The organism is Bacillus sp. N6 (assembly GCF_052805735.1).
In genome coordinates, this window is the sequence record NZ_CM127843.1 from 4533018 (window position 1) to 4648360 (window position 115343).

122 protein-coding genes, 3 pseudogenes, 1 riboswitch and 2 other annotated features (1 of these 128 only partly in view) are annotated in these 115343 nt (G+C 37.1%); of the genes and pseudogenes, 44 read left to right on the top strand and 81 right to left on the bottom strand.

All coding sequences use genetic code 11. The features are described from left to right. Together ezrA and ACUXVC_RS23365 are read right to left on the bottom strand one after the other, a co-directional pair. Positions 1-1542, bottom strand: partial view of a septation ring formation regulator EzrA gene (gene ezrA, locus ACUXVC_RS23360; RefSeq protein WP_098976333.1) — the 5' portion only. Its footprint begins 171 nt before the window's first position; only the first 1542 of its 1713 coding nucleotides appear in the window; its start codon is at positions 1540-1542; the stop codon falls past the left edge of the window. A 210-nt stretch (positions 1543-1752) separates the two neighbouring features. After that, positions 1753-2592, bottom strand: coding sequence for a LysR family transcriptional regulator (locus ACUXVC_RS23365; protein ID WP_144465117.1), 840 nt, complete (start codon positions 2590-2592; stop codon positions 1753-1755). 124 nt (positions 2593-2716) lie between these two features. On the opposite strand from ACUXVC_RS23365, the gene ACUXVC_RS23370 reads away from it, so the two are divergent. Then, on the top strand, positions 2717-3661 hold the full coding sequence (locus tag ACUXVC_RS23370) for a DMT family transporter (protein ID WP_098976331.1): 945 nt from the start codon (positions 2717-2719) through the stop codon (positions 3659-3661). An 11-nt stretch (positions 3662-3672) separates the two neighbouring features. Here the strand turns inward: ACUXVC_RS23370 and refZ are convergent, their stop codons facing one another. Beyond that, positions 3673-4311, bottom strand: a complete 639-nt coding sequence (gene refZ / locus ACUXVC_RS23375) for a forespore capture DNA-binding protein RefZ (protein ID WP_000814914.1) — start codon at positions 4309-4311, stop codon at positions 3673-3675. A gap of 147 nt (positions 4312-4458) precedes the next feature. Between refZ and ACUXVC_RS23380 the strand changes: the two genes are divergently transcribed. Next, positions 4459-4938, top strand: a complete 480-nt coding sequence (locus ACUXVC_RS23380; RefSeq protein ID WP_000494338.1) for a GAF domain-containing protein — start codon at positions 4459-4461, stop codon at positions 4936-4938. Between the two features lie 62 nt (positions 4939-5000). Here the strand turns inward: ACUXVC_RS23380 and megL are convergent, their stop codons facing one another. Then, positions 5001-6176: a methionine gamma-lyase gene (gene megL / locus ACUXVC_RS23385; protein WP_000726576.1), complete on the bottom strand. Its 1176-nt coding sequence runs from the start codon at positions 6174-6176 to the stop codon at positions 5001-5003. Between the two features lie 400 nt (positions 6177-6576). Between megL and rpsD the strand changes: the two genes are divergently transcribed. Beyond that, entirely contained in the window at positions 6577-7179 is a 603-nt protein-coding gene (gene rpsD / locus ACUXVC_RS23390; RefSeq protein WP_000135315.1) for a 30S ribosomal protein S4, read from the top strand. A 300-nt stretch (positions 7180-7479) separates the two neighbouring features. Here rpsD and ACUXVC_RS23395 read toward each other — a convergent pair whose 3' ends face one another. Further along, entirely contained in the window at positions 7480-7953 is a 474-nt protein-coding gene (locus tag ACUXVC_RS23395; protein ID WP_446025840.1) for a hypothetical protein, read from the bottom strand. A 442-nt stretch (positions 7954-8395) separates the two neighbouring features. Here ACUXVC_RS23395 and ACUXVC_RS23400 point away from each other — a divergent pair, with 442 nt between their 5' ends. Next, positions 8396-9175, top strand: coding sequence for a hypothetical protein (locus tag ACUXVC_RS23400; protein ID WP_446025841.1), 780 nt, complete (start codon positions 8396-8398; stop codon positions 9173-9175). A 128-nt stretch (positions 9176-9303) separates the two neighbouring features. Here the strand turns inward: ACUXVC_RS23400 and ACUXVC_RS23405 are convergent, their stop codons facing one another. The 8 genes from ACUXVC_RS23405 to acsA form a co-directional block, all read right to left on the bottom strand. Next, positions 9304-9633, bottom strand: coding sequence for an SLATT domain-containing protein (locus ACUXVC_RS23405; protein ID WP_446025842.1), 330 nt, complete (start codon positions 9631-9633; stop codon positions 9304-9306). Positions 9634-9905: 272 nt separating this feature from the next. Further along, positions 9906-10034, bottom strand: coding sequence for a hypothetical protein (locus tag ACUXVC_RS23410; RefSeq protein ID WP_000050940.1), 129 nt, complete (start codon positions 10032-10034; stop codon positions 9906-9908). Positions 10035-10161: 127 nt separating this feature from the next. After that, positions 10162-11418: a tyrosine--tRNA ligase gene (gene tyrS / locus ACUXVC_RS23415; RefSeq protein ID WP_000512083.1), complete on the bottom strand. Its 1257-nt coding sequence runs from the start codon at positions 11416-11418 to the stop codon at positions 10162-10164. 70 nt (positions 11419-11488) lie between these two features. Beyond that, positions 11489-11716: a binding site (T-box leader), on the bottom strand. A gap of 77 nt (positions 11717-11793) precedes the next feature. Beyond that, on the bottom strand, positions 11794-12039 hold the full coding sequence (locus ACUXVC_RS23420; protein WP_001293782.1) for a hypothetical protein: 246 nt from the start codon (positions 12037-12039) through the stop codon (positions 11794-11796). Then, entirely contained in the window at positions 12020-12565 is a 546-nt protein-coding gene (locus ACUXVC_RS23425; protein WP_000057198.1) for an RNA polymerase sigma factor, read from the bottom strand. The genes ACUXVC_RS23420 and ACUXVC_RS23425 overlap by 20 nt, the downstream gene beginning before the upstream one ends. Continuing rightward, a complete protein-coding gene (locus tag ACUXVC_RS23430) occupies positions 12546-13001 on the bottom strand; it encodes a hypothetical protein (protein WP_000066427.1) in 456 nt (151 codons plus the stop codon). Before ACUXVC_RS23430 ends, ACUXVC_RS23425 begins: the two co-directional genes overlap by 20 nt. 66 nt (positions 13002-13067) lie before the next feature. After that, a complete protein-coding gene (locus tag ACUXVC_RS23435) occupies positions 13068-13628 on the bottom strand; it encodes a maltose acetyltransferase domain-containing protein (RefSeq protein WP_043924715.1) in 561 nt (186 codons plus the stop codon). A gap of 82 nt (positions 13629-13710) precedes the next feature. Next, complete coding sequence (gene acsA / locus ACUXVC_RS23440; protein ID WP_000862047.1) at positions 13711-15429, bottom strand: acetate--CoA ligase; 1719 nt, start codon at positions 15427-15429, stop codon at positions 13711-13713. Positions 15430-15605: 176 nt separating this feature from the next. Here acsA and acuA point away from each other — a divergent pair, with 176 nt between their 5' ends. The 4 genes from acuA to ACUXVC_RS23460 all read left to right on the top strand — a co-directional run bounded on the left by acuA (position 15606) and on the right by ACUXVC_RS23460 (position 19093). Then, a complete protein-coding gene (gene acuA, locus ACUXVC_RS23445) occupies positions 15606-16238 on the top strand; it encodes an acetoin utilization protein acetyltransferase AcuA (protein ID WP_000581393.1) in 633 nt (210 codons plus the stop codon). Positions 16239-16255: 17 nt separating this feature from the next. Then, positions 16256-16900, top strand: coding sequence for an acetoin utilization AcuB family protein (locus ACUXVC_RS23450; protein ID WP_000634583.1), 645 nt, complete (start codon positions 16256-16258; stop codon positions 16898-16900). Next, positions 16897-18063: an acetoin utilization protein AcuC gene (acuC, locus tag ACUXVC_RS23455; protein WP_000092829.1), complete on the top strand. Its 1167-nt coding sequence runs from the start codon at positions 16897-16899 to the stop codon at positions 18061-18063. Before ACUXVC_RS23450 ends, acuC begins: the two co-directional genes overlap by 4 nt. A gap of 142 nt (positions 18064-18205) precedes the next feature. After that, positions 18206-19093, top strand: a complete 888-nt coding sequence (locus ACUXVC_RS23460) for an alpha/beta fold hydrolase (RefSeq protein WP_446025843.1) — start codon at positions 18206-18208, stop codon at positions 19091-19093. 38 nt (positions 19094-19131) lie between these two features. Here ACUXVC_RS23460 and ACUXVC_RS23465 read toward each other — a convergent pair whose 3' ends face one another. The 3 genes from ACUXVC_RS23465 to ACUXVC_RS23475 all read right to left on the bottom strand — a co-directional run bounded on the left by ACUXVC_RS23465 (position 19132) and on the right by ACUXVC_RS23475 (position 21689). Next, complete coding sequence (locus ACUXVC_RS23465) at positions 19132-19422, bottom strand: hypothetical protein (protein WP_000900160.1); 291 nt, start codon at positions 19420-19422, stop codon at positions 19132-19134. Between the two features lie 121 nt (positions 19423-19543). After that, positions 19544-20233 carry a response regulator transcription factor gene (locus tag ACUXVC_RS23470; RefSeq protein WP_003271808.1) on the bottom strand — a complete coding sequence of 230 codons (690 nt, stop codon included), beginning with the start codon at positions 20231-20233 and terminating at the stop codon, positions 19544-19546. Position 20234: 1 nt separating this feature from the next. Further along, complete coding sequence (locus ACUXVC_RS23475) at positions 20235-21689, bottom strand: HAMP domain-containing sensor histidine kinase (RefSeq protein ID WP_000023857.1); 1455 nt, start codon at positions 21687-21689, stop codon at positions 20235-20237. Between the two features lie 149 nt (positions 21690-21838). Here ACUXVC_RS23475 and ACUXVC_RS23480 point away from each other — a divergent pair, with 149 nt between their 5' ends. The 3 genes from ACUXVC_RS23480 (at position 21839) to mscL (ending at position 24052) form a co-directional block, all read left to right on the top strand. Beyond that, a complete protein-coding gene (locus ACUXVC_RS23480; RefSeq protein WP_446025844.1) occupies positions 21839-22519 on the top strand; it encodes an ankyrin repeat domain-containing protein in 681 nt (226 codons plus the stop codon). Positions 22520-22598: 79 nt separating this feature from the next. Then, positions 22599-23525, top strand: a complete 927-nt coding sequence (locus ACUXVC_RS23485; RefSeq protein ID WP_090976882.1) for a Gfo/Idh/MocA family protein — start codon at positions 22599-22601, stop codon at positions 23523-23525. A 128-nt stretch (positions 23526-23653) separates the two neighbouring features. Then, the gene (mscL, locus tag ACUXVC_RS23490) at positions 23654-24052 is read left to right on the top strand and encodes a large-conductance mechanosensitive channel protein MscL (protein ID WP_000267003.1); all 399 of its coding nucleotides are present in this window, start codon (positions 23654-23656) and stop codon (positions 24050-24052) included. A 48-nt stretch (positions 24053-24100) separates the two neighbouring features. On the opposite strand, the gene ACUXVC_RS23495 is transcribed toward mscL, so the two are convergent. Beyond that, positions 24101-24373, bottom strand: a complete 273-nt coding sequence (locus tag ACUXVC_RS23495; protein ID WP_000636589.1) for a DUF3917 domain-containing protein — start codon at positions 24371-24373, stop codon at positions 24101-24103. A 453-nt stretch (positions 24374-24826) separates the two neighbouring features. Here ACUXVC_RS23495 and ACUXVC_RS23500 point away from each other — a divergent pair, with 453 nt between their 5' ends. Then, complete coding sequence (locus ACUXVC_RS23500; protein ID WP_000637899.1) at positions 24827-25063, top strand: DUF3949 domain-containing protein; 237 nt, start codon at positions 24827-24829, stop codon at positions 25061-25063. Between the two features lies 1 nt (position 25064). Next, positions 25065-25427 carry a DUF4288 domain-containing protein gene (locus ACUXVC_RS23505; protein ID WP_446026156.1) on the top strand — a complete coding sequence of 121 codons (363 nt, stop codon included), beginning with the start codon at positions 25065-25067 and terminating at the stop codon, positions 25425-25427. A 34-nt stretch (positions 25428-25461) separates the two neighbouring features. Here the strand turns inward: ACUXVC_RS23505 and ccpA are convergent, their stop codons facing one another. The 5 genes and pseudogenes from ccpA to ACUXVC_RS23530 all read right to left on the bottom strand — a co-directional run bounded on the left by ccpA (position 25462) and on the right by ACUXVC_RS23530 (position 30044). Then, on the bottom strand, positions 25462-26460 hold the full coding sequence (gene ccpA, locus ACUXVC_RS23510; RefSeq protein WP_001103303.1) for a catabolite control protein A: 999 nt from the start codon (positions 26458-26460) through the stop codon (positions 25462-25464). Between the two features lie 485 nt (positions 26461-26945). Further along, a pseudogene (locus tag ACUXVC_RS23515) lies at positions 26946-27899 on the bottom strand (bifunctional 3-deoxy-7-phosphoheptulonate synthase/chorismate mutase). A 166-nt stretch (positions 27900-28065) separates the two neighbouring features. Beyond that, positions 28066-29088 (bottom strand): CamS family sex pheromone protein, encoded by a 1023-nt coding sequence (locus ACUXVC_RS23520; protein WP_000738029.1) that lies wholly within the window; start codon positions 29086-29088, stop codon positions 28066-28068. A gap of 117 nt (positions 29089-29205) precedes the next feature. Continuing rightward, the gene (gene ytxJ / locus ACUXVC_RS23525) at positions 29206-29532 is read right to left on the bottom strand and encodes a bacillithiol system redox-active protein YtxJ (RefSeq protein ID WP_001057469.1); all 327 of its coding nucleotides are present in this window, start codon (positions 29530-29532) and stop codon (positions 29206-29208) included. Next, positions 29532-30044, bottom strand: coding sequence for a DUF948 domain-containing protein (locus ACUXVC_RS23530; protein WP_001197721.1), 513 nt, complete (start codon positions 30042-30044; stop codon positions 29532-29534). The genes ytxJ and ACUXVC_RS23530 overlap by 1 nt, the downstream gene beginning before the upstream one ends. A 187-nt stretch (positions 30045-30231) precedes the next feature. Between ACUXVC_RS23530 and ACUXVC_RS23535 the strand changes: the two genes are divergently transcribed. Beyond that, entirely contained in the window at positions 30232-31347 is a 1116-nt protein-coding gene (locus ACUXVC_RS23535; RefSeq protein ID WP_000654729.1) for an aminopeptidase, read from the top strand. Positions 31348-31569: 222 nt separating this feature from the next. Here ACUXVC_RS23535 and ACUXVC_RS23540 read toward each other — a convergent pair whose 3' ends face one another. From ACUXVC_RS23540 to ACUXVC_RS23600, 13 genes are all read right to left on the bottom strand, one after another. After that, positions 31570-31974 (bottom strand): PH domain-containing protein, encoded by a 405-nt coding sequence (locus tag ACUXVC_RS23540; protein WP_001010643.1) that lies wholly within the window; start codon positions 31972-31974, stop codon positions 31570-31572. 76 nt (positions 31975-32050) lie between these two features. After that, entirely contained in the window at positions 32051-32542 is a 492-nt protein-coding gene (locus ACUXVC_RS23545) for a GNAT family N-acetyltransferase (RefSeq protein ID WP_078400680.1), read from the bottom strand. Continuing rightward, positions 32539-33087 (bottom strand): GNAT family N-acetyltransferase, encoded by a 549-nt coding sequence (locus ACUXVC_RS23550; RefSeq protein ID WP_446025845.1) that lies wholly within the window; start codon positions 33085-33087, stop codon positions 32539-32541. Before ACUXVC_RS23550 ends, ACUXVC_RS23545 begins: the two co-directional genes overlap by 4 nt. 182 nt (positions 33088-33269) lie before the next feature. Continuing rightward, the gene (murC, locus tag ACUXVC_RS23555) at positions 33270-34580 is read right to left on the bottom strand and encodes a UDP-N-acetylmuramate--L-alanine ligase (RefSeq protein ID WP_000219469.1); all 1311 of its coding nucleotides are present in this window, start codon (positions 34578-34580) and stop codon (positions 33270-33272) included. A gap of 252 nt (positions 34581-34832) precedes the next feature. Beyond that, on the bottom strand, positions 34833-35951 hold the full coding sequence (locus tag ACUXVC_RS23560) for a nicotinate phosphoribosyltransferase (protein ID WP_000658372.1): 1119 nt from the start codon (positions 35949-35951) through the stop codon (positions 34833-34835). Between the two features lie 61 nt (positions 35952-36012). After that, positions 36013-39987 (bottom strand): DNA translocase FtsK, encoded by a 3975-nt coding sequence (locus ACUXVC_RS23565; RefSeq protein WP_446025846.1) that lies wholly within the window; start codon positions 39985-39987, stop codon positions 36013-36015. A gap of 155 nt (positions 39988-40142) precedes the next feature. Further along, on the bottom strand, positions 40143-41075 hold the full coding sequence (locus ACUXVC_RS23570; protein ID WP_141541651.1) for an N-acetylmuramoyl-L-alanine amidase: 933 nt from the start codon (positions 41073-41075) through the stop codon (positions 40143-40145). Positions 41076-41115: 40 nt separating this feature from the next. After that, positions 41116-41460 (bottom strand): hypothetical protein, encoded by a 345-nt coding sequence (locus tag ACUXVC_RS23575; protein WP_053563535.1) that lies wholly within the window; start codon positions 41458-41460, stop codon positions 41116-41118. 224 nt (positions 41461-41684) lie between these two features. Further along, entirely contained in the window at positions 41685-42299 is a 615-nt protein-coding gene (gene ytpR / locus ACUXVC_RS23580; protein ID WP_001006777.1) for a YtpR family tRNA-binding protein, read from the bottom strand. Next, a complete protein-coding gene (locus ACUXVC_RS23585) occupies positions 42296-43108 on the bottom strand; it encodes a DUF1444 domain-containing protein (protein WP_000784605.1) in 813 nt (270 codons plus the stop codon). The genes ytpR and ACUXVC_RS23585 overlap by 4 nt, the downstream gene beginning before the upstream one ends. A 78-nt stretch (positions 43109-43186) precedes the next feature. Then, a complete protein-coding gene (locus tag ACUXVC_RS23590) occupies positions 43187-43501 on the bottom strand; it encodes a thioredoxin family protein (protein ID WP_000838193.1) in 315 nt (104 codons plus the stop codon). Between the two features lie 83 nt (positions 43502-43584). Further along, positions 43585-44094 carry a DUF84 family protein gene (locus tag ACUXVC_RS23595; RefSeq protein ID WP_000869932.1) on the bottom strand — a complete coding sequence of 170 codons (510 nt, stop codon included), beginning with the start codon at positions 44092-44094 and terminating at the stop codon, positions 43585-43587. A gap of 282 nt (positions 44095-44376) precedes the next feature. Then, complete coding sequence (locus tag ACUXVC_RS23600; protein ID WP_446025847.1) at positions 44377-45450, bottom strand: M42 family metallopeptidase; 1074 nt, start codon at positions 45448-45450, stop codon at positions 44377-44379. A 148-nt stretch (positions 45451-45598) separates the two neighbouring features. On the opposite strand from ACUXVC_RS23600, the gene ACUXVC_RS23605 reads away from it, so the two are divergent. Both ACUXVC_RS23605 and ACUXVC_RS23610 read left to right on the top strand, forming a co-directional pair. Continuing rightward, positions 45599-45910 (top strand): PepSY domain-containing protein, encoded by a 312-nt coding sequence (locus ACUXVC_RS23605; RefSeq protein WP_000118541.1) that lies wholly within the window; start codon positions 45599-45601, stop codon positions 45908-45910. A gap of 72 nt (positions 45911-45982) precedes the next feature. Beyond that, a complete protein-coding gene (locus ACUXVC_RS23610) occupies positions 45983-46492 on the top strand; it encodes a GNAT family N-acetyltransferase (RefSeq protein WP_098125934.1) in 510 nt (169 codons plus the stop codon). Positions 46493-46532: 40 nt separating this feature from the next. On the opposite strand, the gene ACUXVC_RS23615 is transcribed toward ACUXVC_RS23610, so the two are convergent. Both ACUXVC_RS23615 and trmB read right to left on the bottom strand, forming a co-directional pair. Then, positions 46533-47387, bottom strand: coding sequence for a YtnP family quorum-quenching lactonase (locus tag ACUXVC_RS23615; RefSeq protein ID WP_048656117.1), 855 nt, complete (start codon positions 47385-47387; stop codon positions 46533-46535). 69 nt (positions 47388-47456) lie between these two features. Then, positions 47457-48110: a tRNA (guanosine(46)-N7)-methyltransferase TrmB gene (gene trmB, locus ACUXVC_RS23620; RefSeq protein ID WP_001239383.1), complete on the bottom strand. Its 654-nt coding sequence runs from the start codon at positions 48108-48110 to the stop codon at positions 47457-47459. 230 nt (positions 48111-48340) lie between these two features. Here trmB and ACUXVC_RS23625 point away from each other — a divergent pair, with 230 nt between their 5' ends. Beyond that, the gene (locus ACUXVC_RS23625; RefSeq protein WP_001122235.1) at positions 48341-48619 is read left to right on the top strand and encodes a YtzH-like family protein; all 279 of its coding nucleotides are present in this window, start codon (positions 48341-48343) and stop codon (positions 48617-48619) included. Between the two features lie 3 nt (positions 48620-48622). On the opposite strand, the gene ACUXVC_RS23630 is transcribed toward ACUXVC_RS23625, so the two are convergent. From ACUXVC_RS23630 to pepV, 4 genes are all read right to left on the bottom strand, one after another. Continuing rightward, complete coding sequence (locus ACUXVC_RS23630; protein WP_002094168.1) at positions 48623-49420, bottom strand: phosphotransferase family protein; 798 nt, start codon at positions 49418-49420, stop codon at positions 48623-48625. A 227-nt stretch (positions 49421-49647) separates the two neighbouring features. Beyond that, complete coding sequence (gene pulA / locus ACUXVC_RS23635) at positions 49648-51789, bottom strand: type I pullulanase (protein WP_144465128.1); 2142 nt, start codon at positions 51787-51789, stop codon at positions 49648-49650. A gap of 163 nt (positions 51790-51952) precedes the next feature. Further along, complete coding sequence (gene thpR / locus ACUXVC_RS23640) at positions 51953-52498, bottom strand: RNA 2',3'-cyclic phosphodiesterase (protein WP_000373843.1); 546 nt, start codon at positions 52496-52498, stop codon at positions 51953-51955. A 119-nt stretch (positions 52499-52617) separates the two neighbouring features. Continuing rightward, positions 52618-54024 (bottom strand): dipeptidase PepV, encoded by a 1407-nt coding sequence (pepV, locus tag ACUXVC_RS23645; protein ID WP_144465129.1) that lies wholly within the window; start codon positions 54022-54024, stop codon positions 52618-52620. A gap of 356 nt (positions 54025-54380) precedes the next feature. On the opposite strand from pepV, the gene ACUXVC_RS23650 reads away from it, so the two are divergent. Further along, positions 54381-54602, top strand: coding sequence for a DeoR family transcriptional regulator (locus tag ACUXVC_RS23650; protein WP_000805512.1), 222 nt, complete (start codon positions 54381-54383; stop codon positions 54600-54602). A 79-nt stretch (positions 54603-54681) separates the two neighbouring features. Here the strand turns inward: ACUXVC_RS23650 and ACUXVC_RS23655 are convergent, their stop codons facing one another. Then, positions 54682-55410 carry a pseudouridine synthase gene (locus ACUXVC_RS23655; protein WP_001234948.1) on the bottom strand — a complete coding sequence of 243 codons (729 nt, stop codon included), beginning with the start codon at positions 55408-55410 and terminating at the stop codon, positions 54682-54684. Between the two features lie 41 nt (positions 55411-55451). Next, positions 55452-57104, bottom strand: coding sequence for a putative polysaccharide biosynthesis protein (locus ACUXVC_RS23660; protein WP_001284026.1), 1653 nt, complete (start codon positions 57102-57104; stop codon positions 55452-55454). A 294-nt stretch (positions 57105-57398) separates the two neighbouring features. On the opposite strand from ACUXVC_RS23660, the gene ACUXVC_RS23665 reads away from it, so the two are divergent. Both ACUXVC_RS23665 and ACUXVC_RS23670 read left to right on the top strand, forming a co-directional pair. Next, positions 57399-58670 (top strand): NAD(P)/FAD-dependent oxidoreductase, encoded by a 1272-nt coding sequence (locus ACUXVC_RS23665; RefSeq protein ID WP_000558859.1) that lies wholly within the window; start codon positions 57399-57401, stop codon positions 58668-58670. A 242-nt stretch (positions 58671-58912) separates the two neighbouring features. Next, a complete protein-coding gene (locus ACUXVC_RS23670) occupies positions 58913-60352 on the top strand; it encodes an MDR family MFS transporter (protein ID WP_144465130.1) in 1440 nt (479 codons plus the stop codon). Positions 60353-60381: 29 nt separating this feature from the next. Here ACUXVC_RS23670 and ACUXVC_RS23675 read toward each other — a convergent pair whose 3' ends face one another. Together ACUXVC_RS23675 and ACUXVC_RS23680 are read right to left on the bottom strand one after the other, a co-directional pair. Further along, complete coding sequence (locus ACUXVC_RS23675) at positions 60382-60705, bottom strand: ArsR/SmtB family transcription factor (protein ID WP_071726019.1); 324 nt, start codon at positions 60703-60705, stop codon at positions 60382-60384. Next, entirely contained in the window at positions 60706-61137 is a 432-nt protein-coding gene (locus ACUXVC_RS23680; RefSeq protein ID WP_000437769.1) for an SRPBCC family protein, read from the bottom strand. Positions 61138-61558: 421 nt separating this feature from the next. Between ACUXVC_RS23680 and ACUXVC_RS23685 the strand changes: the two genes are divergently transcribed. Continuing rightward, positions 61559-61786, top strand: a complete 228-nt coding sequence (locus ACUXVC_RS23685; protein WP_000498988.1) for a DUF3973 domain-containing protein — start codon at positions 61559-61561, stop codon at positions 61784-61786. A 34-nt stretch (positions 61787-61820) separates the two neighbouring features. On the opposite strand, the gene ACUXVC_RS23690 is transcribed toward ACUXVC_RS23685, so the two are convergent. Both ACUXVC_RS23690 and ACUXVC_RS23695 read right to left on the bottom strand, forming a co-directional pair. Further along, positions 61821-62003: a sporulation protein Cse60 gene (locus tag ACUXVC_RS23690; protein WP_000621751.1), complete on the bottom strand. Its 183-nt coding sequence runs from the start codon at positions 62001-62003 to the stop codon at positions 61821-61823. Position 62004: 1 nt separating this feature from the next. Beyond that, a complete protein-coding gene (locus ACUXVC_RS23695; protein WP_144465131.1) occupies positions 62005-62241 on the bottom strand; it encodes a DUF2553 family protein in 237 nt (78 codons plus the stop codon). Between the two features lie 254 nt (positions 62242-62495). On the opposite strand from ACUXVC_RS23695, the gene ACUXVC_RS23700 reads away from it, so the two are divergent. Next, positions 62496-62990, top strand: a complete 495-nt coding sequence (locus tag ACUXVC_RS23700) for a CarD family transcriptional regulator (protein ID WP_000451442.1) — start codon at positions 62496-62498, stop codon at positions 62988-62990. Positions 62991-63061: 71 nt separating this feature from the next. Here ACUXVC_RS23700 and ACUXVC_RS23705 read toward each other — a convergent pair whose 3' ends face one another. The 7 genes from ACUXVC_RS23705 to ACUXVC_RS23735 all read right to left on the bottom strand — a co-directional run bounded on the left by ACUXVC_RS23705 (position 63062) and on the right by ACUXVC_RS23735 (position 67775). Further along, a complete protein-coding gene (locus tag ACUXVC_RS23705; RefSeq protein ID WP_053563527.1) occupies positions 63062-63847 on the bottom strand; it encodes a glucose 1-dehydrogenase in 786 nt (261 codons plus the stop codon). A gap of 13 nt (positions 63848-63860) precedes the next feature. After that, positions 63861-64718 carry a glucose uptake protein GlcU gene (glcU, locus tag ACUXVC_RS23710; protein ID WP_000350865.1) on the bottom strand — a complete coding sequence of 286 codons (858 nt, stop codon included), beginning with the start codon at positions 64716-64718 and terminating at the stop codon, positions 63861-63863. Between the two features lie 78 nt (positions 64719-64796). Continuing rightward, positions 64797-65210: a DUF3888 domain-containing protein gene (locus ACUXVC_RS23715; RefSeq protein WP_144465132.1), complete on the bottom strand. Its 414-nt coding sequence runs from the start codon at positions 65208-65210 to the stop codon at positions 64797-64799. A gap of 93 nt (positions 65211-65303) precedes the next feature. After that, a complete protein-coding gene (gene moaD, locus ACUXVC_RS23720; RefSeq protein ID WP_000621772.1) occupies positions 65304-65537 on the bottom strand; it encodes a molybdopterin converting factor subunit 1 in 234 nt (77 codons plus the stop codon). Positions 65538-65539: 2 nt separating this feature from the next. Next, positions 65540-66004 (bottom strand): molybdopterin synthase catalytic subunit MoaE, encoded by a 465-nt coding sequence (gene moaE, locus ACUXVC_RS23725; RefSeq protein WP_000185943.1) that lies wholly within the window; start codon positions 66002-66004, stop codon positions 65540-65542. Continuing rightward, complete coding sequence (mobB, locus tag ACUXVC_RS23730; protein WP_071713777.1) at positions 66001-66516, bottom strand: molybdopterin-guanine dinucleotide biosynthesis protein B; 516 nt, start codon at positions 66514-66516, stop codon at positions 66001-66003. Before mobB ends, moaE begins: the two co-directional genes overlap by 4 nt. Beyond that, positions 66486-67775: a molybdopterin molybdotransferase MoeA gene (locus ACUXVC_RS23735; protein ID WP_098125929.1), complete on the bottom strand. Its 1290-nt coding sequence runs from the start codon at positions 67773-67775 to the stop codon at positions 66486-66488. Before ACUXVC_RS23735 ends, mobB begins: the two co-directional genes overlap by 31 nt. 83 nt (positions 67776-67858) lie before the next feature. Here ACUXVC_RS23735 and moaC point away from each other — a divergent pair, with 83 nt between their 5' ends. Continuing rightward, entirely contained in the window at positions 67859-68344 is a 486-nt protein-coding gene (moaC, locus tag ACUXVC_RS23740; protein WP_000094153.1) for a cyclic pyranopterin monophosphate synthase MoaC, read from the top strand. A gap of 37 nt (positions 68345-68381) precedes the next feature. On the opposite strand, the gene ACUXVC_RS23745 is transcribed toward moaC, so the two are convergent. The 6 genes from ACUXVC_RS23745 to ACUXVC_RS23770 all read right to left on the bottom strand — a co-directional run bounded on the left by ACUXVC_RS23745 (position 68382) and on the right by ACUXVC_RS23770 (position 75661). Next, positions 68382-69395 carry a molybdopterin-synthase adenylyltransferase MoeB gene (locus ACUXVC_RS23745; RefSeq protein WP_446025848.1) on the bottom strand — a complete coding sequence of 338 codons (1014 nt, stop codon included), beginning with the start codon at positions 69393-69395 and terminating at the stop codon, positions 68382-68384. A 16-nt stretch (positions 69396-69411) separates the two neighbouring features. Next, the gene (gene moaA, locus ACUXVC_RS23750) at positions 69412-70425 is read right to left on the bottom strand and encodes a GTP 3',8-cyclase MoaA (protein ID WP_446025849.1); all 1014 of its coding nucleotides are present in this window, start codon (positions 70423-70425) and stop codon (positions 69412-69414) included. A 200-nt stretch (positions 70426-70625) separates the two neighbouring features. Then, positions 70626-74591 carry a BclA-related collagen-like exosporium protein gene (locus tag ACUXVC_RS23755; RefSeq protein WP_446025850.1) on the bottom strand — a complete coding sequence of 1322 codons (3966 nt, stop codon included), beginning with the start codon at positions 74589-74591 and terminating at the stop codon, positions 70626-70628. A gap of 117 nt (positions 74592-74708) precedes the next feature. After that, a complete protein-coding gene (locus tag ACUXVC_RS23760) occupies positions 74709-75032 on the bottom strand; it encodes a hypothetical protein (RefSeq protein ID WP_001110852.1) in 324 nt (107 codons plus the stop codon). A 20-nt stretch (positions 75033-75052) separates the two neighbouring features. Then, positions 75053-75277, bottom strand: a complete 225-nt coding sequence (locus ACUXVC_RS23765; protein ID WP_000512463.1) for a spore germination protein — start codon at positions 75275-75277, stop codon at positions 75053-75055. Positions 75278-75355: 78 nt separating this feature from the next. Next, positions 75356-75661, bottom strand: coding sequence for a rhodanese-like domain-containing protein (locus ACUXVC_RS23770; RefSeq protein WP_000141254.1), 306 nt, complete (start codon positions 75659-75661; stop codon positions 75356-75358). 197 nt (positions 75662-75858) lie between these two features. Between ACUXVC_RS23770 and ACUXVC_RS23775 the strand changes: the two genes are divergently transcribed. Next, entirely contained in the window at positions 75859-76041 is a 183-nt protein-coding gene (locus ACUXVC_RS23775; RefSeq protein ID WP_000171889.1) for a hypothetical protein, read from the top strand. A 49-nt stretch (positions 76042-76090) separates the two neighbouring features. Here ACUXVC_RS23775 and ACUXVC_RS23780 read toward each other — a convergent pair whose 3' ends face one another. Beyond that, complete coding sequence (locus ACUXVC_RS23780; RefSeq protein ID WP_098125927.1) at positions 76091-77215, bottom strand: alpha/beta fold hydrolase; 1125 nt, start codon at positions 77213-77215, stop codon at positions 76091-76093. 152 nt (positions 77216-77367) lie between these two features. Here ACUXVC_RS23780 and ACUXVC_RS23785 point away from each other — a divergent pair, with 152 nt between their 5' ends. The 5 genes from ACUXVC_RS23785 to ACUXVC_RS23805 all read left to right on the top strand — a co-directional run bounded on the left by ACUXVC_RS23785 (position 77368) and on the right by ACUXVC_RS23805 (position 82480). Continuing rightward, complete coding sequence (locus ACUXVC_RS23785) at positions 77368-79515, top strand: spore germination protein (protein WP_144465135.1); 2148 nt, start codon at positions 77368-77370, stop codon at positions 79513-79515. Between the two features lie 17 nt (positions 79516-79532). Continuing rightward, the gene (locus tag ACUXVC_RS23790; RefSeq protein ID WP_098127457.1) at positions 79533-80627 is read left to right on the top strand and encodes a spore germination protein; all 1095 of its coding nucleotides are present in this window, start codon (positions 79533-79535) and stop codon (positions 80625-80627) included. Continuing rightward, a complete protein-coding gene (gene gerHC, locus ACUXVC_RS23795) occupies positions 80603-81682 on the top strand; it encodes a spore germination protein GerHC (protein WP_016080007.1) in 1080 nt (359 codons plus the stop codon). The genes ACUXVC_RS23790 and gerHC overlap by 25 nt, the downstream gene beginning before the upstream one ends. Positions 81683-81774: 92 nt before the next feature. Next, entirely contained in the window at positions 81775-81960 is a 186-nt protein-coding gene (locus ACUXVC_RS23800) for a hypothetical protein (RefSeq protein ID WP_000038781.1), read from the top strand. 97 nt (positions 81961-82057) lie between these two features. Then, positions 82058-82480, top strand: a complete 423-nt coding sequence (locus ACUXVC_RS23805) for an HAD family hydrolase (protein ID WP_098127456.1) — start codon at positions 82058-82060, stop codon at positions 82478-82480. 44 nt (positions 82481-82524) lie between these two features. On the opposite strand, the gene ACUXVC_RS23810 is transcribed toward ACUXVC_RS23805, so the two are convergent. Further along, positions 82525-83571 carry a hypothetical protein gene (locus ACUXVC_RS23810; protein ID WP_446025851.1) on the bottom strand — a complete coding sequence of 349 codons (1047 nt, stop codon included), beginning with the start codon at positions 83569-83571 and terminating at the stop codon, positions 82525-82527. 95 nt (positions 83572-83666) lie between these two features. Here ACUXVC_RS23810 and ACUXVC_RS23815 point away from each other — a divergent pair. Next, a pseudogene (locus tag ACUXVC_RS23815) lies at positions 83667-83747 on the top strand (GNAT family N-acetyltransferase); the annotation flags it as partial. Positions 83748-83771: 24 nt separating this feature from the next. Here the strand turns inward: ACUXVC_RS23815 and leuS are convergent. The 10 genes from leuS to ACUXVC_RS23865 form a co-directional block, all read right to left on the bottom strand. Then, positions 83772-86180: a leucine--tRNA ligase gene (leuS, locus tag ACUXVC_RS23820; protein WP_098975979.1), complete on the bottom strand. Its 2409-nt coding sequence runs from the start codon at positions 86178-86180 to the stop codon at positions 83772-83774. Between the two features lie 65 nt (positions 86181-86245). Continuing rightward, positions 86246-86465: a binding site (T-box leader), on the bottom strand. A gap of 188 nt (positions 86466-86653) precedes the next feature. Continuing rightward, complete coding sequence (locus ACUXVC_RS23825; RefSeq protein WP_001137538.1) at positions 86654-87847, bottom strand: MDR family MFS transporter; 1194 nt, start codon at positions 87845-87847, stop codon at positions 86654-86656. A 260-nt stretch (positions 87848-88107) separates the two neighbouring features. Next, the gene (locus ACUXVC_RS23830) at positions 88108-89331 is read right to left on the bottom strand and encodes a cation:proton antiporter (protein WP_000380176.1); all 1224 of its coding nucleotides are present in this window, start codon (positions 89329-89331) and stop codon (positions 88108-88110) included. A gap of 3 nt (positions 89332-89334) precedes the next feature. After that, positions 89335-89832, bottom strand: coding sequence for a cation:proton antiporter regulatory subunit (locus ACUXVC_RS23835; protein WP_001026053.1), 498 nt, complete (start codon positions 89830-89832; stop codon positions 89335-89337). 34 nt (positions 89833-89866) lie between these two features. Then, positions 89867-90433 (bottom strand): tyrosine-type recombinase/integrase, encoded by a 567-nt coding sequence (locus ACUXVC_RS23840; RefSeq protein ID WP_000454210.1) that lies wholly within the window; start codon positions 90431-90433, stop codon positions 89867-89869. Between the two features lie 348 nt (positions 90434-90781). Continuing rightward, positions 90782-92632 (bottom strand): FtsX-like permease family protein, encoded by a 1851-nt coding sequence (locus tag ACUXVC_RS23845; protein ID WP_144465137.1) that lies wholly within the window; start codon positions 92630-92632, stop codon positions 90782-90784. An 18-nt stretch (positions 92633-92650) separates the two neighbouring features. After that, on the bottom strand, positions 92651-93412 hold the full coding sequence (locus tag ACUXVC_RS23850; protein WP_000165835.1) for an ABC transporter ATP-binding protein: 762 nt from the start codon (positions 93410-93412) through the stop codon (positions 92651-92653). A 251-nt stretch (positions 93413-93663) separates the two neighbouring features. Then, positions 93664-94686 carry a DUF418 domain-containing protein gene (locus ACUXVC_RS23855; RefSeq protein WP_098127451.1) on the bottom strand — a complete coding sequence of 341 codons (1023 nt, stop codon included), beginning with the start codon at positions 94684-94686 and terminating at the stop codon, positions 93664-93666. A 136-nt stretch (positions 94687-94822) separates the two neighbouring features. Further along, positions 94823-94972, bottom strand: coding sequence for a hypothetical protein (locus ACUXVC_RS23860; protein ID WP_001129340.1), 150 nt, complete (start codon positions 94970-94972; stop codon positions 94823-94825). A gap of 15 nt (positions 94973-94987) precedes the next feature. Further along, positions 94988-95251, bottom strand: a complete 264-nt coding sequence (locus ACUXVC_RS23865; RefSeq protein ID WP_000840869.1) for a YtzC family protein — start codon at positions 95249-95251, stop codon at positions 94988-94990. Positions 95252-95362: 111 nt separating this feature from the next. Between ACUXVC_RS23865 and ACUXVC_RS23870 the strand changes: the two genes are divergently transcribed. The 6 genes from ACUXVC_RS23870 to ACUXVC_RS23895 all read left to right on the top strand — a co-directional run bounded on the left by ACUXVC_RS23870 (position 95363) and on the right by ACUXVC_RS23895 (position 100904). Then, a complete protein-coding gene (locus ACUXVC_RS23870; RefSeq protein WP_000868033.1) occupies positions 95363-96322 on the top strand; it encodes a TIGR01212 family radical SAM protein in 960 nt (319 codons plus the stop codon). Further along, complete coding sequence (locus ACUXVC_RS23875; RefSeq protein ID WP_446025852.1) at positions 96319-96891, top strand: class I SAM-dependent methyltransferase; 573 nt, start codon at positions 96319-96321, stop codon at positions 96889-96891. Before ACUXVC_RS23870 ends, ACUXVC_RS23875 begins: the two co-directional genes overlap by 4 nt. Positions 96892-97251: 360 nt before the next feature. After that, a complete protein-coding gene (locus ACUXVC_RS23880) occupies positions 97252-98085 on the top strand; it encodes an ABC transporter ATP-binding protein (protein WP_406653643.1) in 834 nt (277 codons plus the stop codon). Between the two features lie 18 nt (positions 98086-98103). After that, positions 98104-98784 carry an ABC transporter permease gene (locus ACUXVC_RS23885; protein WP_000457765.1) on the top strand — a complete coding sequence of 227 codons (681 nt, stop codon included), beginning with the start codon at positions 98104-98106 and terminating at the stop codon, positions 98782-98784. 24 nt (positions 98785-98808) lie between these two features. Beyond that, complete coding sequence (locus ACUXVC_RS23890) at positions 98809-99471, top strand: aspartate/glutamate racemase family protein (protein WP_446025853.1); 663 nt, start codon at positions 98809-98811, stop codon at positions 99469-99471. Between the two features lie 131 nt (positions 99472-99602). Next, positions 99603-100904 carry a PepSY-associated TM helix domain-containing protein gene (locus ACUXVC_RS23895; protein WP_144465141.1) on the top strand — a complete coding sequence of 434 codons (1302 nt, stop codon included), beginning with the start codon at positions 99603-99605 and terminating at the stop codon, positions 100902-100904. 36 nt (positions 100905-100940) lie between these two features. Here ACUXVC_RS23895 and ACUXVC_RS23900 read toward each other — a convergent pair. The 3 genes and pseudogenes from ACUXVC_RS23900 to ACUXVC_RS23910 form a co-directional block, all read right to left on the bottom strand. Further along, positions 100941-101154 (bottom strand): annotated as a pseudogene (locus ACUXVC_RS23900) (hypothetical protein). Between the two features lie 60 nt (positions 101155-101214). Beyond that, complete coding sequence (locus ACUXVC_RS23905) at positions 101215-102279, bottom strand: tetraprenyl-beta-curcumene synthase family protein (protein WP_142947172.1); 1065 nt, start codon at positions 102277-102279, stop codon at positions 101215-101217. 40 nt (positions 102280-102319) lie between these two features. Further along, positions 102320-103123: an alpha/beta hydrolase gene (locus ACUXVC_RS23910; protein ID WP_000267421.1), complete on the bottom strand. Its 804-nt coding sequence runs from the start codon at positions 103121-103123 to the stop codon at positions 102320-102322. Positions 103124-103197: 74 nt separating this feature from the next. Between ACUXVC_RS23910 and ACUXVC_RS23915 the strand changes: the two genes are divergently transcribed. From ACUXVC_RS23915 to ACUXVC_RS23925, 3 genes are all read left to right on the top strand, one after another. Continuing rightward, on the top strand, positions 103198-103710 hold the full coding sequence (locus ACUXVC_RS23915; protein WP_000640208.1) for a gamma carbonic anhydrase: 513 nt from the start codon (positions 103198-103200) through the stop codon (positions 103708-103710). 144 nt (positions 103711-103854) lie between these two features. Further along, positions 103855-104388, top strand: a complete 534-nt coding sequence (locus ACUXVC_RS23920; RefSeq protein WP_000868578.1) for a phosphatase PAP2 family protein — start codon at positions 103855-103857, stop codon at positions 104386-104388. 12 nt (positions 104389-104400) lie between these two features. Continuing rightward, complete coding sequence (locus tag ACUXVC_RS23925; RefSeq protein ID WP_098975971.1) at positions 104401-105543, top strand: glycosyltransferase family 4 protein; 1143 nt, start codon at positions 104401-104403, stop codon at positions 105541-105543. Between the two features lie 278 nt (positions 105544-105821). Here the strand turns inward: ACUXVC_RS23925 and ACUXVC_RS23930 are convergent, their stop codons facing one another. Together ACUXVC_RS23930 and ACUXVC_RS23935 are read right to left on the bottom strand one after the other, a co-directional pair. Beyond that, positions 105822-106424 (bottom strand): molybdenum cofactor guanylyltransferase, encoded by a 603-nt coding sequence (locus ACUXVC_RS23930; RefSeq protein ID WP_144465142.1) that lies wholly within the window; start codon positions 106422-106424, stop codon positions 105822-105824. Next, positions 106421-106930 (bottom strand): MogA/MoaB family molybdenum cofactor biosynthesis protein, encoded by a 510-nt coding sequence (locus tag ACUXVC_RS23935; RefSeq protein WP_000117130.1) that lies wholly within the window; start codon positions 106928-106930, stop codon positions 106421-106423. Before ACUXVC_RS23935 ends, ACUXVC_RS23930 begins: the two co-directional genes overlap by 4 nt. 236 nt (positions 106931-107166) lie before the next feature. On the opposite strand from ACUXVC_RS23935, the gene ACUXVC_RS23940 reads away from it, so the two are divergent. Next, positions 107167-107346 (top strand): hypothetical protein, encoded by a 180-nt coding sequence (locus tag ACUXVC_RS23940; RefSeq protein ID WP_000424799.1) that lies wholly within the window; start codon positions 107167-107169, stop codon positions 107344-107346. Between the two features lie 6 nt (positions 107347-107352). Further along, positions 107353-107532, top strand: coding sequence for a hypothetical protein (locus ACUXVC_RS23945; protein WP_095690112.1), 180 nt, complete (start codon positions 107353-107355; stop codon positions 107530-107532). A gap of 41 nt (positions 107533-107573) precedes the next feature. Here ACUXVC_RS23945 and metK read toward each other — a convergent pair whose 3' ends face one another. After that, complete coding sequence (gene metK / locus ACUXVC_RS23950) at positions 107574-108773, bottom strand: methionine adenosyltransferase (RefSeq protein ID WP_000163117.1); 1200 nt, start codon at positions 108771-108773, stop codon at positions 107574-107576. 169 nt (positions 108774-108942) lie between these two features. After that, positions 108943-109064, bottom strand: a riboswitch (SAM riboswitch). A gap of 228 nt (positions 109065-109292) precedes the next feature. Between metK and pckA the strand changes: the two genes are divergently transcribed. Beyond that, positions 109293-110879, top strand: coding sequence for a phosphoenolpyruvate carboxykinase (ATP) (gene pckA / locus ACUXVC_RS23955; RefSeq protein WP_446025854.1), 1587 nt, complete (start codon positions 109293-109295; stop codon positions 110877-110879). A 410-nt stretch (positions 110880-111289) separates the two neighbouring features. On the opposite strand, the gene ACUXVC_RS23960 is transcribed toward pckA, so the two are convergent. Next, positions 111290-111673: an ATP synthase subunit I gene (locus ACUXVC_RS23960; protein ID WP_000624926.1), complete on the bottom strand. Its 384-nt coding sequence runs from the start codon at positions 111671-111673 to the stop codon at positions 111290-111292. Between the two features lie 279 nt (positions 111674-111952). Between ACUXVC_RS23960 and ACUXVC_RS23965 the strand changes: the two genes are divergently transcribed. Beyond that, positions 111953-112174, top strand: coding sequence for a hypothetical protein (locus ACUXVC_RS23965; RefSeq protein ID WP_000639042.1), 222 nt, complete (start codon positions 111953-111955; stop codon positions 112172-112174). A 28-nt stretch (positions 112175-112202) separates the two neighbouring features. Here the strand turns inward: ACUXVC_RS23965 and ACUXVC_RS23970 are convergent, their stop codons facing one another. Further along, the gene (locus ACUXVC_RS23970; RefSeq protein ID WP_001255404.1) at positions 112203-113108 is read right to left on the bottom strand and encodes a DMT family transporter; all 906 of its coding nucleotides are present in this window, start codon (positions 113106-113108) and stop codon (positions 112203-112205) included. 240 nt (positions 113109-113348) lie between these two features. Beyond that, complete coding sequence (locus ACUXVC_RS23975; protein ID WP_000289570.1) at positions 113349-113672, bottom strand: iron-sulfur cluster biosynthesis family protein; 324 nt, start codon at positions 113670-113672, stop codon at positions 113349-113351. A 374-nt stretch (positions 113673-114046) separates the two neighbouring features. Here ACUXVC_RS23975 and ACUXVC_RS23980 point away from each other — a divergent pair, with 374 nt between their 5' ends. Beyond that, complete coding sequence (locus ACUXVC_RS23980; RefSeq protein WP_095690110.1) at positions 114047-114967, top strand: Nif3-like dinuclear metal center hexameric protein; 921 nt, start codon at positions 114047-114049, stop codon at positions 114965-114967. The last annotated feature ends 376 nt before the right edge of the window (positions 114968-115343 follow it).

Genomic DNA, 115343 nt, shown 5'->3' on the forward strand with positions numbered 1-115343 from the left:
GTAACGGTTACCGTATTGAATTAATTTTTCAACTAAATACGCTTGTCCAATTAACTCTTCTGTCATTTCAGCTACACCGTTCACAGTTGTGTATGCTTCTTCTAAACTACTATTTACAGCGTTCATATTTAACGGCTTCACTTCTAATTGTTCATATACAGCTTGCATTGCCATTTGCCCTCTTTTTAAATCTTCCACAATACTCTCTGGAAGACCTGGCAAATTAGACTTTTGCATAAAGCGTTTCGTTTCGAAAATAGTATTTCGCATTTCTTGTAACTTCTCACGTGCTTCAAATTCTTCTTTACGCATCGTTTGCAGCATTTCTTTATATTCTGCATGAAGTACTTTTAACGTTTCACATTGCTCATAAACCTCTTCAAGTTCCTCACGAATAATAGAGAAGGCAATATCTTGTTCAGCAACGCGTAATTGTAGCATTTCAAAACGTTTCGTTAAAATGTGCATTTGCTTTTCAATTACTTTTTGAGATTCAATATCCTTATCTTGCAATTGATAGCTTTGTTTCACAAGTTGTGTTTCTGTTTTCGTTTCAATCGTTTCGATACGTATTTCTTCTAAGTCTTCATAAACAGAAAGTGTTTTTTGCTCCACATAATGTCTCGCATGCACCTCTTGCTCAAGTTGATCATAGAAACCATCTAAACGAGTTTTTAAGTCTTCCACTTTTTCAGCCGCTTCTGTTATATGAAGCTCCTGTATATCTATTAAACATGTGTTTAGTTGTGTCGTCATATCACGAACTTCTTTAGGGATTTCCAAATACTCTAATACATAACCTTGTCTTACCATATCATTATGACCCTGTAATAAATCTTCCAGTTGAACTGGTAGCGTCGCTTGACACTCTACTAATAAATCTGGAATTTGGTGAATAATGATTTCTAAACTTGCTAAACCTTCTTCTAAACTAATAACAATTTCTCTCGCTTTTAAGTAGTCACCATTATCTGTTGCTTCTTCAAAGCTTTTAAATTTATTAGATTCAGCGTCTAGCATCTCTTCGATTTTCTGCTCTGCTGCTCCATACATATGTCTATGAGCAAGAACACTCTTTTTCATACTACGATATGTATCACGTAACCCTTCAATTTCCGAGCTATTTTTCTCATGGCTTTCTAACAATTGCTGTAATTCATTTAAAACACCTGTAATACGATTATCAGCGTCATCTAAACCACTTATGGATTCGTTCATCGCATGCTTTGCTTTTCGGAAGGAGAATTGCGAGGCGAATTTTCGCGCTTGCGCTAAATCTTTGTCAGCTTTCGGAAGGGTTGTTGATACAATTTCATCCCATTCTTCACGCCATTTACCAAACAGTTCTTCTGTTTGACCCGTCATGTTTAAATCTTTTACCCGTTTTAGTTCATCTGCCACAGGTTTATCTTTTATCTCTTGTTTCCACTGCTCCAGTGCTTCAATATCTTTATATGAACGATTTCTTATCACAAGCTCTATCATGAGCAGCACTAGAATAGAGCTTACTACAATGATAACGATCGTCAGGATAGAATCCATGCAAAAAAGCCTCCTAGTTATATCTCTTTTTTTGTCCGTTCCGTTTATGAAATGGAAGGCATTATGTATAAAAAGGGAATTCCCCTATATTTAACAACTAACAATGTACTAATCATACCATGTAATGGCTTGTTTTTGACCTAGTTTTTTTTAAAATTTCATGTTTCTTTCAATGCAATTGTAATCTTTCTCAATATTCCGCCTACCTCACTACCTATCCTCAAATGATTGTAATACCAAACAATCTTTCGTATGAGATACGAAATAAATTTTCCGCATGAGTGGTGGTTCAACAGAAATTCCATGTACATTTCCCTGCCTTACAGACTGCTCTACTGCCCTTTCTGGAAGTAAAGTGATGCCAAGGCCAGCTTTTACCATTGCAAGCATCGGTTCTGCGTAAGATGTTTCCACAGCTATAGTTGGTTTTACATCTATCTCATGAAACATGTTCATAATCATTTTCCTTACATCGCATATTTCTGGATATACAATTAATTTTTCATTTTGCAGCTCTTCTATTTGAATGACTTTCTTCTCTTTATACGGATGATTATTTGAAACGGCACAAACAATTTTCTCTTGTTGCACTTCTTTTATATACGTAGCACCTTCTACTACTGAATCGATGAACATCGCTTCAATCTCCCGCGCTTTAAATAAATCTCTTAATACTTCCGTATGTCCGATTTGCCACTCTACTTCGAACTCATCACCTAATACATCTTTACATTCTAATATGTAATGCTCTGCTAAACTCGGTAGTATACCAATTGAAAACTTTCGGTTCTCTTGATACCCCCTCATTTCTGTTTTCACTTCATTTATTTGTTCCAAAATCGGTAGCATTCTTTTTATAAATAACTCTCCTGCCTCCGTTAACTCCACTCCTTGCGCAGAACGCTTAAGTAAAGTAACCCCTAAATCCGCTTCTAACTTTTGAATTTGCTTACTAAGCGCTGGTTGAGATATATGTAAAATCTTACTTGCCTTTGATAAACTTCGCGTATGCTTCACTTCGATAAACGATCGTACTGCCTCCAAATCCATCGTACACACCTCTAACAAAAAGTTATAACCGTTATAAGAAATCGATATTTCCTCCTATAAACAATTACTCTTTATACTTATTTCATCAACTTACTATAACGAAATGTAAAGGGGAAAGATACTCTTGAACAAAAAACAAATGCTACTCGGATCCTTTCTATGCTTACTCGCCGTAACTGCCTGGGGATTTATGTTTCCTGTAATGGCAAATGCCCTGCAATTTATCGATCCGTTCTTCTTCACAACGATTCGCTATGGATCAGCAGCTATTATTTTTCTTATTTTGCTATTAATTACTGAAGGGAAGACTTCACTCCGCTTAGAAAAAAAAACACTTTCTCTGTTCTTTTACGGGACATTCGGTTTCGCAGGATATGGTTTTCTCGTTTTCTACGGACAACAACTTGCCGGGCCTTCTGGAGCAATTCATGCAGCTATGATTCAGTCCCTTATGCCTCTAATCGCCTTATCACTGCAATGGATAACGAAAAATCGTCGCCCTCAAAACTACACATTTCTTTGTATGTTCGTTGCATTACTCGGTGTTATGCTTGTCATTTCAAAAGGAAATATTCACTTATTATTTGGAGCTGCAAGTCACTTATCGACAAATATATTAATGCTATGCGGTGTTACTTGCTGGGTCATTTATACAAACGGGGGTGCTCGTTTTCAATCTTGGTCACCACTTCGATATACGACATTAACTTGTTTATTTGGCTCCATTTCACTCATCGTTATTGTTACTTTCTTAACGTACACAAATATAGTTACTATGCCGTCACTGCGTACAGTTGTGAGCGTTCGTTTTGAGCTCCTTTATATGTCGATTATCGCAGGAGTTATCGCTGTATTTTGCTGGAATATGGGAAATCGCTATATTTCATCTATTAACGGCATATTATTTATGAATTTAGTCCCTATCCTTGCACTGATTGGTTCTATCTTTCGAGGTTATACAGTCGATAAAATCGAAATTGCTGGAGCTGCATTAACAATTATCGCGCTATTATGTAACAATTTATGGCAAAGAAAAGTAAACATAAAAATCCCCACCTCAGTTCGTTAGGTGGGGATTCTTCACATATGAACAGCTCTTGGCCATTCATGGTACATATTTGCTTTACATAATGCTTGTTCCATCCATTGCTCAATCTCTTTCGTATACATTTCTATGAAAAATGTCTCAGACGGGAAAGAATGCAGTACTTCTGATATATATTGTGGATATAAAAACGGCATATTTATCATACCTTTTAATTGCGTCATAAACATTGTAAATGATACTTTCTGAAATTCTTGTTTCATTTGTCCTTGTCTAATAATTTGCTCTATATAATATCTTTCTTTAGAAAAATAAACGGTCATTACTTCACGAATTAATGTCGTATCAAGCGAAAGCTCTCGGTAGAAGAAACGTGTTAGTTCTCTATTTTCAAATTGATATCGTAACATCCCACGCACCATTTGCACCATCACATCTTTAGCCGACAAATACTCTCTCTGTTCAAACGAAATTTCAATCACATGAATATACCCTTCTAAAAAATCAGTAATAAGCTGTTCTAATAAACCTTGCTTCCCAGCAAAATAATATGAAATATTCGCTACATTCACATCCGCTCGCTTTGCAATGTCTCGCACCGACGTTCCATCATAACCTTTCGTATTAAACAACGATATTGCCGCATCAATTACTTTTTGTTTCGTCTGCTTCATGCGCTCACTTCCTCTCAATGAACAGCTATAGTTTAAATTTCTTGACTTTTAAGACAAATTCCTTTAATTTTCTATCGACAAAGTCATGTGAAATACATCGTATTTTGCTAATATTTTACACATCTCGATAAAAAAGGAGCTGTTTCCATGTTTACTAAAGAAAGTTATGCAGGATCTCGTGTGCAGCAATATGAGACAGTAATTAAACAACTGGATGCGTTATTAACTGGCGAATCAAACGTAGTCGCAAACTTATCAAATGCGTCCGCATTATTAAACCAATTTTTAGATCGCGTTAATTGGGTTGGCTTTTACGTAACAGAAGGAAATCAGCTTGTCCTTGGACCGTTCCAAGGAATGCCTGCTTGCGTACGCATTCCATTTGGACGAGGCGTTTGCGGCGTAGCAGCTGAAACGAAAACAACGCAGCTTGTAGCGGACGTTCACCAATTCCCAGGTCACATCGCTTGCGATAGTGCTTCTAATTCAGAAATCGTTGTACCGATTGTGAAAGAAGGAGCTGTCATTGGTGTACTTGACATTGATAGTCCTGAAAAGAATCGTTTTGATGAAGTAGATCAGTGCTATTTAGAAAAGTTTGTGGAAACACTCCTAAAACATATGTAAAAAGAAAAGAGCGAGTTATCGATTTAGTACGTCCTGTACAAAACCGATAGCTCACTCTTTTTTTATTGATTAACAGTAGATATTTTCTTTAATGCTTGCTCTAAATCAGAAACGATATCCTCCCAAGATTCTAAACCAACCGATAAGCGTATTAAATTATCGAAAATGCCCATTTCTTTTCTTAGTTCAGCTGGAATCGCAGCGTGCGTCATCGTTGCTGGATGCTGAATTAACGTTTCTGTATCTCCTAAACTCACCGCAATTGTAATAAAGTGGAGGTCATTAATAAATGCTTGCGTCTCTTCTTTTCCGCCTTTTACTGAAAAAGAAATAACACCGCCCCCGCGCTTCATTTGACGAGATGCTAATTCCCCTTCTGGATACCAAACACCTTCTACCGCATCATGTTTTCTTAAGAACGATACAATTTTTTCTGCATTATCACAATGACGATCCATTCTTACCGCTAACGTCTTTAACCCGCGTAATAATAACCACGCATCAAACGGCGCCATAATGCCGCCGATATCTTTTCGCATCGGGCGAATCTTTTCAGCTAACGCTTTCGTTTTACAAATTGTTACACCCGCTACAACGTCACCATGGCCACCAATATATTTTGTCGCACTATGCACAACAGCGTCACAGCCAAGCTCAAGCGGTCTTTGTAAATAAGGTGAACAAAACGTATTATCAACAATGACAAGTAAACCATTTTGCTTCGCAACCTGAATAACTTGTTTTAAATCGATTAATTTCATTGTCGGATTAATCGGTGTTTCAACGAAAATAAGCTTTGTATTTGGACGAATTTTATTTTCAATATCAACCTCTGTCTCCATCTCACAAAACGAATGCGTAATCATAAATTTTTCTTCTAACACTTCTAAAAAACCGTACGTACACCCATATAATCCATTTGAACAAATAATATGATCTCCAGCCTTTAAAAAACCGATTAAAGTTGCTGAAATAGCTGCCATACCAGATCCGAAGGCAAGTGCTTCTTCTCCTCCTTCTAACACCGCCATACGTTCTTCAAATAATTTCACAGTCGGATTTCCAAGCCTTGAGTAAATATAAGATGGATCCACTCCCGCAAAACTCGCCTCTCCTTGCTGCGCAGTCTCAAATGTAAACGTAGAGGTTTGAAATAAAGGTGGTGTTAAACTTCCTTTATGTTCCTCAGGTGTATAACCGTGATGAATTAACGCTGTCTCCATATGCTTCTTTTTCATAAAAACATCCCCTTTATGTTTTTATTACCGCATATTCACCAGTAAAAAACTGATGAACGTTTTTACTACATTTTATGTAAGCGTTTTATTTGTGTTTCTATCTCTTCTTTTATATTGTTTTAAATTCCTTCTTATATTAATTTCCAAAATTTATATGCATAAAACAAAAACGTACTCGCTTGACGAAACTCTGGGTAAAAGATATAATAGCGTTTGTGTAAAATAAAAAGGCAGCCTTGTAATGTGAGTTTATCGTTTGTATTTTGTTCCTCTACGGAGGTGTATCTCGTAACTCCCTGCTGCTGGAGCGAAGGTACATGAAAACAAAATGCCCGTAAATATCGATTACGTCTGTTTTTATTTTACGTAAATAAAAACATTTTTAAAGGAGGAGTCAACTATGGCTCGTTATACAGGTCCAGCTTGGAAACTGTCTCGTCGTCTTGGAATCTCTCTAAGCGGCACAGGAAAAGAATTAGAAAAACGCCCTTACGCACCAGGTCCTCACGGTCCTAACCAACGTAAGAAACTTTCAGAATACGGTTTACAATTACAAGAGAAACAAAAACTTCGTCACATGTACGGCATGACTGAGCGTCAATTCCGTCGCACATTTGACCAAGCAGGTAAAATGCCTGGTAAGCACGGCGAAAACTTCATGATCCTTCTTGAAGCTCGTCTTGACAACTTAGTTTACCGTATGGGCTTAGCTCGCACTCGTCGTGCAGCTCGCCAATTAGTAAACCACGGTCACATCATGGTTGATGGCGCTCGCGTAGATATCCCATCTTACCGTGTAAAACCTGGTCAAACTATCAGCGTTCGCGAAAAATCTAACAGCCTTGTTGTTGTTAAAGAAGCGATCGAAGTTAACAACTTCGTACCAGAATACTTAACTTTCGATGCTGACAAATTAGAAGCTACTTACACTCGTCACGCTGAGCGTGCTGAGTTACCAGCTGAAATCAACGAAGCATTAATCGTAGAGTTCTACTCTCGTTAATCTCGGTACTCTGAAAAGAGTCGTATTAAAAGCCTTAGGAACCTTGTTTATCAAGGGGCCTGGGCTTTTTTTATTTTATACAACGCATATAATTAAAGCTAAAATAAAAAAGCTGGTACGTGTATAGAAATGGTTCGGTGTAAACAGAATAAGAAAATGAATAAATTAATTACTATACTTTAATTACCTATATTATTCATGCCCTTCCCTTCTCAATATAAAGTTTTGTTTATGTAGGAATTTTATTAAAGCTTTCCTCACATCAAAAATACAATAAAAGCCACACTCCTTTGAATGTGACTACATTAATCCTTCTATTAATATATTTTCTTCCTCAATGTATTTATCAATTAGCACCCATATATATTTTTTATTTTGCTCAGAAGCTCTCTGATAATGCATTTTTTTCTCTTCATCCGATGTACTTAAAAAATCAGCACACCAAGTAATATATCCATTACAGTTTTCTTTTAAATCTTTTGTAAATTTATTTTGTCTATCTAAGTTAATCCAAATAAATATTTTGTGATCTAACAATTCAAATTTCATTTTTTGCTTTTCTTTTTCATCAGTTTCCACGCTACATCTTCTACCCAAATCAAGAACTTTTGTAATGTGTTCGAATAAATCATTTTGCATTCTTCTTTTCTCAGATAATTCTACACCTATCCTACGATCTTTTTCCTTGTTTTCATTTAAGGTTCTAGCGTTATAAATCGATACAATTAGTGTAACTAACGAAATAATTGATGTAATAATTAATGCTATATTCACTTTGTTTCCCCCTTATGTTGTAAATAAATCTTACCATATAAGATTATTACTATATAAGAACTATTTCTTATTTTTCCCCTTTTGCATCATGCCCATCTAATTCACTTACTTCCGCTCTTCACTAGGTGAATTATCTCGCAACGCTCTTTCTTTAGACTCTTTACTCACCATCCTCAAAAACAACCTTTCTATCATGTTCCTCTAGGATTTTCTCACGACTGATCTTTTCTACTGGATCTCCAGCATCTAAAATAAATTAAAAATTTCAAAAATAAGAAATTGGTAATTCATAACTATCTAAGGATATTTTAGTGCCTTCAATACCTTTATAAAATAATACGTTACATAAATAGCTTATTGGAGAAATATATTATTAAATTTTGATATAATGGTTAAGTTGGAATATTAAACCTAAATTCTTAAAGGAGGATATATAAGTTATATGTCATTTACTGAAATTGCTGATATAGCTAAAATTACAGGTGCAGCTGTAGGGGTGTGGGGACTTATCAAGGGATTCGGTTCATTCTATATGGAATCTTCCACTACCAATGAATTCGATCAATTATTTATGAACAAAACTAAACGTAAACAGATGGATATTTTTATGTTTTGGCAAGATATAGTCATTGCTGCAATATGTGTATTTATTCTTCCTGCACTTTATTTTAAATTTTTTATACCTAGTGTACCAATTGACTATTCTTTCATTTTAAAAACATTATATCAAGTGAGTACGCTCTTATTTTCTTTGTTATTTTTAATACTTTTAATAATAACAACCACCCTCCCCTTCATTAAACCTAATAAAAATAGTTTATTCTGTAGAATCACTAGATATGTTGGCCTACTTAACATGATTAATTTTATGTTCATTTATTGGGCCCTCTTTAATATCAAAATTGATGGTAATCTCTTTCAAACTTCAAAAAATACTTTTGTATTAATCGCTATCTTTATCCCTTTATTTATGAGCTTCTTTTATAAATATTTAAATCAGCAACTGAGAGATAGACATAAAACACAATATCTTGTAGAAAACTTAAACGAAGAAAAAATAAAAGAGTTACAATTAATACACAATTTTATTATCGATGATAAAAGAAGTGTATTCTATGAAAAATATAAAGAGGAAGACGGAACCTTTTACGTATGCGACTTTTCATCAAAGGTATATTTAAAATACTCAAAAATGAAAACAAGAAACAACCCTTCAAAATAAAATTAACATATCTGAAAGAGCATCCATTGTGGGTGCTTTTCCTTTATTCGAAGTGACGATGATTTAATTCATACTACCTATGTAATTTCCGCATAATAAAAAGCACTCCATAAGGAATGCTTTAAGTTTCACTTATTCATAAATATGATCAATAATATTAAAGGTAAACAAAACACAATAAATCTTTGAAACCTTTCTCGCCACACATATCTTCTTATTTCATCTTTATATTTCTTTTCATGATCTGGTTTGCATGTCATGTAATCAATACTAATATGATTTTCTTTTTCCAAAATTAACTTTTCATAATCTCGGTGAAGTTCCTTTAATTTCAGTTGATTAATTGAACTCGGATCATCCTCTAACCGTTGTAGTTTATTTAATAACACATTTAATTGTTGATAGTTATTTTCAAAATTACTAGCACGTTCTTTGTAACTCTTAACCCCTAAAAACATAGTAAAGAATGTTAATGATCATTGATTATTAGAAATACTACAAGTATCTTCACGAACTTTTAAAACATAGCTTAAAAATAATTTTTCTATGTCTCCAATTAACCAATTGTTTTATATTTATGATAGTAAGACTAAGCATTACTTTTATTGATAATTGCCTAAATAAGAAACTGATTATCTGATTCATGACCTTCATTGTATTTCAATAAAAAAACTGTTTGAATTAACTAAACAGTTTTTCAAACAGCCTTTTATTTATATATAAAATAAAGTTATTTATTTTCCTCTTTTTGAACATATACATAAGCATCTTTCTGCTCTTTATGTATATCAACCTTCGAATTCTCTGCAAGTTGACCCGCATTTAGCAAAGAAAAAATAATCAACGCTTCTAGTGACATTTCGTTTTACCACTCCTTTCTAATTGTTATACGTTTATCATACCGCTTACATGTGATTTCCGTATGAACTCGAAAAGGAGATTAAAACAAAAAAGCTTTGAGGAAATTCCTCAAAGCTTTTTATTTATTAGTAACGAATTAAGAAATATTTCTTCTTACCGCGGCGAATGATTGTGAATTTACCTTCGATGCGGTCGTTTTCTGTTACAACGTAGTCTAATGCTTGTGTACGCTCACCGTTTACGTAGATTGCGCCGTTCGTTACATCTTCACGTGCTTGACGTTTTGATGGAGAGATTTTGCTTTCTACAAGTAGGTCGATTAATACTGTATCTTCTGCAGTACGTTCTACAGATGGTACGTCTTTGAATCCTTGCTCGATTTCGCTTGCAGTTAGTTCTGCTACAGAACCGCTGAATAATGCAGCTGAGATTTTAATCGCTTGCTCTAATGCTTCTTCGCCGTGAACAAGTTTTGTCATTTCAGAACCTAATGCTTTTTGTGCTGCACGTTTTTCTGGCGCTTCAGCTACTTGCTTTTCAAGCTCAAGAATTTCTTCATGAGATAAGAATGTGAAGTATTTTAAGTATTTAACAACATCGCGGTCATCTGTGTTAATCCAGAATTGGTAGAACTCGTAAGGAGTTGTTTTCTCTGGGTCTAACCAAATTGCTCCGCCTTCTGTTTTACCAAACTTCGTACCGTCAGATTTAGTAACAAGTGGAATTGTTAAACCGAATGCTTTCGCATCTTCCTCTGATTTACGGATTAATTCAAGACCAGCTGTAATGTTACCCCATTGGTCACTACCACCGATTTGTAGGCGACAATTATGTTGTTGGTATAAGTTTAAGAAGTCATATGATTGTAAAATCATGTAACTGAACTCAGTGAATGAAATACCAGTTTCTAAACGAGATGCTACTGTATCTTTTGCTAACATATAGTTTAAACCGAAGTTTTTACCGATATCGCGTAAGAATGAAATTACATCTAAGTTACCAAGCCAGTCATAGTTGTTAGCCATCGTTGCTGGGTTGTCCACGTTTTCGAACTCTAAGAAGTTTGAAAGTTGGTTTTTAATGCTTTCTGTGTAGTAAGCAACTGTATCTTTCGTATTTAATGTACGCTCTGCTTTTTTACCACTTGGGTCACCGATCATACCAGTACCACCGCCAACAAGTGCGATTGGTTGGTGACCAGCTAATTGGAAACGACGTAACATTAATACTGGTAACATATGACCGATGTGTAAGCTATCTGCTGTCGGATCGAAACCACAGTATAATTTAACGCTTTCTTTTTCTAATAATTGCTCAAGGCCCTCAGCATCTGTTTGCTGATTAATTAGACCGCGAAATTCAAGATCTTGTAAAATACCCATATCCTACATACTCTCCTTTAAGTTCATTACTGGCGTGAAGGTTGAAAACATAAAAAAATCGCCCCTTCAAATAAGGGACGATTTTGATTATCGCGTTACCACCCTAGTTGCAGGCAAAAAAGCCTACCACCTTATTTACATAACGGCTTAGCACCGTCTTTTCCCTTTTGAATACAATTCAATCGAAAAAAGATGCTCTAGGGGCGTAATTCGCGATCATCTATGTGCTGATTTTCACCGACCATCAGCTCTCTAAAACAGGGAAATGATCACTACTTCTCCCTTTCCACGCTCAATTATTCATATACTTTTCTTTATACCATCATTTATATAGGCGTGTCAAATAGAGGTGGAATTTCTCTTCTTTCCAATCCTTTACAACGCCATAAAGAGTATCGTAATAAGAGAAAGAATTGGAACCCCAACTAACAACGATACATGAAATACAACCGATAAATCATTTCCAATGGTCGCCTCCACAGGATCTTTCGCCGGGGAACCAAGAAACCCGATTAATCGATCGAATCGACTTACCGTTTTTGGAAAGTCTGGTATTTCTACATGATCACTATCTAAATGTTGCTTTAACTTATATTCACTCTTAAAGGGATTTTCGCTCAATTTCATCCACCTCCAGCAATTGTTTCAATTTCTTTATTCCATTATGAAGTCTCGATTTCACTGTTCCAATCGGAATGTTTAATATTTCTGCAATTTCTTTTTGCTGCATATCATGATAATAAGAAAGGATTAGGACCGCTCTTTGCTCTTCTGGAACTTTCAAAATTGCTTCTCTTACTGTGAGCCGATCTTCGTGAGAAAATTCTTTTTCCGGAATCGGCACTAAAAATGGCAAAAGCGTACGCCACTTTTTTCTCCTATTCAATTTATTAATCATAAGACGATAACCAATTTGAAATAAATACGTTTTTATTTTACCTTTTTCAATTTCATACATATGTTTCTTACGCTCTAGCGTCAAAAACGTATCTTGCACAAGATCGATACTTAATTGTTCATCTCGGTTAAATCGATATAAAAATGTGTATAGCGCTGGTTTGATTAAAATATATAGTCTTTCTCCCGCTTGTTTATCTCCACTTTGATAAGCAAGCATGAGCTCCTCCTCAATCCCAATCTGCGCCATGATTTTTGATCTCCTTTATTCCTTTTAACGTTAATGAAATACGGGAAATTAAATATGCAATCGCAATAAAAATCCACAATTGTGATTGATTTGTAAAAAATTGCACATATGGGTTTTGAATCGTAAATCCCATTGCAACTAAAATATTTAACGCTTGCACACATATGCATGCATACAACGCAAGGCAGACAGAAATAGTATCAAATACATTCCAGCGAAAATACACTTTTGTTTTTGTAAAATCAATTTTATATCCATTTTTCCGTACTATATGTTTTCTATCAAATGGAATAATTATTGAAAACAGAACACCCATTATAGCTCCAGCTGTAAGCATTGATACTCTATATCCAATTGGTATCGGTAAGAAAAGACCACAAGAAAATACAACTATAATTCCAATTAAAGCAAAAGCAAGAAGTAATTTATTAGACATAAAAAAGCCTCCCTCATCTATTCTTTCACAAATGTATACAGACGAGGAAGACACTTCGTTCAAATATTATTTTAATTTTTTTATAATCTTTGCGGGATTCCCGCCAACTACTACATTATTAGGTACATCTCTCGTTACGACAGCACCAGATGCGATCACCGCATTGTCTCCAATTGTTACACCTGGATTAATAATTGCTCTTCCGCCAATCCATACGTTATCGCCAATTGTAACTGGTTTTCCGTATTCTGATCCGCTTATGCGCTCTACTGGATCAAGCGGGTGTGTTGCTGTATAAATGTGAACACCTGGAGCTAACATACAGTTCACTCCGATTGTTACCGGGCATACGTCTAAAATCGTACAGTCAAAGTTCGCGTAAAAATTTTCGCCAACGTGAATGTTATAACCGTAATCACATCTAAAAGAAGATTCAAGATGAATATTATCTCCTGTCGTTCCAAATAATTCTTTTACGATTTCGCTACGCTCTTTCAATTGCTCTTCTGGCGTATCATTTAATTTTCTCGTTAATATACGTGCTTGCTCTCTTTCTTGTACTAAAACTGGATCAGCCGGTATGTACATTTCTCCTAGTATCATCTTTTCTTTTTCTGTTTTCATCATACTCCCCCCCTTTAACTTATATATATAAGTTAATAATAACATAAAAAAAGGCCTGAACATTTTTCGTTCAGACCTTCCTCTCTTAATCTTCCATCGTTGATAAGTCACCTGTTGGTAAATTTAACTCCCACGCTTTTAATACGCGGCGCATAATTTTACCACTTCTCGTTTTCGGTAATTTATCTCTAAATTCAATTTGCCTTGGCGCTGCATGAGCTGCTAGGCCTTTCTTTACAAATTGACGAATTTCTTCTTTTAATTCATCAGATGGTTCGTATCCTGCTCGAAGTGCGATAAATGCTTTAATAATTTCGCCGCGCACTGGATCAGGAATACCAATTACACCTGCTTCTGCAACAGCAGCATGCTCGATTAATTTACTTTCTACTTCAAACGGACCAACGCGCTCACCTGAAGTCATAATTACATCGTCAATACGTCCTTGGAACCAGAAGTATCCATCTTCATCCATATAGGCAGAGTCACCTGATACGTACCAATCTCCCGGCATGAAATAAGATTCATACTTTTGCTGGTTATTCCAGATTGCACGCATCATAGATGGCCAACCTTTCGCAATTGCTAAGTTACCCATTGTGTATGGAGGAACTTCATTTCCTTCATTATCAACAATCGCTGCTTTCACACCTGGAATTGGTTTACCCATTGAGCCTGGGCGAATTTCCATACAAGGGTAGTTACAAATAACTTGTCCACCTGTTTCTGTCATCCACCACGTATCATGAATACGAAGTCCAAATGCATTCATACCCCAGCGAATTACTTCTGGATTTAACGGCTCACCAACGCTTAATACGTGACGAACTTGTGATAAGTCGTATTTTTTAATTGCGTCTTGTCCAGCTCCCATTAACATACGGAACGCTGTTGGTGCGCTGTACCAAACCGTCACACCGTAATCTTGCAGTGCTTCATACCAAGCTTCTGGACTAAAGCGTCCACCTAAAATAACATTTGACGCTCCAACTAACCACGGTGCGAAAATACCGTAAGCAGTTCCCGTTACCCAGCCCGGGTCAGCTGTGCACCAATATACGTCATCTTCTTTTAAATCTAATACCCATTTCGCCGTTTGATAGTGCTGAACCATTGCATTTTGCGCATGAAGCACACCCTTTGGCTTACCAGTAGAACCAGACGTATAGTGAAGAATTAAACCATCTTCACGGCCTAACCATTCAATATGTAATTCTTTTGAAGCTTGTTCAAATAAAGGATTGAACGCTACCGTTTTACCGCCTTCTTCTACATTATCTCCAACAAGGAAAACTGTTTTTAAAGCAGGTAAATCATTTAATGGTACACGCTCTAATAACTCAGGCGTTGTAATTAACACCTTCGCTTCACTATCTTCTAAACGATCGCGAACCGCACCTTCCATAAATGCTTCAAATAACGGTCCAACAATTGCTCCTAATTTCACTGCACCTAAAAGTGCGAAATATAACTCTGGAGAACGTGGCATAAAAATAAAAACGCGATCGCCTTTTTCTACATCGCCATAATTTTTCAGGACATTCCCTGCTTTATTAGAAAAATCCTTCATTTCCTTAAATGTATATTTCTCTTTTCGCGATCCATCTTGATAATAAAGAGCTACTTTATTCTTTCGATCGGATTTCGCATGCTTATCAATTGCCTCATACGCCATATTTACTCGGCCTGTTTCATTCCAAGTAAAGTTTTTATTAACCTCTTCCCAGTTAAAATTCGCGTATGCCTCATCATAATTCGGCAAATTATTTTCTCCTTTAATGACAGGAAGCGTTTCTACTTTCATACTTTACATCCCCCTCCTATGTATTCTATTATCTATTATAATGATATTATTTAAAATTTTCAGTATATTTGTTGATTTTTAGACAAATTTTTAATGACAAAATTCGATTCACATCGCATATATTATAAAGTACGATATTAATAGATTCACAAACCCTCAAGGTGGTGAGCAATACATTGATTCATAAAAAAATATACAATGCTAGAAACTTAAAAACAGCGAAAGGCACTTTAATTATTGAAGGTCCTGTCTCTACACATAATCTTGAAATGTATGAATTTCATCCAGATTTAGTTGCATTTCGTCCTGCTGAACAGCAATATAAAGCAATTGTCGAAATTTCTAAATTACCAGAAGCTCGACTCATTATTGCTAGACATGACCAAATGATTGTTGGATATGTTACATATTTATATCCTGATCCACTTGAACGATGGTCAGAAGGAAAAATGGAAAACTTAATTGAGCTTGGGGCAATAGAAGTAGTCCCAGCCTTCCGCGGGAGTTCTGTCGGAAAGAACTTACTAGAGGTTTCTATGATGGACGATTATATGGAAGATTACATTATATTGACGACTGAATATTATTGGCACTGGGATTTGAAACAAACAGGATTGAATGTGTGGGAATACCGAAAAGTAATGGAAAAGATGATGAATGCCGGCGGGTTACAATGGATGGCTACAGACGATCCTGAAATTTGTTCACATCCCGCCAACTGTTTAATGGTCCGCATCGGTAAACGCGTTGATACGGATTCTATTCAAGCTTTTGATCGTCTACGTTTTCACAATCGTTTTATGTATTAATAAAGGGGGCAACTGGAATGATTGTAGAAGAAATTATGAATCAAAATGTAGTTACACTACATCCAAACGATACAATCGAAACAGCAATCCGAACGATTCGCACGAAAGGCATTCGGCACATTCCAATTGTCGATCAAAATAATCACGTCGTAGGCATTATTTCTGATCGGGATGTAAGAGATGCAAGTCCGTCTATTCTAGATGAACAAGTTTCACTCGATATGCTACAGCAACCGCTTGAACTTATTATGAAACATCCTGTAATGACTTGCCACCCTCTCGATTTCGTTGAGGAAATTGCTACTTTATTTTTTGAAAATAAAATTGGCTGCCTTCCTGTTACAAAGGCCGGGAAGTTAGTTGGAATCATTTCTGAATCTACAGTATTACACACGTTAGTAAAATTAACAGGAGCACATCAACCGAGTTCGCAAATTGAAATTCAAGTAAAAAACGAACCTGGTATTCTTGGAAAAGTCGTTGCTATTTTTAGTGATTTACAAATAAATATCGTGAGCGTTCTCGTCTATCCAGCAAAAGACGAGAATGATAAAGTACTCGTTTTCCGCATTCAAACGATGAATCCTCTAAAAGTGATTGATGCACTTGAAGCAGAAGGCTACCGCGTATTATGGCCAAACATCATGGGGATGCAAGCATGAGTAGCGCGTTTATTTATTCGGATGACTTTCGGGGCTATTCATTTAGCCCTGATCATCCTTTTAACCAACTGCGCGTCACACTTACGTATGATTTATTACAAAAGGGCGGTTTCATCTCTCCCTCTCAAATCATCTCACCACGGATGGCTACAGATGAAGAGATTGCCTACGTTCATACAGAGGAGTACATAAATGCGGTAAAACGTGCTGGAGAAGGAAATTTAGAAAAATCAATTGCGATGACATATGGACTTGGAACAGAAGATACACCGATGTTTCCAAATATGCACGAAGCAAGCGCATTGCTCGTTGGTGGCACATTAACAGCTGTCGATGCTGTTCTTTCCGGAAAAGTAAAACACGCGCTTAACTTAGGAGGCGGCTTACATCATGGCTTCCGTGGTAAAGCATCTGGCTTTTGTATTTATAACGACAGTTCTATCGCAATGAAGTATATTCAGAAGAAATACGGTTTACGCGTCCTATATATTGATACAGACGCTCATCACGGTGATGGTGTACAGTGGTCATTTTATGATGACCCTAACGTATGCACCATTTCATTACATGAAACTGGTCGCTATTTATTCCCTGGAACTGGTGCTGTAAACGAACGTGGACAAGGTAATGGTTATAGTTATTCTTTTAACGTTCCACTCGATGCTTTTACAGAAGATGAATCGTTCTTAGAATCATATCGAACTGTTGTAAAAGAAGTTGCAGCGTACTTTAAACCGGATATTATTTTAACGCAAAATGGTGCTGATGCACATTACTACGACCCACTTACACACCTTTGTGCGACCATGAATATTTACCGCGAAATACCGAAACTCGCTCGTGAAATTGCTAATGAATATTGCGACGGTCGCTGGATCGCTGTCGGCGGTGGTGGCTATGACCATTGGCGCGTCGTTCCAAGAGCTTGGGCACTCATTTGGCTCGAAATGAACAACATCCAAAACATCTCAGGTTATCTCCCTCCAGAATGGATTGAAGCTTGGAAAGGACAAGCAGAAACAGAACTTCCCCTCACATGGGAAGATCCAGACAACATGTATAAACCTATCCCCCGTAAACCAGAAATTGAAGAAAAAAACGCATTAACTGTAGCGAAATCCCTTGAAATTATTCGGAATAATATGACAAAATCTTTGTACTAAACGAAAAGGAGGCTCGTTTTTGAATAGCCTCCTTTTATTTATTGTCGGTTTCTGTCGGTAAGTCGATATATTTTAATAATCGCTGATATATTTCGAAATGCGCCGATATATTTTCATTTCATAACAGCCTGGCCCAACTTTTATGAGAAAAGGTAGTGATATTATGTGGAAACGACAAATGATCCACACGAAACGTGGTACATTTGAACTCTTTACAAAAGGAGATGGCGAATCGCTTTGTATTACACATCACTATTCACAATTTAATGAAACTGGTGATTACTTTGCGGATGTTTTTACTGCTACGCATCGTGTATTTCTCATTAATTTACGAGATACTGGTAGCTCTGTAACCGCCCAGTCAGAAAACGAATTAAGCATGATTGAAACAATCCACGACTTGGAAGCCATACGAGAAGCATTACAACTTCCAACATGGCATTTCGCTGGCCATTCAACAGGTGGTATGCTTGGACTTTTATATACGATTACATATCCAAATTCCTTACAATCATTAGCCGTAGTAGGAGCTGCAGCAAGTAACTATACCGAAACACCATTTTGCATTTATCATCCCGAACATTCACAATTTCATTATATGCAAGAGCTCATCGAAAACTTAAAAAGCCCTCACCTTACAAGTGAAGAACGGAAAGAACTATCTACTAAGAGAACAAAATTATCATTGTATAAACCAGAAAACTACAACTCTTATTTTTGTAAACCAATCAAAAAAACAATGTCCGTTAGCCGGATGAATGCTTTCGTCAATGAATATCCTTCATTTGATTTAAGAGAGTATTTACCTTCCATCCAAACAAAGACACTTATTATATGCGGAAGATATGATGTACAGTGCCCAATTCAGTATTCTATCAAGATGCATGATGGGATACGTAATTCTATCTTCATTCCATTTGAAAACAGCAACCATTATCCTTTTTTAGAAGAAGCTACTCAGTTTACTTCTACTACTCAAACATTTTATAAATCGTTAGTACCGTTATTATTAAGAAAACCTAAACACTGACAAAAAGCTCACAGCCTCTATAAGACTATGAGCTTTTTTCAAAAGAAATATTTCACACTAAAAACAACTAAAAAAATACAAGAAATAACAACTAAACCCACATCAAGTAATACCGACTTTTTATCTCTATCTTTTAAACTTACCTTAGAGCTAGAAATGCTTTTAATTACCCAAAAGATCGCAAAAAAGAACCAACCAAAATGATCATTCGTAGAATCTTCGTCATAAAACATTTGTATTGCACCAATAATCAATAAGATAAGTACGATATTAGTTCCAATCTTTAAAGCCTTGTTTGATTTATTATCTTTTAATATATCCCCCAACATATAGCACGCTCCCCATGCTCTCCTCTGTTTTGTTTCTCTTTATATTTTAACATAAATTACCTATTCCTTCCTTTTCATTCGAATAACATACAAAAAACCTGCCAATTACTCGGCAGGTTCCCTACACATTAAAACGATAACCAGCTCCCCATACTGTTTCAATATATTGCGGGTGGGCAGGATCTCTTTCAATTTTTTCACGTAGCTTTCTAATGTGGACGACAACAGTGGCTAAATCACCAGCGGAATCTAATCCCCAAATGCGTTCAAATAACTGTTCTTTATTTAATACTTGGTTTGGATGTGTTACAAAGAATGTTAATAAATCAAATTCCTTCGTTGTAAATGCCACTTCTTCATTGTTTATAAAAACTTTCCTCGCTCGTTGATCGATAGAAATTCCGTGAATATATAACGTATCACGTTGCTTACTTACATTTCCTGATAATCTTTCATAACGGGCAATATGTGCTTTTACTCTTGCAACTAATTCGCTTGGACTAAACGGTTTCGTTATATAGTCATCCGCTCCTAATCCGAGTCCGCGAATTTTATCTATATCTTCTTTTTTTGCTGAAACAAGTAGAATCGGAATATCTTTTACAGCACGTATTTGTTTACAAATTTCGAATCCGTTCATTTTCGGGAGCATAATATCTAAAATAATTAAATCATATTCTTCTTGCAGGGCTATTTGTAAACCTGTTTCTCCTGAATGCTCTACATCAACTTGGAAATCATTAATTTCTAAATAATCTCGCTGTAATTCTGCAATACTTACTTCATCTTCTATTAGTAAAATTCTTTTCAATTTACTCACCACATTCCTCTACTTTTTCCAATGAGAAGAAAATGCTTGTGCCTTTACCAAGCTCGCTTTCCGCCCAAATTTCCCCGCCATGTTCTTCAACAATTTGCTTCGCTATTGCTAAACCAAGTCCACTTCCACCTGTGCTAGAATTTCGCGATTGTTCTGCACGATAAAAACGTTCAAAGATATACGGTAGCGTATCAGATTCTATACCTGATCCATTGTCCATCACTTTCACAATAACTTTATTGTTATCACTCGATACTGTTACAGTAATTTTCTTCTCTTCTTTATCCATGTACTTCACACTATTATGAATTAAATTTGATATAACTCTATTTATCTTTTCGCAATCAGCCGTTACATATAATGGCGATGAATGTAATTGTAAGTTAACTTCTATACCTTCTTCACTTAAATCCATCTGCATCTCTTCTATTAATTCTTGCATAAACGTATTTAATTCAACTGTCTCAAATTGGAATGGAACTCGATTCAAATCGAGCTTTGAAAACAAAAAGAGTTCATCAATGAGTGTGTCCATATGTTTTGCCTTCGTGTGAATTGTCGTTAAATACTTATCCATTTTTTCTGGCGTATTTGCTACCCCGTCCTTTATTCCCTCTACATATCCGATAATAGATGTAATCGGTGTTTTTAAATCATGCGATATGTTTGAAATAAGTTCTTTTCGATTTTCTTCATACTGCGTTTGTACTTCAATCGATTCTTTTAACTTCTTCCTCATTTCCTCAAATCCTTGATTTAATTGACCTATTTCATCGTGCGATGTAACTGGCATTTGAAAATCTAAATTTCCTTCTTTAATTTTCTCTGTTGCGCCTTTCAATACAAAAATTGGTTTTATTACACTTCTTGAAACGAGATAACTTAATAACCCAATAAGTAAAATAGCTAATAGTAAAAGCGATACGAATAAGATTGGAAATAATTTTTGTGTAAGATCTACAAATGAACTTTGCTTTTTTAGTACAAATATACTCCCTTCTTCTTTCTCTGCAAAATAAAAATCAAATTTTACATATCGATAAAATGTATCACCTAGTTCCGTTGTACCACGACTATTAATATTTGCTGCTTCAAATTTCGGAAGGGCTTCTGTTAAAGTCGAACTTTCAAAACCCTTTGTAGCATAAGAAATGTTTTCTCCCTTTCTTACAATTATTTTCACGCCTTCTTTTTCAATTGATGAAACGAACGATTCATCTAATAATTGAGATTGATGTTGCTTTGCCGCTAATTTTAATTCAAGATAGGCATTCTCTTCTTCTGGTGTAAGCGGCTTTTGAATGTAAGAACTTTTATAGAAATTTTTCACTGCTTCCAAGTCACCTGTTATCGAAAAAACAATTAAAAATCCCGCGACTAATATGAGCGTAATAGAAACGAGAATTACAGCAATATAAGAAAATAAAAACCTTGTTTTAATAGACATCATTTACATCCTCACTTTACCCATCCTTCATATTCATAAGCATAAAAATATATGTTCAAATACTCAAGCGATTTTATAGTAATTTTAGCGTCAGTTTATAAAAATTTAATGTTCCTATTTTACAGTTGAAATTAGGAGGTTGAAATTCCATGTTCAAAAAAACATTCAGTATGATATGTTGCGTAATTTTTTTACAAGGATGCTCGCAAGAACAAGAAGTAAAAAAGGAGATGACAAACATGGAGACTGCACTACTAGCAGCTACTGAAAAAAATGAAACGAATACTGTTATATCTTTACTAAAACAAGGCGCAAATATAAATGCGACGGATAATCAAGGACGCACTCCGCTTATGATTGCTACATACAAAAATGATGTAAAAACCGCAAAAGCGCTTATCGAATCTGGTGCTGATGTAAATATCCAAGATGACATGAAAAACAATCCCTTTCTATACGCCAGTGCGGAAGGTTACTTAGACATTTTAAAGCTAACAATTGATGCTGGTGCAGATCCTATGATTACAAATCGTTACGGTGGAACAGCTCTTATCCCAGCCTCAGAACATGGCTATATTGAAGTTATAAAAGAACTCCTCACTCGAACAAATATTGATGTAAATCATGTAAATAACCTCGGATGGACAGCTTTAATGGAAGCCATCGTACTAAATAACGGAAACGAAACACAGCAACAAGTCATTCGCCTTCTTATTGAGCACGGTGCAGATGTAAATATTCCAGACCATGATGGTGTTACCCCGTTAGAGCATGCTCGCGCTCATAACTTTGAAGAGATAGAGAAGATTTTGTTAGAAGGACGTAAGTAAAAAGCTAATTTTTGCCTTCCTCCCCTACCCTATGCTACATTTAAGCCGTTACATTAATATTAATAGGGTGGGAATAAAAATGAACAAACCTAAAATTGGGATGATTGGACTTGGAAGTATTGCGCAAAAGGCCTATCTTCCAACACTTACAAAAGAAACAGATTGGAATTTTGTAGGGGCGTTTACACCTAACGAGGAGAAAAGAAAACAAGTTTGCCAGCAATACCGGATTCAAGACTTTCATTCTATTGAAATGTTAGCTTCGGAATGCGATGCAATCTTCGTGCATAGTTCAACTGCATCACATTATGAAATCGTTTCTGAACTTCTGAAAAAAGGGATCGACGTTTATGTTGATAAGCCGCTAGCAGCTACAGTGGAACAAGCTGAGCAACTAGTCGAGTTGAGCGAGAAATATAACCGAAAATTAATGGTCGGATTTAATCGCAGATTCGTTCCTATGTATGTCGCTGCCAAAGAACAGGCTAATGATATTTCATGGATTCGAATTGAAAAGCATCGCACAAATAAAGTCGGGCCATATACGTACGATTTCACTATGTTAGATGATTATTTACACATTGTAGATACAGCTCGCTGGTTAGCTAATAATGACCTTAACGTCGTTCACAATATGATGCAAATCAATGAAAAGAATGAACTTCTTTACGGACATCATACATATACAACTCCAAGTGGACTGTTACTTTCTACTGCAATGCATCGCCATGCCGGTACAAATTTAGAACAAATTGAACTTGTAACGCCAGGGAAAATCATTCGCGTAAAAAATATGAACACATTTGAAATTGAACAGGAAAACTCAGTTTCACAAAGCGGTTCCCCATCATGGGATACAACGTTAAAACAACGTGGTTTTGAAGATGCTGTTCATCATTTTATTGAATGTGTACACGGAGATACAAAGCCTGTTGTAGATGGATTAGAAGGATTAAAAACGCAGCAAATGCTACAATCTTTACTAGATGATGTAAACAAAAATTAAAACGGATACATTTTTCAGAATTTACTTTCATTCCCATTTCCTCTTTATTTCTCTCGTAAATTTCTATAGAATATGTTGATAGGAATTATAAATTTCATAATGAATCGTGGAAAGGATGGGATTAACACATGTGGAACGAGTTTAAAAAATTCGCATTCAAAGGTAATGTAATCGATTTAGCTGTCGGGGTTGTAATCGGTGCTGCATTCGGTAAAATCGTTAGTTCTTTAGTAAAAGATATCATCACACCATTACTTGGTATGGTATTAGGTGGCGTTGACTTTACAGATTTAAAAATTACATTCGGTAAATCATCTATTATGTATGGTAACTTCATCCAAACTATTTTTGATTTCTTAATTATTGCAGCTGCTATCTTTATGTTTGTTAAAGTTTTCAACAAACTAACATCTAAAAGAGAAGAAGAAAAAGAGGAAGAACTTCCAGAACCAACAAAAGAAGAAGAACTCCTTGGCGAAATTCGCGACTTACTAAAACAGCAAAACTCTTCTAAAGATAGAGCATAATTGAACGGATAAAAAGGCATGTCCCTCGGGACATGCCTTTTCTATATGCTATAACGTTTCCGAATTCATATGAATAAATAAAATAATACCAGCAACCATAAGTACCATAATGCTACCTGCAAATAGTGTAATACCAATAAACATTAAACTTGTGCTCATATCTACTGATACACTTTCAATAAAAATAGAAATTACATACGTGATAAGGGCAATTCCTGCAAGAATACTTCCTGGAACAAATCGCTTTAAGCCATTTTGTTTTAACGTCATATATGCAAAAATAGCAGTCATACAAAGCGTAATTATCCAAAGAACGATCATCTCTTCTCCCCCCTCACAAGCCTTTTCTTTCTATTATACATGACATTGCCCTATAATAGGTAAATTTGCACTTATGTGACATATAACAAGGAATCATACAATTTATAGAGAAATCTTCTAAATAAGCTATAAACTAGGGAGAATTTCAATTGGAAGATGATATTGTAGGATATTTTGAACAAGTAGAGCGATTCGATTAAATTACAATTGACTTAGACAAAGATGAAACCATTATTACTGGCCATGTGAAACAATATGATCCTTCTAGATTTGAACAGTTAATACAAAGTTTTAAAACGCACTGCCCAAACATGCCTTGAACATAATTTACGAAGCGCTGAAGAACTTTTTGCATTTTGGAAAAGAAATTGACCACTAGGAAAATATGGATATTTTTCATATAAATTGATATAATTACCATATACAAATATTCTTTGTAAGGGAGTGTTCATAATGATTTGGATTTCACTAATCGTATTAGCTTATTTCATCATTCTCGTCCCAATACAGTACAACTACATTAAAATGCTCAAAGAAAAACAGAAAAAAATGAATGTCTCACAAAACGAACTATATGACAACATGTCTTATGAAGAATCCCAAGTACATTACCATTATCAAAGTAACGTATTTACAATACCTGCTTCGCTTGTCGCAAGTATTATTTATAAAGTGAAACATGCAGCATAATGTGTACGCTGTAAGATTATTGTTTGAGTCTGTTCATACTGGTGAGCCTGATCCTACGAAAATTGATGAGCATTATGAAGAGAATCACGATACACTTTTTGAAGAAAGTATTATTCTTGTTAAGGCAAACAGTTTAGAAGAAGCTCATGAACTAGGTGAAAAGATAGCTATACAATCGGAGCACACATACGATAATATGTATGATGAGCAAATCACATGGACGTTCCGAAAAGTGTTACATGTGTTTGAATTAGACGATACGCCATTTGAAACTGGAAAAGAATTGTACGCAAGATTTTTACACGTTAAGAAAAATGAAACTGTAGATACAGTAATTGAAAAATATTATCCTGAATATGAATAAAAGCTCACAGCAATCGCTGTGAGCTTTTTTATACTTACTTCGTTGAATCTCTAAATTGGATACGGTGAGGTAAGATAACAGTGTGATCTTCCACTTTTTCTTTGTTCATATACTTTGTTAATAGACGCATTGCTACTGCACCGATATCATACATCGGTTGTACAACTGTTGAAAGTTGCGGACGAACCATTAATGCAAGGCGTGTATTATCGAAACCAAGTACTTCTACGTCAGTTGGTACGTTTAATCCAGCGTCTTGTGCTGCGTGGATTACACCTAGTGCCATTTCATCAGACGATACGAAGATTGCTGTTGGCTTTTCATCATTGCTCCAAAGCTTTTCGAATGCTTCGATACCTGAGTCATATGTGTAATCTCCATCGATTACAAGATTTTCATCATATGAAATACCTTCTTCTTCTAAAGCTTTTTTATAACCTTGTAACTTCTTCGCGCTTCCCGCTTTATCAATGAATGGACCAGAGACGAAACCGATACGCTTATGTCCTTGCTCAATAAAGTGCTTCATTGCATCGTAAGCTGCTTGTGTATAATCAATATTTACTGATGGCGTTTCATTTTGCTCATCGAATGACGCTGCTAATACAATTGGTACTGGAGATTTTTTAAATTCTTCAATGTGAATGTCTGTAATATCTTCACCCATGAAAACAATTCCGTCCACTTGCTTTCCAAGCATCGTATTTAATAAATGGAACTCTTTCTCTTTGTTTTGGTCAGAGTTACTTAAAATGATGTTATATTTGTACATTGTTGCGATATCTTCAATTCCACGTGCAAGTTCTGCATAAAACGTATTTGAGATATCAGGAATAATAACACCTACTGTAGTTGTCTTCTTACTTGCTAGTCCACGTGCTACCGCATTTGGGCGGTACCCTAAACGATCAATTGCTTCTAATACTTTCTTTCTTGTTGTAGGCTTTACATTTGGGTTACCGTTCACAACGCGTGATACGGTAGCCATTGAAACGTTCGCTTCGCGCGCTACATCATAGATTGTTACGTTCATCTCATCGCACACTCCTTCTATTTTTGTTATCTATTTTTATGTATCGGTTACTTGAATGAAAAAAAGACATCAACTCTATTTGCAGATGCCACCAATCGTCCCGAGTTCTTCCTTTTACTAATGATACGATAAAAACGCAGGCTCATACAATATTTTCCCGCAAAAGTTTCGAAAAAATTCGCTTCTTTTCTCGTATTTTCGTATTTTTTATGAAAAAAGAGCATTTTTTGTAAAAAAATAGATGTTTCCTAAGTAGAAATCTTATTTTAAGCAGTACGATAGTAAATGAAATTTATATCGACGATTTTTCGAATATATGAACCGTAACTCGAAATATATCAGCGATTTTCCAAATATATCTACCACAACTCTAATTATATCAGCGATTTTTTAAATATATCAACTTACCAACAAAAATCGACAATGACAGTCTCTATACAGATGCCCCAAAACGCCTTATTGGAACAGCTCATTAAAATTTTTTATCATTTACTTCCAAATGATTTTAATTCATTCATAAAATCATTGAACTGCGGAATATTCATTTGCTGCGCCTCATCTGATAAAGCTACAGCGGGATTTGGATGTACTTCAGCCATAATTGCGTCTGCACCAATTGCCATCGCTGCTTTTGCAGTTGATAAGAGAAGGTCACGTCGCCCTGTAGAATGCGTTACATCGACAACAACAGGTAAATGTGTTTCTTTCTTTAAAATCGGTACAGCGGAAATATCAAGCGTCTTACGCGTCACTCTTTCATACGTGCGAATACCTCGTTCACATAAAATAATGTTCCCATTTCCCTTTGCCATCATATATTCTGCCGCATTAATGAATTCTTCAATCGTTGCTGATAGACCACGTTTTAATAATACTGGTTTATTTACAGCACCAGCTGCCCTTAGCAAATCAAAGTTTTGCATATTGTGAGTGCCAATTTGAATAACATCAACGTAATCTAATGACACCTCAATATCATTTGGATTTAAAATTTCACTAATAACAGCCAAATCATATTTATCTGCTACTTGGCGTAAAATTTGTAATCCTGCTAATCCAAGACCTTGAAAATCATACGGTGAAGTATGTGGCTTGAAAGCACCACCACGCATTAATTTCAACAATCGTATCTTCTATTTTTTCTTACAAGACACAAGTAGTGCTTTACGATGATCCTCTTCTTGTAACTCTAAACCAACTTGAAAAATTTGTTTGAAAATATGTTGTAAAGTCGAAGTTTCAAATGGACCATTATTATTCTCTACAATTAAATCCAGCATATTTCTTTCACGTACAGGATCAAAACGTTTCACACCTTATACTTCTTTTAAAGTACCAACTTCTTGTACGAGACGACCTCTTTCGTTTAATAACTCTAATATTTGTAAATTAAGTTGATCAATTTCAGAACGTAAACGACCTAATTGTTGTGATGCCATAAAAAAGCCACATCTTTCAAATTCCTATATATTACTTTTTTAAGATAACTTATTATAGTTGATACATATACGATTGTCACACGATATACAGCAATGAATTATCATCAAAAAACATTGTATATTTTCATTTAAAATAAAAAAAAAGACAGTTTACATACTGTCTTTTTTACAAGAAGGAAACAAACGGTTTATCACTGTTTTTCTCTTTTATAATAACGGCCTCAATTTTACTCTCGGACTTGATCTGTAATTGTACTTTCGCATCTTTAGGCAATTTGTCCAACATACCTTGCGCAGCCAATTGGGTAAGAGCCATTAATTCTGTTTTACCGTTATATTTAATAACAATATTCATATTTAATGTATCCATTTGATCTTTCTTATAAGAAACTTTTGCGTTGACTGGAATAAAATCTCCAGTAGAAAAACCTTTTATTTCCTTAGCAAAGTTAGTTATTTTTGTATTATCTTCTCCATGTGCTTGTGTAAATTCATCAGAAGGATATGAATACGACTTTTCATCAATTGTACTCCAATTTCCAAGGTTCGTATCATTCTTTTGAACAGTAGCACTAGCAATATACGTACCATTTTTTAAAGAACTTGTACTTTCTTGCTTAAAGATAGCAAACGTAATTGGAGATTTGTTATATTTATCATTTTTGTTAATAGCTTCAATAAGTTGTTTAGCAACTTCAGACCCTTTAGACATAGCTTCTTCATTCGATACACTTGAAGACATAGCTAAGCCAATCATAACACCAGATAAACTTAATTCATTTGAATTCTGTTTTCCGAAATAGTCTTGTTCTATAATATTCGTCAAAACTGGCGCTTCTACTTTCGCAACTAGTTCATCAACTAGTTTCTCTGGAATATACTGATTTAATTGCAGTACGTGGCTCTCTGTATCAAATTGCTGCGTTGCAATATTTATTAAACCATTTTCATACTCTGCTAAATCTAATTTAGAATTTGTTTTTATATTAGCTGTATTAATAACCTTTTGTTCTTTTAAAGGAATAACAGTTCTATAATAATCTTTAGAAACAGCAGTTCTCGGAATCATACTTTTTTCTTTTGTATCTTTTTGTATAACTTCATCCTTCTTACTAATCGTATTACTATTGTTACTACAAGCTCCCAGTAATAAACTTACGACCGCGAAGGATAATGCCATTTTCTTCATTACTTAAAACCTACTTTCAACAATCTAGTTATTTAGTTTGAACTATTAATAGTGTACCATTAAATATATTTCAACAAAAACAAAAAAAAGAAGCAAGCACCTTTAGCTTGCTTCTTTTTACTTTATATTCTCTTCTAAAGCATCTTTTTTAATATTCCAATGAGATGTATTCCATACTACCATCCCATCTTTTATGTATAGCACTTGCGGTGATTCATGTCTAATACTGTATTGTTCTGCAACACGATTTGACACATCTCTTGCATCTTGTACGTATAAGTAATACGCTGGCACTTCTCTTTCTTCACTGCAATACGCTTGAAATTCTGTGTATGCACCGTGACTAATCGGGCATGTCGTACTATGTTTAAAAAGAACATACGGCTCATTCTTTTCTACTAAGACTTCAAGCTCTTCAATTGTTTCAAGCTTTGTCATATTCATCACGATTCACCTCTCATACGAAATCTAGAGCGCTTCTCTTTCTTTTCAGCGTTTTTCTCAATTCTTTCTAATTTACGCTCTTCTTTTTCAACCTTCTTCTCTTGTCTCGACGCACGGTAATGATTGTATACTTCAATCGCCGCACTGCTCCACTGTACAACTTGCGCTACTTTATCAGCGTTATTTTCAATTTCGTCCGTTACAGAGTCTGATACATTACGAAGCTTCGTATTTAAAGATTGGATTGTCGTTCCAATCCCATCTACACCCGCTACCACTTTATTTAATGACTGTGACTTCTGTTGAATATCATCAGCTAACGCATTCGTTTTATGTAATAATTGCTCTGTCTCTACGCTAATTCCTTGCATTTGTTTTTCTAAACCTTCTAACGTGCTTGCAACGTTTTCTAACGTCTTCTGAACCGATAACAACGTTCTGCATACATACACTACTAATACTGCGAAAGCAACCGCGATAATAGCCGCACTTACATATAAAAGAACTTGCATTTCATCACTTCCTTTATCTTTTTCATACTTTCCCCTATTATACAATCATTTTCCGTTTCATTCTAATCCCTATCTCATCATTAGAATTTTCATACTTATTCGTTAACTGTAACATAAATCATTCAACAAATTCCACTAAGTAGGTTACAATAGGAGAGGATACATAATTAGTAGGGAGGCTTTACATATGAAAGATCCACGTATTGAAAAGTTAGCATACAATTTAATTAACTACTCTATCCGCTTACAAAAAGGTGAAAAAGTATTAATTGAAAACTTTGGCTTACAAAAAGAACTTGTAACTGCACTTGTAAAAGAAGCATATGCAGCTGGTGGTTTCCCATTCGTCTCTTTAAAAGATCATCAAGTAGATCGCTCTTTATTAATGGGTGCTACTGAAGAACATTTCGAACAAATCGCTGCATATGAAGCAAGCGTAATGAAAGACATGGACGCTTATATCGGTCTTCGCTCTGGCGATAATATTAATGAACAAGCTGACGTTCCAAGTGAGCGTATGAAAGTTCATGGCCAAACAGTTGGCAAAAAAGTTCATAGAGACATTCGCGTTCCAAAAACACGCTGGGTTGTTCTTCGCTACCCAAATGCTTCTATGGCACAGCTTGCTAAAATGAGTACAGAAGCTTTCGAAGACTTCTACTTTGAAGTATGTAACTTAGACTACGGTAAAATGGATAAGGCGATGGATAGCCTTGTTACATTAATGAATAAAACAGATAAAGTTCGTTTAACTGGTCCTGGAACTGACTTAACATTCTCTATTAAAGACATTCCAGCAATTAAATGCTCAGGTCATTTAAACATTCCAGATGGTGAAGTATACTCTGCACCAGTTCGTGACTCTGTTAACGGTACAGTTTCTTACAACACACCATCTCCTTACAACGGTTATACATTTGAAAATGTACAACTTAAGTTCGAGAACGGCCAAATCGTTGAAGCAACTGCAAACGATTCAGAACGCATTAATAAAATCTTCGATACAGACGAAGGCGCACGCTACGTTGGTGAATTCGCAATCGGCGTAAATCCATACATCTTACATCCAATGGGAGACATCCTATTCGATGAAAAAATCGATGGCAGCTTCCACTTCACTCCTGGACAAGCTTACGACGATGCATGGAATGGTAACAACTCAAACATCCATTGGGACTTAGTATGCATCCAACGCCCTGAATACGGCGGCGGTGAAATTTACTTCGACGACGTACTAATCCGTAAAGACGGACGCTTCGTTGTACCTGAATTAGAAGCTTTAAACCCCGAGAACTTAAAATAATAAAAAATGCTCGGAATTATATCCGAGCGTTTTTTTATTATCCTCACTCTATATCGAGCTACTGTTCTTACTTTTTGTTTGCTGAAAATGAAAATAATATAAAAGTGCCACTGCGATAGTACCGATTGATATCGGAACATATAAAGGAAGATCCCATTTCATATATACTCTAGTGCAACCAACAAGCACAAATAATATTTCTAAACAAAGGTTTTACATATTTCATTTCTTTCCTACCATTTCTATTTTCACATGTGGATTTTCTTTCTCTATAAGCGCCAAGAATTCATCCATATTTTGCGGCATCGCAACCATATGTACTTTATATGCATTCGTCGTAATTTCAAGAGACTTTCCGACCTGACGTATAATTCTCACATCTTTTAATACAATATCATCATTTAAAATACCGTACTTTAATACGCCATTTTCTACTTTATGTTTTTTAATAAATACTTCCCAAACGAGTGGTACATTTACAATGAAGCATAAACCCATCCCAATCAACGCTGACATCCAATGCGCTTTATTAGTGAAAAGCATGACAATTGGATATATAAACATAAAAACTAACGTAAGGCAAACGAAAATGACTACTGACTTACTTCTTTGAATTGGAAAGTTCATACCTACACCCCCTAATCCAAATTATACCACTATTTCCATTTTGGTTCATAGAAAAAGGCCATTTCTAAATGACCTTTTACACAATGTACCTATAAAATTTCTTATCTACCTGTAGCACCGGAAAGTTTTTCGGCAACTCGTCTATACTCACACTTTGAAAACCATTCTTTTCATAAAAACGATGTGCCGCTAAAAATTTTACTGTTGTTCCTAAGTAAATATCTTTCAATTTTTTATCCTCAGCCCATGAAATTGCTGTTTGAAGCAACATATGTGATGCGCCCCATTCTTTTCCGCGAAACTCTTTTTGTACGAACATTTTTCTTAGCGCTACTTGATGATTCTCAATATCTAATAAAGCTACTGTTCCAACTACTTTACCATCATAAATTGCTACCCAAAAGTTTCCGTGATCCTTTTGATAGAATGTTTCTATTTCAAGTAAATCAGGTTGCTCTTCTTTCGTAATGGGAACATTATACTCTTTTTGCTGAATATGAACGATAAGATCTACTACTTCCTCTTGAAACGTACTTTCATACGGAACAATACGAATTTTCTCGTTCATCGAATTTCTTTCCATTCTGAAGCTAGTAAACTATATACAGCGATATCATGAAAATGATCATATAGCCATTCTTCATCTCGTAAAATACCATCTAACTTAAACCCTAAACGCTCTGGAATAGCGCGACTTTTCACATTTTCAACACCGCACCGAATTTCAATTTTATTCAGCTTTAAATTTTCAAATGCATAGTGAAGTACAGCCTTTACGCTACGCGTCATAATACCTTTCCCGCCAGCATCTTCTGCAAGATAATACCCAAGACTCGTCGCTTTCTTCCCCCAGCTCACTGGATGAATGCCTACCATCCCAACGAGCTTTCCTTTGTAACGTATACCACTTTCAAAACCGTCTCCCTCTGCAAACTTCTTTAACCACATCGGAAAAATTTCATCATAAGCATCAGCAGATTTTGTCCCATCTACCCAAGGGAGCCATTTCCGTAAATGATTACGGTTTTGATCTAATAATTGATATAATTCCTCTTTATGATGTTTTTCTAGTAATTGTAGTTCGATTTCGTCATCTACTCGGAGTGTGAACATGTTTTTTAGTCCCCTTTTTAGTTTTCTTATTATTCTAACATTTATATTTCAAAACGCGTAACAATATATCAACGATTTTTGAAATATATCGAACACAACTCCATATATATCGACGTTTCAACATTAAAGCACAACCACGACAACATAAAAAAGACGCACAGCCAAGCTATGCGTCTTTTCTATTATTTCTCTGCAACTTGAACTTCTTTTACGTAAGCTGCTTCGAATTTTTGGATGTCACCTGCGCCCATGAAAATTAAAACGCCGTTTTTATGTTTCTTTAATACATCCGTTGTTGTATCTGTAATTAATTCTGCACCGTCAATACGCTTTTGCAGATCTTCGATTGTTAATTCACCTTTGTTTTCACGTGCTGATCCGAAAATATCACATAAGTATACTTGGTCAGCTTTGCTTAAGCTTTCTGCGAACTCATCTAAGAACTTTTCTGTACGTGAGAATGTATGTGGCTGGAATACAGCGACAACTTCACGCTCTGGATGTTTTTGACGAGCAGCTTCAATCGTTGCATTAATTTCTGTCGGATGGTGTGCGTAGTCATCGATGATTACTTGCTCTCCCATCGGCTTTTCATTAAAGCGACGTTTTACGCCTTCAAAAGTTGTTAATTGATGTTTTACTGCTTCTACATCAACGTTTTCATAATGACAAAGCGCGATTACTGCTAACGCATTTAATACGCTATGGTTGCCGTATCCTGTAATTTTGAACGTGTCATAGTACGTATTACGAACGAATACATCGAATATCGTGCCATCTGTTCTCTTTTGAATGTTACGTGCTTGGAAATCATTATCTTCTCCAAATCCATAGAAAATAACAGGTACTTTCGCTTGAATTTTTTGAAGTTCTTCATCATCTCCACATGCAATAATGCCTTTTTTCACTTGCAATGCCATCTCTTGGAATGCACTGAATACATCATTGATGTCTGCAAAATAATCTGGATGATCAAAATCAATATTCGTCATAATTGCATAGTCTGGATTGTAAGACAAGAAATGACGACGATACTCACAAGCTTCAAATACAAAATACTTACTATTTTCTACCCCATGCCCTGTTCCATCTCCAATAAGGTAAGATGTCGGGTGTGCACCTTGCATTACATGGGCTAACAAACCTGTTGTTGATGTTTTTCCGTGTGCACCAGTTACAGCAACACTTGTGTATTGGCTCATCAGGTCACCTAAGAAGTGATGGTAACGATGGACTGGGATGTTTAATTCTTTTGCTGCTACGATTTCTTCATGCGTATCAGGAAATGCATTTCCTGCAATAATCACTTGTCCTTCTTCTACATTATTCTTATCAAAAGGAAGGATCGAGATACTACGCTTTTCCAACGCTGTTTGTGTAAAGAAACGCTTTTCATAATCAGACCCTTGAACAGTATGCTTCATATCATGAAGAATTTGCGCTAATGAACTCATTCCTGTTCCTTTAATTCCTACAAAATGGTAAACTGTCATCTTAAAGAACCTCCAACATTTCGAACTAATACAACGGCCTATCTATAAGACAGTATATGAATCTTTTCTTATTTTGGTAATCATCATACATTTTTGATGTAGTGAAGTTATTCTTTCCCTTCACTTATCAGGATAAACTCGTACGTACTTCTTTATATGTCCATAACAAGTCCATTATAGCAAAAAAGAAGCCGCTATACTATGATAACAGAAAAACTGATAGGGTCAATCACCTATCAGTTTTTCTCTCTTTTACATATCTTCTCTTTTTTCTAATTGAACACGCTCTAAACGTGGGTTTGGACGATATTTACGACCAGCTTTTGCTTCTGGTTTCCCATTTAATTCTACATTATCACCAGTAAAGCCAATATTCATTTTTAACAAGCTACTTCCTACCCCGTATATGTCAACAGGTACCTTTTGAGCTTCAAATTCACGAATACGTTTTTCATCAAATCCACCAGTTACAACGATGTCTACATGCTGGAATCCTTCTTCATCAAGCGCCTTGCGAAGTGCAAATACGAGCGATGGGTTTACACCACGTGGATCGAATGTTCCAAGTACTTCTGGATGGCGAATAAAGTATTGATCAATCATTGTGCGAGACGTATCTACACGCACACCTTTTAATGTTGATCCAAACTCACGCGCTACACGAAGTGCATCTGTAATAACATCATTATTGTAATCAATTAGTACAACTAATTCATCTTCTGGGAATTTCTTATGATATGCTTTTGCCGCTTCTACAACATCACCATTAAACATTTGAATTAATGCGTGAGGCATTGTTCCCATACCACTTCTGCCCCACCATTCATTCATTGCATGCGTCGCTTGTGCGCTCATACCTCCGATGTATGCTGCATAACCGTCACCAGCTTGTTGTGTATAATGATCGTCACGATCTCCCATGAAAATAACTGGTTTTTCTTTATCTACACTACGTGCAGCTTGGACAACATTATATACGTTTGTTGCAACCGATGTACGACGAGCTAAAATCCCATCAATAACACCTTCTAAAAATCCGAAATTCTCATAAGGACCATGAATTGTTAACACTGTTTCAAATGGACTAATTTTATCGCCATCTTTTAAAGAGTTAATTTCAAGTTCCTCAGGATTTTTAGCGAATGTTTGCAGCAATGCAATTACTTCATCTGTTCCGCAAAGAACTGCATTTTCTTTTTGGAAAAATTGCATCGTTACAACACTTTTTGGGCGAAATTCTTCAATAATTTCTCTAGTTTTTAAAAAGTAAACGGCGGAGAACCAACCTTCCCCAACGCGTTCGTCAAATTTAAATGTTTTATTTGTTAGTCGATTTATTTCACCTTTTAATTTTAATTCAATTTCTTTCATGTCGCTTTACTCCCTACTTTACTATCCAACATTTTCTATTAGTATACAGCAAAACCGTGGACTATACATTCGTTTCCTGCATAGCAGCAAATTCATCCTCAGAAATAAGGACATCTCTCGGCTTAGTTCCTCTCGCTTCAGAAATAATCCCTTGCGATTCCATCTCTTCAATGAGACGTGCTGCGCGATTATAACCAATACGGAATTTTCGCTGTACAGAAGATGTGGACGCTCCCCCTTGTTCTACAACAAATTGACATGCATCAAAGAACAGCTCATCTTCCGACTCAGCCTGTTCTGTTTTCGCTAATAAATCCTCTTGCTTAAATAAGTAATTCGGCTTCATTTGCTTTCTCACATGATCAACTGTTTTTTCAATCTCATCATCCGATACATATACACCTTGTACACGAACTGGCTTAGATGTACCGTTCCCTAAAAATAACATATCACCACGGCCAAGTAATTTTTCCGCGCCCCCAATATCGATAATCGTACGTGAATCAACTTGAGATGATACAGTAAACGCAATACGCGTTGGAATATTTGATTTAATTAACCCTGTAATAACATCTACAGATGGACGCTGCGTCGCAACTAATAAATGAATACCACAAGCACGTGCTTTTTGCGCAATACGACAAATTGCTTCCTCAACATCACCTGGTGCTACCATCATTAAATCGGCTAACTCATCAATAACGATAACGATATAAGGTAATGTCTCACCTGGAATATCTCGCTCACTTACAATTGTATTATAGCGAGTTAAATCACGAGCACCAGCATGCGCAAACAATTCATAACGACGCTCCATCTCATCAACTGCCCACTTTAACGCAGCTGTCGCTGCTTTTACATCCGTAATAACAGGTGCTACAAGATGCGGAACAGAATTGTATGGTGCAAGCTCAACCATCTTCGGATCAATTAACATTAACTTCACTTCATGTGGTTTCGCTTTATATAAAATACTCGTTAAAATCGCGTTAATACACACACTTTTACCTGAACCCGTTGCACCCGCAATGAGTCCGTGCGGCATTTTTCGAATATCCGTTACAATTGGATCCCCTGAAATATCAAGTCCAAGCGCAACAGTAAGCGGTGATTCACTCTTTGTGAATACAGGACTTCTTAAAATCTCGCGAAGAAATACTGGCTTACTTTCTTTATTTGGAACTTCAATTCCAATTGCACTCTTTCCTGGAATCGGCGCTTCAATACGAATATCTTTCGCAGCTAAACTTAACTTAATATCATCACTTAAATTTGTAATTTTATTTACTTTCACGCCTGGGTCTGGTTGCACTTCAAAACGAGTTACTGCTGGCCCTTGCGAGACATTAATAACATGTGCTCCAACATGAAAATTATTAAACGTTGTATCTAATAATTCTTTTTGCTCATCTAACCATTCTGTATTATCTAGCGCTGATTGCTGTGGAATTGACAACAACGCTAATGGCGGAACAGTATATGTCGGTGGTGTGTGCAATACATTTCGCATATCGTTCTCTCTTTGATTTACAACATATGCTTTCTCTTTTGGTTCTGTACTTGAAATTGACTTTTGTACTTGCTCTACCACTACTTGTTGCATTGGTTGTTCTTCCACTTGTGGTTCTGCTACTACTTGCTGCACTGGGCTTTCTTCCACTTGTGATTCTACTACCACCTGCTGCATTGGTTGTTCTTCCACTTGTGGTTCTGCTACTACTTGCTGCACTGGGCTTTCTTCCACTTGTGATTCTACTACCACCTGCTGCATTGGTTGCTCTTCCACTTGTGGTTCTGCTACTACTTGCTGCATTGGTTGTTCTTCCACTTGTGGTTCTACTACTACCTGTTGCTCTAGGCGTTCTTCCACTTGTGGTTCTGCCACTACTTGCTGCACTGGGCTTTCTTCCACTTGTGGTTCTGCTACCTCTTGTTGTACTGGCTTATTCTCTACTCGTACATTAGCAGAAGGCTGCATTGCATTTGCTCTAACTGCATGTCTTTCCATTAATCGTGTTCTATCTTGTTTCAACATAACAACATTAAATGGTACATGACGCTTTTTCTCACGTTTTGGTTCTTCTTTTTTTACAACGGGTTGTTCTTCTACGACCGGCACTTCTTCTTCAACTGATTGCTCTTCTACGACCGGTGCTTCTTCTTCAACTCGTTTATTTTCTTCTGTTTCTGCAATTAAAACATTCGCAAAGCTTTGAACATCGTTCTTTGTCTGTTCATCAGCCTCAGCTACATGTATGAATTCACTGTTTTGTTCAATTTCTTCATCTTCTTGCTGAATTTCCTCAAGTGCTACAAATGTCTCTACTACAGGCGCTTTTGTTTCTGCGATCACTTCTACTTCTTCTAGCTCTTCTGTTTCCGCAATTACTTCCACTTCTTCTAGCTCTTCTGTTTCCGCAATTACTTCTACTTCTTCTAGCTCTTCCGTTTCCGCAATTACTTCTACTTCTTCTAGCTCTTCTGTTTCCGCAATTACTTCCACTTCTTCTAGCTCTTCTGTTTCCGCAATCACTTCTACTTCTTCTAGCTCTTCTGTTTCCGCAATTACTTCCACTTCTTCTGACTCTTCTGCTTCTGCGATTACTTCTACTTCTTCTGACTCTTCCGTTTCTGCAATTACTTCCACTTCTTCTGATTCTTCTGTTTCTGCAATTACTTCCACTTCTTCTGATTCTTCTGTTTCTGCGATTACTTCCACTTCTTCTGATTCTTCTGTTTCTGCAATCACTTCTACTTCTTCTAGCTCTTCTGTTTCTGCAATCACTTCTACTTCTTCTAGCTCTTCTGTTTCTGCAATCACTTCTACTTCTTCTAGCTCTTCTGTTTCTGCAATCACTTCTACTTCTTCTAGCTCTTCTGTTTCCGCAATTACTTCCACTTCTTCTGACTCTTCTGCTTCTGCGATTACTTCTACTTCTTCTAGCTCTTCTGTTTCTGCAATTACTTCCACTTCTTCTAGCTCTTCTGGTATTTCCACAATGATTGTTTCTTCAAGTTTTTCTTCTGCTTTGACAATCACTGATTCTTCTGGAGCTTGCTTTTCTACTTCAATAGTAGGTTGTTTTATTTCTGTATTACGTTTAATTTCTTCTGATAATATTGTATCCTCATGCTCTACTTTAGAAGCCACTAATTCTCCTTGTAGATTTTTTTCGTTTAACACCACTACATCTTTTTCTAGCTTAGCACTTTCCATCTGCTCAGCTACTGTTTTATGAAGTAATTCATCCGCTGAAACTTCCTGCGGTGTACTCATTTCTTTAATCACTTCTTTTTCTTCTACTAAAGGCACTTGGCGTTCAATTTCATAACCGTTTTTCTCTAGCCATTGATCAACAACTGATTTTTCTTCTTTTTTGCCCTGTTGGCCTTTCTGTTCAACTACTTCACCTGGAGCAGAAGACGTTGCTTGTCCTTCTGAGAAATCAGATAATTTATATCCTTTTTTCTCTAACCATGCATCAACAACTGCTTTTCCCTCTACAGATATTTCAAGATCTTCTCTTTCTTTTACTTCCTCCTGCTTTTCAACCTTTTTCTCTACTGAAGGACGATTATATCCATAAATTGGCGAAATCATTTCTGTTGGACGAAATGGTCTACGGTTACTCTCTTGCGAAGGTGCAGATGCCTTTTTAACGACAGACTCCCGCACCGGTTCATATTGCACTTCCGGCTCTTCATATGTAGAAACTACCTTTTCCACATACGGTCGTCTGCTTCTTTCCACCTTTATTCCTCTTTGGGCAGTCGGTTCTTCATATGCTACTCCTTGAACAGGTTGTTCTTCAAAGTGATTTACTTCGCTTTCATCCTCTTCATCGAACCCATTATCCGGTACTAAAGGAAAACGGCATTTACCTGCATTCCTACTTGCCATTTGTGCTTCTCTTGCTTCAGTGTAGTGGTTTACACGAGGAATTTTCGGCTGACTTTCAATTTGCTTTGGTACTTCTTTATTCATCGCTGTTTGTTCTTCCTCTTTGTTAAACAGCTTTTTCATCCAATCTAACATGCTTACCACTCTTTCTACTAAATAGTAACATCCTTTATTGTATCAGCATTCGGCAAAAAGTGCAGGTAAAATTAAGCATGTCATATTTATCCACAATATTCTAATTTACGAGTGTTTTCATATGGAAAAACGCAGCCTTTCATGTAAGACTGCGCTTAAGCTTTACTCTTCCGATATGCATCTACACTATCCGTTACACTTTGCAATAAAGAATTTACATACTGCGGGTCAGATAATTTTTTATCTTCTTCATAGTTTGACATAAACCCAAGTTCTAATAGTACGCCAGGTACTTTGGACCAATTGAATCCAGAAAGGTCATCCCTAAATTTAATTCCATTTACTTTCACTTGCTGATTTTCTCTCATTTTATTTACTATCGTTTGAGAGATTTGAAGACTTTCCGCATAAATCTCTTTCGTATACGGACTTCCTTCTGCCGGCGTCAATACAGCAAATCCACTTTGGTTTGGATTTTCAGAACCATCTGCATGAAGACGTAAAAATAAATTAGCCTTATGATTATTTGCGAATGTCGCCCGTTCTTTATTACTTATATCAACGTCTTGTGATATTCTCGTCATTAACACTTGTATCCCTTTTGCTTCAAGCTTTTCTTTTAATAAAAAAGCCATTTCTAATACAAGTACAGCCTCTCTCTTTTTCGTCACAACACCTGTTGTACCGTCTGTCACTTTATATTTTTGCGTTGTTGCCCCTGGTCCAATCGGCTCTAAATTTAAATTCGCTTTTTGTTGATGCCCTGGATCAATAACGACGAGAAACTTTCCTTGCTTTTCATTACTCTCTACTTTTTGTTCATTATTTTGCACTGGTTGCTCAATTGGCTGCACCGTTGTAGTTTCTTCTTTCTTTACCTCGGCTGATACTTCCTCTTGCCTATGTTCTACTTGCGATTCTTCGTTCTTTTCTTGTTCTTGCTGCTTTTCTACCGGTGCGTCTTCTTTGGTATCTTTGTTTTTCTCTTGTATAGAAGATGTAGTTTCTTTTTTCGGCTGCTCTTGTGAACAACCGGCCATATATATTCCAATGAATGCAATCATGCTCATTATTTTTATATACTTCATACTTCTCTCCCATCACTTTGCACCGGATTCAAAGTTTTTCTTATAATTGCCCTATAATCTCATCCATATTTCCAATATAAACTGGCTGCCATGTTTCTGTACCACGTTCTGCAGTATAAACTGGATAAGCGTCATCATCTATATTTACGAAAACTGGATCGCCCATATCCGTTTCATATCCAATTACAATCCATCCTTCTTGCCACTTTCCGTTTTCTTCACTTATTAATGACTTTTTATGTTTATCATATCGGTAACCGATTTGTCCTTTTTCTAATTCACTTTCACTAAACACATATATTTCATAAGTACCTAGCTCAACATCTTGCTGTTTTGAAGTTTCAATTCGTTTTAGAAGTTCTGCGATTTTTGGTTGTTGTTTCATACGTCTATCCCCTTCTATTTTTCTAAATTTTAACTAGTTTGTTTATAAAATACAATATAGATTTTAAGACAAAAGGTGACACCTTTATCATATTTACGATTTTTTGAGTATATCTATCACAACTCTCAATATATTAACGATTCAACACGAAATTTCGACTTACCAACAAAAATGACAAAAAAGAGAGGCTGCCCAAAAGGACAACCTCTCTTTTCTTATATCAATTAAAATTTAAATTCTTGTCCAACTTCAAAACTATCTTCTAATACAAGAATACCTTTTTCTTGTGGAGCGTCTGGAAGCTCTAATTCACGTGCAGAGCAGATCATTCCAGAAGAAGGAACACCGCGAAGCTCAGCTGGTTTGATTAACATACCGCTTGGCATTACAGCACCGATTTTTGCAACGACAACTTTTTGTCCTGCATCAACGTTTGGTGCGCCACATACGATTTGTAATGTTTCTGTACCGATTTCTACTTTACAGATGTTTAACTTATCAGCATTTGGATGCTTTTCTTTTTCAGCTACATAACCTACAACAAATTTCGGAGAAAGATCTGCTTCTACTGTTTCTTCAAAGCCGTTCTTCGCTAAAATTTCGTTGATTTTCTCAACAAGCTCTTTCGTTAATGTAAGGTTACCTGTTTCTGTTACTTCTAAATAAGAAGATGCATTAAAGATGTTGAATCCTCCCGTTACGTTGCTTTCACGATCATAAACGCGAGCAACATCTCCTTTGCGATCAAAAGTACGGTTCTCTAAAGTAATATCTTGTAAGGCAACAATTAAAGTGTCACCAATTCCTTCAAGGTTGTAAAAAACGTTCACTTCGTTCATCCTTTCTCTTTTCCATCTGTCTTCTTCCGATTCTTCGCTAAAATAAAGATTGGTTCAAAGTCTCCATCTTCATATACGAATGAAAGTGATGTAATCGGAACATGCCCTTCGGCAAAAAATTTCATTGTCATTTGTGCAATAATATCATAACCGATTTCGTTAACGATATCAGCAATAATTAATACATCTTGGTGAGGAACAGCAACAACCATGTCACCAGAAATCTTTTCACGCATCGATTGTAGTAACGATTCGTTTAAAATACGCGTCGCGTCATATCCATCATTTGTGTTTAAAAAGTAGAATGTATTACCCGCTACTGTGTCTTGTTTAAATTCATAACCTAATGAACGAGCATTGAATAATGCCATTTCACGTACTTGCTGTTCTGTAAGTTCTAATTTTTGTAACAGACGCTCATCGATTAGTCGATACGTTTTATTCGAATCTAACGCATAGTAAATACGTGTTTCCGCCGTATGATCCGTCATAATAAACGGATTTCCTTCTTCTGCTTGTTTCGGGAAAGAAGTAGAGCGAATAACAGGTAAAATTTTCGCTCCGCTATTTTCTTCTTTATGCATCGCAATTAGCGCTTCTTGTACATAATAAGCAACCTCTTCAATTGCTTTTTCTTTATTCACTTCCCATTTTGCCACAACTCCTGGAAGCGATACGTTAATACCTTTTTTAGAGTCTTTCTGTTCAATACGTAGAACTTCTTTCTCGCTATCATACTGAAAGTCCCATTCTGGGCGAGATAATTTCTTCATTAACTCGTCTTTCATCTTTTTACTTGTCATCTTCATCTCTTTTTCCTCCCTTCCAAAAAAATAACCTCCCCCGCGAAGGTAGAGGTTGTTTTACAATTCAATTGGCAAATTGCCTTATTTTAAACCTTCAATAAACTCTTCGATTTGTTCTTGTGTTTTACGATCTTTGTTTACATAGCGACCAGTTTCTTCACCCTTATTGTACGCTACAAAGCTCGGAATGCCAAATACGTCTAATTTTACACATAGATCAATAAACTCATCACGATCTACATAGTAAAATGAGAAATCACTATATTTCTCTTCTACTTCTGGCATAAATGGGTCTACAAAACGGCAGTCTGGGCACCATTCTGCTGAGAACATAAAGACTACATTCTCTTCATTTTTTAATTGTTGGAATTGCTCCATGCTTTCTAATGACTTCATCTATATTTCCTCCTCTAACGAGTGCATGTTTTCATGTTATAATCTTTCTTTTATACTACCATACATCACGCATGGTGCAAGGTTTATGCTTGCTTTTCGTCATACTTATATTGCCCAACAAGTAACTTAACAACGTGTACAAATAATTCCGTGCGATCAACATAATCATCTGTAAAAATACCGATTGCACCTTCGTGACTACGAATATCTTTTCTATGTACAAACTCTTCCATCACTTCACTTAACTCCTTGCCCTCTTCAAGAGGTGCTAAAAAATCATCCGGTAATGTAATACGTGCCCCGCCGGCAACAAATATTTTACCATCACTTGTTGCTAGCGCGCCCCAATTACACATAAATAAACCGTACTCCGTTTTCATTACGCCGCCTTCTAGCCCAATACCAATTTGAGCTCCTCCTTCCTCTAGCGCTCGCTTCGCTCTATTAATCGCTCCTTGCATCGTCTCTTCATCTGAAAACGGCTGATTTGCTACTCCTGAAGGAACAGAAAGAGATGTAATTTCAGCATCTTTCCAAACCTTCTCCACAGCGCCAACCTTCGTTTTATTCTTCGATCCAACTACTACCTTCATTTCGTTCACCTCTATAAAAATTCATCATTCTATTCTAATATCCGCATCAGATACGAATTAAGTATCAACCACTACCACATATCACCAAGTCATCTATTCAGCCTAAAAAAGAAGGTTTTTTCTAGCAACATTACCGTCTTCAAAAACAAAAACAGCCTTCCTCTCTTTTCCTATCCAGGGTCTTAATACAACATTCGAGCACCAATTAGGCACTGACCGCTCCCACTCATGGATGGGCCATCTCTTCAATCTAAAAAAAGAAGGGTTTTTCGCCCTTCTTCTCTACGCGTTATTCTTAATTGTCTCTAACGTCGTTTTATCTGTTGTTCTTACAAGCTTCGTAATTAATTCTTTCGCCGCTGCATAATCATCAACATGTAAAATTGAAGCATGTGTATGAATGTAGCGTGCGCAAACACCAATTACTGCTGATGGGATACCAGAGTTACTTGTATGTACACGGCCAGCATCTGTACCACCTTGTGAAATAAAGTATTGGTACGGAATGTTGTTTGTTTCTGCTGTATCTAAAATGAATTCGCGCATTCCTCTATGTGTTACCATCGTGCAATCGTAAATACGAAGAAGGGCACCTTTTCCTAATTGACCGAACTGCGTTTTGTCACCAGATGCATCGTTTGCTGGACTTGCATCAAGCGCATAGAAAATGTCTGGTTGAATCATATTTGCAGCGGTTTGCGCTCCGCGAAGGCCTACTTCTTCTTGTACAGTAGCACCAGAATATAATGTGTTTGGTAATGTTTCATCTTTTAATTCTTTTAACAATTCGATTGCAAGACCACATCCGTAACGGTTGTCCCAAGCTTTCGCCATAATTTTCTTCTCATTTGCCATCGGTGTGAATGGGCAAATCGGCACGATTTGTTGTCCCGGTTTTACACCAATTTCAATCGCATCTTCATAACTATCTGCACCTATATCAATTAACATATTTTTTATATCCATCGGTTTTGCACGTTGCGCGTCACTTAATAAATGAGGAGGAATAGAACCAACAACCCCAATAACAGGACCATTCTTCGTCATAACTTGTACACGCTGTGCTAATAAAACTTGGCTCCACCAGCCGCCTAACGTTTGAAAACGAAGCATTCCGTTTTTCGTAATTTGCGTAACCATGAAACCTACTTCATCCATATGACCTGCTACAAGAACACGCGGGCCAGTTTCGTCCCCTTTTTTCAGACCAAATACGCTACCTAAACCGTCTTGTACAATTTCATCCGCATATTTGCTTAATTCTTGTTTCATAAAACGGCGTACATCATGTTCAAAACCTGATGCACCTTGTAATTCTGTTAACGTACGAAATAATTGTAATGTCTCTTTATTCACGAAGTCCCCTTCTTTCAAACCTTAGTAGAATACCTCTTTTATTGTAACGAAATTTTCGAAATGTTTCTAGTTTCTTCTTTTTTAGCTGTATTTGCTTTATAATTATTATTGGTACACTATTTTTATTTTATAGAATTGAGGTGAATATATGAGCTGGAAAGGTTTAGTAGCAGGTCTTGGCGTTGGGTTCGCAGCTGGTTATCTCGTTGCAAACAAAGTACAAGAACAATCCCATATTTCTTCAGAAAAAGCATTGAAAATGGTGAAACAAGCATTAAGTCATAAAGGTGAAATTACTGGCTCTTGGGTACATATGGTTCCAGAGACATTTGAAAAATATGATGTCGCATATGAAGTTTATCGCGGCGGTCTTACAACAATGTTAGATGATATACAAGAACGATTTGAATTTTTAGTTGATGCTAAAACAGGTACTGTTTTAGAGGTTATAGCAGCATAAAACGGAGGGTTCCCATTAGGTGAACCTCTTATTTTTTTATTGCAAAAGAAATAAAAGGAGTTTCGATGATAGATGATATTAGAAACCGAATACTTATACCTAAAGGCAATGAGACAAGATGATTTTAATGATTTAAAAATGATGTTGCAAGATCAAGATGTAATGTATGCTTATGAACATAATTTTTCTGATGCTGATGTTCAATCCTGGTTAGATAGAAATATAAAACGATATAAAGATTTTGGCTTTGGCTTATGGGGGATGTATCTAAAAGAAACTGATGAGTTTATAGGAAACGCCGGTTTAAGCATGCAGGATACTGATGTTGAACAGGTCATAGAAATTGGATATTTGCTAAAAAAAGAATTTTGGTACAAAGGTTACGCAAGTGAAATTACTAAAGGCATTAAAAAATATGCTTTTAATGAATTAGGACTATCAAAAGTCTATTCAATTATTAAACATGACAATATTGCTTCACAAAAAGTTGCTAAGAAGCTTGGTATGATTAAAGAAAAAGAATTCACGACTAAATATTATAATGGAGATATGCTTCATTATTTATATAGCATATCTAAATAGGAGGCTGCTCTAACAGATATTCTGGAGCAACCTCCTATTTTTATGCTTCTATACTCGTTTTCCGTTCTATTTTTTCTACGATATGCCCTTCCTCATTCCACTTCACAGCACGATAATATGCATCATGATAAAACGTAAACCACGCCTCTTTGTCAGCACCATACTTCATCCACTTTTGTTTATTTTCAATCGAGGTCATCGGATAATCATCGTATGCCATTACCCATAATACATTTTGATGCGCGTGCGTCGGCAAGAGATCTGCTAAATGTAGCATCGTTTCCCCTTGACTCTCCAAAGCGATAACTGCATGTCCATCACTATGACCACCCGTATGCGCCATCTTAATTTCATCTGTAATTTCTATTTCTTGCTGGAACGTAACAACTTGATCTACAATCGGTTCCCAATTTTCCTTCCAATATGTATTACGGGATCTAATATTTGGGTTCCTCATTTCATTCCACTCTGTTTCACTTACGTAAACTTTCGCATTTGGAAACGCTGGTACAAGGTGATCCCCATCCCATTTTGTTAGGCCAGATGCATGATCAAAATGAAGGTGTGTCATTAAAACATATTGAATATCTTCTGGCTTTAATCCCTGTTTTTCTAACGATTCATAAACCGATGATTCTTCTGTTACACCTTGATTTCGTTTCATCTTCTCATCCAACTTACCGTTTCCTATTCCTGAATCAATGAGCATATTTCCATCTTTCGTTTGTAAAAGTAACGGATCTGTTCGTAAGTAAATATGATTTGTGTCATTATGTTTATATTTACGTGACCAAAGTACTTTCGGCACAACACCAAACATTGCCCCTCCATCTAAATGTGTATTTCCGCCTTTTAACCACGTTACTTTTATATCTCCAATTTGTAACTGTTCCATTACACATCCCCCTTTCAATTAATCTTAACATAAAATTCTGATTATTTTAGATATAAAAAAACCTATGCATTACTGCATAGGCTCTGTACGATATTTTGCTTCAACTCGGTAAATACGATGACCTTTACTAGAGAATTTCTCTTCGTATTCAGTCATGATGTTACCTTCAAAGTCGCTGTTATGAAGATCTAAGCTTAAGTAAGTTAGTAACATACCATACTCAGCCATACTCATAAGAGAATATTCAAATAAACCTTGGTTATCTGTTTTGAAATGAATTTCTCCGCCTTCTACTAACACTTCTTCATAATTGCGTAAAAACGTTTTATACGTTAAACGACGCTTCGTATGACGCTTCTTTGGCCATGGATCTGAGAAGTTTAAATAAACGCGATCAATCTCACCTTTTGCAAAGAAAACTGTTAAATCTTCAGCATCTTTATTAATTAACTTTAAGTTCGGCACTTCTTCTTCAATTAATTTATCAAGTGCATCTACAACAACACTTGTGAATTTTTCAATTCCAATATAATTAATATGTGGATTCGCTTTTGCCATATCATACATAAAGCGGCCACGACCTGTACCTACTTCAATATGAATTGGTTGTTCATTTCCAAATACTTCTTTCCAGTTACCAGCGCGCTCCTCTGGGTTTCCGATTACGATATGTGAATACTCATTAATTCGATCCATTGCATATGGTTTATGTCTTAAACGCATAGATGTCTCCCTCTCTTTACAAAACTATTTTAAAGGAATAATTCCTTCTTTCTGTTTTTTAATCAATCTACCAAACAAAAAACCAAGTACGTACGAGCACTCGGTCCGTTTCTTTCAAGTATAAGATGTACCATTTTGATAAAAACTACATACAGCATTAAACATTCCATGACGAAACAGCTTTTTCTCTTACATTTGAAGAGAAAAACAATCGAAAGGATGATCCGTTCATGCCAATTAATCAACAACATCAATTAGAAGTGCTGAAAGATATTTTAGTCAACCACCAAAGTGATTGCTGCGGGACAGTTTCAGAATGCGAGCAATTAGAGCGCCTCATTCAATCGTTACTCGCAAACGATAATATAAGTAGTGACGCTAAAACAATGCTAAACGATGTATATTCTTATAGTCAATCGGGTAAATCTTCCTCTAATTTGGACAACCATATTTCCAATAATCAAGAACAACTTACTCAGTGGATTGCTGGAATGGACAATTTTTCTTAAGTATTATTCTGAAGCAAGTAGTTGCTGTAAATATTGATGCCAATATTCAGCTTCTGCTTGCTGTTTTTTTGTTGTATGCCATTGAATAGACAAAATCGTTTGTGCTATCACATACCATCTCATGCGCCTAAGCAGCGATTCATCCATTTCAATATCATAAAAACCGAGCCACTCACTCCACTCCTGGCGCGGAATGTACCAATATAATAACATACCAAGGTCTAGAGCTGGGTCAGCAATTACAGCTCCATCCCAATCAATTAAAAACAACTCATCTTCATCCGACAATATCCAGTTGTTATGGTTTACATCACAATGGCATACAACGAATTCATTGTATTCAATAGCTTTTAATGAATCCATTAAATATTGAAGGCCTTGCTGAATTGTTTCATCATCCCTTATATCTCCTCTTAAAACGAGTTGCAGTTGTTGTAATAACTCTTGTGCGTGAAGCGGTTGCTTCCCAAGTCTTTGAATCATCTGTACAAGCGCTTTAGAGGAGTGAATTTTCTTCAAAAGTTTCGCAACACGTTCTAGTTTCATATCCTCTGGCTCTAACTTCTGTCCCGGAAGCCATTTTTGAGCAGAAATTACATCACCGTTCGTTACCCTTCTTGTCCAAAGTAATTTTGGAACAATTCCTTCTGCTGACAATACCGCTAAAAAGGGCGATGTATTCCGCTTTAAAAATAACTTCTGTTGTCCGTTTTGCGCAATATATGCATCGCCCGTTACTCCACCAGCCGGTACAAGACTCCACTCTTTTCCTAATAATTGTTCCAACCATTCCATATTCATTACCCGTTAACAAATCCTTATCTTTTATAGTTATGAAAAGAAAAACCGCAACATTTCTACACATGTTGTGGATTCATATATTTTACTGTAAATGAAAAGAAAAATTAGCCTCAGCCAAAAATTCTCTATTTTATTTTACAAAACCTGTCATAGAATGACAACTTATCAAAATCGTCACCTTTGTCAATTCTACATTTATTACATTCTCATCGTCAAGTAGCGATTTGTCACATTATCGTCAATATATAGGTGCTAATTGGAGCGAGCCTAAGTTCCTTTCCTCTAAATGAAGAAATTGGCTCTATTTTCGCTTGCTTTTCGTCTACTATCACATGCCACGTTTCTTCTTTCGGAAGTTGCACAGTTTTAGCTTCTAAACCGCTATTAAATAAAACGACAATCTCTTTCCACGGCCCAAACGATTCTGCATGCTCTAGGTGATACGCAAGTACTTCTGTAGATGTTTGTAAAAAAGTCATATGTTTTTTTATAAGGCCTGCGTTTTGTAATCGGAATGCCCCATGCTCTTTACGAATCGCAATTAAACCTTTTATATAGTTAACGGTCTCTATTTCTTTCTCTTTTTGATCCCAATCTAATTGATTGATCTCATCATTTGCATTATAGCTATTTTCATTTCCTTTCTTCGTACGATAAAACTCTTGTCCTGCATGTAAGAAAGGAATACCTTGTGAAAGAATAACCATTGCGCTCGCTAGCAGGTGACGTTTTTTCAAAATCGCTTCTGATTCTTCATTACTGCGCACTAGTTTATCCCACATCGTCATATTATCATGACATTCTACATAGTTAATGCTTTGCGCCGGCTCTAGAAACAGCCCTGTTTCTTTCATACTTAAAAGACTTCCTGCTGCAATATACTGCAAATGATTACAGTCTACATGCCCACCAAATGCAAAACCACGCTTATTTATATGAAATGTACTCCCTTTTATCCCATCACGAAATTGATCATTAAACTGCGCCATATGTGGCATTTTCTTCGCATTATTTAACGTTGCTTTTTCCTCACGAGGAAGCGGTGTTTGTAAATCCCATCCTTCTCCTAATAACAAAGCATCTTGTTTTATGTTTCGCACTTCTTTTTCTATCATATTCATTGTATCAACATCTAAAATTCCCATTAAGTCGAATCGGAATCCATCGACATTGTATTCAGTAAGCCAATATAAAATAGACTCTACAATGAATTTCCTCATCATTTTCCGTTCAGATGCTATATCATTTCCGACTCCCGTCCCATTAGAAGGCATACCATCTTCACCATGACGAAAATAGTATCCTGGAACAAGCTTTTCAAATGATGATAGCTCTCTTTCATAAACATGATTATATACAACATCTATAATTACCCTAATGCCATGCTCATGAAATGTCTCGATTAACTGTTTACACTCTACTATCCTGTTATACGGATCAAAGGGATTTGTAGCATAAAATCCTGTTGGTGCATTGTAATATAATGGATTATACCCCCAATTATAGGCAGACGAAGGATTCGCCTCATCTACACCACCGAAACAATATAACGGTAATAGTTCAACATGTGTAACACCTAAATCTTTTATATGAGACAACCCTGTTAAAGTCCCATTCCGTCCTGTTGTTCCCTCTTCCATCAATCCTTTATATGTTCCCTTTTGAATCACTCCACTATTTTGATGTATAGTCGCATCACGAATATGCAGTTCATACAATATGGCATCTGTCATTGATTGTAATGGTGGTAATCCTTCTCTTCTTGTTACATTCGTTTTTTCTAAATCGATAACAACACCGTGTTTTCCGTTTACCGTCACCGACTTTGCATAAGGATCTACAGCTTCGTTCCATATTAAATTAATACAAACGAGAAATGTATAGCGTGCTCCGTCTAAATCACCTTGTAATGTTTGAATCCAAACTCCGTTTTCTCCCCTGTACATTTCATGATCGGCATATTCTTTATCGCTCTTATAAATTCTTACTTTCGCAAGCCTTGCAGTTGGGGCCCATACTTTAAATGTCGTTTCTTCTTTTTGATACACAGCACCTAAATCTGTACCTTCGTAATAATACTTTTCATCGAAAATTGTTGTTCGAATAACAGCACCTATTTGTAAATCCGTTTCTTCATTCCGTTCATCTCGTACTGTATAATACTTTCCCACATCTAGCGGCTCTTCTATAAAGCACTCATACTTCGTTGCATCTGGAAGCGCAATCGTATGAGCAATCGGTAAATCTTTCACATTACTTCCTTCTTGCAAACGAAATGTCCGACTTGTTCCATACGCATGTGGGAGCAAAATTGTAATTTTATTCATTTCATCTAAATAGGCATCAAATGGACGTTTTACTTTCAACATAAAAAAATCACCATCATTCTCAAAGTTAAAATAAAGTGAAACTTTAATGAGCGAGATAAAATGAGCTGCAAATGATAAGGCTTTTCTTATCAACAAGACTCTATACAGTAACTCCATTCTTCTCTATATTATATTCACCTGCATAAAAAACGTTTTCACCATTCTATTTTTGTAATTTTATTTCAGCAATCGATTTATACTTCGGGGTTTCTTTCACGTGGGATTCGTATAAAGTAATTGTATCTGCTTGAAATGATATTTCAGGTACTTCTTTTATACTTTCTAAATGAAACTTTTCTTCTCCTATCCATTTACGAGCAACAGTAATATGTGGATGATACGGGCGTGTTTCTAGAGAAAATCCATTTTCTTCACAAATGACATGTACTTGCTTTTGCAACTGAAACAAATCGTGATTCTCACTTACCTTCGCCCAAAAAATACGGGGCTGATCTTCTCTACCAAACGTTGAAAAACCTTGTAACGTGAACGATAGTTCTTTTGTTTTTGTAAGTGTTTGTAATCCATTCTTTATACCTTTTAACTGTTCTTCTGTCGCACCTCCTAAAAAGGAAAGGGTAATATGATAATCTTCCTTATGTACCCACGAGCGAAATGGTAATTCCTCATTCGTATCCTCTTTATAGTTAGACAGCACTTCTTTTATATGATTTGGTAACGTAATTGCGACAAAATAATGCCTATCCATGTACACCGTCTCCTTCTTTCTATTGTTTCTTTTCTTTCTTATCTCATTCAATTAAAAAGAAGCCGCCCTCTAAAGTAGAGAGCGGTCATTATTCATATATCGGCGATTAAAGTTTCACTTTACTTCGCTAGTTCATGAATTGCTTGCGCATAAATTGCTGTTGCTTTTAATAAGTCTTCAATTTCAATGTACTCATCTTTTTGATGCGCAAGTTCTTCTTTTCCAGGGAATAGCGGTCCAAATGCCACACCAGCTTTTAATGAGCGAGCATAAGTACCTCCGCCGATTGCTAACAATTCAGCTTTTTCACCTGTTTGTTCCTCATATACACGTTGCAACGTACGAATTAACTCGTGATTTTTATCAACGTGATGCGGACGAGAGTTAGAGTAGTCTGCTACTGCAAATCCATACGTACCTACATATTCTTTTAACTTTGCAATCATTTCTTCAAAGTTAGTCGTAACTGGGTAACGTACGTTTAATCCTAAATTACCACCATTCTCTTTCGTATAAGAAAGGCGACCAACATTCACTGTTAATGGACCGCTAATTTCATCTTTATAAGCAATAGTAGCTTTTTCACCAAAAATATCACCAGTAAATGTTTCTGTTGCAAATATCGCAAATGCAGTTGCTTTTCCATCAAGTGAAACTGTAGTTAAGAAGTTTGCTAATAATAAACCTGCATTTTCTCCTTTTTCAGGAGTAGATCCGTGCGCTGAAATTCCTTCTATTTGCAACGTCACTGTATTGCCTTCTATAGTCGATTTCCCTATTTTTTTAGCAGTTTGTAAATACTCTTCATATGCTACTGTAAGTGCATTTACATCTTCTCCTGTAATAACCGCTTCTGCAAAATCAGGAACCATATTTAAACGGCGGCCTGAATCAAATGAAACAAGTTCATATGTACCTTTTTTCTCTTCACTACCATTTTGCACAACTTGTATATCAGAAATTCCTTTTTCTGCATTAATAATTGGAAAGTCTGCATCTGGTGCAAAACCGATTGTTGGCATTTCTTCGTTTTTAAAGTAGTGATCTACACATTTCCAATTGCTTTCCTCATCTGTTCCTATAATCATACGCACACGTTTTGAAAGAGGTAAGCCTAATTCTTTCACAATTTTCATCGCATAATATGCTGCCATCGTTGGGCCTTTATCGTCAATTGCACCACGTGCAAAAATCTTTCCGTCGCGAATATCCGCACTATACGCAGGAGTCGTCCAGCCATCTCCTTCTGGTACAACATCAACGTGACAAAGAATACCTACTAACTCTTCTCCTTGTCCCATTTCAAGATGACCTGCATATCCTTCTAAATTTTTAGAAGCAAAACCTTCAGCTTCTCCTTTATGTAACATGAAAGATAGCGCTTTTTCTACACCTTCACCGAATGGTGCGCCTTCTTTCGCGGATTCTTCTTCCCATACACTTTTAATTTGTAAAAATTGTTGTGTATCACGAATTAAATCATCTTTTCGTTTTGCAACTTCTTCAGTCCAATTAATCGCTGACATCACGCATCCATCCTTCACTATATTATCTCTTTCATCATAGCAAACCGAAATCCCTTATGCCATACACGAAAACTAAATACCGAACAATTGTAATATTTCAGACATTTCTTATTAGTTTTTCTTTTATTTTTTCAAAAAATTTGCAGGAATTTGGCGTTTTACGTAGAATTTTATGTGTTAGTTGACTGACCATATATACAATGTCAACTACCAATATTTTTCTATATAAATATTTGTTAAACTTTTGTAAAATTTAAGTAGATTAAAGCATGAATTTTATCATGTAGAGTACAATGGTAGTAACGACCTTCTTTCCTGAATGGGGTCAAAAAAACTAGTAGAGGAGTGGTTTTCTCTTGAAACCTACAACTACTCGTATGCTAACACGCATTAAATCAATTTATATGTACATCAATGAAAACGGAACGGTAACGACGAAAGACCTTGTAGATGAGTTCGGGATCACACCGCGAACGATACAACGTGATCTAAATGTGTTGCAGTTTAATGAACTCGTGTATAGCCCTTGCCGCGGTAAGTGGACAACAACAGGAAAGAAAGTGAGAATGACCTCATAACGAAAAATAATTGTATGTAAATAAATACATACCCCTTTCTAACTATTAGAAAGGGGTTTTTTCTGCACCTATAAAGGTACTACTTTTCAGTATCTACTTGATATGTTCTTAACATTTCTACTTCTTCATCTGTTAGCTCTCGGTATTGTCCAAGTTCTAGTTCTTCATCTAATACTAACGGACCCATCTCCGTTCTTTTTAGGTAGACTACTTTTTTCCCTACCGCTTCAAACATACGCTTCACTTGATGGAATTTTCCTTCCGTAATCACAAGCTCAATTTCAGAAATATCATCGCTTTTCAATATTGTAAGCGCACCTGGCTTTGTTTCATAGCCATCGTCTAAAATAACACCTTTAGCAAACTCTTTTACATCCTCTTCTGTTACTACTCCTGCAACGTGTGCATAATATTTTTTCGGCACATGCTTTTTCGGAGATAATAATTGATGTGATAACTTCCCATCATTTGTTATCAATAAGAAACCTTCCGTATCGATATCAAGTCGTCCAACTGGGAACGGATCAAAGATTGCATCTTCTAATTCTAATAAATCTATTACTGTTTCATGATTATCATCTTCCGTCGCTGAAATAACACCTTGTGGTTTATGCATCATTAAGTAAACAAACTCTTTGTATTCCACAACTTCGCCGTGAATCATAACTTCTTGCTCTTCTACATTTACATGAACTTTCGCATCTTTTACTGGCGTTCCATCAATTTTCACAACGCCATCTTTCAATAATTTCTTTACTTCTTTTCTACTTCCATATCCCATATTCGCTAATAATTTATCTAATCTCACGTTTTTCACCTTCTTTATTTATCATAGAAAAGGGGACGTAATTACGCCCCTCTTGATTTCAACTTTATTTTAAATCTACTACCAAGTTTACGTTGAATTTTATCTAATGCTTCTCCGCCAAATACTCTTTCAAGTACTCCTGTGCGAATTGCTAACAATCCGTAAACAAGACCGCCAATACCTGCACAAATCGCAACTGTTATAAGAGCACCAATACGGCCATCAGGCGAAATCATGAAGGATAGAAGCCATTGTGATAGTTTTACAGCAACGACCATTATAAGTGTCAGTACTGCAATTTGGAATGTTCTTTTATATACAACACCGAATGAATAGTGTGCGTATTTTTTAATTTGTCGATTTGTATACCAAACAGAAGCTAAGAAACCAACTGCGGTTGCTAGAATTGCTCCTACTGTACCGAAATAACGAATAAAGATTACGTTACATACAAATTTCAAAATAACACCCATAATAAGCGCGACAATCGCATGCTTTTGCTGATTAATCCCTTGAAGAATTGCCGCTGTTACTGTAAATAAAGCAAATAACAATGCAACTGGTGCATACCACATTAATACTTGTCCACCTAATGGATCTGAGTCATAGAAAGCAGTGTAAATTGGATATGCAAGTGTTGAAATACCGATAACTGCTGGCAATGTTAAAAACATATTTGCTTGGAATGTTTGTGTAATTTGTAATTTCAAATAGCGGTATTGTTTTTCAGTAAATGATTTTGTAATTGCTGGTACAAGCGTTAAACTAAACGCTGTTGCAAGTGATACAGGAATCATAATTAACTTATGCGTCCACATTGTGAAAATACCAAGCGCTCGCTCTGCGATATCACCTTGACCAATCGCCTGCATAATTGAGTTAAATGTCAATGTATCAATTTGTTGATATAAAGGAATTGTTAACCCAATTACAACGTAAGGAATTGCATATGCGAATAACTCTTTAAACAATTGAACAGTACTTACTGTTGATTCTGGTACAGTTTGTTCAATTAAATATTGATCCAAATATTTTTTACGTTTTAACCAGTACCAAATTAACACACCGAGTGCTCCAACCGCTGAAACAAACGCAGCAAACGTCGCTACTCCAACTGCTGTTGCAACTGTACCGCCAAGTACTTTAATAACGATAAAACTACCAGCTAATAAAAAGACGATACGAATAATTTGTTCAATAATTTGTGAAACGGTAGTTGGTCCCATAGACTGGTGACCTTGGAAATAACCACGAATTAAACTCGCTGCTGGTACAACAATAAGTGCGAAACTTACAAGACGAATGATCGTCGTAACTTCTCCTACATTATTGTGTATACTTTGTTTACCAAGCATCGCTTCTGCAAACAATGGCGCCGTCATGTACAGTACTAGGAACGAAAGAACTCCTGTTACTATCATCATAACCATTCCCGAGCGGAACATTCTCCGGCTCGTTTTATAATCGCCAAGCGCATTATATTTGGAAACAAATTTTGAAACAGCAAGCGGCACACCTGCCGTTGCGATACTTAAAAAGATCGTATATGGAATGTATCCATATGTATAGAGCGTTCCGCCTTCTGTGCCTACTAATGCATGAAACGGAAAGACGTAAATCATGCCTAAGAACTTTACTAAAAATGTCCCTAGCGTAACAATAAGCGTTCCGCGCAGAAATTTCGAATCGGACATACAAAAATCCTCCTACATCTACATAAAGTGAAACTATAATTAGTTGGAGACTTCTCTCCTACTCCTTATTAGTTGAACCATTCGAGCATTTACAGGCTAACAGACTCCCTATTTACTTCTCCTAAATCTTGAGGTTTTAGTCTTATCGCCTACAAATAGCAGGATAGTGCTTAACTCTAACTTTTGTATTGTACCACAATTCTCTCATTAAGCAGTACTTCACTCTATTTTTCTTTTAAGGGAAAACATGCTATTCTTTTAGGCAGGAAATGTAGAAAATGAGGTCGATATATTATGCATTATGATGTTATTGTCATCGGCGGCGGTCCTTCTGGACTAATGGCTGCAATTGGTGCTGCAGAAGAAGGCGCAAATGTCTTACTTCTTGATAAAGGAAATAAACTTGGGCGTAAACTTGCAATTTCTGGTGGCGGACGCTGTAACGTAACAAACCGTCTACCACTTGATGAAATTGTTAAACATATACCAGGAAACGGTCGCTTCTTATACAGCGCTTTTTCTATTTTTAATAATGAAGATATTATTACATTCTTCGAAAATCTCGGTGTTAAATTGAAAGAAGAAGACCACGGTCGCATGTTCCCTGTGTCAAACAAAGCACAATCTGTTGTAGACGCACTTTTAACACGATTAAAAGACTTAGGTGTAAAAATTCGTACAAATACGCCTGTTGAAACGATTGAATATGAAAATGGTCAAACAAAAGCAGTTATACTGCAAACAGGCGAAGTGTTAGAAACAAATCACGTCGTTATCGCTGTTGGCGGAAAATCAGTTCCTCAAACTGGATCTACTGGAGACGGATACGCTTGGGCTGAAAAAGCAGGTCATACAATTACAGAATTATTCCCAACAGAAGTACCTATCCTGTCAAACGAGCCGTTTATACGTGATCGCTCATTACAAGGTCTTGCTTTACGTGATATAAACTTAAGCGTATTAAACCCGAAAGGAAAAGCTATCATTTCTCACAAAATGGACATGCTCTTCACTCATTTTGGCCTATCTGGTCCTGCTGCTCTTCGCTGTAGTCAATTCGTCGTGAAAGCACTGAAAAAGTTTAAAACGAACACAATACAAATGAGTATTGATGCATTGCCAGAGGAAAATAGTGAGCAATTATTTCAGCGCATGCTGAAACAAATGAAAGAAGATCCGAAAAAAGGAATTAAAAACGTTTTAAAAGGTTATGTCCCTGAACGTTACTTCCTATTCTTATTAGAAAAAAACGAAATTGACGGTAGTGAACAAGCTGGACAAGTTTCTCACGAAAAGATTCGTGCACTTGTGAAAGACTTTAAAGAATTTACTGTGAATGTAAATGGTACGCAGTCAATTGAAAAAGCATTCGTTACTGGCGGAGGTGTATCCGTGAAAGAAATTAATCCGAAAGAAATGTCTTCTAAATTTACGAACGGCTTATATTTCTGCGGAGAAGTTCTTGATATCCACGGTTATACTGGTGGCTATAATATTACATCAGCCCTTGTTACTGGTAGAATTGCCGGAACGACAGCTGGAGAAAACGCGAAAATGCAGTATTAAAAAAAGAAACAGGGATTCCTGTTTCTTTTTTTATAGGTACATGAAATTATATGAGCGATTCCACAAATTTATCAGCGATTCTGCAACTTATATCGGCGATTTCCAAAATATATCGACTTACCGACAAGAAGCGACAAACATCTGCTCCATGTAACTTTCCATTGCTTTTTTGTTGCTTTATATACCTTAGTACCTTTATATTTTATATTGTTGAATATTTAAAAAGGGTAAGGGGAAAACAAATGAGAAAAAAAGTCATGATGTCTTTAATGTTAATGACGTTTCTTTCTGCGGTAGAAGGAACGATTGTTAGTACAGCAATCCCTCGTATAACGAGTGATTTGTCAGGCGTCGAACTTGTTAGTTGGGTATATGCAATTTATATGCTTGCAACAGCTGTTTCGACTCCAATATACGGAAAGCTCGCTGATTTATTCGGTCGTAAAAAGGTTTTACTGATCGGGGCTACAATCTTTTTAGTCGGTTCTGCACTTTGCGGAGTCGTTACATCGATGGAACAATTAATTTTCTTCCGCGCGCTTCAAGGTATCGGTGCTGGTGCTGTTATGCCAATCACAATGACGATTATTGGAGACTTATATAGCGAAGCGAAAGACCGCGCGAAAGCACAAGGTTGGATGAGTGCCGTTTGGGGTGTATCCGGTGTTATCGGACCGTTAGTAGGTGGATTTTTAGTTGATTCTCTTTCTTGGCGTTATATTTTCTTCTTAAACGTCCCATTCGGAATTATCGCTTGCTTAATGATTGTAATTTACTACAAAGAATCTATTAAACCTGCTAAACATCATATCGATTATCTTGGTGCAACAGTTTTTTCATTAAGTACAATCGCTCTACTATATGCATTATTAACAGGTAGCAGTAAGCAAAACTGGGGAGACATGACAATTATCGGCCTATTAATCTTTGCCGCTATTTCATTCATTATTTTCTTGTTCATCGAGAAAAAATCTCAGGAACCATTAATTCCGCTAGCACTTTTCTCTAACCGTACATTATCTACGATAAATATATTAACTCTTATTGCTGGCGCAATGATTATTAGTATTACAATGTACCTTCCAATTTGGAGTCAAGGTGTATTAGGGAAAAATGCAACAGAAGCTGGACTTATTTTAATGCCAATTCCTGTTATGTGGACATTTGGCGCTATTTTCTCTGGTAACTTAGTAGGCAAATTAAAAACGAAACAAATCATTTTACTTGGAGCTAGCATTTTATCAGTCGCTACGTTCTTATTATTTACACTATCAACAAATTCACCATCGTTCCTTATTTATGTAGCAGTCGGATTATTCGGCTTAGGCATGGGGCTTGTGACACCGATTTACATGGTAACAATTCAAGCAGCCGTACCAGCTCATACACGCGGAACAGCTGTTGGTTTAAACACATTTATTAATACATTTAGTCAAACGTTAGGTGCTGCAATATTCGGTACAATCTTCAATACGATGATTCACGCACGTGGTATTAAAAACCTTGATCTTGTATCTGGCGGACACGGCGGTACTACAGCAAACGTAGTAACCGAATCACAATCCGCATTAGCATCAAGCGTACACGTCATTTATATGAGCACTTTCGTATTAGCAGTATGTACATTAATTATCGCTTGGCTCTTATTAAAGCCAGCTACACAAACAAGTGAGCAACAATAAAAAGGATGACCATTTTGGTCACCCTTTTTTTATTCTTCATTCTCCACAATATGTTTCAGCATGGATAATTTATTATCCCAAAAACGTTCATAATACGAGAGCCACTGTTGTAATTCTTCTAATGGTTCTGGATGCAAACGATATATCTTCTCTCTTCCGCTTTTTCTTCCACTTACTAAATTCGCTTCCGAAAGAATATGAAGGTGCTTTACAATCGCAGTACGACTCATCGGAAAATGATCCGTTATTTTGGAAATCGGTAACTCTTTGTCACTTAATAACCGTATTACTTCTCGGCGGGTTGGATCAGCAATTGCTTGAAATACATCATATTTCGCTGCTGACGAGGACACTTAGCCTTCGACAACCTTTTTCAGTTTTTCATTTACAATCGCTACCCAACCACCGCTCATTCTATCGCGAATAATAGAGCTCTTCGCATTCGCTTTCGGAAGAATTTCATCAGGATGTTTCCAGCCGCCGTGAATTAACGTAAATTCTGTTTTGTTATCTCCTAAGTCTTTCAAATTAAATGAAACAACCCAGCCATCTGTATCCCATGAGAAAGATAAATGGTTTGGCTCATCAATTTCTAACACTTTACATGGTGATGGCCCAAATGGCGATTGCACATGAAATTCATGTCCTACCTCTAATACAAAATCATTTGGCATAAACCATGACGCAATCCCTTCTGCAGTTGATACTACACTCCATACCTTTTGAATAGACGCGTTAAAAACGATTGTTTGTTTAATATCATTTAATGTATTTTGTTGTTCCATGTTCATTCTCCTTTACTCGGCGTTATAACATAACACCTTTTGGTTACACTTCGATAATATAACACCTTTTAGTTTCATGTCAATGCTAATTCTTTTACTGTTGAGAAATTCTCAACATTTTTTCAACAGGACAAACACCCTCTTAGCATTTCCTCATAATATACTCACAAAGGCAATACAAAATAAAAACTTCTCTCAACATGAAACTCCATCATTCATATTGAAAGAAGCGCCTTACTTATATCATGCGTACTTCGTCTCTCCTCCTTCCCTCAGGGACAATACGCGAGATATGACAAATCAGAAGGAATATGCCCACCATTTGAGTAGGTAGTTATTTCTCTTCTCCTCAACATTTCCTTAGGAGCGAAATGACTACCGACTCACTTTTTTCAAACAAAATAAAAAGGGGTTGAACGCTATGTTCTATTGCATTAACTGCTCTGATATTCACCATGAAAAACATCCGAATGATAAAGTATTTAAAAACGGTTTTTATATTGATCCATTTTTAGGTGATCGTTATCACCTTGGTATGTGTAAAGATGCCCAAAATCATGAAACAGGGGAGCCTCTTTTAACGACAAAGAAATTAGGCACACCCCAATCTATTATGAACGTATTACCGACACATGTTGTCCCAACATAAAGCATAAAAAAGAGCTGGCTCACCCAGCTCTTTTTTATGCTTTATAAACGATCATTGCTGAAAAACAATAAATTTGGTTTTCATCGTCGTTAATGGAAACACCAACTTGATATTTAATATCTACAAAGTTGCTATCATCAATCTTTTTCAAAAAAACATTTACAGCATCTTCTAAGTCTTTTTCGTGACTTTCATCAAATACTTTCACACGAATCATGTTAACACCGTCCTAGATCGCAGCCCTCCGCCGCTTGATTATTGCCACGGTGCGTATCTATGATGCGATAAAACCTTCCATTCTCATATATATATCCGTCTTCTAACACATATTCTTTATCTTCAGTATAGACATAAAACTTACCTATCATAAATTTACTCGTATATAATTCCAAATAATTTTGTCTAAATTTAGCTACAACTTTATTTGTAATATCAATTTTTATTGTGCGCCCCACCTTCTCTCCCTCCTTTGCAAAGAACGGATTTAGGTATATTGTATTAGCGCTTTTACATTTTATGCTTAAAAATAAGTGGATATGCCTTCTTTCTTCACCTGTACTATTTTTCTAAAAAAATCACGATACATAAGGTCCCCAAAAAAAACATAAAAAAGCACTTTATCTTATTGACTCGAATATAAATATTATGTTATTATATAAAATTTGACATTTTTACATGCGTATGCTATCATTAAAAGTGGTTACCACATATGGAGGTGGATGATTTGTTTCAAATTGGTGATAAAATCGTTTATCCAATGCACGGTGCAGGAATCATTGAAGCAATTGAAGAGAAAGAAATATTAGGTACTTCACGTCAATATTGTGTGATACGCATCATTAGTAAAGATATGCAAGTAATGCTTCCTATGGATCAATTAAAAAAATCGGGTATTCGTTATATCGTTGATCGAGGTACGTTAGATGATATACTTCTTGAATTTCAAAACGGGGAGTCAGACCCATCACTATCATGGAAACAAAGATATACAATGAATATGGAAAAAATGAAAAATGGCAATTTACAAGATAGCGCAGAAGTTGTTCGGGATTTACTTCGCCGCAATAAAGAGAGAGCATTAAATGCGAGCGAAAAACAAATGCTAGATAATGCACGAAAAATGATGATTAGCGAAGTCGCGCTCGTACAAAATGTTACTGAACATCAAGCAACAGAATTTCTTCAAGATACAATTAATCACTAAATTTAAAATAGCTGGCCGCTATTTTTTTTGTAAAAAAAGGACGAAGAGTTTTATCTCTTCGTCCTTTTATATTACCCACGCCCAGCTTGAAACGATGGATATAACGTCATTCCACCATCTGCAAATAGCGTAATGCCCGTTACATAACTCGCCTCTGAAGAAGCGAGCCAAGTTGCTACTGCTGCAATTTCTTCAGGGTTTCCAATATAGCCCATCGGTATCATACTTTCTACGTCAGCACGTTTTTTAGGATCAGCAAACTTTTCTGCATTAATCGGCGTATTAATTGCACCTGGTCCAATATTATTTACTCGAATACCTTTTGGCGCATATTCTAGCGCTAACGTTTCTGTCATCAGTTTAATACCACCCTTACTCGCTGCATAGTGCACGAATAGTGGCCACGGAATTTTCTCATGAACACTAGACATATTAATGACAGACCCTTTAATATCATGTTCTACAAAATATTTAATCGCTTCACGACTTCCTAAAAAAGCACCTGTTAAATTTGTATTAATTACCTTATTCCAATCTTCAAGTGGCATTTCATGCGACGGTACCGCGTTTTCTATCCCTGCATTATTAATCATAACGTCAAGCGTACCAAATTCTTTCACAGCAGATTGAATGAGATTCACAACATCTGATTCGACCGTGACATCACCTTTTACAGCAATCGCTTCTCCGCCTACCTTTTTAATTTCTTCTAACACATCATTTGCTTCTGATTCTCGTGAGCGATAATTAATAACCACTTTCGCTTTTTCCTTAGCAAACCTTACTCCCATCGCCCTACCAAGACCAGTTGCTGATCCTGTAATAACGACCACTTTTCCTTCTAAATCACTATACATTTCAATACCTCCTTTAACTTTTTGCTATACCTAACATAATTCCGGCTGCAATAATAAAAACGATACCGACAACGATACCCGTTAATTGGCGTTTCGTTTTCTTTTCACCTAATATAAGGATCCCACCAAGCGTGGAAATAATAATCCCCATTTGCGATAGCGAGAAACTTGTTGCGACTCCAACACGCGGCTGCGAAATGAATAAAAACATATTTCCAGCTGCCCAAATTAATCCTGGAATAATATTTCGGATTGCATATTTATTGAATGGATGATGTTTAAAGGTAAGCAAAATCCCTCCTAATACCATACCAACTGCTTGTGGTAATAAAGCTGACCAACCATCTACGTTAAATAGTCTAATCACTACTACGTAAACTAAATAACCGACTGTTGAAATTAATAAAATTATGATACCTCTTTTAAAATTTGCTGCTTGCTCTGCATTCTTTTCTTCTTCACTTTGAAGTGATGTTAAAATAACACCGACAATAATACAAACGAGCGCTAAAATCCCAAGGACGACCGATATTGTCGTGGACCATTCATGAAATACGATAACGCCAAATAAAGTCGTCGCAACTAATTGAAGTCCTGTTGAAATTGGCATCGTCCTCGAAACGCCCATTAAATCAATACTTTTCAATTGATTCGCCTGACCAAGCGCCCAAAATAAACCTGACACAACTCCAACCCCAATCACAGTAGGTGTTAATACTGGCTTCATAAAAATATAAACAACAATTGAGAAAATAAGTGCTCCAAACGTTGTTCCAAGCGTTTGACTATACGGTCCCCCGCCCAGTTTTACGTTAAATAACACAATACTCCCCCAAAATATAGCTGGTAAAATTGCTAAAAATATATCCATCGCCCATTACCTTTCTCTGTAAAATGTCATAAATTGAAACTTTAATCATCCCGCAAATAGCGGAATAAGTTACCGCTCTCAATCATTAGAATGAGCTTTCATTTTTTCTTTTTTGCGAGTACAAATCTTTTCTACAACATCATTAGAAACATTTTTTTCTCGCTCCACATTTTTTACCTTTATATGATCTAAATAATCCTCCAAAGTAAGTGTAACTTTGTCATTTGGCGGATTATGCGCCCCTTGAAATGTAAGAAATTGTAGCGTCACTTCAAATCTAGGAACAAATTCATCTTTCCTGCCGAGACGCTTTATATTTATAACTGCATCACATTCATATTGATCTTCTGTCACTTGTCTAATAACCGAATAGTACCTATTCAATAACGCACTCTCTAAAAGCTGTTCTCTTGATTCTTTCGCGAAAGAATCGCTTGGAGAAGAGAAAAAGATAGAACATATCGCTGTAATAATTACACATATTTTTTTCATAACGTCCTCCTTATCCTATAAGTTAGTGTTCTCAAAAACGCCATAAAAAAACGACTTCCCCTACTTAGGAAAGTCGTTTTAATGAATCCAATATTAACCACCACTCACTGGTGGTATAAGTGCAACCACATCACCATCTTGGACCCTGTCATCTTCATTTGCGTATTCTTCATTAATCGCAACCATAATTGGCTCTGAAACTGGTACATTATATTCTTTCGCAACAACATCTTTTAACTCTGCAACCGTAATATTTTCTTTCTCTATTTGTAATTCACTTGTTCCTGCCTCTTCTTGCAAGTGCGCAAATAACAATACTCGAATCATACTTATAGCTCCTTCCCAGGCTCTCCCGCCGGATATGGTGTTTTTTCTAATTGATCACCAATCCATGAGTCACCATCTTCCCAAAACTCCTTTTTCCAAATCGGAACAATTTGTTTTATGCGTTCCATAATATATTCGTTTGCTTCATAAGCCGCTTTACGGTGTGGTGTTGAAACAGCAACAACAACCGCTATATCAGAAATTTGCAACGTACCGATGCGATGTGTAATCGCAACATATGTACCCGGCCATTTCTCTTTCACTTCCAGACCAATTTTCTCTAGCATCTTTTCTGCCATCGTCTTATAAGCAACATACTCTAAGTATAATGTACGACGCCCTTTCGTAAACTCTCTAACCGTTCCAATAAATGTTGTAACAGCACCGCATTCACGTCGAATCACTTTCTTCGTTACCTCTTCAATCGAGATTTCTGTATCAATTACTTCATAATATGTATTTGTCATTTCGCACTCCTAACCGTTTGTAAAAACCAGTCTATGTACAACTCTTCTTCTGTTATATGAAATACTTTATATTCTTCTCGTATATTTGCCGGGACATCATACCACGTAATAATCGCCACTATATTTTCTACTTTATGTAAAAGTTCAACGTCTTCCGCAGAACGAAGTAACACTACTTTCGGGTAGTTCTCTTTTTTATAGCCCTCTATTAAAATTGTATCCACTTCAAAAAACTCATATAAGCGAATAATTTCTTGCAAGGACCATTTCTTTCTTAGTGAAGAAAGTGAAAGCAATCCAGCACCTTCTACACTACTTACGACAGCACCAGCTTTACGGTGTCTTTCGCTATCTTTTTGCGCTACTTCTGGAAAACCTCCGTGCCCGTGATGTTTAATTGTAGCAACTTTTATTTCACTTTCAGCTAACACATGCACAATTTTCTCTACAAGTGTCGTTTTTCCGCTATTTTGATATCCTACTATTTGTAAGATTGAAGGGGCTTTGCCCATGGCCAATCACATCCCTCAGAGTGCTCTAACAATAATACGGATACTTTCATCCCAGTCTCAAATCCTCTCGTTCCTCCAGGTAACACGATAAAAGCATTCGCATCTGCAAGTGAAGATACCGCACTCGATTTATCTAAACCAACCGGCATCGCTTGTAACGCCCCGTCCACAATCGTTACGTTTGCTCTTACGAAACGAGTAAATGGATTTGGCTTTGAAAAATCTTTTTGTAAAATAGCATCCGCTCTATATACGTGAGGTTCCTTCGCATACAAATACGTTTTTATAATTGGATGCACAAATAATTCAAAGCCTACATAACAAGCAGACGGATTTCCTGATAAACCGAAGAGTAACTTTCCATCTACTTCAGCTACTGTCGTTACACTTCCGGGCCTCATGGCTATCTTATTAAAGAGTACATTCGCCTGTAACCTTTCATAAATAGCTGGTAAGTAGTCATAATCTCCTACTGATACACCACCTGTTGTAATTAAAATGTCGACCTCACCCATCGCTGATTGAACAGCTGTAAAACATGCATCTAACTCATCCGCGAGTTGACCATAATAACGAACTTTCCCGCCAGCTTTCATAATTTGAGCTGCGATCATATACGAGTTACTATTTCTAATCTTCCCCGGTTCTAAAGGCTCATGTACTTCTAATAATTCACTTCCTGTCGTTACAATACCGACAACAGGCTGTTTTACAACTTTCACAGTGCTATATCCAAACGTTGCTAGTAGGGCTGCAACCCCTGGGTTAATTGCAACACCTTTCTTAACGAGAACTTGATTTTGTTTTATATCTTCTCCTTTAAACGACACATTGTCACCGTTATTAAAAGGGCGTTTTAACTTCATATATGTTTTCCCGTTCTTCTCAAACCCTTCCGTCAGCTCGAGCATTACGACTGCATTACATTCTTCTGGAATAGCTGCTCCTGTCATAATGCGAATCGCTTTAAAAGCTCCTACTTCTTCTAAAAAAACAGACCCCGCCCCGATTTCTCCTATTACTTCAAATTCAATTGGATTTTCTTGGGTTGCTCCTTTCGTATCTTCTGCTCGAATGGCGAAACCGTCGTAAGGGGAACGATCAAAATGAGGAACGTCATGATCTGAGACAACATCTTCCCCGAGAATTCTCCCATAACTTTCCGTAATAGAAATTTCTTCTACTTCACCATACTTCGCATATTTCATTACCCGTTCTACTGCCTCAGCAACTTGAATTGGAATTCGTTTTTCTACCATCGTTTCTCACCTCATATTTGCAATTTTTTTTATCTCGATTAAACTTTATGTATTCAATAGAAATTACTTCAAGGAGGAATTCCATGTCTTCATTTACACATTTTAATGACCAAGGACGCGCAAAAATGGTTGATATAAGCGATAAAAAAACAACCGTTCGAACAGCAATTGCGTGCTCTAGCATTGTCGTTACGAAAGAAATTTACGATAAAATCTCTCACAATGAAATTGGGAAAGGTGACGTATTAGCAGTTGCGCAAATCGCAGGCATTATGGCTGCGAAACGTACTTCTGATATTATCCCAATGTGCCATCCTTTATTATTAAAAGGTGTTGACGTTTCTTTCGATTGGAAACAATCAGAAGAACAATATCGTTTACTCATTGAAGTAAAAGTTAAAACAGAAGGTAGCACCGGTGTTGAAATGGAAGCTTTAACAGCTGCTTCCGCTACCGCTCTTACTGTGTATGATATGTGTAAAGCTGTCGATAAAGGTATGATTATCGGCGAAACGTACTTACTTGAAAAAACAGGTGGAAAAAGTGGAGATTATACGAGAAATTCATAATCCTCTCTCCGTTGAACCTAAAGGGTTTCCTTTAGGTTCAACCTATATACCTTGCATATAAACTTTTCGCTACATTCATATCATTCGTCCCATGAATAAACGCCCTGCCATCTGTAAATAAAACAAAACGATATTCTTCTACCGGAAATGATAATAAATAAGGTGTCGCCTTTATCTCTACGCTTCTTTGTAAACGCTTTTTAATTTCTTCTAAATTAAAATTCTTCCGCACACCCGGGCGAATTTGTACTGTATTTCGCCCACATAACACTTCTGTTTTTGTTTGTGCTTCAAATGTTAAGCTCGGATATGTACGTAACCTTCCGCAAGATAAACAAGTATCTTTTTTCTGCCTATTCACTTTAAATGCCATCTGTTGATTATTCCAAAGATCAAACGATAACATCGTTTCACGAAGCGCCCCAAAGTCTTCTACTAATATTTTCAGCGCTTCCGTAATTTGATGCGCAACTACTAATTGTACTGCCGGTTGTATAATACCAGCTGTGTCACATGTTGCTCCGCTCGCCGGATGCTCCATTAAACAGCGAAAACACGGTGTTTTCCCTGGTAAAATTGTATACGTTACTCCGTAACTCCCGACGCAACCACCATATATCCATGGAATATTATACTTTTGTGAAATATCATTAATGAGAAGACGCGTTTCAAAATTATCTGTCGCATCTAATATTAAATCTACATCACGCACTAACTCTTCCATTTCTTGCACCGTTACATCCGTCACAACCGGATTTATTTCCACCTCAGAATTAATTGCTTGTAAATGTTCTGCAGCCGCTATCGCCTTCGGTTTATACTGCTTTGCATCTTCTTCCGTATATAGTTGTTGTCTTTGTAAATTACTCCATTCTACATAATCCCGATCAGCAAGCGTTACTTTTCCAACCCCTGCTCTAACAATCGCTTCTGCATTGGCCGCACCGAGAGCACCAGCACCTATAATAAGCACATGCTTCTCTCTTATTTTTCTCTGTCCTTCTTCTCCAACACCAGAAAATAATATTTGTCTTGAATATCGCTCCTGCATGCGATAGCCCCCTTTCTTATCCTCCTATATAAGACATTTCGATTTTCGGACGATTTTTTGCACTTTCTTCTGTCCGTTCATCCGAATACCTATCTTTTCTATTCATCCATACATCTTGTATAACACTTAATAACTCCTCATCCGACAGATTCCCTCTAAGAAGTTCTCTTACATTCAAACCCTCTGTCGCAAATAAGCACGTATAAAACTTTCCATCTGCCGAAATTCTCGCCCTCGTACAAGAGGCACAAAATGACTCAGAAACAGATGTAATAAAACCAACTTCAACATTTGTTCCAACATACCGATATCGCTTCGCAACTTCACCAAAGTAATGGGTTTCAGCTGGCTCAAGCGGATACACCTTATGAATCATCTCAATCAATTCTCGCTTTGTAACGACTTGATCAAAATTCCACCCATTTGTACTACCAACATCCATAAACTCAATAAACCGAAGCGTGATTCCTTGCTCTTTAAAATACGTAGCCATCGGAAGTACCTGATGATCGTTCATCCCTTTTTTCACAACCATATTTACCTTCACTTCCAGCCCCGCCTCTTTAGCTGCTATAATTCCCTTAATTACCGGTTTCGTATTAATATTTCGACCATTAATATTCTTAAATATGTCATCATCTATCGCATCTAAACTAACATTCACTCTATGTAATCCAGCTTCTTTTAATGCCTTCGCTTGTTTCGTTAAATGAATAGCATTTGTCGTTAACCCTATATCTATTAGCCCATCAATTTTCACAAGACGTGCAATAAGTTTTGTTAAATCTTTACGAAGTAGTGGCTCACCACCAGTAATTCTAATTTTTCGTACACCGATGTTAACAAATAATTTTGCCAAACGCTCAATTTCATCAAAAGTTAGTAAAAACTCATCTTTCAAAAAAGCATAATCTGGCCCAAATATTTCCGCTGGCATACAATATGTACATCTAAAATTGCAACGATCAATGACAGATATACGTAAATCTTGAAGTGGGCGTCCAAAAAAATCTTTAACCATCTCCTGCATCGCCACCCTCCCTTTCTGCCAAATTTCTTTCTTTTCATTCTATTATAATATATTTTCGAACTACGATGTTTTTGCTCAAGGGAATAAAGTGAAACTTGAAATAATTAGAGGGGATCCACTCCCCCTGGTTAACGAGGTTTACTTACAAATACAAAGATAAAAAAACCTTGAAACATAAAAGTTTCAAGGTTTTTTGCTTATTAACTTAATCTAATAATAGTTAGGGTAGCCCCTGGCGTTGCTGTAGATAATGTAGCTACTGCAACTACTCCAAATAACTGTAAGCTAACAGCAGCTCCAGCAGGCAAGTTAGCGATTATTGTTGCACTAAATGAACCAGTAGCGACTGTCGGAGCGTTTATCGTTCCCGCAAGCGGACTGCCATTTACAGTTATACGAGAACTTACAACTAATCCTGCCGTTAAATTAATTGTATAAGCTATATAATAATTTCCTGCATTCGCAACTGTAAATACAGTATTTCCACCACTAACGGTTATTCCTGGACCAATATTTTGATTGTTCGGTAATGGTACATTCGTACCACCTAATAAAACGGAAATAGCGGTTCCTGATGTATTATTCGCAAATGCATACGTTGCAGTTGTACTAACTCCAGTCGCCCCGGTCGCTCCAGTGGCTCCAGCTCCGGTTGGACCTGTATCTCCAGTTGGACCTTGGATTCCTTGCGGGCCTTGAATTCCTTGGGGACCGGTCGCTCCTGTTGCTCCTGTTGCTCCCGTTGGACCTTGAATTCCTTGCGGGCCTTGAATTCCTTGTGGGCCTTGAATTCCTTGGGGACCGGTCGCACCGGTCGCTCCTGTTGCCCCCGTTGGACCTTGAATTCCTTGCGGGCCTTGAATTCCTTGCGGGCCTTGAATTCCTTGGGGACCGGTCGCTCCTGTTGCTCCTGTTGCTCCCGTTGGACCTTGAATTCCTTGCGGGCCTTGAATTCCTTGTGGGCCTTGAATTCCTTGGGGACCGGTCGCACCGGTCGCTCCTGTTGCTCCCGTTGGACCTTGAATTCCTTGCGGGCCTTGAATTCCTTGTGGGCCTTGTGGGCCGGTCGGACCTATGTCACCTTGCGGACCTTGGATTCCCTGCGGGCCTTGTGCTCCGGTTGCCCCCGTCGCTCCTTGGATTCCTTGAGGACCTTGTGGACCTTGAATTCCTTGTGGGCCGGTTGGACCTATATCGCCTTGTGGGCCTTGAATTCCTTGGGGACCTTGTGCTCCGGTTGCCCCCGTTACTCCTTGGATTCCTTGCGGACCTTGAATACCCTGTGGACCGGTTGGACCTATATCGCCTTGAACACCTTGGATTCCTTGCGGCCCCTGTAAACCCGTCACTCCGGTTGCTCCCGTTTCTCCTGTCGCTCCTGTCACTCCAGTTGAGCCTGTCGCCCCGGTATCTCCTGTTACTCCTGTCGCACCTGTTGCTCCTGTCGGGCCAGGTGGTCCACCTGATGGACCTGTCACTCCCGCCGGACCTGATGGCCCCGTTGGGCCGGTCGGTCCTGCAGGCCCTCCTGACGGGCCAGTCACCCCTGTTGGACCGGTTACTCCTGTTGGACCGGTAGTTCCTTCTCCCGTCGCTCCGGTTGCTCCCGTTTCTCCTGTTGCTCCCGTCGGACCTTGCACTCCTTGAATTCCTTGTGGTCCCTGCACTCCTTGTGCTCCTGTTGCTCCTTGAATCCCTTGTATACCTTGCACTCCTTGTGCACCCATCGGACCTGTTGGACCAATCGCCCCTTGTATACCTTGCACTCCTTGGGGCCCCTCTGGACCTGTTGCTCCTATTTCCCCTTGTATACCTTGAATTCCAGTTGCTCCTTGTGCTCCAGTTACTCCCGTTATCCCTTGCACACCTTGAATTCCCTGTATTCCTTGTGGACCTTGTGGGCCTGTTGCTCCTACCGGTCCTTGAATGCCTTGTATCCCTTGAGGACCCTCTGGACCCGTTGCTCCAACTGGCCCTGGCACACCTTGGATTCCTTGCGGGCCCTGAAGTCCCTCTGGGCCTTCTGAACCTGTTGGACCTATCTCTCCTTGTATCCCTTGGATTCCAGTTGGACCTTGTGGCCCAATCGGACCTATGTCACCTTGCGGACCTTGGATTCCCTGTGGGCCTTGTGCTCCTGTTCCCCCTGTCGCTCCTTGGATTCCTTGAGAACCTTGTGGGCCTTGAATTCCTTGTGGGCCTGTTGGACCTATGTCGCCTTGTGGGCCTTGAATCCCTTGCGGACCTTGATCTCCAGTGGCCCCCGTTACTCCTTGAATTCCTTGGGGACCTTGAACACCTTGGGGACCCGTCGGACCTATCTCTCCCTGAACACCTTGGATTCCTTGCGGACCTTGTAAACCCGTCACTCCGGTTGCTCCCGTTTCTCCTGTCGCTCCTGTCACTCCAGTTGAGCCCGTCGCCCCGGTATCCCCTGTTACTCCTGTCGCACCTGTTGCTCCTGTCGGGCCAGGTGGTCCACCCGATGGACCAGTCACTCCCGCCGGACCTGATGGCCCCGTTGGGCCGGTCGGTCCTGCTGGTCCTCCAGATGGGCCTGTTACCCCTGTCGGACCAGTTACTCCTGTTGGGCCTGTAGTGCCTTCCCCTGTCGCCCCAGTTGCTCCCGTATCTCCTGTTGCACCCGTCGGACCTTGAATTCCTTGTATTCCTTGAGCACCTTGCACTCCTTGTGCACCTGTTGGGCCTTGAATCCCTTGTATTCCTTGCACTCCTTGTGCGCCCATTGGACCTGTTGGACCAATCGCCCCTTGAGCACCTTGCACTCCTTGGGGACCCTCTGGGCCCGTTGCTCCTATTTCTCCTTGTATACCTTGAATTCCAGTTGCTCCTTGTACTCCTGTTGCTCCCGTTATCCCTTGCGCACCTTGAATTCCCTGAATTCCTTGGGGACCTTGTGAGCCTGTTGCTCCTACCGGTCCTTGAATGCCTTGTATCCCCTGTGGCCCCTCTGGACCCGTTGCTCCAGCTGGCCCCGGTACTCCTTGTATTCCTTGCGGGCCCTGAAGTCCCTCTGGGCCTTCTGGACCTGTTGGTCCTATATCGCCCATTGGACCTTGTATCCCTTGAACTCCTTGTAGTCCTGTTGCTCCTGATGGCCCTGGTACTCCTTGAATTCCTTGTGGACCTTGATCTCCTGTTGCTCCTGTGGCCCCTTGAGGACCTATAGCCCCCTGTATACCTTGTGGACCTTGATCTCCTGTTGCTCCCGTTCCCCCTTGAATACCCTGAACTCCTTGGATTCCTTGTTCACCAGTTATTCCTGTCGGACCAGGAATACCTTGAATCCCCTGCGGTCCTTCTGGACCTGTTGGGCCAATTGGCCCTTGAATTCCTTGTATTCCTTGCAAGCCCTGTGCTCCCGTACTTCCAGTCGGACCTGTAGTTCCCGTTGCTCCTGTTCCCCCTGTACTTCCTGTAGCCCCAGTACTTCCCGTTGCTCCAGTCGCACCTGTACTTCCACTCGGTCCGCCACCCGGACCTGTCGCACCAGTTGGCCCCGTCGGACCAGGAGGTCCTCCAGATGGTCCAGTTATCCCTGTTGGGCCTGTTATTCCAGTCGGACCTGTTAGCCCCTGACCCGTTGCTCCGGTTGCACCTGTATTTCCACTCGGTCCTTGTGTTCCTTGTATCCCTTGTGCTCCTTGTATTCCTTGTGGACCAGTTGCACCCGGTAACCCTTGGACGCCTTGAATTCCTTGAGGTCCCTCAGGTCCCGTCGCTCCAATTGGCCCCTGTAATCCCTGTATTCCTTGTATACCTTGTGCCCCAGTCGCTCCCGTTGGACCAATCGGACCTTGTAACCCTTGCACCCCTTGAGGTCCTGTCGTTCCAGTTTCTCCTTGTGGTCCTCTCAATCCTTGTGGCCCCTGCTGTCCTTCTGGTCCCGTTGCGCCTATTGGTCCAACTGGCCCTTGAATCCCTTGCACACCTTGAGGTCCAGTCGGACCCATCTCCCCCATTGGACCTTGAAATCCTCTCGGTCCTTGCGGTCCAGTCGGACCTTGTGGACCTGTTGGACCAGTAATCCCTATACCTGTAAATCCAGTTGGAACAGGGGGGAAAGTAGGTCCAATAAGTTCGGGTGGAATTCTAAAATTAGAGCTTAACGAATTTTGCTTCCGATTATTATCACGATTCTTCACACTTTCACCACCTACAAACCGTCTTTTTCATAATAAATAAACCTCTTCTTAATCTATTTACAAAAATAATCTCCAAGACTATTTTTATTTCAAATAAATAAAAACTCCCTTAATTCCTTAAGGGAGTCCTGCAATTGAATCCATATTATCTGTATTAGGGACAGCTTGCGCTATACCCGATGCATTTACACTTTGCCCCATATTTGTTCCTGTTACAGTACCAGCAGGAGTGCCTCTTGTATATGTTGTCGTCACCGAATCACCCGGCTGTAAACAAAGCTTCGTCTCCGTCCCTATTACTGTAACAACATCAATCCAAGTGCACCCCATTGAACCACTATATGATTTCGAAGCAGTAAATGAAGTATCACTCAAATTATCACCTGTAAATATATTCCCAGTATTATTAACAATAACAAATTCTTTTATATGCGCAGGCATAATTACACTCTACCTTTCCTTTATGAACCTAACGTACGTGTACTTGTTGCCAAAGGCGGAAGAAATACCGATGTTCTAATCACCGCTTCTGGCTGCCTTTTTCCATTTAAAAAAATAGCCGCACTCGATCCTCCAGCACCTGCATATACTTTCGCCACAGCTAAAGGCGAGATATCATAACAGTCACCGACATTAACAGCGCCTGTATTATTAATAATTTTCACTTTACGCAAATTAATTCCCATTTCCCCCTCCTCCTTTTTTATACTGTATGCAAAAGAAAAAAACTTGAAACAGACTCGCTTCAAGTTTTTAACTATTAACTATTTCGTTTCACCTTCATATTGAAGCATACCGCCAACCATGTTCACTGTTTTAAACCCTTGCTCATTTAAATAATGACATACATTTTCACTGCGCATTCCCGAACGACAAATAAAGATATATTCATTCTCTTTATTAAAGAAATCTACTTTATGTGGGATATCGCCCATTTTAATATGTACAGCTTCTGGAATCTTTCCTGCCGCTACTTCTTCATCTTCTCTTACGTCTACTAGAAATAACGTTTCTCCATTTTCTAAACGCTCTTGTACCTCTTCTGTAGTAATTGTATTAACTTCTGTCATATGTAGTTCCTCCTTATATACAATAAAACCTTTAGTTTCTTTTTCACAAACATTCTCTACCAATTTTAGCACGCAAAAGAAAGAACGCAAAGAATCGAAAAACTATTTCTCAATTTTCTCTAAAAATTTATTCTTTACAAACATAACTAGCACATTGTATCCTCAATATACTTGTTTTATGAAAGGAGTCGATTAAAATGACGCTTTTTCTTTTCATTATGGGCATTGTGTTCTTACTCGCTGCAATTATTGCTCTTAGTATGAAAAATAATAGAAAAATAAACTCCCCACAAGAAATGTCATTCTTATTTCTATTGCTCAGCATAGCGTTTTTCGGTATAGCAATCGCTACATATATTTTCCGTCTACAAATTATGTAAAAAAAGGTGCCTACTACAAACATTGCACCTTTTCCCCATCATTTGTCTTTTACACAAAACTAGATACTTTCCGATTCAAAAATTCATAAACCTTTTTTTCAAATAAATGAATATCAAATGCTCCTGCCATATGCCCATTTATACTTTCAATCTCATACACTTCCGCATATTTTCCTTGTTTTTGCAAAATATCTACCATTTTATAATTATAACGAGACGGCTGAAGCAAATCTTGTTTACACGGAATCATAAGTACATTCGCTTCTATGTTAGAAAGAGATTCTTCTAGTGAAGAAAACCCATGTGCAATATCATGCAATAAAACTGCCTTCGCAGTATACATCCATGAATTTGCATCTACTAACTTTATACTTCTATATGTCGCTGTATTTATCTCTTTTTCAAATGATGTTAATGTAGAAAACTTTTCATAAGGTTCTATCTCGATACTATTACGAGGAAATGCCATTTCATAAAAATGCTCATCAAACGCATTCATAAACATCATTCTACTCGCTAAATGAAGCCCCTTTATAGGCTGCTCTTCTCCATATTTTCCATCTTTCCAACTTGGATCCAGTTGAATTGCCTCAATCGCATTTTTTGCTACGTTTACAGACGTAATAATTGGATTTTGTGGGTTCGTAATAACGCCAATCATCCGCTCTACCATATGTGGATAGTGAACCGCCCATTGTTGTGCAATCATTCCCCCCGCCGACGGTCCGATTACAGCGTGTAACCTTGAAATTCCCATACCTTTTATTAACTCATATTGCATACGAGCTACATCAAGAAATGTAAAAACCGGAAAATCCATAGCATATTCTTCTCCAGTTTCTAGATTAATCGATTTCGGTCCTGTTGTAATCACATATGGATTCCTCGCCTGCACATTACAAAGGTTATCCGTACATATAACAAAATACTTATTTGTATCAATTGCTTTCCCAGGTCCAATGAGCCCATCCCACCAACCAGACTCCTCATCATGCACTGTATATTTTCCTGCCGCATGACTTGTTGCACTAAAATAATGACAAACCAAAATCACATTTGACCTTTCTCTATTTAACGTACCATATGTCTCGTATCCCATTTGAACAGGAATTTCTCTGCCATTTTCAAACGCAAACTCTTTTAAAACAAATTTCTCTTTTTTTACAATTTGCACAGACTCTCCCTCTCCCCGTTATAGTATGAACTGCTTACTAAAGACTTTTTTCTGTGCAAACTAATCTCCTTCTTCTTTTCATAAATAAATGAATAATATACAAAATTAGCCACAAAATAGCACTATATTACAAGATTAAAGAGGGCGTACATATGATTTGGAATTGGTTACGTAAGAAAAAAAAATCAAATACACCAGAAGCAAACGAAACAGATAACTGGGAGCAGCATTCTAACAATCAAGAGGGTGATAACGAAGAACAGACTAGAAGTATGAAACATAATAAGGGTAAAAATAACGAGCAAAAAGATTCCTCTCAGGATAAGCAACAAAGTGCTAAACAAGAGGATTCTTCTCAGAATAAACAACAAAGCTCTAAACAAAAGGATTCCTCTCAGGATAAGCAACAAAGTGCTAAACAAGAGGATTCTTCTCAGAATAAACAACAAAGCTCTAAACAAAAGGATTCCTCTCAAGGTAAGCAACAAAGTGCTAAACAAGAGGATTCTTCTCAGAATAAACAACAAAGCTCTAAACAAAAGGATTCCTCTCAGGATAAGCAACAAAGTGCTAAACAAGAGGATTCTTCTCAGAATAAACAACAAAGCTCTAAACAAAAGGATTCCTCTCAAGGTAAGCAACAAAGTGCTAAACAAGAGGATTCCTCTCAGGATAAGCAACAAAGTGCTAAACAAGAGGACTCCTCTCAGGATAAGCAACAAAGCGCTAAGCAAGGTGATTCTTCTCAAGATAAAAAACAAAATACTAAGCAAGATGAACCTTCTCAAAGTAAGCAACAAAGCTCTGGAGGTAATAGTATTTATGACTTTACAAAACCAGAAAAAGACCGTATTCATTCCCTACAAGATTTAATAGAGAAACTTAAAAAGTCTAGTGATTTTATTAATTACCATACATCTGACGATGAAACGATGCCTTATTGGATTTCTTACTATCGCCCTTCACTTGATGGAGAGAAATTACAGAAATATTTAATGCCTACTCTTTTAGAGAAACCTTGTGCTTCTCTAGAACAACTAAAAGAACATATTCCGATGAGCGGCATTACAATTACGAACGATTTACAAAAAATTGAGGATATGGTTTTAAAGGGGCATGCGATCATTCAATTAAATCAGCAAGATCAAAAATGTATGCTTGCAAACATTGCAATTGATAATTATCGTGCGCCAACCCCTCCTTTAAACGAATCAACTGTTATTGGTCCGCAAGAAGGTTTCGTAGAGGATATTGATACAAACATTAATTTAGTTCGAAAACGTCTTCCTGTTTTGGATTTACAAACAAAAGAAATGATTATCGGCGAGTTTTCCAAAACAAAAGTTGTCATGATGTATTTAGACAACCTCGCTGAAAAAGATAATGTAGATTTTCTAGAAGAATCATTACGCGCTCTTGAGTATGATCAAATTAATGATAGTGCTTATATACAAGAATTGATGGGTGAAAAATCAATCTTCCCTCTCTATATCAATACAGAACGCACTGATAGAGTTACAAAAGCACTAATTGATGGAAAAATCGCTATTTTCGTTGATGGTTCTCCAAGTGTTTTACTAACACCTGTATCCTATTTCGATTTTTTCATTTCACCAGAAGACTATAACGTCTCCTGGATGTACGCTACATTTTCAAGGATTTTAAGATTAATTGCCGTTCTATTTTCAATTTGCGCTACACCGTTATACGTTGCAGTTTTAAATTATCATTATGAACTTATTCCAAGTGATTTACTTGAAACTTTGATTTTATCAAGGGCACAAGTACCATTCCCACCTTTAATTGAAGCGCTCTTTTTAGAACTTGCAATTGATTTATTAAGAGAAGCCGGCGCAAGGTTACCAATGAAAGTTGGTCAAACGCTCGGTATTGTAGGCGGTATCGTAATCGGGCAAGCATCTGTACAAGCTGGTTTAACGAGCAATATTTTATTAATTATCGTTGCCTTATCAGCACTTGCTTCCTTTATTACACCTATTTATAAAATGGGTAACGCTGTTCGATTACTACGCTTTCCTTTTCTTATGTTTGCAGAAATAGGCGGATTGTTCGGGATTTCTCTTGGATTTATCTTCTTATTTACTCATCTATTCAGGCTTACTTCTTTACGCAAGCCGTACGCTTTGTTTTACCCAACAAGACAACAATCTGTTAAAGATTCTTGGATTCGTTTTCCTTTAACAATGATTGATACAAGAGATGTACAAGCAAGGCCACAACATGTAAAAAAAGCAGCGAAAGGAATTTCAACAAAACATAGATCAGACTTTGATGATTAAGAAATGAGGTGCATTCGATGAGTAAAGTTCAAGAAAAATATCAAATATCTCCTGTCTTTGTTTTCTTCTTAATTCACGGTGCACAGTTCGGTGCTGGAGTTCTCGGATTCGCTCGAATTATCGCAAAAGCCGCTGGATACGACGGCTGGATGGGAGTTATAATCACAGGAATTTTCATCCATATTATCATATGGATGATGTATGTCTTATTAAAAGAAACAAATGGGAATTTAGTTGATTTACATCGGCAAACATTTGGAAAATGGCTAGGAAATGGCATTAGCATCATCTTTATGGCTTATTTTTTAATCGTTAGTATTTCAGTCATCCGAACATATGTTGAAATTATTCAAGTATGGATGTTTCCTACCGCTTCCACCTTTATGTTAACAATCTTTTTATGCTTAGTTAGCTATTACATTATCTCTTCTGGATTTCGTGTCATTACCGGTATTTGCGTCATCTCTGTTGGTGGTACATTAGGATATTTATTTCTAAGCTTATTCGTTTTGAAATATTCACATTGGGATAATTTACTACCTATATTCACACATTCTTTTTCAGACATTTTAAAATCCGCTCAACTGTCAATCTACAGTATGACCGGTTTTGAGATTTACCTCATGGTGTATCCATTTGTGAAAAAGCCTATGCAATCTCATAAATACGCTCAGCTTGGAGCACTATTTTCAAATCTTCTATATCTATTTAGTACCCTTTTAGCCTTTGCATTTTTTAGTGAGAAGCAATTGTTAAAAACAATATGGGCACAACTTTCTATGACCCAAGTCATTCAATTACCATTTATAGAAAGACTCGAATATATTGCAATTTCAGGCTATGCACTCGTTATTATTTCAAGTTTTATCCTCCCTTTATGGGCGTCAATGAGAGGAACTCATGAAATATTCCGTGTAAAACAAAGGGGTGTTTTAATTGCTTTTATCTTTATCACTCTCATTGTTTCGCAACTTTTAACAAACAGACACGATATTAATAACTTTATTAGTAATGTATCAAAAGTTAGTTTTTGGCTCATTTACGTATACATTCCAATCCTATTTATTATTGTGTGGGTGAAAAGAAAATGGAAAAAATCAAAAGTAAATTAATACTTATTTCTTGTATAGCACTCTTCAGTTTAACTGGATGTTTACAAAAAAATATTATCGATGATGTACAGCTTATTCAAGGAACCGTTTTTGATGTAGCAAAAGATAATAAAGTAAAAGTGACATTCGTTTGTCCCATTCAGAAAAAAGGAAATAAAGTTCAAGTTTTTGAAGGCAGCGCAAATGCAGTAAAACAAGTAAAAGCAGACACATCTTTAGAGTCTTCTCAACCATTTGCTAGCGGACAAATGCGTGTCGCTCTATATACGATAAGACTTGCCAAAACAGGAATGTCTACTTCATTCGATACATTACTTCGAGATGTGAATATAGGGAACGCTTTATATGTTGGTTTATTAGAGGGGAATGGTACTGAACTTTTAAAAGGGAAATATACGACTTCATACAACGTTGCAATTTATATAAAAAAGTTGTTAGAACATAATATGGAGACTGGTCCTTTACCAACGGATAATCTACATGTAGGAGCATTCCGTTATTATCAAGAAGGGCAAGACTACTATATTCCAATTCTAAAGAAACATGGTGATAAAATAAAAATTAACGGAATTGGTCTTTTTAAAAAGGATAAGTATATCGGTAAAATCGCGGAAAAAGATATGTTCATATTTAAAGGACTATTAGAGAAACATAAATTAGATTCACACGAATTTAAAACAGATTCTGCGTATGTAATGATTAATAATATTCGTTCTGTTCCAACTTACGATATAAAAATTAAAAACGGGAAGCCTTCCTTTTTCATTCACGTTCATCTTGATGCACGTATTCAAGAACTATCGAAACAAATTAACTTAGAAAATAACAAGAACACAAAAAAGATTGAAAAAAATGTCCAAAAACAATTGGATGTACAAGCTACCAAGTTAATCAAGCAGTTTAAATCTTTAAACGTCGATCCTCTCGGGCTAGGTGCAAAGTATAAGCAACATTATCGCCCATTCAAATTAGAAGAATGGAGACAAATGTATAAAGATGTTCCGGTTCATATAAAATACACCGTGAATATTACAAATTCTGGTGTAATTGAATGAGAAATGATTGAACTCCTCTCTCCAGCATGATACAACGGAGAGAGGAGTTTTTTATTATTAAATAGAGAGAGAAGATATTTATGGGGGAGCTTATGTCTAAAAAATTAGTAAAGCCTATTTTAAATGGTATTTTATTTCTCGGCGTCTTTTTATTTGCTCATACATACTTAAAAAATGTTTCCTTCACACGTTACTTGCTTGTCGTTATACCAATGTTACTGGTCGGTATTTTTGGCATCGATCTTATTTCATCCCTTTTAATAAAAAAAGAAGAATAACGAGCGAACATCTTATTTCGATAAGATGTTCTTTTCATTCCATAATCACCTTATGTTACAATAAACTTCGGCATAACGTAAGAAAGGATGAAACAACATGACAAACGAAAAAGGTTTAGATAAAGGGTACGAACTTGTTGCGAAAATGCACGAAGTATTCGGACATCCTGTGACACATACTCCAACCAAATTAGCTGAAGAGCGCGCAAAAATTCGTGCGAGTTTTATGCAAGAAGAGCTAGAAGAATTTCTAGAAGCAACAACTGTTGAAGATCAATACGATGCACTGATTGACCTTATTTACTTTGCATTCGGAACGTTTACAGAAATGGGCGTACGTCCAGATAAAGGATTCGAAATTGTAAATAATGCAAACATGGCAAAATTATTCCCTGATGGAAAACCTCGATTCCGTGAAGGTGATGGCAAAATTCTAAAACCAGAAGGCTGGCAAGCACCAGAGCCGCAACTTCGTGCTGAAATTGAACGTCAGCGTCAAGAAGCTGAAAAAAACTGCTAGGATTTCCTAGCAGTTTTTTATTATGTCTTTTTCTCTGCAACTCATTAATGACCCACGTGCCCCGCGTGTCCTGCTGCCCCACTAATACTAGCTGCTCCTCCTGTTCCCATTCCACCTGTCCAAGGAGAAGATTGTTGCTGTTGTTGATATTGCTGATATTGTTGGTGCTGTTGGTGCTGTTGACCGTGGTGACCTTGGTGGCCATGTTGACCTTGATGACCTTGATGACCTTGATGACCTTGATGACCTTGATGACCTTGATGACCTTGATGACCGTGTTGACCTTGATGATGGTGTTGGCCTTGATGACCATGTTGGCCTTGATGATGGTGTTGGCCTTGATGACCGTGTTGGCCTTGATGATGATGGTGTCCATGATGACCATGTTGACCTTGATGATGGTGATGCCCTTGGTGCGTTTGATAAAGAACAGCCTGTGGATGTATATGCTGGTGTCCGTGGTGATGTACTTGTTGTTGATGACCATGTTGGCCTTGGTGATGATGGTGTCCATGATGACCGTGTTGGCCTTGGTGATGATGGTGTACATGATGGCCGTGTTGACCTTGATGGTGGTGGTGTCCATGTTGGCCGTGTTGACCTTGATGGTGGTGATGTCCATGATGACCGTGTTGGCCTTGGTGGTGATGGTGTACATGGTGACCGTGTTGGCCTTGATGATGGTGATGTACATGGTGACCGTGAATACCTTGCGGATAACCACCTACTCCGCCTGCTACAACACCTACTCCTGGTACCGGAAATCCTGTCTGCACTCCTCCAACAAAAGAAGGAAATGTAGTTGGTACTCCTACTGGAATTCCTGTCTGTACGCCAGCTACTGATGTCGGAAATCCGCCTGTTACTGTAGGCATTCCAGCCCCTGATGTCGAAAAACCTCCCATTAATGTAGGCATTCCAGTTTGCATGCCAGCTACCGATGTTGGAAATCCTCCTGCTGCTCCACCCATCCAGCTCGGAATTCCACCGTACCCTTGTTGGCCAGCCCCTCCCATTAACATCATTTGTGTATAACTGTCCGATTCGCCCCCGAAGAAGCCATGTGGTGCATTATTGTCCATCCCTTTCATTCCTTTCACCTCTTCTACTCAATTTAGCCTACCTTTTTTATCATATTTCCTATAGAAAAATAGGTGTTTGTCTGTATTGGAATTCCGCTCTTTTATTTGTACGTAGTGGAATAATTGAAAATTTAGATGAAGGTGACCCTGAGATTATTTTCTACACAAAAAAGCTCAGAGCATAAACGCTCTGAGCTTTTTTAAATGATTTAATTTGCAACAACGTTAACAAGTTTTCCAGGAACAACAATTACTTTACGAACTGTTTTCCCTTCAATTTGGTCTTGAATTGCTTCAAGTGCGAGTTTTTCCATCTCGTCTTTTGATGCATCTTTACTCATTGTTAGTTTCGCGCGAACTTTACCCATAACTTGAACAACGATTTCAACTTCATCTTCTACAAGTTTAGCCTCATCAAATGTTGGCCAGCTTGCATATGTGATTGTTTCATTGTATCCAAGTTTGCTCCATAGTTCTTCCCCGATGTGAGGTGCAACTGGTGCAATCATTTTTACGAAACCTTCTACATATTCTTTCGGAAGTGTTTCAGCTTTGTATGCATCATTGATGAATACCATCATTTGAGAAATCGCTGTATTGAAGCGAAGCTCTGCATAGTCTTCTGTTACTTTCTTCACTGTTTGGTGGTAAGCTTTTTCAAGTTCTTTATTTGGTGCATCAGTAATTTTCTCACTTAATTCACCGCTATCTTGAATGAATAGACGCCATACGCGGTCTAGGAAACGACGAGCTCCGTCAAGACCATTTTCAGACCAAGCGATTGAAGCATCTAATGGTCCCATGAACATTTCGTATAGACGAAGTGTATCTGCACCGTGGCTTGCTACGATATCATCAGGGTTTACAACGTTACCTTTTGATTTACTCATTTTCTCGTTGTTTTCACCTAGAATCATACCTTGGTTGAATAATTGTTGGAACGGCTCTTTTGTTGGAACTACACCGATATCGTATAATACTTTATGCCAGAAACGAGCATATAGTAAGTGAAGTACAGCGTGCTCTGCCCCGCCAATATAAATATCAACTGGAAGCCATTGTTTTACTTTTTCAGGATCTACAAGTGCTTCGCTATTGTTTGGATCGATGTAACGTAGGTAGTACCAGCAGCTACCAGCCCATTGCGGCATTGTGTTCGTTTCACGACGACCTTTTTTACCAGTCTCAGGATCAACAACATTTACCCACTCGTCAATGTTAGCAAGTGGTGATTCACCTGTACCTGAAGGACGGATGTTTTCTGTTTTCGGAAGAACTAATGGTAATTCCTCTTCTTTCACAGCTGTCATTGTACCATCTTCCCAGTGAATTACTGGAATTGGTTCACCCCAGTAACGTTGACGGCTGAATAACCAGTCACGTAGACGGTACGTTACTTTTTGATTTCCTGCGCTCGTTGCTTCAAGCCATTCAATCATTTTTGCGATTGCTTCTTCTTTATTTAATCCATCAAGGAATGCTGAGTTTACGTGTGCACCATCACCTGTGTACACTTCTTTCGTAATATCTCCGCCTTTTACAACTTCCTTCATTGGAAGATTAAATACTGATGCGAATTCATAGTCACGCTCATCGTGAGCTGGAACTGCCATTACAGCACCTGTTCCGTAAGTTGCAAGAACATAGTCAGCGATCCAGATTGGTAATTTCTCACCGTTTACTGGGTTAACTGCGTAAGCACCAGTGAATACACCAGTTTTCTCTTTCGCAAGTTCTGTACGCTCTAGGTCACTCTTCATTTTTACAGCGTTAATGTAAGCTTCTACCGCTTCTTTTTGTTCTGCTGTTGTAATTTCTGCAACAAGTGCATGTTCCGGAGCAAGTACACAATATGTTGCACCAAATAGTGTATCAGGGCGCGTTGTGAACACCGTAAACTTCTCGTCTGTACCGTCGATGTTGAAGTGTACTTCTGCACCTTCAGAACGACCGATCCAGTTACGTTGCATATCTTTTAAGCTTTCAGGCCAATCAAGCTCATCTAGATCTTCTAATAGACGATCTCCGTAAGCTGTAATTTTTAACATCCACTGTCTCATCGGACGACGCTCAACTGGATGTCCACCACGCTCACTCTTACCGTCAATGATTTCTTCGTTTGCAAGTACTGTACCAAGTGCTGGGCACCAGTTTACAGGTACTTCATCAACGTAAGCTAAACCTTTTTCAAATAATTTCAGGAAGATCCATTGTGTCCACTTATAGTAGTTTGGATCTGTTGTATTTACTTCACGGTCCCAATCGTAAGAGAAACCTAATGATTTAATTTGATTACGGAATGTATTAATATTATGCTCTGTAAATTCTGCTGGGCTGTTTCCAGTATCAAGTGCATATTGCTCTGCTGGAAGACCAAATGCATCCCATCCCATTGGATGAAGAACGTTATACCCTTGCATACGCTTCATACGAGATAAAATATCTGTCGCTGTATAACCTTCTGGATGTCCTACGTGTAAGCCTGCACCTGATGGATATGGGAACATATCTAGTGCATAAAATTTTGGTTTTTCTGTCTCATCTGGCGTACGGAATGTTTTATTCTCTTCCCAGTACCCTTGCCACTTCTTCTCAATTTCTTGATGATTAAAGCTCATGAGATACCCTCCTTGAAATTCTGTTTATTTTCACCGCCCAAAATACAAAAAACCTCTCATCCCTAGAAAGGGACGAGAGGTTATAGATTCCCGCGGTACCACCCTAAATTAATGTAAAAATATACATTCGCTTAGATCCGTAACGTGGATTAACGGCAATTGCTACTATTAGTTTCACAACTGCAACTCAAAGGCGAGTTCATAACGAAACGTGGATTGACTTGCACCGACCGTCAACTCTCTAAACCAGCTTCTATTACTACTACTCCTTCTCACTGTTATTACACATATAAGTTAAGTGAACTATCCTTCACCTAGTATCTCTTAAGGGCTTACTTAAAGCGAGGACTTCTCGGTTAATCGTTACTCTTAATAACTAACGAATTCATCTTAAGACAGCCGAGCTATCTCCCTTGTTCTAAAGGTTGTTTTATTTAAATATATTCTAAAACATGTGAACATGTTCCGTCAAACTAAACTGCAATTTTTTCTTCAACTGTTTCTTCTACTTTTACTCGTTTATCATAAATACTCGTTGCTATAAGCGCTACTACAAGCATTACCATGATTGCTATAAACAATACTTCCATATTGTATAAATCCACAATTGCTCCGCCAACGACCGGCCCGAACATTTTCCCTACAGTCGCCGCACTATTTACGACCCCTTGATAAAACCCTAATTTATCTTTTGGTGCAAGTATATTTGCAATCGTTGGAACCGCAGGCCATACAAATAACTCACCAATTGTTAATGTTACCATCGCAACGAGGAACATCGTAAATTGCTGCGCTTGACTTAACACAATGAATGACGCCGCAAAAATGAAGATTCCAATCATAATTTGCTGTTTTAAAGAACGCTTCATCCAACGAATTAGCATACTAACAAGTGGCTGCGCACAAACAATCATCGCTCCGTTTATCGTCCATAATAAACTATAGTGACGAAGGCTAATATTCAATTCTTGCATATGTGTTGCAATCGCTCCTTGCCACTGTACGTATGTAACCCAGCATAAAGCATATGCTACACACACGATAAGAAGTGCTTTAAATCCAGGTGTAAGTGACCACCCTTTTTTCGTTTCGACTTCTTTTTGCACTCCTGGCTCTTTCTTGTCTTCCATACCACGGAATCCGATAAAAGCAATTAAGAAGAAAACAAAGTATAAAATAAAGTTCGCTAAGAAAATATAATCAAAACGATATGAAGCAACTAAACCACCGCACGCTGTTCCAATCGCAATACCAACGTTTTGTCCAACATACATCGCATTAAACGCTCGTCTTCCGCCCTCTGGCCAAACCGTACCAACCATCGCGTACATCGATGGGAAGACCATCCCAGAACCGAAGCCGATTAACGCTAGCCACACAACATATAACGGCCAACCGTGGAAGAATACAAGACCTAAAATCGATACAAGTGTAATGACAATCCCTACTAAAATTGATTTATAACCGCCCCATTTATCAAATAAAACACCGCCGAGCAAGTTTCCGATTACACCAGTAAGCGAGTTGATCATTAATACCATTCCGGCCACAGATAAAGATTTGCCTAGGTGATCATGCAAATAAATTGTATTAAAAGGCCATAAAAAAGAAGCACCCGTGACATTAATAATCATCCCAGCTACTAATAGCCATACTTTCCTTGGCATAGTTTCCCCTCCTATTCTATTTTTTTCGTTCATATATATAACAGTAAAATTGTAGTCGTTTTTAAATAGGAAGGCAACTGATTAATAGTTGATGAAATTCAGATAATGGTTCGACGGTAAATGAAATTATATTTATCCCTGCTTGAAAATATATCAGCGATTATTAAAATATATCAACTTACCGACAAAAAACGACAACAGTAACAATATATAAAAGGGTAGACTGCATGAAAATTTCATGCAGTCTACCCTTATTTATACTATCCAACTTCTTTTTCTCGCTTCGCACTTTCTTTAGCGCTCCATTTAAATATTTTATCTAATAAGGAATATATTCTCCCAGATTCTTTCGTTAACAAAGGTCCTAACGATGCTAATATTAAAACATACAAAGCTGAGAATGGTTTAATCGTTGCCATTAAGCCGCCCGCAATTCCAATATTCGCGACGATAATGGAAAATTCTCCGCGTGATACAAGTGTTAAACCGATATTCGTAGAAGCCTTATGCGATAACCCAGCTTTACGCCCCGCTACCATTCCAGCAGTAAAATTACCGATAAGAGTAATGAAAACTGCTCCTAATGCCAACCACACTGCTCCCCCAAGCGAAAATGGGTCTATACTTAAACCGAAGCTGAAAAAGAATATAGCTCCAAAGAAATCACGAAATGGAACAACGAGCTGTTCAATTCGATCACTATGCTCTGTTTCAGAAAAGACGAGCCCCAATAATAATGCTCCAATTGCCTCCGCGACATGAATCGTTTCTGAAAATCCTGCTACAAAGAATAAAATAGCGAATATTACGATAATGAAAATTTCATTGGACGAAATATCTAACATTTTATTTAAGAATCGTGTAGCTTTTCTAGCAACTACAAAGAATAGTAGCATATACCCTACTGCGATTAAAATAGATGTAAGAGCACCTACAAATGACGTTGCCCCTCCGAGTACTAATCCTGAAACGACTGATAAATATACTGCTAAAAAGATATCATCAAACATAATGATTCCTAAAATTAGCTCCGTCTCTTTATTACCAGATCTTCTTAAATCAACAATTACTTTCGCAACAATTGCACTCGATGAAATTGTTATGATCCCAGCAATAATTAATGTTTCTAATAAGGGGAAACCCATTATATATCCGTAAAGTAAACCTAATATAAAATTAAGCGATATATGAACAGTTCCCCCAAAAGCAATTGATTTTCCTGATTTAATTAATTTTTTAATTGAGAATTCTAAGCCTAAATAGAATAAGAGGAATATAACGCCAACACGGCCGAGGAAGGAAATAACTTCTCCGCTTTCAATAAATCTTAAATCGATAAGCCCTAAATCTGGCGCATGTGGCCCCACTAGCATACCGAGTATAATGAGAAACGGAATAATCGAGAACTTTAACTTTGCAGCGAGAATAGCTGCAAAAGCGACTAATACTAACGCAGTCCCAACTTCAAAGATTAAAGTATCCATCGATTATGAATCCCCTCCTACTGAAAGCAACTCATTAATAATTCTTTTTACTTCATGTCTTTCGCCTGATAATACAAGCATATCGCCAGCTTCAATGATAGAATCTGGACCTGGATTAAAGAACTTCTTCATATTCTTTTTCAAAATGGCAATGATCGTTACATTATATGTGTTTCGGACATGTAAACTACCAATTGTTTTTTGTACGACTGGTGCATTATTTTCCACCTTAAACCACTCAATTGATAATCCTTCAAAGGCCATTTCAATCGTATCTAAAGCTTGTGGCCTATATACCATTCCGCCCAATATAGCTGCAATTTGTCTCGCTTCGGAATCACGAAGAGAGACGCTTGAAATACTCTCCTCATGATCAGCATCAAAATGGTACATTTCTCTTCGGCCATCATCATGAATAACGATAACCATCTTTTCATTACCTTTTGTAATCACTTCAAACTTACATCCAATACCCGGCAGTTCACTCTCTCTAATATTCATATTTTCCGCCTCCTAATTTTTTTAGTTACGGCTTTTATAAATCGACATCAATCTCCGTTTTAAAGGTCTCATCCTTTGAGATGCCTAAATACTTTAGCGTCTCTGATGGAGTCGCGTGATGGAAATGTTTTTGCAATAACGCAATCGCTATCCCTCTTTTGTACGCATGAAATCCAAACGTTTTTCGCATTGAATTTGTTCCGATCTTACCAACAACTCCAACTGCTTCTGCAGCATTATGAATTACACGATACGCTTGTTGGCGCGTAATTGAATTTGGCGTTTTATTAGATTGAAATACGTAATTTTCTCTTTTAACGCCAATAGATTGTACGTAATCTAAAAGCGCTTCTTTTACTTTTGTATTTAAATAAATATCTTGTTTAAATTTTTCATCTTTCACAGGAAGAGTATAAAACTCTTTAACAGTCCCGTCTTCATTTAATACATCTTCAAATTTCATACTAAGTAGTTCTGTAATTTTTAATCCTGTGTTAATTCCAATAACAAATAAAAGATAATCTCGCTGGGAGTGCTCTTTTAAATATTTTTTCATAGCTTCAATTTGGCTTATATCTTTTAATGCCTCTACAACTTCCATACATGTATTCTCCTCATCTTATGAACGGTAATTTTCTCATCATGTTGTCCATTTTACCTTATCATGCTATGAGATTTCCATGTATTATCCATTATTTTCACAATATACTTTTGTGATTCAAGCAATTCTCAATTTGGAAATTTACGATTGTACAAATACGTTGTGGTTTGAAAAGAAATAGGGGATAAAAGTTCAGCTTCTTTCTATAGATTGGATTCCTCCTTTCCTTATCCAGCTGCTTCTACTTTTATGTTACGTTACTTATTTACATTATATTATATATTTCAGTAACATTAAAGTGTTTTTTCTGAAAATAATAAAAACCGAGCAATTTCGCTCGGTTTTTTATTAATCTTCTTTCGGAAGAACAATTCCTTTATACAATTGAACGGTAATGAAGTAATAAATTGCATAAATAATTACGAAGATAACAATCGGTACCCAAATACGGAAGTACGGATCAAGTAAAATAAATCCGAAAATATTCATACCAACTAATACGTGAGCAATACCTACAATTGCTGGGAATAAGAATACTAAGAATAACTCTTTATAAATTGATTTTGTTAATAATTCACGGCGTACCCCGATTTTACGAAGCATTTGATAACGCGTAATATCTTTTGAGGCACCAGAAAGAATTTTGAACATTAAACAACTTGCCATCATTGCTAAGAAAGCAATTCCAAGGAAGAAGCCCATAAACACTGTTCCGCTCGCAAGACCGTAGAACATGTCATATACTTGATATTTACTACTCATTTGCTCAGCTTTTATATTTTTATATTTAGCTAGCTGCAACTCGTCAAGTTTTTTCCATTCTTTTGTGTGTGCTACGAAATCGCCTGTTTTTCCAGTAAATACGATTCCTTCTTTACCATTTACAGTATCGTACATTTTTTGATCTACAATTTTAATGGCACGATCTTGGTATATATAATATGGTTGGATTGTTCTAAATGCCTCATCCCATTCTTCAGGCATTGCTTTTTCATTTTGAGTTTGTTCTGAGCTCACTCCTGCTACTGTACCTACTGGAGCCTCTCCTGAAATTTCTTTATATTTACCGAAATTCTCTTTACCTACACCATTTCGAATAAATGGCTTATGTTTCTCTAAATCTTCTTTTACATAATAAATATATTTGTCGTCTACTTTATAACGATACTCAGCTTTACTTTTAAATGATATGCCCTCTAAAATTTTCTTCTCTTCAGCTGTAGGATTATGAATAACTGAATCATAAATTTCAAATCCATCAACCGTTTTTATAACGTTATTTTTAAACGCCATACCACCTGAAATTGCACCAGCTCCAAGAGCAACTAACATCGCTACTGTTGCAAGTACTTTCGTTAAGCTATTAATACGGAAATTTAATTGTGCAAATGTAAAAGCATTAAGTCCTTTTTCACTACGCTTTTTATTACTTTTTAACTTTTTAATAATGACTGGAAGAAGTGATCCAAATAGCATGTAAGTACCAGCTGTTGTTGTAATTAATGCAATAAGGATTCCCATCTCTCTTAATTTTTCCATATAAATCATTGATGCATAGCCAATTCCTAATAAAATAACCGCTAGGAATGCAACTAAACCTGTCATTTTTCCTTTTACTGCAACACGTTCTGTTTGTGCATCTGCATGTACAAGTTGCAATACAGAAATACGTGATAACTTAATACTGTTCATAATTGCTGATAGTACAAATAATGCAAAGAAGAAAATACAAGTAACAGTCATTGATGGCAGGTAAAATGCTTTATAGCCTTCACCAGCAAATTCTAATTGTTTCATTAATAATTGACCGATACCTTCTGCAAGTCCTACACCAACTGTAATACCGATCGCAAGAGACGCGGCGCCTAATACAATTGTCTCAATAAACATAAGTAATGTAACTTTATGCTTTTTTGCTCCTAACATCATATACATACCAAACTCTTTTTGACGAAGAGATAGTAAGAAAGAGTTCGCATATAAAATATAGAAGAACGTTATGATTGCTAATAAAAATGAACCTGCTTGGAATACAAATCCGATTGATTTAATCACTGAATTAGATTCAAGAAATGATTCATTTAGTGCTAACGTTTGAAACATATAAAAAATTGAAATCGACATGACAAGACCGACAAGTAAGACGATATAATCTTTTAGCTTACTCTTTAGCCCTGACATGGAAAGTTTGAATAACATGCTCTAGAACCTCCTTTCTTACGCTTTTTGTGTGCCTAAGTCCGCAAGCACATCTAAAATTTCTTTATAAAACTCTTCACGTGTACCGTCGCGGTGAATTTCTTTATATAGTTCACCATCTTGAATGAATAAAATACGCTGACAGTAACTTGCACTGTACGGATCATGTGTAACCATCATAATAGATACGCCTTGATCTTTATTTAAGTTTGTCATCGCATCAAGTAAACTCGTTGCATTTTTAGAATCAAGCGCTCCTGTTGGCTCGTCCCCTAAAATAATTGCAGGCTCATGTACTAAAGCACGCGCTGCTGCTGAACGTTGTTTCTGTCCACCAGATACTTCAGATGGATACTTTTGAAGAATTTCTGTAATCCCTAACATATCCGCTACTTTCTCTACTTTCGGTCCAATATTACGTGACGCGACACCTTGAAGAGATAATGGAAGTGCGATGTTTTCATAAATAGATAAGTTCTCTAATAGGTTAAAGTCTTGGAAAATGAATCCTAATTTTTGTGAACGGAAATCAGAAAGTTCACCTTGCTTCATTTTCGTAATATCCGTACCCGCAATTTCAACAACGCCGCCCGTTGCTTTATCAAGTGTTGAAATTACGTTTAATAATGTCGTTTTACCAGAACCAGATGGTCCCATAATCCCTACAAACTCACCCTCTTGAATTGAGAATGAAACACCTTTTAACGCATGTGATTGGTTCTCACCTTTTTTACCGTACACTTTTTGGACGTTTTTCACGTCTACAACTGGTTTCGTCATATATATCCTCCTACGCTTGTTTTTCCATTACCTATTTTGCGCTTTTTAGAGGCGAACTGCTATTTGTTAACATTACATTTACCTTACACTTTTGTAATATAAAAAAGATAAGTGTGTAATGTTCGTTGATAAATGAAATTTTATTAGCGATTTCTCAAATATATCGGCGATTCGCGAACGAATATCGACTTACCGAAAAAGATGACAATAAAAATGGGCTGTTCCACAAAAGGGACAGCCCACTTCTCTCTTTATTTCTTTAAAGGTGTTACCGTCCAATACGTAACAACTCGCCAAATCCATTCTAATGGACCCATTTTAAAGATTTTCATCCAAATCACACTAAACACAATTTGAATTGCATAAATTGCAATACATACATATAACGTCTGCATGTAAGTTAAGTTTTCTGCAAAGTTAAATACACTTCCTGCGATTAAAATCATTGCAGTTTGTCCAATATAATTCGTTAAAGCCATTCGGCCATAATATTTCAGTGGTGCTAACAATGTTTGAACTAGTTTTAATTGAAGTAATAAAATTAATGCTCCAACATAGAAAGCTGAAATAATCGGTCCAACTGTAACACCAATTTTTAAAAATTGGCTTGCAGCATTCATTGTTCCATCCTCATTCTCAAGTATCATATTTATAAATGGTTCAGCAGGAACGTGCCCATATTGATACCATACAGCTATGACACTTAAAACAAACATAATACCTGTAAAAATAGCGACTTTCTTTATATTTTGCGCGAGATTTTCAAATACACGATATTGTCCTGCAGCAAGCCCTAATAAAATTAAGCCAAGTGGTAATAGTTCTTTAACTCCCATTACACTGAAGGCAATTGTCAAAATAAGTCCTAGTACTAGGTTCACTTCTTTTTTCGCTTTATAAAACGGTAAAACGATTAACCCGCAAATTGCGTATAACGCTAGTGCTTCTCCAGGCTGAAACATTTGATGAATTAAACCAAAAATAAATAATGCAACTAAGCGACGTAAAAATAAAACATAGCCATTTTTCCCTTTCGCAATCGCTCTTGAAATAAAGATATAAAATCCTACTCCAAATAAGAATGAGAAGATTGAGAAGAAACGACCTTCTACAAATAAGTATAGAAACCTTTGATAGCTCGCATCCACTGTATTAGGATCTGGGATTTTAATATGAAGTAGTGCGAGAATATTTACTAAAATAATCCCTAGTAGTGCAAAGCCACGAATGTAATCTAACTCATCAATTCGCTTGTTTGTAATATTGTTCCCCATAAAGCAACTCCTTGTATAAAACTTAATCCTTTCTTACTCTACTGGAGAAAGCTGCTCACAACTATCGACAAACCTTACAGGAATCTTACATTATTGTCATATAGCAAAATAAAACCAGGTCATATTGCGACCTGGTCTACTCTGATTGTTTCGATTTTTGAGGTTGTCCTTTTTTACTATTACGCTGTTTTACTTGAACAATCGGATCAAGTTCATTCGAAAACTCAGCGTTATGTCCATTTTGCGTTTTTTGTTCTGGGTTATTTTGATCTGAACGTTTCGCCATTACATTCACTCCTTATTAGTGCGGTGTAATAATCATTTGATGTTGCAATTGGCGAATTGCCATACGTGCTCTATTTAATTGCTCACGTTGCTCATCATTCGCATGTTGTTGCATCGTTTGTAAATCGTTATATGCTTGTTCTAATTGCAACTGCGCATCCGAATACTCCATCGTATTATAATGCTCTTGTCTCATACCTTGATCTAATTGTTCTTTCGCATATTCCACCGCTTGTTCCGCTTGTGTAATATACGATTCAAGTGATTGACGCTCTGCCATAATTGTCCCTCCTTGCTTCAATTCCCCTTTAGTGTGTCCCTTCCTTATGAACCTTATGAGTATGTTATAATGGATTTTGTGTTATTTTGACTCGGCTTAGGAGGGAAAGTAATGAAGGTTCAAAACCCTTTTCCATATACAAACGACAATAAACGTTATCATACATGGAATTATCATTTACGAAATGAATTTGGTGAAAAAATCTTTAAAGTTTCATTAGATGCTGGCTTCGATTGCCCGAACCGTGACGGTACAGTTGCTTATGGCGGTTGTACATTTTGCAGTGCTGCTGGATCTGGTGACTTCGCTGGCGATCGCCGCGATGATGTTATAACGCAATATCATGAAATGAAAGAAAAAATGCGCTCAAAGTGGAAAGACGGAAAATGTATCGCTTATTTCCAGGCGTACACAAATACACATGCACCACTTGAAGTGTTAAAAGAAAAATTCGAACCGCTTCTAGCAGAAAAAGACGTTGTCGGTCTTTCTATTGCGACTCGTCCAGATTGTTTACCGGACGATGTTGTTGAATATTTAGCGGACTTAAATAAACGCACTTACCTTTGGGTTGAACTCGGACTACAGACTGTTCATGAACGTACTGCAAATCTTATTAATCGCGCTCACGATTATCCGTCTTATGTGGAAGGTGTAAATAAATTACGTAAGCACGGCATTCGAGTTTGTTCTCATATTATTAACGGCCTTCCACTTGAAGATTACGACATGATGATGGAAACAGCTCGTGAAGTAGCGAAGCTTGACGTACAAGGAATTAAAATCCACTTACTTCACTTATTAAAAGGAACGCCAATGGTGAAGCAATATGAAAAAGGACAACTCGAGTTCCTTTCTCTTGAGGATTACGTAAGTCTCGTTGTTGACCAACTTGAAATTATTCCAGAAGACGTAATTGTGCACCGCATCACAGGTGACGGTCCACCTGATTTAATGATTGGCCCAATGTGGAGCTTAAATAAATGGGAAGTATTAAATTCCATCGATGCAGAATTTGTACGCCGCGGAAGCTGGCAAGGAAAATATGCAAATGAGGAGAAACAAAAATGAAATTAGAACGTGTATTACCGTTTGCTCGCACTCTCTTGCAAACAGCAGTAAAAGAAGGCGATTACGCTGTAGATGCAACTTTAGGAAACGGCCATGACACTTGCTTCCTAGCTGAAATCGTTGGAGATAACGGAAAAGTATTTGGATTTGATATTCAAAAAGAGGCAATTGAAAGCTCAACAACTCGTCTAAAAGAAAAAGAACTTTTCGAACGTACTGTTTTAGTTCACGATAGTCACGATACACTTCTATCCGTATTACCAGAAGATGCAAAAGGAAAAGTAACAGGCGCAATTTTCAACTTAGGTTACCTTCCAGGCGGAGACAAGCATATCGTTACAAAACCGAACTCAACAATCTCAGCGATCGAACAATTATTAGAAGTAATGGCACCTGAAGGTATCATCGTCCTTGTTATTTACCACGGACACCCAGAAGGACAAGTAGAACGCGACGCTGTACTTACATTTGCCGAAGAACTAGACCAAAAACAAGCACACGTACTGCGATACGGCTTCATTAACCAGCAAAATAACCCGCCATTTATTGTGGCGATTGAGAAGCAATAAAGTGAAACTTTAATCAGTGGGGGCATCCCCACTGATTATTAGTTGAACCAATCGGGCATTTATGGGCAGTTTATCTCCCACCTAACCTCTTTGCTCCAGGCGAATTTTAAGGTGGGAGTTTTACTGCCCGTTAATGCGGGGTAATATATCAACGATTTTTCAATTATATCTATCGTAACTCAGGATATATCAACGATTTTTTCGATATATCTATCATAACTTACAATATATCAACGATTTCTCGGATATATCGATTGTTCGACAAAACATAACAAAAAAAGACGTGCACTCATTGCACGTCTTTTTTTATTCTCCTATATAATAGATATATACACTATTTAAAGAAAGAAGGATAGAACTTTGCTAGTAGAACTACGGGGAATTCAAAAGAAGTACGGCAAATCACTTATACTAGACAACATTGATTTATCCATTTCAGAAGGAGAAGCACTCGCCATTGTTGGCGGAAACGGGACTGGAAAAAGTACTCTACTCAAAATAATTGCAGGCTTTATTTCACCTACGGCAGGGGCACTTCAAAGAAAAGAACATATACAAATTGGCTATGTACCTGAACATTTTCCTGAAGGGATTCGTTTTACATTAGAGGATTATTTATATCATCTCGGCCACATTCACGGTTTATCAACAAAATATGTAAAAGATAAAATTCCGATGCTCCTTGAATCTTTTCACCTACATCATGCAAGACATTCCGTTGTACGAAACTTTTCAAAAGGTATGAAACAAAAAACCGGTATTATGCAAGCATTACTTACAGACGTCCATTTATTAATTTTAGACGAACCGCTTTCTGGGCTCGATCCTAACTCCCAGCAAGAATTAGAACATATTTTACTCTCATTAAAACAACACGGCATATCCATACTCTTCACATGTCATGAAAAACAACTATTAGAAAACTTCGCCGATAGAATTGTGACGTTAGCAAATCATACAATCACAGAAGATATTTTTGTACAAAAAGGAGCAGAACAAGTCTATATTGAAGCAATCGTTCACGAAACATTTTCAGCAATAGAACTAAAAAAGCAATCCGGTTTTATACACGTTGCACACAATGCAAATCAAAACCTTATTCAATTACAAATCGAAAAAGAATATACAAACGAAATGCTTCAGTTTTTATTACATAAAAAAGCATCTATCACACTGCTACAACCTAACTTTTAAATCGAAAGAAGGTTTATTATGTTCGCGCTTATTCGTTACCATTTTCTCGACTATACAAAATCGTATAAGTACGTCCCTCCTATTGCGATGTACTTTGTGAGCTTACTTTTTGTATATACATATAAACCGACTCCTATTGTACCGACATATTTAGAAACAGCACTTGCGCTTTATTTATTATCTGCCTGGATTACAATCACAATTTTTCATACGGAAGACCCTATACAAGAGCAAATTACTATTTCTCACACAAATAATATTTCCGCACTATATGTTGGTAAATATATTACAGCTCTTCTCATTTGTACTGTGTTATCTTTTATATCCGTAATCTATCCCATTATTTTGCAAATGTTTAATGAAAAAATAACAGTTTCTTTATTTCTAGTCGGATTTCTCGCTCACATGTCTTTCTCTATACTAGGAATTTCAATCGCAACATTATTTACTAGAAATATAATTCAAAAAGCAGGCACTGCTTGGCTTAGCCTTACATTCATATTGCTTATAACGATTGCTTCTATCCAATTTAAAAAAGAGTTACTATGGTTTTTACCACCTGTCGAAAGCTTTCTCATGCTTGGACAATACAACTATAATATACTGACTCACACACTATGGCTCACAGCTTGGGCTATCGTATATTCATTTTTATTATTTACCTTATTTCTTTTTATCGTTCGCAAAAAACGTTTTTAATTACATATTAAAGGAGACGAAATAATGATCGGAATACTAGCAGGAATGGGACCAAAATCAACTGGGCCATTCGTCGATACAGTTGTAGCAAAGTGCCAAACAATATACGGAGCAAAGCATGATATGGACTTTCCTCATATGATGATTTACTCGTGCCCAACACCTTTTTACATGGATCGCCCTATTAATCACGAAGCGATGAAAAAAGCGATTATTGAAGGAGCACAAAAACTTGAAAGTACTGGCGTAAGCTTTATCGCTATGCCGTGCAATACGGCGCATCTTTATTTTGAAGAATTACAGCGTTCGCTTTCTATCCCGATTTTAAATATAGTCGATGAAACGTTACAAGCAATTCCTGAAAATACAAAAAGAGTCGCTCTTCTCGCAACAGAAGCAACTGTTCAAGCCGGTATTTATCAAGACGGGATTGCAAAACGGAATATAGAATACATTCATCATGAAAGGTGGCAGGAAATGATTAATCAAATCATTACTTATATTAAATCTGGGGAGGTTGAAGAAGCTCGCGAATTATGGAATGCGCTCGTTTTACAGTTGGAAGATGAAGTAGATACTGCAATTATCGCATGTACCGATTTGAATGTAGTGGCAAATGAGGATTTTGTTGATTCCTCTCAATGTCTTGCTGAAGCGGTTGTTGAAATGTATTTATCAAATAAGTAGAAACATTTATAAACGTTGAAAACCCTAAAAACTTTTAACTTTCTTCACAATTCTTTCAAAGTAATCACACTTAATCTCGCTATATTAAATAAGTAGTTATTCATATAGGGAAGGTTAGGGGAACTGAAAGTATGAAAGTAAATCGTTCGCTTCATTACATTTTTTGGCGTTGGCATTTTTATGCTGGGCTTTTTATTACGCCGCTTCTTATTACGTTGTCACTGAGCGGAATTGGGTATTTATTTCGGGAGGAAGTTGAAGATTTCATCTATAAAGATTTATATTTTGGGAAGAGTGCTCAAACAGAATCTATTTCGATGTCTGATTCTATTTCCTTAACAGAGAAAAAATATCCACATTATAGCGTGGCGAAAATTAGTGAGTTTAATGGGGATTATAATACGAGACTTACAATTGCAAATGAGTATACTGGGCAACAAAAATATGTGTATTTAGATAGTAATAATCAAATTGTTGGGGATCAAAACGCAAGTGAAACGTTTGCCAATATAATGAGAGAATTACATAGTTCTCTTTTAGTTGGTGGCACTGTCGTCAACTATACTGTAGAACTTGCAGCATGCTGGACAATCTTTTTAATCGTAACCGGATTGTACATGAGTATACGCCAATTCAAAAACACACCCTCATCCAATAAGCGAGAAAAAGCAAAAAGACGTCATTCTATTATCGGTATTATATTTACAATTCCTCTCTTTCTGCTAATCGCATCTGGATTGCCATGGTCAGGATTTATGGGGAACCAAATTTATAAAATTGCATCTTCTAATGAATCACTCGGATATCCAAAATTGTACATGGCACCGCCTGAATCAAAGGTAAAAGAATTGCCGTGGGCAACAAGAAAAGAAGCTCCTCCTGAATCGAATTCAAATGAACCGAAAGCAATTTCTGTCGATGAATTACAAAAAGGAATTGAAATAAAGAAGCCATATGTTATTTCACTACCAGCTGATCCGAAAGGTGTATTCACTGTTTCAAAATCGAGCGGTTCTGGTATTACAGGGATGCATGTTGCACCAAGTGAAGAGATAACAGCTTACTTTGATCAATATAGCGGGGAACTCATTTCAAAAACGGACTACCGTGATTATGGATTACTTGCACAATGGTTCACTTACGGTATCCCGCTTCATGAAGGACATTTATTCGGATGGCCAAATAAAATATTATGCTTACTAACGACATTATCTCTATTACTTCTTATTTATTACGGAGTAAAAATGTGGTTAGCAAGAAAGCCAAAAGGAAAATTAGCAGCACCTCCAAAGCAAAGAGATAAGAAAAGTATATTCGTTTTCTTTATCATGATGGTTATATTAGGCGCTGTCATGCCTTTATTCGGACTATCTGTTTTAGTTATTTTTGCAATTGAACTTCTTATATATGTATTTTCAAAAATACGATCATAATAAAAAGCATTTGTACTCTCGTGTACAAATGCTTTTTTATTTACTATTTTCTTTTTTTTCTACCACTTATTAAAAAGACAATATCTACTATAATAATTGCGCCAATTATTACTTGTGGCACGTAATCCATCACAGTAGGACCACTTGGTCTATTCATCATCATATACATTCCAGTTACAAATGAAATGGAAAGTAGCACAAGTAATGTTACTTCAATATTGTCATATAGCTTTTGAAACAATGGCTTCATTTCCACCACCTTTACCATATTATAACAAAGAAAACCACTCTACATGAGTGGTTTTCTTCATCACTGCGCCATTTTCTTTCGGTACATCTTCCCGTTCCAATAGAAGAATCGTGAAGTGAGGCCTCCGTACTTTACAATGCGCCGTGCCATTTTGTGCATATTCTTTTGTGCTGATACTTTTTGATCTGATAAATAAATACCAAGTAACCCTCGGCTTATAAGGCGATGAAACTTCGCATGAGGCAAATCACCAATGCTCTTCTCTGCTTCTTCTACAAAGTGTTTCATACGATCTAATATAGCTTGCTCGTTTTCATAATAACTACAGAAATTCAAATCCCCGCCTATGCGGTCTTCTTCTTGATCGATGAAATAATCAAGTAAGATATGAAGTCCTTGTACGTAAGGAAAGTATCCTTGTCTAATTTTCGCAATATCTTCATCATATAATTCATCATGAAATGCATATGCTACAAGGCAGAAGATTCCAAGTGTAGAACCGGCACATGCTGAAAATTCAAACCAGCTCATCTCAGGTAAGTTTTCTTTATGTGCTTCAAACCAATTTTTCAGGCGCGGTTCTCTTTCTTCTAACTTCACGTGTTTATGAATTTGTAAATCACAATAATAACAAGCAAGTTCATGAAGAACAGGAGCAATTTTGTCATAGTGCTTCGTTTTCTTTAAAACATCTTGGCACGTTTCAACAAGTTCATCTAAATAACCACCATCATCTTGATCATCACGGTAACGATAATAATTACCGCCACCTTCCACTTCAGGTGATAGTGCCATTAACATTGATTCATGTAGCGCGGCAAAATCATTCGGATCAAGTGATGTACTGCGATCACATAAATTATCTAAATAGTCACTGATTGTTTGATACGCTACGATAAAACGAATACATTCCTCTCGGTGTTCATTTGCTAGCAGCGATAAAATGCCACCACCCTCACAATGAAACGTTTTATGCTCAATACTTGCGATTGCCTGACTATGAAGCTCATCATTCGGAATATGGTAGGCACGCTCTTTCCACATCGCTAGCTCATGGTGTACAACCGGAAACACATCACGGTATACTTTCGCCATGAGCGTTATGGGATTACTCGGTACGTTCACTTCTTCCTTCATCTCCTCTATTAAATGTACAAATAATGATTTATTTGTTTGTTTTTACTATATTATTGACATGCATTTCAGTAAATGACTGAATATAACTCAAAATTTCATCACGCTCATACTCATTTAATAACTCGTGATAACAATTCGGCCATTCTTTAAAAGCCTTATCACTTATTTTAACATTATCAAACCAAGTACGGACACGTGTTTTATCTACAAGTTTATCCTCACAAGCTTGCATTAGCAAGAGCGGAACATCTGGAAAATCATCTATTTTTTTATGAGCAATTTCGATAGACTTAATCAATTCACTATACCAACGTACTGATACTTTGCGCAAGAACAAAGAATCATTCTCCATTGCATCTCTCACTTCATGGTTACGTGTTGACATTTCCACCGTAAGATTCGTTGCAAATTGCAATTTTGGAGCCACAACATTTAATATTTTTGAAGCAAATTGAAGCGGAGCAGAGGGTCCAGTCACTACCCCTAAACAAGGCGAACTCAAAATAATACCCTCGACATCTTCTCTCTTCGTTTCTTGCATCATACGAATGACAATAAGACCACCCATACTATGACCAAATAGAAAAATAGGTAATCTATACTTTCTTGCTTCTTTCACCCATAATTTAACTTCCTCTATGTATTCATCAAATGAATCAATATGTCCTCTATTTCTTGAAGTCGTTCCATGTGACGGAAGGTCCCCCATCACGACGTGGTAGCCGATATGATTCCACATTTCCGCAACGGCTTCGTAACGTCCGTGATATTCCATTGCGCCGTGCACAATAACAATGACAGCTTTCGCTTCCTCTGCTTCATAATTCCACATACGGACCTCCTCCATTTCACTCTTTCTCATAATTTGATACACTAAAACTAGTCTCTAGGAAAGGAAGACTTTACATGATATATCCTTACAAAGAAAAAAATCCGAAAATTGCGAGTAGTGCTTTTATCGCTGACTATGTTACGATTACAGGCGATGTTTCCGTTGGAGAGGAATCAAGTATTTGGTTTAATACGGTCATCCGTGGTGATGTGTCACCAACAATCATTGGAGACCGAGTAAATGTACAAGACCAATGTACCCTCCACCAAAGCCCTCAGTATCCTCTTATTTTAGAAGATGATGTTACAGTTGGACATCAAGTTATTTTACATAGCTGTCATATTAAAAAGGATGCTTTAATTGGAATGGGATCCATTATATTAGATGGTGCTGAAATTGGCGAAGGAGCTTTTATCGGCGCTGGAAGCCTCGTTTCACAAGGAAAGAAAATTCCACCAAACACGTTAGCTTTCGGTCGCCCCGCGAAAGTCATTCGTGAATTAACAGAAGAAGACCGTAAAGATATGGAGCGTATTCGTACGCAGTATGTTGAAAAAGGTCAATATTATAAATCACTACAAAAATGATTTTACTGCTGCCATAATACTGGCAGCTTTTTTTATATAAAAACTAACTTTTTCTTTACAAAACATTATTACTCCCTCAACAAAATCTTATTAAAATAAAAGCTAATATCTCCATATATATGTAAACGAGGGAGGAGAATTTTCATGAAGGTCAGTGGATTATATAAAATAGAATGTTACATTTTTAAAGGAATTAATCGCTACTTTGATCAAAAAACGTTAAATATCTTTTTCAGCAATATTACCCATATCGGTGGTGCTACTTTCTCCATTGCACTTACACTTTTCTTTTTAATTTTTGCAAAAGGGACTTTACACCAAGCGGCAATCGCTGCTGCTATTTCTTTAGCAATTAGCCATATTCCTGTACAAATATTAAAAAGGTGGTATCCACGAAAACGTCCGTATTTAACAATTCAGGATGCGAAATATCCAGTCCATCCATTAAAAGACCACTCTTTCCCGTCTGGTCATACAACAGCCGTTTTCTCTGTCTTCATTCCATTTATTTGCTATAATCCAAGCTTACTTGCTTTCCTATTACCGTTAGCATTATGCGTCGGTATTTCTCGTATTTATTTAGGGCTTCACTATCCGTCAGATGTATTCGTGGGCATGTGCCTTGGCACTTGCTCTGGCATCATCTCTTTTTATCAATTCATCCCACTTTTCACATAAAGGAGTGATATGATGAGAGTCGCCATTTTTACCGATACTTTTACGCCACAAGTTAACGGGGTTGCGAAAACGTTAGAACGATTAACAAGTTACTTTCAAAAAGAACAGATCGCCTATTCTGTTTTCGCCCCCCAACATACAGCTGAAGATAATTTCGTGGCTAATGTGAACAAGATGAGAAGTATCCCGTTAACAATATTATATCCAGAATGTCGCTTTTCTTTTCCTACTCCGCGTATTAAACGGGAACTTCATTCCTTTAAACCTGACATTATTCACATTGCCACACCTTTCAACATGGGACTTTGTGGACTGTATTACGCCAAAAAATTAAACATCCCAGTTGTCGGTTCTTATCATACTGATTTCGATGCGTATTTACGCTATTACAAAATTGAATTTCTCTCCAATATGCTTTGGAACTATTTAAAATGGTTTCATAGTCATATGCAAAAAAATTTCGTTCCCTCCCCTGAAACATTACATCAATTAAAAAATAAAGGCTTTCAGGCCCTCTCCATTTGGGGACGTGGTGTAGATTGCACACTCTTTCATCCAGCTTACAATACAGACCTATTCCGAAAAAAATATAATATTACAGCGAAGTATGTTCTTTCCTATGTAGGACGAATTGCTCCTGAAAAAGATATTGATACGTTGCAAAACCTTATCGTTAAAACATCGCATACTCGAAACGACATTCATTGGCTCATCGCAGGAGACGGCCCTCTAGCAACAAATTTGCGTGAAGCTGTTCCGCAAACAAATGTCACTTTTACTGGCTATTTACAAAGTGCAGATTTAGCTGAAGCATATGCTTGTTCTAACATAATGGTATTTCCATCAGCTACTGAAACATTCGGAAATGTCGTACTTGAATCACTCGCATGTGGCACACCTGTTATTGGTGCAAATAGTGGCGGGGTTAAAAATATTATTACAGATGGAAAAACGGGAATTCTTTGTCCCCCTAAAAATGTGGATGCATTTCTATCATCCATTTATTCTTTATTGCAAAATGAAGAAAAACTTGAGCAAATGGGAATAGCAGCTTCATCTTTTGCGAAATCAAAAAGCTGGGATGAGATCTTTCGCGGCTTACTTAACCAGTATGAAGAAGTCCTTCAGCATACCGCATCAGAGTTACTTGCTTGAACAGAAAAACTCCCTTCAAAAACGAAGGGAGTTTATTACACACTTGTAAATTTTAGTTGAATGAATGATACATAAGGTGAAATATCATTTATTTCCATATTCATTATATCAAAAATAAACATAACTAAACAGACTTGTAATAAAAACCCATAAAAATTAATATATGGTTATACAGTATTTTAACTGTATAATGATTTTAAGAATTCCCCTTAAAATCAACTTACTCACATACCTTTATACAGCAATTGTTCCCCAATTCTGTATATCAAAAAAACCTTTCATTCATTTGAAAGGTCTTTTTGAGCCTGCCCATATTCTTCTTTCGTATTTACATTTATAAACCAATCCGAATTCGCTTGTACATCTTCTCCAGAAACATACTTCACATTACATTGTGATAAAAGCTGCCCCATACTTCTTTTTTCTTCCTGAAGTAAAGCATAAATCTTTTCTTTCACGCGGTTATGATACGCCGCAAGTAGCGGTTGTTTTCTTCCATTAATAATAGGTACAACCGCATCATATTCATTGTTCGTTTGCTCCAGTAAAATGGTAAACCATTCATGCGAAACATTTGGCGCATCGCAAGGCATAATAGCATACCAATCTGCTTCTATGTATTCCATACCTGATACAATGCCGGCAAGCGGTCCATTTCCTTTATAGTGCGGAATGTCTTCTATAACAGGTACTTGTACGAATTGCTCTACTCGCTCTTTTATATCAGAATGACTGATGACTACAACTTCTTGGAGCACACTCGTCATCTCTTTCAAAATATGCTCAATAAAAGTACTATCTTGCCAGCTCGCTAACGCTTTTGGCTCACCGAATCTACTCGACATACCGCCCGCTAATACAATTCCAACCCACTTACTCATTGGCGATGCAGCTCAAATGTAATATGGCCTAATTCCGGTAAAATTAATTTATTCATCGCAAGACGAACCGCTCCGCTCGACCCTGGCATCGAGAAAACTACTTTGCGTCCAATTGTACCGCCAATCGCTCTACTTAACATTGCGCTGCTTCCGATATCTTCTAAATAACTAATCATGCGGAACAGCTCACCAAACCCGACAATCTCTTTATCTAATAGAGCTGACACTGCTTCAATTGTTACATCACGCTTCGTAATACCAGTACCGCCATTTGTTAATACAACATCTACATCTTCCTTATGATAACCAGCTAACACAGCTTGCTGAATACTTTCTTTATCATCTTTTACAATTTCATAAGAGGTTACTGTATGGCCCGCTTCTTTTAACAATTCATGTAATAGTTGTCCGCTCTTATCCGTTTCTTCCGTACGTGTATCGGAAATCGTAACAATCTTGCAACGCACTTCTTTTGGAGCTTGTTTTTTATGTTCAGTTACACTCATTTTTTATCTTTCCTTTCTTAAAGACTTTTCTTCATTTTATCATACATATCTTTACACAATTATGTATGAAGCCAATAATGCGCCATGATACAATATAAGTATACTAACCCACAAAAAGGAAAGTGCCCTTTCTTATACTCCTAGAATACACATCTTTAGCTACTCTTTATATTTTCTACATAATAGAATTCAATTTTAAAACTTGTACTAAAAAATAAATTGGAGGTCTACATAGTATGGAACTTTATAAAAAATTAACAACAACATTCATCCTCTTATTCATCGCTTCAATCACTGTCGGCTTTTCCTTAAAAGGTGCAATTCCATACGCTACATTAGTAAGCATTATATTCGCGACACTATTTTTACTAAGTAGTGCCTTTTGCGCAGGTAAAGTACGTCAAATGAAAGGTTGATTGCATATGTTCCAGAAGAAACCCACCCTTTGTAAATCATGTAAAAAGGAAATACAAACGTATGAAAAGGCATGGATTCATATGCCATTTCCAGCAAGTGGCATGACTAATATGAAAAAGTATATTGAGCTAGAAGGCGAAGTATATTGCAAATCATGCATTCAAATTGTAAGTAAAACGAAATAAAAAAAGCTTTGCGCTCACCGCGCAAAGCTTTTTTTCATATATTATAGACCAGCTTGCTCTTTTAAAGCTGCAGCTTTGTCTGTACGTTCCCATGAAAGATCTACATCAGTACGTCCGAAGTGGCCGTAAGCTGCTGTTTGTTTGTAAATTGGGCGACGTAAGTCTAGCATTTTAATAATACCAGCTGGGCGAAGATCGAAGTTGTTACGAACTAGTTCTACTAGTACGTCTTCAGATACTTTACCTGTGCCGAATGTATCAACTGAAATTGATACCGGTTGTGCTACACCGATTGCGTATGCAAGTTGTACTTCTGCTTTGTCAGCAAGACCAGCTGCTACGATGTTTTTCGCAACATAACGAGCTGCATATGCTGCAGAACGGTCAACTTTTGTTGCATCTTTACCAGAGAATGCACCGCCACCGTGGCGAGCGTATCCACCGTAAGTATCAACGATGATTTTACGTCCTGTTAAACCAGCATCACCTTGTGGTCCACCAATTACGAAGCGGCCAGTTGGATTAATGAAGAATTTCGTTTCTCCATCCATTAATTCTGCTGGTACTACAGCTTTAATTACGTGCTCTTTTAAGTCGCGATCGATTTCTTCCCATGTAACATCTGGGTGATGTTGTGTAGAAATTACGATAGTATCAACACGTACTGGTTTACCATTTTCATCATACTCAACTGTAACTTGCGTTTTTCCATCTGGACGTAAGTATGATAATGTATCATCTTTACGTACTTCAGTTAAACGGCGAGCTAATTTGTGAGCAAGCGAGATTGGAAGTGGCATTAACTCTTGTGTTTCATTACATGCGAAACCAAACATTAAACCTTGGTCTCCTGCACCAATTGCCTCAATCTCAGCGTCAGTCATTTGACCTTCGCGTGCTTCTAGCGCTTGGTCAACACCCATAGCGATGTCAGCAGACTGCTCATCGATAGATGTTAAAACAGCACAAGTTTCTGCATCGAATCCGTATTTTGCGCGTGTGTAACCAATGCCTTGAATTGTTTCACGAACGATTTTTGGAATATCTACGTAAGTAGAAGTCGTAATTTCCCCCGCTACCAATACTAAACCAGTTGTTACAGTTGTTTCACAAGCTACACGTGCATTTGCGTCTTTTGATAAGATCGCATCTAAAATTGAATCAGAAATTTGGTCACAAATTTTATCTGGATGTCCTTCAGTTACAGACTCAGATGTGAACAGATGACGTTTTTTTGTCATGTGGTAAACCTCCCTACAGTAATTGTATATATTGTACGGAACTCATCCTTAATTTGCCACAAACTGCGACATACATTTATTCTCCCACACAAGCATACAGAAAAACCTTTCCTACTTTACATAGAGGAAAGGTTTAATTTGCTACTTGCATACTGCTTTTTGCCCTTCGCTCTTATCGTTCGAGACCTGTAGCCTCGCACAGGTTTTAGCACCTATTCACCTGCATTTATCAATACAAGTGAGGTTGCTGGGCTTCATCGGGCCTGTCCCTCCGCCAGCTCGGGATAAGAGAGTATCCGTCCCAACCTATACTAAAGAAATGATATTCATTTGTCAATTAATATTCACATTTTCCTGAAAGTTTTTCTCAATACGCCTGAAATGAAATATTAATAGGGAAATAATGCATTCACACAAACAAAAAGAAATAAATAGTATACATTATTTATATAATTGTGTTATACTCTTGTTGGGGATTACGAGAAATATTTCATTAAATGAAAAGGATGGTATATAAATATGAGTACTGTGAATGTCCAAATTGGTTTACACGAATTATTGAACGGAAGCAATGCACAGATTCAACTAAGTGTTCCGCAATTAGTGGAAAAAGTATTAATGCGAAATGAAGGGAAATTAACTTCGACTGGTGCCGTTTCTGCTTCAACTGGAAAATATACAGGACGTTCTCCTAAAGATAAATTTATTGTGAAAGAAGCATCGGTTGCTGACAAAATTGCTTGGGGAGCTGTGAACCAACCGATTTCTGAAGAACATTTTAATAAATTATATACTAAAGTTTTAGAATACTTAAAAGAAAAAGAAGAGTTATTCGTCTTCAAAGGATTTGCAGGCGCTGACCGCAATTACCGCCTACCAATTCAAGTTATTAACGAATATGCATGGCACAATTTATTTGTACATCAATTATTCATTCGTCCAACTGAAGAAGAATTAACAACTCATGAATCAGAGTTCACAATTGTTTCTGCACCGAATTTCAAAGCTGATCCAGCTGTTGACGGTACAAACTCTGAAGCATTCATTATGGTTTCATTCGAAAAACGTATCGTACTAATTGGTGGTACAGAATACGCTGGAGAAATGAAAAAATCAATCTTCTCTATTATGAACTTCTTATTACCTGAACAAGATATCCTTTCTATGCATTGCTCTGCAAACGTAGGTGAAGAAGGCGACGTAGCACTATTCTTCGGTTTATCTGGAACAGGTAAAACAACATTATCTGCTGATCCAAACCGTAAATTAATCGGTGATGATGAGCACGGTTGGTCTGATAACGGTGTATTCAATATTGAAGGCGGTTGCTATGCAAAATGTGTAAACCTTTCTCACGAGAAAGAACCACAAATTTTCGATGCAATCAAATTTGGATCTGTTTTAGAAAACGTTATCATTAATGACCAAACGCGTATCGCCGACTACAACGATACTACTTTAACAGAAAATACTCGTGCTGCATACCCTATGCATGCGATCGACAATATCGTACTGCCAAGTGTTGCTGGACACCCAAATACAATTATTTTCTTAACTGCTGATGCATCTGGCGTATTGCCTCCAATCAGTAAGTTATCAAAAGAGCAAGCTATGTATCATTTCTTAAGTGGTTACACTAGTAAACTAGCAGGAACAGAGCGCGGCGTTACATCTCCGCAAGCTACATTCTCAACTTGCTTCGGTTCACCATTCTTACCACTTGATGCATCTCGCTACGCTGAAATGCTTGGTGAAAAAATCGAGAAACACGATGCGAAAGTATTCCTAGTAAACACTGGCTGGACTGGCGGCGAGTACGGAGTTGGTAAACGTATGAACTTAGGTTATACTCGTGCAATGATTCAAGCAGCATTAAGCGGCGAACTTGCAAAAACTGAAACAGCTAAACATGACATCTTCGGTCTTGAAGTTCCACTTCACGTACCAGGTGTACCTGACGAAGTGTTAATGCCTGAACAAACTTGGGCTGATAAAGCTGCTTACAAAGCAAAAGCAATCGAGCTTGCAAATGAATTCAAAGCTAACTTCAAAAAGTTCGAAAGCGTTTCTGAAGATATTATTAACTTAGGCGGTCCAATCGCTTAAATTAAAACTTTCTGTTGGAATAACCCTTTACTCATATGAATAAGTGTCGTGTAACCGTAAAGTTTCGCGTACTCACCGACAAAACCCAATGCGGCTTAACGGTTACACACACTTACATAAAAAAGAAGCTTACGTGAAAACGTAAGCTTCTTTCTATATCTTATATAAAGTGAAATGCTAATCTCTTCATCTGTGACCTAGATTATAAAATTACAGCTTCGAATATATACATTATATCCCTACTCGCTACATCTCTCGGGTTTCACATCGTATGGGGTTAAAAAAGGCCCTGACCGCTTCTATTCGTGGCTGGATCATCTATTCCATCTAAAAAGAAGTCTTTTATCTTTTTATCTCTTTTATCTTTTTATCTCTTTTATCTTTTTATCTCTTTTATCTTTTTATCTCTTTTAGCTCTTTGTTAGTTCTTTCTCATCTTTCATGCTATAGTATCCTAAATTCACAACGATTAAGAAATAACCACCCATAATCCCTACTGCAAATGCCCACATAACCATGTGGTGCTCAATTTCGTACATAATAATAGCACCCAAAATGGCAGCTGCAAAACGGTTAAACATACCGAGTGTCGGTGCTTTCGTCTTCTTTACAATACTATCTCCAAGCTTCTCAATTCTTCTCCCTAAAAGCCAAACGCAATACATACTTACAATAAGCCCAATTCCAGCGCCTAAAAAGTGTGCTGAAAACGGTGTTAACATCCAACCTAGTAACAAAATACCTAGTATATAATACGATTGGATTTTAAATGATCTTAGTGACATACTAATCATGCTGTACCTCTCTTCATTCGTTCTTATCTATCCGACAAAAAATTTCTTTCAAATTCATATTCTTTACATCCATTTCACTCAAATTAAAAACAACATAAACAGTATGTTTATGTTGTTTAAATGTTTTTAGAAAATAATATTATACAAGATTTCAAACATTATATTCTCATATTTTGTGACGGTTTTTCAAACTTTTTTCGTCCATTTATGAAAAAAATGATATCAATCTATGAACATACGGATATGATGTAATAAGCACACAAATAAAGGGGGCGTCTAATGATTTATTTTTTAATGGCTCTCATTCACCTCATTATCCCTGCACTTATCGGACTTTCATTGTATTGGTACACGAAAAACCATAGCATTTTTTACGCTGTCCTCGGTGTTCTTCTTCCAGGTATTATTCTTATTACACTCTTCCGTATTCCATTTTTAAACTTAATCCCACTTATTACTGCTATCTTATTTCTCATCTTCTTACCAAAAATAAAAAAATAGGAAAGCAGATCATAGGTGATCTGTTTTCCTATTTTGATATAGGTTCCCCTGCAATAGAATGAACTTTTACTTTCTCCGATTTCACAAACCATAGACCGACAAAAATGATAATTCCACCGATGATCTGTTGAAACGATACATATTCATTTGCCCAGACAGCTGCAAATAAAACAGCTACAAGCGGCGTTATATACATATATACCATCGTATGTGACGCCCCAATTTTTTGAACACCAACATACCACATTACTAGACCAAATACTGTTACAAAGAAAATAGAATATAGTAAAGCGAATAGTGTCATTCCGTGAGTAATGTGAAATGGCATGACAAACACATGCGGACCACTTAACAATAATAGCGGAATCGCACCCACTAATGCAGACCATGCTGTAACACGTAATGCTGAATATTTTTTAATTAATGGTCCTGCTAAAACAGGATAAAGCCCCCAGCATATTGATGTAATAAGTCCAATTCCATTGCCATAAAAAGAACTAGTAAGTGAATGTCCTGCTACTAAAACTAATGCTGCACCAACAAAAGCAATCATAGAACCGATTAACTTTCGAGAAGAAAAATTTTCTTGTTTCAGAAAAATCGCAAATACAGTTGTAAAAATAGGTGAAATAGAAATGAGTAAAGAGGCATTTGTAGCGGATGTATATTTGACAGTTTCCATAAATAACGTTTGATACAGTACAATACCTACAACGCTAACGATGATTAGTCTAGGTATATCCTTTCGCTCCATATAAACCGACTTTTCAATAAAAAAGGTAAGAAGTAACAGGAGCGGTGCCGCCGCCATCATACGAAGTGCAGTAAATTCAATTGCTGTAAATTCTAAAAATCCATACTTTGCAATCGTATAGTTAATCCCCCAAATAATAACAACACTTAAAATTAATAACTCAATTCCCCATCTTCTCATGCGTATCCCCTCCGCAAATAAGATTATACAGAAAATTCAATCACATGTACATTTCATTATGTGAAAAAACCTTTTTACTATTGGGACGTTTTGGTAAATGAAATTATATCGGCGATTCCACAAATATATCAGCGCAACTCCATTTATATCAGCGATTTTTTCAATATATCGACAATAATAGCGACTTATAAAATAAAAAAATGTGAGTCCAAAATACATTTTGGACTCACATTTCCTTTACTATACTCGAACGTGTAATTTCATATTTGGATTATAAAACTGGCTTGGGCTCTTCAACTGAAAAGTTCCTCCACCTTCATGCCAATCAACCGTTAACTTATCGTCCATAAATACAAGCTTTGTACGATCAGCGATAAAATTCATTGTGCTTGATTCAATATCCACATCGCGCTCATCTTTCTCTGCTACAGCTACTAAATCGATGATTCCGCTCATAACACAACCGCAACCCTCATTATCGTAAAATAACTTTATATATTTCGCTTCACTTGGAATCGTATCCATAATCTTTTTATATGCTGCTTCTGTTACAGTAACGTACATATGTTAATCTTCATCCTCTCTTCTCTTATCATTCATATATTGTATCACCATTTTTCTTAAAAGTTATATACAGAAAATTAAGACTAATATACAATGTATGTGATAAAGTTTCAGCAATCGAGCTTTTATGAGTAGTTCATGCAGGAGAAAGGATGTTTACTATCTGTGTTCAAACTACAACGCTATCCTATGTTATTAGGTCTATTTAGTATTTTCTTCATTTCTAGCGGAATGCTATTACAGCATGTACTTCCCTATTCTCCTTCTATTAGCTGGATTCTAGGTTTTATTTGTTTCCTATCCGCTTCTTATTTTGCTACGAAGAATATAAACAACTCATAAAGCAAGAATCATCTTAAGGAGGATTTTTAAACATGCCAGCCTTAAAAAAAATAGAGCAATCACTCGATCACTTATTTCAAATTGAAAAATACGGAAAAGATAGCGCCTTTAGTCGATTTATCCCAGCCGTATATGATCCTATCAAATTTCCTTGGCAACAATTTTTCGAAGCAAATTTTGTAGATTTATTTAACGGCCTTATGATGCACGGATCTGAAAATGTAAACAAAGTATTTTTAGCTGTATTCCCTACAGATGACGTTCTTGAAACATTCATTTCACAATCCACACCCGGTGATTTACTCTTTATGCACCATCCCCTTGTAATGGAGTGCGGTGATCCAATTGGAAGATCAGGCCGCGGTTTCATACCAATTCCTGAAAAATATTTGCAAGGAATAAAAGAAAAACAACTTTCTATATATACATGTCACGTACCAATGGATTTTCATCAAACACATGGAACGAGTATTTCAATTGCAAAAGCATTAAACGCTACTGTAGTGGACGACTTTGCATATGGAGGTCCAGAACAAGAACCAATTGGCCTTATTTGTGAAATAGATGAAACATCAACAGAAGCACTCCAAAAACATCTAAAACAACTCTTCCAGATTCCTTACACAGACTTCGAAGGTAAACGACATGATTCCATCAAAAAAATCGCAATTATCGCTGGATGTGGCGATGTTGTATCTTTAATGAAGGAAGCAGAAGAAAAAGGTGCTGAAGCATATATTACAGGAGAAATCCATTGCCATATCGACAATGATTACGGCCGACATAAATACTCTCTCATTATGGATTATGTAAAAGAAACGAATATGTCTCTAATTGGGGTATCACACTCTGCCTCTGAATATTTAGTGAAAGAGACATTGATGTATGATTGGTTTAAAGAGAATTTTGATGTGGATGTTATTTTGCTTCCGCAGGAGAAATGGTGGCTCTAACACTATCATTTTTTTAATTTATATACACAATACAACCGACCACAAAAAAATAGATAAATGAGAAAGCACATGTACCTACGTAAATGCTTTCGTTGTGCCGAAAAATGAACCTACTAGTAGCACCGACTTTACTGGTGCTACCAGTATTACAGCTGGAAACCTATTTTTGTGAGAGGATACAACCGCTCTTTATATTCATACTGCAAGTGCTGTATATTCTGTTTTTCTAATTACTAACATATAGCAATTCATTTCATAAAAAAAGACCCGAGATTCGGGTCAACAAATAGAAATATAAATGAACTACAACAAATAACAGACAAAGCCATTATATATTTTTCGTAGTAAAACATCCATTAATTTCTTTTTACACTAT

What these genes read in the sequence shown, in the direction of transcription:
- ACUXVC_RS23365 (WP_144465117.1), bottom strand. Translation starts at nt 2,592, where the DNA reads ATGGATTTGGAGGCAGTACGATCGTTTATCGAAGTGAAGCATACGCGA.
- refZ (WP_000814914.1), bottom strand. Translation starts at nt 4,311, where the DNA reads ATGAAGCAGACGAAACAAAAAGTAATTGATGCGGCAATATCGTTGTTT.
- ACUXVC_RS23380 (WP_000494338.1), top strand. Translation starts at nt 4,459, where the DNA reads ATGTTTACTAAAGAAAGTTATGCAGGATCTCGTGTGCAGCAATATGAG.
- megL (WP_000726576.1), bottom strand. Translation starts at nt 6,176, where the DNA reads ATGAAAAAGAAGCATATGGAGACAGCGTTAATTCATCACGGTTATACA.
- rpsD (WP_000135315.1), top strand. Translation starts at nt 6,577, where the DNA reads ATGGCTCGTTATACAGGTCCAGCTTGGAAACTGTCTCGTCGTCTTGGA.
- ACUXVC_RS23400 (WP_446025841.1), top strand. Translation starts at nt 8,396, where the DNA reads ATGTCATTTACTGAAATTGCTGATATAGCTAAAATTACAGGTGCAGCT.
- ACUXVC_RS23405 (WP_446025842.1), bottom strand. Translation starts at nt 9,633, where the DNA reads ATGTTTTTAGGGGTTAAGAGTTACAAAGAACGTGCTAGTAATTTTGAA.
- ACUXVC_RS23410 (WP_000050940.1), bottom strand. Translation starts at nt 10,034, where the DNA reads ATGTCACTAGAAGCGTTGATTATTTTTTCTTTGCTAAATGCGGGTCAA.
- tyrS (WP_000512083.1), bottom strand. Translation starts at nt 11,418, where the DNA reads ATGGGTATTTTACAAGATCTTGAATTTCGCGGTCTAATTAATCAGCAA.
- ACUXVC_RS23425 (WP_000057198.1), bottom strand. Translation starts at nt 12,565, where the DNA reads ATGGCGCAGATTGGGATTGAGGAGGAGCTCATGCTTGCTTATCAAAGT.
- ACUXVC_RS23430 (WP_000066427.1), bottom strand. Translation starts at nt 13,001, where the DNA reads ATGTCTAATAAATTACTTCTTGCTTTTGCTTTAATTGGAATTATAGTT.
- ACUXVC_RS23435 (WP_043924715.1), bottom strand. Translation starts at nt 13,628, where the DNA reads ATGATGAAAACAGAAAAAGAAAAGATGATACTAGGAGAAATGTACATA.
- acsA (WP_000862047.1), bottom strand. Translation starts at nt 15,429, where the DNA reads ATGAAAGTAGAAACGCTTCCTGTCATTAAAGGAGAAAATAATTTGCCG.
- ACUXVC_RS23450 (WP_000634583.1), top strand. Translation starts at nt 16,256, where the DNA reads ATGATTGTAGAAGAAATTATGAATCAAAATGTAGTTACACTACATCCA.
- acuC (WP_000092829.1), top strand. Translation starts at nt 16,897, where the DNA reads ATGAGTAGCGCGTTTATTTATTCGGATGACTTTCGGGGCTATTCATTT.
- ACUXVC_RS23460 (WP_446025843.1), top strand. Translation starts at nt 18,206, where the DNA reads ATGAGAAAAGGTAGTGATATTATGTGGAAACGACAAATGATCCACACG.
- ACUXVC_RS23465 (WP_000900160.1), bottom strand. Translation starts at nt 19,422, where the DNA reads ATGTTGGGGGATATATTAAAAGATAATAAATCAAACAAGGCTTTAAAG.
- ACUXVC_RS23475 (WP_000023857.1), bottom strand. Translation starts at nt 21,689, where the DNA reads ATGTCTATTAAAACAAGGTTTTTATTTTCTTATATTGCTGTAATTCTC.
- ACUXVC_RS23480 (WP_446025844.1), top strand. Translation starts at nt 21,839, where the DNA reads ATGTTCAAAAAAACATTCAGTATGATATGTTGCGTAATTTTTTTACAA.
- ACUXVC_RS23485 (WP_090976882.1), top strand. Translation starts at nt 22,599, where the DNA reads ATGAACAAACCTAAAATTGGGATGATTGGACTTGGAAGTATTGCGCAA.
- mscL (WP_000267003.1), top strand. Translation starts at nt 23,654, where the DNA reads ATGTGGAACGAGTTTAAAAAATTCGCATTCAAAGGTAATGTAATCGAT.
- ACUXVC_RS23495 (WP_000636589.1), bottom strand. Translation starts at nt 24,373, where the DNA reads ATGATCGTTCTTTGGATAATTACGCTTTGTATGACTGCTATTTTTGCA.
- ACUXVC_RS23500 (WP_000637899.1), top strand. Translation starts at nt 24,827, where the DNA reads ATGATTTGGATTTCACTAATCGTATTAGCTTATTTCATCATTCTCGTC.
- ccpA (WP_001103303.1), bottom strand. Translation starts at nt 26,460, where the DNA reads ATGAACGTAACAATCTATGATGTAGCGCGCGAAGCGAACGTTTCAATG.
- ACUXVC_RS23520 (WP_000738029.1), bottom strand. Translation starts at nt 29,088, where the DNA reads ATGAAGAAAATGGCATTATCCTTCGCGGTCGTAAGTTTATTACTGGGA.
- ytxJ (WP_001057469.1), bottom strand. Translation starts at nt 29,532, where the DNA reads ATGAATATGACAAAGCTTGAAACAATTGAAGAGCTTGAAGTCTTAGTA.
- ACUXVC_RS23530 (WP_001197721.1), bottom strand. Translation starts at nt 30,044, where the DNA reads ATGCAAGTTCTTTTATATGTAAGTGCGGCTATTATCGCGGTTGCTTTC.
- ACUXVC_RS23535 (WP_000654729.1), top strand. Translation starts at nt 30,232, where the DNA reads ATGAAAGATCCACGTATTGAAAAGTTAGCATACAATTTAATTAACTAC.
- ACUXVC_RS23540 (WP_001010643.1), bottom strand. Translation starts at nt 31,974, where the DNA reads ATGAACTTTCCAATTCAAAGAAGTAAGTCAGTAGTCATTTTCGTTTGC.
- ACUXVC_RS23545 (WP_078400680.1), bottom strand. Translation starts at nt 32,542, where the DNA reads ATGAACGAGAAAATTCGTATTGTTCCGTATGAAAGTACGTTTCAAGAG.
- ACUXVC_RS23550 (WP_446025845.1), bottom strand. Translation starts at nt 33,087, where the DNA reads ATGTTCACACTCCGAGTAGATGACGAAATCGAACTACAATTACTAGAA.
- murC (WP_000219469.1), bottom strand. Translation starts at nt 34,580, where the DNA reads ATGACAGTTTACCATTTTGTAGGAATTAAAGGAACAGGAATGAGTTCA.
- ACUXVC_RS23560 (WP_000658372.1), bottom strand. Translation starts at nt 35,951, where the DNA reads ATGAAAGAAATTGAATTAAAATTAAAAGGTGAAATAAATCGACTAACA.
- ACUXVC_RS23565 (WP_446025846.1), bottom strand. Translation starts at nt 39,987, where the DNA reads ATGTTAGATTGGATGAAAAAGCTGTTTAACAAAGAGGAAGAACAAACA.
- ACUXVC_RS23570 (WP_141541651.1), bottom strand. Translation starts at nt 41,075, where the DNA reads ATGAAGTATATAAAAATAATGAGCATGATTGCATTCATTGGAATATAT.
- ACUXVC_RS23575 (WP_053563535.1), bottom strand. Translation starts at nt 41,460, where the DNA reads ATGAAACAACAACCAAAAATCGCAGAACTTCTAAAACGAATTGAAACT.
- ytpR (WP_001006777.1), bottom strand. Translation starts at nt 42,299, where the DNA reads ATGAACGAAGTGAACGTTTTTTACAACCTTGAAGGAATTGGTGACACT.
- ACUXVC_RS23585 (WP_000784605.1), bottom strand. Translation starts at nt 43,108, where the DNA reads ATGAAGATGACAAGTAAAAAGATGAAAGACGAGTTAATGAAGAAATTA.
- ACUXVC_RS23590 (WP_000838193.1), bottom strand. Translation starts at nt 43,501, where the DNA reads ATGAAGTCATTAGAAAGCATGGAGCAATTCCAACAATTAAAAAATGAA.
- ACUXVC_RS23595 (WP_000869932.1), bottom strand. Translation starts at nt 44,094, where the DNA reads ATGAAGGTAGTAGTTGGATCGAAGAATAAAACGAAGGTTGGCGCTGTG.
- ACUXVC_RS23605 (WP_000118541.1), top strand. Translation starts at nt 45,599, where the DNA reads ATGAGCTGGAAAGGTTTAGTAGCAGGTCTTGGCGTTGGGTTCGCAGCT.
- ACUXVC_RS23610 (WP_098125934.1), top strand. Translation starts at nt 45,983, where the DNA reads ATGATATTAGAAACCGAATACTTATACCTAAAGGCAATGAGACAAGAT.
- ACUXVC_RS23615 (WP_048656117.1), bottom strand. Translation starts at nt 47,387, where the DNA reads ATGGAACAGTTACAAATTGGAGATATAAAAGTAACGTGGTTAAAAGGC.
- trmB (WP_001239383.1), bottom strand. Translation starts at nt 48,110, where the DNA reads ATGCGTTTAAGACATAAACCATATGCAATGGATCGAATTAATGAGTAT.
- ACUXVC_RS23625 (WP_001122235.1), top strand. Translation starts at nt 48,341, where the DNA reads ATGCCAATTAATCAACAACATCAATTAGAAGTGCTGAAAGATATTTTA.
- ACUXVC_RS23630 (WP_002094168.1), bottom strand. Translation starts at nt 49,420, where the DNA reads ATGAATATGGAATGGTTGGAACAATTATTAGGAAAAGAGTGGAGTCTT.
- pulA (WP_144465128.1), bottom strand. Translation starts at nt 51,789, where the DNA reads ATGTTGAAAGTAAAACGTCCATTTGATGCCTATTTAGATGAAATGAAT.
- thpR (WP_000373843.1), bottom strand. Translation starts at nt 52,498, where the DNA reads ATGGATAGGCATTATTTTGTCGCAATTACGTTACCAAATCATATAAAA.
- pepV (WP_144465129.1), bottom strand. Translation starts at nt 54,024, where the DNA reads ATGTCAGCGATTAATTGGACTGAAGAAGTTGCAAAACGAAAAGATGAT.
- ACUXVC_RS23660 (WP_001284026.1), bottom strand. Translation starts at nt 57,104, where the DNA reads ATGTCCGATTCGAAATTTCTGCGCGGAACGCTTATTGTTACGCTAGGG.
- ACUXVC_RS23665 (WP_000558859.1), top strand. Translation starts at nt 57,399, where the DNA reads ATGCATTATGATGTTATTGTCATCGGCGGCGGTCCTTCTGGACTAATG.
- ACUXVC_RS23670 (WP_144465130.1), top strand. Translation starts at nt 58,913, where the DNA reads ATGAGAAAAAAAGTCATGATGTCTTTAATGTTAATGACGTTTCTTTCT.
- ACUXVC_RS23680 (WP_000437769.1), bottom strand. Translation starts at nt 61,137, where the DNA reads ATGGAACAACAAAATACATTAAATGATATTAAACAAACAATCGTTTTT.
- ACUXVC_RS23685 (WP_000498988.1), top strand. Translation starts at nt 61,559, where the DNA reads ATGTTCTATTGCATTAACTGCTCTGATATTCACCATGAAAAACATCCG.
- ACUXVC_RS23690 (WP_000621751.1), bottom strand. Translation starts at nt 62,003, where the DNA reads ATGATTCGTGTGAAAGTATTTGATGAAAGTCACGAAAAAGACTTAGAA.
- ACUXVC_RS23700 (WP_000451442.1), top strand. Translation starts at nt 62,496, where the DNA reads ATGGAGGTGGATGATTTGTTTCAAATTGGTGATAAAATCGTTTATCCA.
- ACUXVC_RS23705 (WP_053563527.1), bottom strand. Translation starts at nt 63,847, where the DNA reads ATGTATAGTGATTTAGAAGGAAAAGTGGTCGTTATTACAGGATCAGCA.
- glcU (WP_000350865.1), bottom strand. Translation starts at nt 64,718, where the DNA reads ATGGATATATTTTTAGCAATTTTACCAGCTATATTTTGGGGGAGTATT.
- ACUXVC_RS23715 (WP_144465132.1), bottom strand. Translation starts at nt 65,210, where the DNA reads ATGAAAAAAATATGTGTAATTATTACAGCGATATGTTCTATCTTTTTC.
- moaD (WP_000621772.1), bottom strand. Translation starts at nt 65,537, where the DNA reads ATGATTCGAGTATTGTTATTTGCGCACTTGCAAGAAGAGGCAGGAACA.
- moaE (WP_000185943.1), bottom strand. Translation starts at nt 66,004, where the DNA reads ATGACAAATACATATTATGAAGTAATTGATACAGAAATCTCGATTGAA.
- mobB (WP_071713777.1), bottom strand. Translation starts at nt 66,516, where the DNA reads ATGGGCAAAGCCCCTTCAATCTTACAAATAGTAGGATATCAAAATAGC.
- ACUXVC_RS23735 (WP_098125929.1), bottom strand. Translation starts at nt 67,775, where the DNA reads ATGGTAGAAAAACGAATTCCAATTCAAGTTGCTGAGGCAGTAGAACGG.
- moaC (WP_000094153.1), top strand. Translation starts at nt 67,859, where the DNA reads ATGTCTTCATTTACACATTTTAATGACCAAGGACGCGCAAAAATGGTT.
- ACUXVC_RS23745 (WP_446025848.1), bottom strand. Translation starts at nt 69,395, where the DNA reads ATGCAGGAGCGATATTCAAGACAAATATTATTTTCTGGTGTTGGAGAA.
- moaA (WP_446025849.1), bottom strand. Translation starts at nt 70,425, where the DNA reads ATGCAGGAGATGGTTAAAGATTTTTTTGGACGCCCACTTCAAGATTTA.
- ACUXVC_RS23760 (WP_001110852.1), bottom strand. Translation starts at nt 75,032, where the DNA reads ATGCCTGCGCATATAAAAGAATTTGTTATTGTTAATAATACTGGGAAT.
- ACUXVC_RS23765 (WP_000512463.1), bottom strand. Translation starts at nt 75,277, where the DNA reads ATGGGAATTAATTTGCGTAAAGTGAAAATTATTAATAATACAGGCGCT.
- ACUXVC_RS23770 (WP_000141254.1), bottom strand. Translation starts at nt 75,661, where the DNA reads ATGACAGAAGTTAATACAATTACTACAGAAGAGGTACAAGAGCGTTTA.
- ACUXVC_RS23775 (WP_000171889.1), top strand. Translation starts at nt 75,859, where the DNA reads ATGACGCTTTTTCTTTTCATTATGGGCATTGTGTTCTTACTCGCTGCA.
- ACUXVC_RS23785 (WP_144465135.1), top strand. Translation starts at nt 77,368, where the DNA reads ATGATTTGGAATTGGTTACGTAAGAAAAAAAAATCAAATACACCAGAA.
- ACUXVC_RS23790 (WP_098127457.1), top strand. Translation starts at nt 79,533, where the DNA reads ATGAGTAAAGTTCAAGAAAAATATCAAATATCTCCTGTCTTTGTTTTC.
- gerHC (WP_016080007.1), top strand. Translation starts at nt 80,603, where the DNA reads ATGGAAAAAATCAAAAGTAAATTAATACTTATTTCTTGTATAGCACTC.
- ACUXVC_RS23800 (WP_000038781.1), top strand. Translation starts at nt 81,775, where the DNA reads ATGTCTAAAAAATTAGTAAAGCCTATTTTAAATGGTATTTTATTTCTC.
- ACUXVC_RS23805 (WP_098127456.1), top strand. Translation starts at nt 82,058, where the DNA reads ATGACAAACGAAAAAGGTTTAGATAAAGGGTACGAACTTGTTGCGAAA.
- ACUXVC_RS23810 (WP_446025851.1), bottom strand. Translation starts at nt 83,571, where the DNA reads ATGAAAGGGATGGACAATAATGCACCACATGGCTTCTTCGGGGGCGAA.
- leuS (WP_098975979.1), bottom strand. Translation starts at nt 86,180, where the DNA reads ATGAGCTTTAATCATCAAGAAATTGAGAAGAAGTGGCAAGGGTACTGG.
- ACUXVC_RS23825 (WP_001137538.1), bottom strand. Translation starts at nt 87,847, where the DNA reads ATGCCAAGGAAAGTATGGCTATTAGTAGCTGGGATGATTATTAATGTC.
- ACUXVC_RS23830 (WP_000380176.1), bottom strand. Translation starts at nt 89,331, where the DNA reads ATGGATACTTTAATCTTTGAAGTTGGGACTGCGTTAGTATTAGTCGCT.
- ACUXVC_RS23835 (WP_001026053.1), bottom strand. Translation starts at nt 89,832, where the DNA reads ATGAATATTAGAGAGAGTGAACTGCCGGGTATTGGATGTAAGTTTGAA.
- ACUXVC_RS23840 (WP_000454210.1), bottom strand. Translation starts at nt 90,433, where the DNA reads ATGGAAGTTGTAGAGGCATTAAAAGATATAAGCCAAATTGAAGCTATG.
- ACUXVC_RS23845 (WP_144465137.1), bottom strand. Translation starts at nt 92,632, where the DNA reads ATGTTATTCAAACTTTCCATGTCAGGGCTAAAGAGTAAGCTAAAAGAT.
- ACUXVC_RS23850 (WP_000165835.1), bottom strand. Translation starts at nt 93,412, where the DNA reads ATGACGAAACCAGTTGTAGACGTGAAAAACGTCCAAAAAGTGTACGGT.
- ACUXVC_RS23855 (WP_098127451.1), bottom strand. Translation starts at nt 94,686, where the DNA reads ATGGGGAACAATATTACAAACAAGCGAATTGATGAGTTAGATTACATT.
- ACUXVC_RS23860 (WP_001129340.1), bottom strand. Translation starts at nt 94,972, where the DNA reads ATGGCGAAACGTTCAGATCAAAATAACCCAGAACAAAAAACGCAAAAT.
- ACUXVC_RS23865 (WP_000840869.1), bottom strand. Translation starts at nt 95,251, where the DNA reads ATGGCAGAGCGTCAATCACTTGAATCGTATATTACACAAGCGGAACAA.
- ACUXVC_RS23870 (WP_000868033.1), top strand. Translation starts at nt 95,363, where the DNA reads ATGAAGGTTCAAAACCCTTTTCCATATACAAACGACAATAAACGTTAT.
- ACUXVC_RS23875 (WP_446025852.1), top strand. Translation starts at nt 96,319, where the DNA reads ATGAAATTAGAACGTGTATTACCGTTTGCTCGCACTCTCTTGCAAACA.
- ACUXVC_RS23885 (WP_000457765.1), top strand. Translation starts at nt 98,104, where the DNA reads ATGTTCGCGCTTATTCGTTACCATTTTCTCGACTATACAAAATCGTAT.
- ACUXVC_RS23890 (WP_446025853.1), top strand. Translation starts at nt 98,809, where the DNA reads ATGATCGGAATACTAGCAGGAATGGGACCAAAATCAACTGGGCCATTC.
- ACUXVC_RS23895 (WP_144465141.1), top strand. Translation starts at nt 99,603, where the DNA reads ATGAAAGTAAATCGTTCGCTTCATTACATTTTTTGGCGTTGGCATTTT.
- ACUXVC_RS23910 (WP_000267421.1), bottom strand. Translation starts at nt 103,123, where the DNA reads ATGTGGAATTATGAAGCAGAGGAAGCGAAAGCTGTCATTGTTATTGTG.
- ACUXVC_RS23915 (WP_000640208.1), top strand. Translation starts at nt 103,198, where the DNA reads ATGATATATCCTTACAAAGAAAAAAATCCGAAAATTGCGAGTAGTGCT.
- ACUXVC_RS23920 (WP_000868578.1), top strand. Translation starts at nt 103,855, where the DNA reads ATGAAGGTCAGTGGATTATATAAAATAGAATGTTACATTTTTAAAGGA.
- ACUXVC_RS23925 (WP_098975971.1), top strand. Translation starts at nt 104,401, where the DNA reads ATGAGAGTCGCCATTTTTACCGATACTTTTACGCCACAAGTTAACGGG.
- ACUXVC_RS23930 (WP_144465142.1), bottom strand. Translation starts at nt 106,424, where the DNA reads ATGAGTAAGTGGGTTGGAATTGTATTAGCGGGCGGTATGTCGAGTAGA.
- ACUXVC_RS23935 (WP_000117130.1), bottom strand. Translation starts at nt 106,930, where the DNA reads ATGAGTGTAACTGAACATAAAAAACAAGCTCCAAAAGAAGTGCGTTGC.
- ACUXVC_RS23940 (WP_000424799.1), top strand. Translation starts at nt 107,167, where the DNA reads ATGGAACTTTATAAAAAATTAACAACAACATTCATCCTCTTATTCATC.
- ACUXVC_RS23945 (WP_095690112.1), top strand. Translation starts at nt 107,353, where the DNA reads ATGTTCCAGAAGAAACCCACCCTTTGTAAATCATGTAAAAAGGAAATA.
- metK (WP_000163117.1), bottom strand. Translation starts at nt 108,773, where the DNA reads ATGACAAAAAAACGTCATCTGTTCACATCTGAGTCTGTAACTGAAGGA.
- pckA (WP_446025854.1), top strand. Translation starts at nt 109,293, where the DNA reads ATGAGTACTGTGAATGTCCAAATTGGTTTACACGAATTATTGAACGGA.
- ACUXVC_RS23960 (WP_000624926.1), bottom strand. Translation starts at nt 111,673, where the DNA reads ATGATTAGTATGTCACTAAGATCATTTAAAATCCAATCGTATTATATA.
- ACUXVC_RS23965 (WP_000639042.1), top strand. Translation starts at nt 111,953, where the DNA reads ATGATTTATTTTTTAATGGCTCTCATTCACCTCATTATCCCTGCACTT.
- ACUXVC_RS23970 (WP_001255404.1), bottom strand. Translation starts at nt 113,108, where the DNA reads ATGAGAAGATGGGGAATTGAGTTATTAATTTTAAGTGTTGTTATTATT.
- ACUXVC_RS23975 (WP_000289570.1), bottom strand. Translation starts at nt 113,672, where the DNA reads ATGTACGTTACTGTAACAGAAGCAGCATATAAAAAGATTATGGATACG.
- ACUXVC_RS23980 (WP_095690110.1), top strand. Translation starts at nt 114,047, where the DNA reads ATGCCAGCCTTAAAAAAAATAGAGCAATCACTCGATCACTTATTTCAA.